Source organism: Brevundimonas halotolerans, assembly GCF_003730275.1.
GTDB lineage: Bacteria > Pseudomonadota > Alphaproteobacteria > Caulobacterales > Caulobacteraceae > Brevundimonas > Brevundimonas halotolerans.
This window is the reverse complement of the sequence record NZ_QTTA01000017.1, coordinates 1-109,331: the sequence shown is the minus strand read 5'-3', so window position 1 is coordinate 109,331 and position 109,331 is coordinate 1. Positions and strand designations below refer to the sequence as shown.

Here is a 109,331-nt window from a genome sequence, read left to right as displayed (position 1 = left end):
CGATGCGGCGCCGGGGTCAGAGGACAACCGCCGACTGGTGGCCGAGGTCGCCCAGTTTGCGCCGCAGGTGCTGCTGGTCGGTATGGGCATGCCCCGGCAGGAAATCTGGATCGCCGACCATCTGGACGCCCTGCCCGACTGTGTGGTGCTGAACGTCGGCGCCGCCTTCGACTATGAGGCCGGGGTTCAGAAGGCCGCGCCCCGCTGGATGGGCAAGGCGGGGCTGGAATGGCTGTACCGGCTGGCGGTCGATCCCCGGCGCCTGTTCCACCGCTATTGCGTGGAACCCTGGCACCTGATCGGCCCGATCATGGACGATCTGAAGGCCGCGCTGAAGCGTTAGGCCACCAGCTTTTCGGCCTGCTTCAGATCGACGCTGACGAGTTGCGAGACGCCGCGCTCGGGCATGGTGACGCCGTACAGGCGGTCCATGCGGCTCATGGTCACCGGGTTGTGGGTGATGACGATGAAGCGGGTGTCGGTGCGGTTGCGCATCTCGTTCAGCATGCGGCAGAAGCGGTCGACGTTGGCGTCGTCCAGCGGCGCGTCGACCTCGTCCAGCACGCAGACGGGGGCCGGATTGGCGAGGAAGACGGCAAAGATCAGGGCGGCCGCCGTCAGGGCCTGTTCGCCGCCGGACATCAGGCTCATGACCGCCAGCCGCTTGCCGGGGGGGCAGGCGTAGATCTCGAGGCCGGCTTCCAGCGGGTCGTCGGATTCAACCAGTTTCAGCTCGGCCTGACCGCCGTCGAACAGGGCCTCGAACAGGGCCTTGAAGTTGTCGTTGATGATGTCGAAGGCTGCCAGCAGGCGCTCGCGGCCCTCGGCGTTCAGTTCGTCGATGCCGTCCCGCAGGCGGGCGATGGCTCCGGTCAGATCGGCGCGCTCGGTGCGCATGGCCTCCAGCCGGTCGGCGTATTCGCCGGCCTCTTCCTCGGCGCGCAGATTGACGGCGCCGAGGTGCTCGCGCTCGCGCTCCAGCCCGGAGAGCAGGCTTTCGGCGCCGGCCACGTCGGCGGGGCGGGCGACGGCGTCTTCCGACAGCTTGGCTTCAAGGGCTTCGGGCGTCAGCTGAGAGGTTTCGCGGAGGCGATTGACGGCGAGGTCGAGGGCGTCCTCGGTCGCGCGGGCGCGCTCGACCAGACCGGCGCGGGCCTCGCGGGCCTGTGAAGCAGCGGCGTCGGCCGCGCGAGATGCCCGGTCCGCTTCGGTGGCGCGGGTTTCGGCCACGGACAGGGCGTCAGACGCGGCCTTCTTGCGCGTTTCCGCAGCGGTCAGGGTGTCCAGCAGGGCATTGCGCTTGCCCGTGAATTGCTCCGGGGCCTGAGCGGCGACCTTGAGCTGATCGGCGGTGGTGGCCTGTTCGGCTTCGAGGGCGGACAGGCGGGTGCGGGCCTCCTGGCCTCGGCCGGACCAGGCATCACGCTCGCGGGTCAGGGTTTGCAATTGACGGGTGCGGCCCTCGACGGCGCGGGCCTCGGTATCGCGCTCAAGGCGGGCCTGTGCGGTGGCGGCGCGGGCCGCTTCGACCGCGGTCCGGGCCTCGGCGACCCGTGCTCGAAGGTCGCCCGGCGAGGTGGCGGGGCTCTCGATGGCGCGGGAGTCCTCGACCGCCGTGACGGCCGCTGCGATCTCGGTGTCGAGGCGGGCCAGGGACTCATCCAGCGACTGGGCGCGGGCTTCGCGGCGGGCGGTGTCGCGGGCGAGGGCCTCGACCCGGTCGCGGGCGGCGGCGACGGCCTTGTCGAGGGTGAACGGCACGAGGCGGGCAGCCTTGACCGCTTCGTCGGCGCCCCGAAGGCGTTCGGTGAGGGATTTCAGCTCGGTCTGGGCGGCGTCCAGTGCCGGGCGGCCCTGATCGATCTCGGTCTCGACCTCTGACAGGCGGGTGCGCTGTTCAAGGCGGATGGCGGCGGGGCGGGGGGCCTCGGCCCGGACGACCAGCCCGTCCCAGCGATAGAGGTCGCCCATTGCCGTCACCAGACGGGCGCCGACGGGCAGCAGGCGCGACAGGTGCGGAGCCCGATCGGCCGGGGCAACCCCGCACCACGCCAGACGCGCCGACAGGGCCTCGGGGGCCGTGACGTGATCGGACAGGGGGGCGACGCCCTCAGGCCAGACGGCGGGCTCGGCATCAGCCCCGGACCAGTGGGCGGCGGCGGCGGGGTCGAGGGCGGCGTCCAGGTCTTCGCCCAGGGCTGCGGCCAGCGCCGCCTCATAGCCGCGGGCAGCCTGAACGGAATCGAGGGCCGGGGGGTGGTCGCGCTTGCCGCGGGCCAGAAGCTGGGCGAGGCCCCGGGCCTCGGTCTGCAGACGGCCCAGCTTGTCCTCGAGCGTGCGGGCGGTGGTGCGGGCATCCTGTTCGGCACGGGCCAGCTCGGCACGGTCGGCCTCGGCCTGCTCGACGGCCTCGCGGGCGGCGGCCAGATCGGCCTGGGCGCGGACCAGCGTCGCTTCGGCCTCGGCCTGCTCGGGGGTGTCGGAGGGGGCGAGCGCCTCACGCTCGGCGGCGGTCTGGGCGCGGGAGGCCTCGAGGCGTGCCAGCCGGGTTTCGGCCTCCTGACGTCGGGCGGCTTCGGCGCGGGCGCGCGCCTCGACGGCGGCCAGTTCGGAGGTCAGCCGTTCTACCTCGGCCTCGGCGGTCTGGCGGGCAGACTCGGCCTGTTCGAGGGCGCGGTCCAGTTCGGGGCCACGGGTCGGTGCGGCCTCGATCTCGGCCTCGAGCGCCGCCACGGCGTCGGACAGGCGGGTCAGTTCGCTCTCGGCATCGCCCGCCATGGCCGTTTCGCGGGCGAGGTCGGCGGCGATGCGGGCGGCCTCGCGCTCCAGCCGTTCGACCTCGGCGCGGGCGGCCTGTTCGGCCATGTCGAGACGGTCGCGCTCCAGCGTGGCCCGGTGCAGGACGGCGCCGGCCACCGCATCTTCTTCGCGGGCGGGCTTGAGGCCTTCCTGCGCCTTGAGGGCCTCGGTCCGCGCGTGGGCCGAGGCGACCTCGGTCTTGCCGACCTCGACCTCCGCCTCGCGCAGGGCGGTCGTGGCGTCGTCGCGGGCCTGCACGGCTTCCTTCCAGCGGGCCAGCAGGACGGCGGATTGCAGGGCCCGGATCTCGGCGGAAATCTTGCGGTATTTCTCGGCCTGACGGGCTTCGCGCTTCAGGCGGGTAAGGGCGGTTTCCAGCTCCTTGCCGATGTCGTCCAGCCGGTCGAGGTTGGTCTCGGCGGCCTTGAGGCGCAGCTCGGCCTCATGCCGGCGGGTGTGCAGACCCGAGACGCCCCCGGCCTCTTCCAGAATGCGGCGGCGGTTCTGGGGCTTGGCGGCAATCAGCTCGGAGATCTGACCCTGACGCACGAGGGCGGGCGAGTTGGCCCCGGTCGAGGCGTCGGCGAACAGCAGCTGGACGTCGCGGGCGCGGACCTCCTTGCCGTTGATGCGGTAGGTCGAGCCCTGACCCCGGTCGATACGGCGCGAGACCTCGAGCACGGCGGAATCGGTAAAGGGCTGCGGCGCGCGGCGCTGGGCATTGTCGATGCTGAGCGAGACCTCGGCGTGACTGCGCGCCGGGCGGTCGGCGGCCCCGGCAAAGATGACGTCGTCCATGCCCTGACCGCGCATGGCCTTTGCGGAGTTGGCCCCCATGACCCAGCGAAGGGATTCCAGCACATTGGACTTGCCGCAGCCGTTCGGTCCAACAATGCCGGTCAGGCCCGGGGTGATGTGCACCTCGGTCGGATCGACGAAGGATTTGAACCCGACAAGCCTGAGCCGCTGGAACTGCATCGGGCCGGGGCGTCAGTCGGCCGAAGGGGGTGCGGGACGCGGCTGACCGGCGATGGCGGCCTCAATCTCGTCGGCCGTGCGGGCCGACGTCACGACACCGTCGAGGAACAGGGTCGGCGTACTGCGCACACCCAGGCTGGAGGCCTGACGGGCGCGGGTCTCGATCTCGGCATAGCGAGCGTCGTCGCTGACGCAGGCCTGGGCCTGATCAAGCGGCAATTCCGCGGCTGTTGCGGCTGAGATCAGCCAGCCATCGACGTTTCCGCTTTGCAGATAGGTCGCCTGACCCCGGAACAGGGCGCCCAGCGCGTCGTCATAATGTTCGGGTGCCGCACAGCGGGCCAATACGGCTCCGGCCAAGGCCAGCTCGGGGGGATTGGTCGGCAGGTCGCGCCAGACGACGCGAACCTGACCGGTGTCGATCAGGCGACGCTTGATCTCGGGGAAGTCCGCCTCATGCCAGGTGGCGCAGTGGCTGCAGACCGTCGAAAGATAGGCGGTCAGGGTCACGGGCGCGTCTTCCCGGCCGAGGGTGCGATCAGCGGGATCGACCGCCAGCACCCGCTCGGGCGCGGCCATGGGCGGCGGGGCCGGCCGCACTGCCTGCTGGGCCAGCGCGGGCTGGCCCAGGGCGAGAACCGCCAGAGCAGTCAGTGTGGCAAGACCCGCGACGCGCATGAGGTTTACTTGGCCAGTTCGGCGTCGACGGCGGCCGAGAGGGCTTCCATCGAGCTGTTCGGCACGCGCGTCCCGTTGACGAAGAAGGTTGGGGTGGCGGTCACGCCTTCAGATCGGGCGGACTGAATGCGACCTTCGAGGGCGGCCAGGGCCTCGGGGTCGGTGACGCAGGTGCGGTATTCTTCCTCGCTGAGGCCGACGGAGGTGGCGATGCGGCTGAGGGTGGCGGCCGGCGGGATCCCCTGTCCCCACTCGCGTTGGCTGGCCATGATTTCCTCGACCACTTCGAAATATCGATCCTCACCGGCGCAGCGGGCCAGCAGGAAGCCGGCGGCGGCGACATCGGCGGGCGGGGTCGGGAACTCCCGGAAGATGAAGCGTACCTGATTGGTGTCGACATATTTGGCCTTGAACTCGGGCCAGACCTGCTCCTGCCAGCCCGCGCAGGCACCACAGGTGACCGAGGCGTATTCCACGACCGTGACCTTGGCCCCTTCAGGGGCACCCTTGGCCATGTCGCCCTGGGCGGCCTGTCCACCGTCAGACCCGCCGCAGGCAGCGAGCGTGCCCATGGCAGCGAGGGCGGCGCCGGTCATGGCAGCGCGGCGGCTCATGGCGCTGAAACGGAAGCGGGCGGTCTTGGGGCCGGTGGACATGGGTCAATCCTCTTGACGGTCAGCGCGCGAAAGGCGGGTCATATACAGCGAGTCCTTGGCTAGGACCCTGCCCCGGCTTTGTCGAGACGCCTTGCGGCAAAGTTTTGTTCTAGGGCCTGCCGCTGCGCCGATTGAGCACGCTGCGGCCCAGCCGTTCGAGGGCTGCGGCCAGTGGCGCGGGGGCCGCGACGACCGAGGCCTTGAGCGCGGCTTCGTCGGCGGCACCGAGCGGGGGCGGGGCGGCAGGTTTGGTCAGCGGGGCGCGCGAACGTGCGGCGCGCGGGCCGATCGGTCCCTGGGCGATGCGCAGACGCTCGACCGCGCCCTGGCCGAGGAACAGATTGACCCGTTCCAGAATGTGCGCCGACTGGTGCTGGACCAGCAGGGCGGCGGGGCCGGCCACGCGAAGCTCCAGCGTGGCGCCGGCTGATTGACCGTCGGGGCTCTTGCGGGGGCGGGTCAGTTTCTGGGGACGGGTGACGGCGGCCAGCCGCTCGCCGACAATCTCGGGCCAGCGGGCCTCAAGTGCATCCGCCCCCCGGCCATAGCGATCATCCAGGGTGCGGATCAACTTTTCCAGCGCCCGGCCGACACGCGGCGTCGGGCGCGGCAAGGGACGGGTCTTGCGGCGGGCCAGAATGGCGCGGGCTTCGTCTTCCGTGGGCAGCGGGCGGGGCATGGTGTCACTATACCCCGGGATGTCATGCGCTCCTATGCTGCGGACCATGAGCCCCCCCGATTCTGACAGACTGGCCGCGATCCGCAGCGCGCTGATGGACTGGTATGGCGTCCATGCCCGGGACCTGCCGTGGCGCATGGCACCGGGATCTGCGGAGCGGGCTGACCCCTATCGCGTCTGGTTGTCGGAGGTGATGCTGCAGCAGACCACCGTGCCGCACGCCACGCCCTATTTTCAGGCGTTCGTCACGCGCTGGCCGACGGTCGGGGCGCTGGCGGCGGCGCCGGACGAGGCCGTCATGGGCGCTTGGGCGGGGCTGGGGTACTATGCGCGGGCCCGAAACCTGCTGGCCTGTGCCCAGGCGGTGGCGCGCGATCATGGCGGGGTGTTTCCCGATACCGAAGACGGCCTGCGGGCCCTGCCGGGATTGGGGGCCTATACGGCGGCGGCGGTGGCCGCGATCGCCTTTGGTCGCCGGGCGGTGGTGGTCGACGGCAATGTCGAGCGGGTGATGGCGCGACTGTTCACCGTGGACACGCCCTTGCCGAAGGGGCGCCCGGAGCTGAGGGCGCTGGCCGATGCCCTGACGCCGGAGCCGGAGACTTTTGATCCGGGCGACTGGGCCCAGGCCCTGATGGATCTGGGGTCGCGCATCTGTCGGCCGCGATCACCGCTGTGCGGGCAGTGTCCGCTAGCCGGGGACTGTCAGGCACGGGCCAGCGGCCCGCCCGAGGCCTGGCCGAAGAAGCTGGCCAAGGTGCCCAAGCCCCGGCGCGAGGGGCTGGTCTGGGTACTGGTCGACAAGGCCGGCCGGGTCGGTCTGGTCAAGCGGCCGGACAAGGGCCTGCTGGGCGGAATGTTGGGCCTGCCGACCTCGGGCTGGGATGCCGGGGAGGCCAGCGGACCGCCCGTCGTCGCCGACTGGGTCGAGGCCGGCACGGTGCGCCACGTCTTCACCCATTTCGAGCTGGAGCTGGAGGTGATGCGCGCCGAAGGGCAGGCCGACCTGATCTGGCGCGAGGTGGCTGAGGCCGAGGCGACCCTGCCGACGGTGTTCAGAAAGGTGCTGGTGCGGGCGCTGGCTGCCTGATCCTCCCCAGCGCAGCGGGGGAGGGGGACCACGGAGTGGTGGAGGGGGCGACCGCACCTAAGGCGTTTGAAAGTCTGCAGTCTGAAAGCGCTTGGGAAGACGGCGTGCCCTGTCCGCCCCCTCCACCGCCTGCGGCGGTCCCCCTCCCCCGTGAACGGGGGAGGAGCTATCCCCTACATCGCCGCGCGGATTTCGGCGCGCAGGGTGTCGATGGACTTGAAGCCCTGATCGGTCTTGAAGCGCCAGTAGGTCCAGCCGTTACAGGCCGGGGCGTTTTCCATCAGGGCGCCCAGCTTGTGGATCGAGCCGGTCAGGTCGCCGTGGATCAGGCTGCCGTCGGCGCGGACGCGGGCCTCGCGCGAGCCGTCGGGGGCGTACAGGCGGTCGCCGGGCCGCAGCAGGCCGGCCTCGACCAGTGCGCCGAAGGGCACGCGCGGCTCGGACCGTTTGGACCCCATGACGGCCAGATCCTCGGGGTTGGCGGGCACGACGGCGGCGAGGCGCTTTTCGGCCACGCGGATGTAGTCGTCCTCGCGCTCGATGCCGATGTAGCGGCGGCCCAGACGCTTGGCGGCGGCGCCGGTCGTGCCGGTGCCGAAGAAGGGGTCGAGCACCACATCGCCCGGCCGGGTCGAGGCCAGCAGCACGCGGTGCAGCAGGGCCTCGGGCTTTTGCGTGGGATGGGCCTTCTTGCCGTCGGCGTCCTTGATCCGCTCCTCGCCCGTGCACAGGGCGAAGGTCCAGTCGGACCGCATCTGGGTGTCTTCGTTGAAGGCCTTCAGGGCGTCGTAGTTGAAGGTGTAGCGCTTTTGCCCCTGGCTGCGGGCCGCCCAGATCAGGGTTTCGTGGGCATTGGTAAAGCGCGTGCCCTTGAAGTTCGGCATGGGGTTGGACTTGCGCCAGACAATGTCGTTCAGCACCCAGAAGCCGAGGTCCTGAATGGCGGAGCCCAGCCGGAAGACATTGTGATAGCTGCCGATCACCCAGATCGTGCCCTCGGGCTTCAGCACCCGGCGGCACTCGGCCATCCAGGCGCGGGTGAAGGCGTCATAGGCGGCAAAGCTGTCGAACTTGTCCCAGTCGTCGTCGACCGCGTCAACGCGTGAGTTGTCGGGGCGCAGCAGGTCGCCGCCCAGCTGCAGATTATAGGGCGGGTCGGCGAACACCGCATCGACCGAGGCGTCCGGCAGGGACTTCAGCACCTGGATGCAGTCCCCCTTGAGGATGACGTCGGTCTTGAACTCGGACATGCAGGCGCGCCCCTGTGGAAACAAGCGGCGATCCTGAGTCCGCAGGGTTAAGAGGCGGTTAGCCGTGTTGCCGAAAGCGGAGGGAAGGGGCGTCTGGTGCAATCCCGACAAAGTCCGCTATGACGCCCGGATGATCGCACGTCTTCGTCCAGTTCCGTTCCCGATCGGGCCCGTCCACTTCGTCGGCATCGGCGGTATCGGCATGAGCGGCATCGCCGAGATCATGCTCAAGATCGGCTACCAGGTGCAGGGCTCGGACGCCAAGGCCGGGGCCAATACCGAGCGGCTGGAACAGCTGGGCGCGAAGATCTTCATCGGCCACGATGCCGCCCATGTGGGCGAGGAGGTCGCGGCGGTCGTCTATTCCACGGCGGTGCGGGCGGATAACCCCGAGCTGACGGTGGCGCGCGGACGCCGCATTCCGCTGGTGCGGCGGGCGGAGATGCTGGCCGAGTTGATGCGGCTGCAGTTCTCGGTGGCGGTGGGGGGCACCCACGGCAAGACGACTACCACCTCGATGATCGCGGCCCTGCTGGATGCGGGCGGCACCGATCCGACCATCGTCAACGGCGGGATCATCAATGCCTATGGCACCAACGCCAAGGTCGGCGACGGCGACTGGATCGTGGTCGAGGCCGATGAGTCGGACGGCAGCTTCCTGCGGCTGAAGTCGACGGTCGCTGTGGTGACCAATATCGATCCGGAGCATCTGGACCACTACGGCGACTTTGACGGGGTGCGGAAGGCCTTCGTCGATTTCGTCGAGAACATCCCCTTCTACGGCTTTGCCGCCGTATGCCTCGACCACCCCGAGGTGCAGCGGCTGGTGGCGACCATAGATAACCGGCGCATGGTCACCTATGGCACCAATCCGCAGGCCATGGTGCGTGCCATCAACTGCGACATGGGCCCGGACGGGGCGCGCTTTGACGTGGCCTTCCAGAAGCAGGGGCTGGACGCGCTGGACGAGCCCGATGTGCTGGAGGGTCTGTATCTGCCGATGGCGGGGGCGCACAATGTGTCGAACGCCCTGGCCGCCATTGCTGTGGCGCGCGAGCTGGGGATTTCGGACGCCGCGATCCGCGAGGGACTGGCGGGCTTTGGCGGGGTCAAGCGGCGCTTTACGACCACCGGTGTGGTCGATGGTGTGCGCATCGTCGATGACTATGGCCACCACCCGGTTGAGATCGCCGCCGTGCTGAAGGCCGCCCGTCAGGTGGTGCAGAAAACCGAGGGCAGCGGCCGTGTGATCGCCGTCGTCCAGCCGCACCGCTACACCCGCCTGCGCGACCTGATGAATGACTTCTCGACCTGCTTTGCCGATGCGGATTCGGTGCTGGTCGCCGATGTCTATGCCGCCGGGGAGCAACCGATCGAGGGGGTCGACAAGGACGCCCTGGTCGAGGGCATCCGCCGGTTCGGCCACCGGTCGGTGCGCCCGCTGGAAAGCGCCGCTGCCCTGCCGCGCCTGATCCGCGAGGAGGCGAAGGCCGGGGATCTGGTCGTGCTGCTGGGCGCCGGGGACATCACCGCCTGGGCCTATGCCCTCCCGGGGCAGCTGGAGGCGTTGGGATGAGCGGGCGCGACACCCTGCCCGAGGTCCGGGGCAAGTTGCTGCGCGATGAGCCGCTGGGGCCCTACACCTGGTTTCGGGTGGGCGGGGCGGCAGATGTGCTGTTCCTTCCGGCGGATGCGGACGATCTGGCGGACTTTCTGAAGGCGCTGGACGCATCGGTGCCGGTCACGGTGCTGGGTGTCGGCTCGAACGTCATCGTGCGCGACGGCGGGGTCGAGGGGGTGGTGATCCGGCTGGCGGGACGGCCGTGGGCGCAGATCACGACCGAGGGCGACACGATCACGGCGGGCGCGGGGGCGCTGGACTCCATGGTGGCGCGGGCCTCGGCCAAGGCCGGGATCGGCGGGCTGGAGTTCTATGCGGGCATTCCGGGCACCATCGGCGGCGCCCTGATCATGAATGCCGGCTGCTATGGGTCGGAGACAATGGACGTGCTGGTCTCGGCCCGGGGGCTGACCCGGTCGGGCGAGCGGGTCGACTATGCGCTGGCCGACTTCGGCTACACCTATCGCCATTCGGAGGTGCCGGCCGACATCATCTGGCTGGAGGCGACCTATCGGGGTCGGCCCGACGACCCGGAGGCGGTTCAGGCCCGCATCGACGAGATCACCAGTCGCCGCGAACAGACCCAGCCGATCCGCGAGAAGACCGGCGGCTCAACCTTCAAGAACCCGCCGGGCCATTCCAGCTGGAAACTTGTGGATGAAACGGGCTGGCGCGGGAAACTGTTTTCGGTCACCGGGGGTGGGGCCAAGTTCAGCGAATTGCACAGTAATTTCATGATCAACCCGGGCGAGGCGACGGCTGCGGACATCGAGGGACTGGGCGAGGCGGTGCGAACCGACGTTCAAAGTAAACTCGGCGTAAACCTCGAATGGGAGATCAAGAGGATCGGCCGCCCTCTCTGAGTTCCGTTCCGCCCCATGAACCGCCCCCTGAAAGACCTGCACGTCGCCGTCCTGATGGGGGGGCTGTCGGCCGAGCGCGAGGTGTCGCTCAACTCGGGCAAGGGCTGCGCGGACGCGCTTGAAGGGCAGGTGGCCCGCGTCAGCCGCATCGACGCCGGGCGGGATCTGGCCAATGTGCTGGGCGGGCTGATCCGTCCCGATGTGGTGCTGAACTGTCTGCACGGCGCCTGGGGCGAGGACGGTTGCGTCCAGGGCGTACTTGAGACGCTGAATATTCCCTACACCCACTCCGGCGTGCTGGCCTCGGCCCTTGCCATGGACAAGGCCAAGTCCAAGGCGGTGCTGGCGGCGGCGGGCATTCCGGTGCCGGGCGGCGGCCTGTTCGACCGGCATGAGGTCGCGCGCGACCACGTCATGGCGCCGCCCTATGTGATCAAGCCGAATGCCGAGGGGTCGTCTGTCGGCGTGTTCCTCGTGACCGAGGGGGCCAATCGGCCTCCCGCCGAGGTGGGCGCCGCCGACTGGACCTATGGCGAACAGGTGATGGTCGAGCCGTTCATCGCCGGGCGCGAGCTGGCGGTTGCCGTGCTGGGCGAGGCGGACGGACCTCGGGCGCTAACCGTCACGGACATCACCCCGACCAAGGGCTTCTATGACTATGAGGCCAAATATGCCCCGGGTGGGTCGGTACATGAGCTGCCCGCGCGGCTGAAATCCGATGTGTTCGAGATGGCGCTGCGCCTGTCGGAGCGGGCGCACACGGCCTTGGGCTGTCGCGGGGTGACGCGATCCGATTTCCGTTATGACGATGTTAAGGACGTTCTCGTTCTTCTGGAGGTCAACACCCAGCCGGGCATGACCTCGACCTCGCTCGTTCCCGAGCAGGCCGCCCATGTCGGCGTCGGGTATCCGGAACTGGTCAGGTGGATGGTGGAGGACGCGTCATGCCCGCGGTAGTTCGCGGCGGTCGGCGCCAGCAGGGCGGGGGCGCGTCGGGTGGACGTCAGGCCCCGGCCTCGCGTGGACGCTCGGGGCGCGGCAAGGGCCCGGCGGTCGGCATCCCGGCCAAGATGGCGGCGATCGGTCGGCTCGACCTGTCCGCGCGCGCGGTCGGGATTTCGCTGCTGGTCGGCGTGTTGTTCATCGGCGGGCTGATGGCGACCGGTGCCCGTGCCGAGCGGGTCGGCCAGTCGGTCTCGGACGGCGTCGACGGCATGGTAGCCGGGATGGGCTTTCGCCTGGGCCGGGTGCATGTGACCGGCGCGTCAGACGAGGCCATGCCCGCCATTCAGGCGGCGCTGGATGTGACGGCTGGCCAGTCGATGAGTTCGCTGGATCTGGACGCCCTTCTGGAACAGGTGCGCGGCGTCAGCTGGGTCAAGGATGCGCGGGTCGTGCGCCTGCTGCCCGGCACCCTGATGGTCGAGGTGGTCGAGCATGATCGGCTGGCCATCTGGCAGGCCAACGGCCAGATCGCGGTCATCGACGGCGACGGTCAGGTGATCCGCGGTGCTGATCCGCGTCAGTATCTGCATCTGCCGCTGGTGGTGGGCACGGGGGCCGAGCTGGCCGCCGCCGAAATTCTGCCCTTGATCGAGGCGCGTCCACGCCTGCGCGACCGGACCGAGGCCCTGATCCGCGTCGATGAGCGGCGCTGGGACATTCGTCTGAAGGATGGTGGCCTGATCCGCCTGCCGGCCGACGGCACCGAGGCCGCCCTTATTCAACTGGATGCGCTGGACCAGCGGCACCAGCTGTTCGAGCGCGGCTTTGAACTGGTGGATCTGAAGGTACCCGGCACGCTGGGTCTGCGCCCGGCAGAGCTGGCGGGTGATCTGGCGGCTGCGCCTATGGTCGCGGGAGGTCTGTGATGGCGGGACGTCGTCCGGAACTGACGCTTGACGGGGCGCTGGGGGGCGGTCGCGCACCGCTGGTCGCGGCGCTGGATATCGGCCATTCCAAGATGGCCTGCTTCATCATGAAGGCCGACGGCGTACGCCATGCCGACCGGACGGTACGGGTGGCCGGGGTCGGCCATGTGCAGTCGCGCGGCGTCCAGCAGGGCATGATCGTCGATATGGAGGGCGCCGCCCAGGCTATCGGCCATGTGGTCGAGCGGGCCGAACGCGCCGCGGGTGTCCCGGTAACCGGAGTGATCGTCAGCACCTCGGCCGGACGCATGCAGAGCCACCGGGTTCGCTCGCGCGTGTCGCTGGGTGCCAATCCGGTCAGCGACGCCGATCTGGCGCGCGCCATCGGTCTGGCGCTCGACAAGATTCGCCTGCCGGACCGCAGGCCCATCCATGTGTTGCCGGTGGCCTGGTCGGTGGATGATGCCCGGGGTGTGCGCGACCCGCGCGCCATGCGCGGCAACAGTCTGGAACTGGACCTGCTGGTCGTGTCGATGGCCGAGACGGCCTTCATGTCGCTGAGCCATTGTCTGGAATTGGCGCATCTGGATCTGCAGGGCGTGGTCGCGGCCCCCGTGACCTCGGCCCTTGCTGCGCTTGAAGATGATGAGATGGACCTCGGCGCCCTGTGCATCGACATGGGTGGCGGGACAACCACCGCTACCGTCTGGGCCGACCGTAGCCTGCTGCACGTCGAAAGCCTCAATGTCGGCGGCGATCACGTGACCAGTGACATCGCCAAGGGGCTGTCAACCTCGCGTGCCGGGGCCGAGCGACTGAAGACCCTGCACGGCTCGGCCATGGCATCGGCCAACGAGGACCGCGAACTACTCGAGGCGCCGCCGCGCGGGGAGGACCCTTCCGCCGGCGCCGTGGTGGTCCCGCGCGCCATGCTGAAAAGTGTCATCGCGCCCCGGGTCGAGGAGACGCTTGAAATCCTGCGCGACCGAATCCGTACCGGCGGCATTGCGCTAGAGCCAGGGACCAGTGTCGTGCTGACAGGCGGAGCAAGCCAGCTGAACGGCGTGCGCGAGCTGGCGGTGCGAGTGTTCGACCGTCCAGTCCGGCTGGGACGGCCGCAGCGCGCGCCCCATTTGGCGGACGCCGCCTCGGGTCCGGCCTTCTGTGCGGCGGCGGGCTGTTTGCTCAAGTCTGCCTATGGTCCGAGAGAATCGGTTTCAGCCCGTCGGCTGATGACCCGCCAGATTTCGGCCAATGATGCGCCGAATCCGCACACCGGGGGCCTGGTCGCCCGGGCTGCAGACTGGTTGCGGCGCAATCTCTGAAATGCCTGCCCGCAGGGGCGTTGTCACATTTCCCTTCGATGGCGAGAGTGTGTCCGGATTGTAACATCTGGTGCCTTGAGTGGCCACAGTCGGGCCACAATGCCTTGTGGTGGGCCACTTTGCTGCTAGCGTGCAATCCGGAAGCGTGGGTTACGGCTCGTCACCTGCGTCACGTATTGTCAAATCACTTGGTTGGGGCATCACAACATGCTGTTGAAGCGCAAATATCTCTTTGGAACGACCATCCTGGCCGGCGTCATGATGGCGTCGGCTCCGGCTCTGGCTCAGGACGCCGGTCAGAACCAGCAGGACCCGCAAGCCCGGGAAACCACGGTTGAAGAAATCGTCGTTACCGGTTCGCGCATCCGCCGCGACCCGACCAACGCCCCCACCCCGCTGATCCAGGTCGAGCGCGAAGCGCTGCTGACGACCGGTCAGTCGACCGTGATCGACTATCTGGCCACCATCCCGGCCCTGTCGAACTCGCTGGTCCCGTCGGACACGACCGGTTCGGGCCTGAACGACGGTGGTCTGGACTTCGCCAACCTGCGCTCGCTGGGCACCGGCCGTACGCTGACCCTGGTTGACGGTCGCCGTCACGTCGGTTCCAGCGCCGGTACGCTGTCGGTCGACGTTTCGACCATCCCGCGCCTGCTGATCGAGAACATCGAGATCATCACCGGTGGTGCCTCGTCGATCTACGGCGCCGACGCCGTGGCCGGTGTGCTGAACTTCATCCTGCGCGACGACTTCGAAGGCGTCGAGTTCGATGCCAACTACGGCATGATCAACCAGAACGGCGAGGCCTCGCGCCGCGCGTCGCTGCTGGTCGGTGCGAACCTGCTGGACGACCGTCTGAACGTCTATGCCTTCGGTGAGTACGAGAAGGCCGACATGGTCACCTCGTTCGACGTCGACTGGATCAACGACGACCCGCGCTTCATCGGCATTGATGCTGACCCCACCTCGGCGCCGTCCGACGGTTTCCTCGACAATATGCTGTTCTACGGCCTGAACCGCATGGACCGTCCGCGCTGGGGCCAGGTGACGGTCGCCAACTCCCAGGCTGCCAGCCCGCTGAACGACCCGGATATTCCGAACTTCACCTGCGTCACCTCGACGGGCGCGTTCACCTACAGCTCCAGCTGTTATGCCGTGAACCCGGGCAAGACCTGGTGGTTCGATCCCGGTCAGGGCACGGCCCGTCTGGCCGACTTCGGCCAGCGTATCGGCAACACCGGCGCGAACCGTCCGTACAACTACGGTGGCGACGGCGTCAGCGCGGCTGACTTCTCGACCGCCTCGCGCTTCCCGGAAATCGAGTCCGAGCGCTTCCAGGCCGGCTTCACCTTCAGCATTCTGCCGAACGTGAGCCTGTCGGGTGAGTACAAGCTGGTCACCGAGGATGTGTTCGACATCTCGCAGCCGACCTTCTTCAACATCTATCTGGACGACACCAGCTACGGGCCGACCAGCACGCCGGTGATCTATGGTGTGCAGTCCTATGACCTGCGCTGGTCGGACAACGCCTTCCTGCCCCAGAACGTCAAGGATGCGATCGCAACCAACCGGGTGGCCCGCTACAGCGCCCCGACGGCGACCCAGGGTGGCCAGTTCCTCGGTGACTTCCTGGTTCAGCAGGCCCAGTACATTTCGTTCGGTCCCGACCGGACGCAGGACAACAGCCGCGAAGTCGAGCGCTATGTCATCGGCCTGGACGGTGATTTCGACAACGTCCTGTTCTTCCGCAATGTGAACTGGGATATCGGCTATACTCGCGGCGAACTGAACAACGTCAACGCCGAGCGTGGCATCGACTCGCAACGCTTCGCCCTGGCCTCGGACGCCGTGGTCGATAGTGCGGGTATCCTCGGATCGCCGGGCGCCATTGTCTGCCGCTCGACCCTGCTGGATGCCCAGAGCATCAACAGCGCCGACCGTGTTCGCGGCGGTGCCCTGCAGGACAGCCAATATGGTCAGGACTCGATCGACCAGTGCGCCCCGCTGAACATCTTCGGCGCCGGCAACCAGTCGGATGCTGCCCTGGCCTATATCGACGCCACCATCCGGGTTCGCGAGCAGAACATCTCGGAGCAGGCCCTGGTCAACGTCGCCGGTCAGCTGTGGGACTTCTGGGGCGCCGGTCCGATCGGCGTGGCTCTCGGCTACGAGCAGCGTCGAGAATACACCGAAGGTGTGGGCCGCAGCGCCGACACTGCCGGTCGTCTGCTGTTCATGAACACCGGCCCGGACTTCCTGGGTGCGGAATATGAGAGCGACGAGTTCTACGGCGAAATCGCCATCCCGCTGTTCCGCGATGGTTTCCTGGGTGACTACGCCGAGTTCAGCGCCTCCTACCGTGAGTTCGACTACACCACGGCAGGCAAGGGTGACGTGTACGGCCTGAACCTGGTCTACCGTCCGATCTCGGATATCGCTTTCCGGACCAGCCTGAACACCTCGGTGCGCGTGCCCAACCTGGCGGAGAACTTCCGTCCGGCCACCCAGACCTTCTACAACGGTGTGGTCGATCCCTGCGCTACGGCCTCGATCACCAACCCGTCGCTGAACCCGGAAATCCGCGCCAACCGGGTCCGGAACTGTGAGGCTCTGGCTATTGCCGACGGCTTCGCTCCGGGCTTCTTCGACTGGAACGGGACCACCGCCACGACCGATGACGATTATCTCCCGAACTACACCTCGGGTGTTGCCGGTGTGAACGCGGGTAACCCCTTCCTGGAGCCGGAAGAATCGGAATCCTTCACCTTCTCGGTGATCCTGAAGCCGCGTATGTTCCCCAACCTGTCGGTGGTGCTGGACTACTATGACATCCGCGTCGACAACGTGATCTCGGCCGTGTCGGCCCGGGTTGCCTCGGAAAACTGCGTCAACGGCAACACGCTGGATGCCGCGGCTTGCGCCACCATCTTCCGCAACAACCCGTCGACCTGGGACGGCATCTCGAACGACGCGGTCGCCCGTTCGTCGGGCTTCCGGATCGGCGCGCCGAACGGTGACCCGATCGGCGGCTTCATCCAGGGGTCGATCAACTACGCCGGCCTGGAGACCGAAGGTCTGGACTTCAGCGTCAACTATGCGATCGACACCTTCGATCTGATCGGTCAGGACTGGGGTCGCTTCTCCTACAGCCTGAATGGTCTGTGGCTGATCAGCCAGGAGTCCTACACCAACACCTCGGATCCGACCGATGCGAGCGGTTCGGCGGGCAACCTGTTCTTCCCGCGGGTTCGCTTCAACTCCTCGCTGACCTATGCTCCGAACGACATCTGGAGCATCAACTGGACGGCTGACTGGCAAACGTCGCAGGACATCTCCAGCCCGTTCGGCCTGATCAGCAACATCGATAGCATCCCGCCGGAAGCGATCCGGTCCGGTGCCTTCACCCGCCACGACTTCACCTTCCGCTGGAATGTGCGTGACGACCTGTCGATGCGTGCCGGTGTGGTCAACGCCTTCGACAACGAGCAGAACCCCTACCTGGGCAACACGCTCTACAACAACTTCGATGCCTGGGGCCGTCGCTTCTTCATCGGCTTCAACTATCGTCCCTGGTAAGGATTTTCCGATCCAGAACGGGAAGGGCGGCTCGCAAGAGCCGCCCTTTTTCTTTGTGTCCTCTCGAAAATAAGTACGTGCGCGGAGGCTTCATCCCCTCTGACCTGATCCCCGACTCAGTCTATGCGGTAACTCCCTGTTAAGGCTTACGGGTGTTCTATTAACCCGCTCATAACCAATGCGATTCGGGGGGATTGGCGTCGGTTTACCGGAGCGGGGTCGGATTGAAGGTCGGAAAAATATGTCGCTGTCGCTGGTGCGCCCTGAAGCCACGGAATTGAAGCCCCGGATCGTCGTGTTCGGCGTCGGTGGCGCGGGCGGCAATGCCGTCAACAACATGATTGATGCGGGCCTTGAGGGGGTCGACTTCGTCGTCGCCAATACCGACGCCCAGCATCTGAGCTTTGCCAAGACCGACCGCCGGATCCAGCTGGGCGAGACCATCACCCAGGGCCTGGGCGCGGGCGCTCACCCCGAGGTCGGCATGAATGCTGCCGAGGAATCCGCCGACGAGATCGCCACCCATCTTGAGGGCGCGCATATGGTGTTCATCACCGCCGGCATGGGCGGGGGTACGGGCACCGGTGCTGCGCCTGTGATCGCCAAATGCGCGCGTGACCGGAACATCCTGACGGTTGGTGTGGTGACCAAGCCCTTCACCTTTGAAGGCCGCCACCGCATGCGTCTGGCCGAGGCCGGCATTGCGGAGTTGCAGCGCTATGTCGACACCCTGATCGTCATTCCGAACCAGAATCTGTTCCGCGTCGCCAATGAGCGCACGACCTTTGCCGATGCCTTTGGCATGGCCGACCAGGTGCTGCATTCGGGCGTGCGCTCGATCACCGACCTGATGATCCTGCCGGGTCTGATCAACCTCGATTTCGCCGACGTGCGCGCTGTGATGAGCGAAATGGGCAAGGCCATGATGGGCACGGGCGAGGCCGAGGGCGACGACCGCGCCCTGATGGCCGCCCAGAACGCCATCGCCAACCCGCTGCTGGACGAAACCAGCCTGAAGGGCGCCAAGGCCGTGCTGGTCAACATCACCGGCGGCATGGACATGACCCTGCTGGAGGTCGATGAGGCCGCCAACGCCATTTCGGCCGAGGTCGATCCCGACGCCAACATCATCTTCGGTGCCGCCTTCGATCCGGCTCTGGACGGCAAGATCCGCGTGTCTGTGGTCGCCACCGGCATGGACGAAGAAGTGATGGCCCAGACCCCGCCCTCGACCCTGTCGCGACCCATGCCCACCGGACGGCCGGCGCCCCGGATGCCGGAGCGTGAGCCGCAGCGCGCCCCCGAGCCCGTGATCCGCGCCACCGAGCCGGCGCCGGTGACTCCGACCTTCGAACCGACGAACCGCACGGCCGAGCCGCGCGTCCAGCCGCAGCCGCAGGCCCCCGAGCCGGTGGCGAAGGCCGAGGCCCCGCGCACGCTTGAGCCCATCGTTGACCCGTGGGTCGAGGAATATGAGGCCGACCGGACCCCGCGCACCCCGACGCGTCCGGTCCAGGGCGACCTGTATATGGAGCCCGCCCGCGAGCCTGCGCGTGCCGAGCGCCAGCCGGAACCTGAGCCCGAGTGGGACGACCGCGATCACCATCGCAAGTCGGGCTGGAGCCTGTTCGGCCGCAAGCGCCCCGCGCCGGAGCCCGCGCCCTATGCCCCGGAAGCCCGCACCGAGCCCCGGCCGATGCGCCTGTCCGGTAATCAGGCGCTGAAGACGCCGGAGCCCGAGCCGACCGAGGAAGATGAGTTGGAAATCCCCTCGTTTCTGAGGCGGCTGGCCAATTGATGCACCGGTGCGAACGTCCGTGATCCGGGCGTTCGTCACCGCATCGAAACAATCCGAAACCTGACTTTGGTTTTCCTCTCGTAAACCAGACCATAGAGGTGTCGTCGGGCAATTCCGCCCGGCCTCTGTGTGGACGTTTCGTGATCCCGGTCAAAGCCGATCATCTGGAACAGACCCTGCGCGCCCCGGCGATCATCGCCGGCGTGGGCGTGCACACGGGCCAGCGCGTCCGTCTGGCCGTGCGTCCGGCGCCCACGGGCACCGGCATCGTCTTTGTGCGCACTGACATCACTGACCGCGACAACCGTATCCCGGTCTCGGGTCAGGCCGTGGTCGAGGCCCGCCTGAACACCATGATCGAGAATGGCGCGGGCGTGCGCCTGTCGACCATCGAACATCTGATGGCGGCCTTCTGCGCGCTGGGTATCTCCAACGCTGTGGTCGAGGTGGACGGCCCCGAATTGCCGATTCTGGATGGCTCGGCGCTGCCGTTCGTGCAGCTGCTGGACCGGGCGGGTTTCCGCAATCAGGCGGCCCCGCTGCGTTTTATCGAGATCCTGTCGCCGATCGAGGTGACCGAGGGCGACAAGCACGCGCGCCTGCTGCCCTGCGACCGCTATGAGATGCGGTTCGAGATCGACTTCGACACGCCGGTGATCGGCAATCAGGTGGTGGATTTCGTCGTCGATGAGGCCACCTTCCGCAGTGACATCATGGCGGCCCGCACCTTTGGCTTTGCCCAAGAGGTCGAGGCCCTGCGCCGCGCCGGTCTGGCCCGCGGCGGCAGCCTTGAGAATGCGGTCGTGATCGACGGCGACCAGATCCTGAACACCGGCGGCCTGCGGATGGAACGCGAGTTCGTCAAGCACAAGGCGCTGGACGCCATCGGCGACCTCTATGTGCTGGGTGGCCCGCTGCTGGGCCGCTATGAAGGCTACAAGGCCGGCCACGCCGTCAACAATATGCTGGTCCGCGCACTGCTGGCTCGCCCGGATGCCTGGCGCGAAGTTGTCCGCACGCCCGACATGGCGATGGCGGGCTGAGGCCTACTCCAGCGTAATCACGCTCATCATCCGGCCGAAGTCGGGCTCGCCGCTCAGGTGGGCGCGGCGGTTGGAATAGAAACGGTCGGGGTCGACCAGGGTGTCGTGGCCGGTCCAGGCGATCTGGCCAACACCCGCGCACTCCAGCTTCCACATCACCAGCCCAGGCAGGTCGAACTGACGCCGGTCGGGCTGTTTGCCCATGATGAAGAACTGCCCCGATCCCGAGGACTGGTGGAGGAACCGTTCCTCGAAGGCCTCGTCGACCTCATAGGAGGCCTGGGCGATGGTGGGGCCGACGACGGCGATGGTCTGATCGTGCTCGGCGCCGCTCTCCTTCATCTGGCGAAGGGTGGCCTCGATCACGCCGCCGACGGCGCCTTTCCAGCCCGCGTGGACTGCGGCGACCATCCCGGCGCGGGGGTTAGCGATCAGGATCGGCGCGCAGTCGGCGGTCAGGACGGCGCACAGGATGCCCGGCACCTCCACCGCAATCACGGCATCCCCCTCGGGGCGTTCGTCGCCGAAGGGCTGGTCGGTCATGTGCACGATGTCGGAGTGGATCTGGTAGCAGGCGGCGAAGTCATCGGGCGTGCCCCCCATGGCAGCCGCCACGAGCGCGCGGTTTTCCCGCACCGCGTCGGGATCGTCGCTGGAGCCCACGCCGGTGTTCAGACCCTTGTAGATCCCGGTCGAGACGCCGCCCTCACGCGTGAAAAAGCCATGTCGGATGCCCGGGATATCCAGCAGCGGATGGGTGATCGGCGTCGGCAGGTCGGTCATGGTTCAACCTCGAAGGCGGGCAGGGTCAGGGTATCGGGGACATACAGGGCCGCGACCTTGAACAGGGTGCCCATCTGGTCCGGAGCGGTCAGGCGCTGGACCTGACGGTCGATCAGGGCGGCGGCTTCCGGTTGGGCAGACTTCAGCCGGTCGGCGCGGACGGTCAGCCCGAGGCGCGTCAGGAACTCGGCCTGGGTGAGCAGGGGGGCGGTCGATACACCGGCGGCCTGCGCGGCCGCGAGAACCGCCGGAAAGTCTGCCCACTGGGTCAGATCGGCCTGACCGGGCGTGGCCAGCGGATCGACCTTCTCGTGCTGCGACAGGGCCTGAAGCGTGTCACCAGGGCCGGGGGTGTCGCGGCCATAGTCGATCAGCAGAGCCGCGCCGATATGCTGCTTCAGCAGGTGGGCGAGGGTGCCGGCAAAGGCGCGCTGGGCCGCAGACTGTTCGATAACCTGTCCGGGCTGCACGTCATGGTCGGGGGGTGAGAAGCCCGGGCCGACCGGTCCCAGGCGGAAGGCGAGCTCGCCCTCGGCATCCAGCCCTACCATCCGCTCGGCCCAGCCGTCGGGTGTGCGCTCGAACTGGCGGGCGGGCAGGCAGTCCAGCACCTCATTGGCGACCAGAAGGATGGGGCCCTTGCCGTCGATGGCGGACAGGCTGTCGGTCCAGCGGGGCGTGACCGGGGCCTCGGCCAGCCGCGCCTTTTGCACCGCACGCAGCGGGCCGCTGGGCTCGACAAGGGTCAGGTCGCAGGCCTCGATCAAGGCCGGGACGACACGGGCGGCGCGCAGGATGTCAGCCATCAGGGTGCCGTCACCCGGCCCCACCTCGATCAGCTGAAATCGGGCGGGCGCACCCATTCGCGACCAGGTCTCGACCAGCCACAGGCCGATCAGCTCGCCGAACATCTGGCTGACGGTCGGCGCGGTCAGGAAGTCGCCGTCCGGCCCGATGGCTGGGCGCGTCGCATAATAGCCGCCCTGCGGGTCGTGCAGGCAGCGGGTCACATAGTCGGCGACGCTCAACGGGCCGGTCAGGGCGATCTCGCGCTGGAGCCGCCCCTTCAGGTCCGCTGCGTGCGCCGGGCCGCTCAGGAGTTCGCGCCGACCGGCGGACGGCTCCATGCCCGCCAGATCAGCCAGCCACCCAGCAGGATCATGGGCAGGGACAGCAGCATGCCCATGGTGACCACGCCCTGCAGCGCATCGGGCATATGGGTGTCAGGCTCGCGCACCGTCTCCAGCACGGCGCGGCTGAGACCATACCCGAGCAGGAACAGGCCGGTGATGTAGCCGGGCTTGGTCAGCAGCTTCATCTTCCAGACGCCGAGGGTCAGGATGATGAACAGCAGCAGGCCTTCCAGCCCGGCCTCATACAGCTGGCTGGGGTGGCGCGGCACATCGCCGGCCGGGCAAAAGCCATAGGTGTTGTAGATCGTCTGGTTACAGAAGCGGATGGCCCAGGGGACATCCGTCGTCCGGCCCCACAGCTCGCCATTGATGAAGTTGGCCATGCGCCCGAAAAACAGGCCGATGGGCACCACGGGCGCGACCAGATCGCCGAGGCTGAGCAGGTTGATCTTCTGCCGGTTGGCGAACCAGACGATGGCCAGGGTCACGCCGATCAGGCCGCCGTGGAAGGACATGCCGCCGCTCCACATCTGGAACAGCTCCAGCTTTGACCAGCCCTCGCCGGTGAACAGCTGGGCATAAAGGGACGGCTTGTAGAACAGGGCATAGCCCAGTCGCCCGCCGAGGATCACACCCAGCGCGATCCACAGCACCAGATCATCCAGCTGGCTCTGGGTGACGGGGGGGCGGCCGGGCGCCCAGATCGAGATCGTCTTTGCCAGCTTCGAGGCATACCACCAGCCCAGACCCAAGCCGGCGATGTAGGCCAGCGCATACCAGCGCAGCGGAAACGGGCCGATGGAGATCAGTACCGGATCGAACTCGGGAAAGGGCACGGGGCGTCCTTGGTGTGATCAGCGTTGCCTCGCCTTTAGCAAGACGGGCGGGGGGCGTCTTGCAAGAATTGACGACGGCGGGTTTGCGGCGGTCGGGTCGATCGGCCACATGGACGCCACCGACGCAAGATTTCATTAACCCTCTGGAAACCGGCGCAGCCCAGCGTCGGGACAGACATCAAGGCAGGCTTCCATGCAGACCCGCAATCCGCTTCTCGACGAACTGGCCCGGCTGTCGACCGGCGCCATGGGCCTGGCCCAGGCTGCGGGCGAGGAAGCCAAGTCCGCCATGCGCGCCCAGACGGATCGCATGGTCGCAGATCTGGATCTGGTGCGTCGCGACGAGTTCGAGGCCCTGAAGGCCGAGGTCAAGGCCCTGCGCGCCGAACTGGCCGCGCTGAAGGGAGGCGGGGCTGCACCCGCCAAACGCACCCGCAACAAGCCTCAAAAGGGAACGTCCACAGGCGATCTTCCCCCTCGGGACGCAGCCGGTTGAGCCGAATCCGCGAACAGGCCTACCGTCAGCGTGCTGAGGGCGATTCCCGGGGCTTTCCCGGTAACCTTCTGAAAGACAGGACTCTCTGAATGGACATGGTCAGACCGGACGAGGTGGAAACGGCCTTCGATCCCCTCGATGTGGTCGAACATGTTCTGACGGCGGAAAATCTTCCGTTCGACCGCACGGCAGAGGGCGATCTGGCCTTTGCGCTGGCGGGCGACTGGAAGGATTATGAGCTGTGGTTCGCCTGGCGGCCCGAGGGCGACTGTCTGCAACTGTGCTGCGCACTGGACCTACGGGTCGGCAAGACGCGCCGCCCGGCCCTGCATGAGCTGATCGGCCTGATCAACCAGCGCACTTGGCTGGGCCATTTCGAGCTGTGGAGCGAGGACCAGGAGATCGTCTTCCGCCACGCCCTGGCCCTGCCGCACGGCGAGCGCCCGACGCTGTCGCAGGCGGCCTCGATGATCGATGCGGCCATCGATGCGGCAGACCGCTATTTCCCCGCGTTTGATTACCTCGTGCGCGGCGGACGCAAGCCCCAGGATGCTATTGACGCCTGCATGTTCCAGACCGTCGGCACGGCCTGATCCCCTTCGGGACGCTGTGCGCCAGTTTGGCGGCCCGCGACCGGCCATGTTAGGCACTCCGCACTGATGACCGGCCCGGTTCGGGCCCTCACCGACGTGGAGACTGCATGACTGACACCTTTACCCTGGATACGGATATTGCCCTGATCGGCTGCGGACGGCTGGGCTCGGCCCTCGTCGAGGGCTGGCTGGCGACGCCGGGGTTCAAGGCGGATCGGCTGAAGATCATCGAACAATACGAGACCTCCGCGACCGATCAGGCCAAGGCGGCGGGCGCGACCATCAACCCGTCGCCGGAGCAGATGAAGGGCGTCGGCATACTGGTTCTGGCCATCAAGCCGGCCGTCTGGCGCGAGGCACTGCAGCCCTTTGCCGATGTCATCCCCGAAGATGCCGTCGTTGCCTCGGTCATGGCGGGCGTGCGGCTGGATGATATCCGCAAGGCCGTCGGTGGCCGTCCCGTTGCGCGCCTGATGCCGACCACGGCTGTGGCACAGCGTCAGGGCGTGGCCGGCCTCTATTCACCGGACCAGAAGGCCCGGGACGTGGCCACCGCCCTGTTCGAAGGGATGGCGGATGTGGTGCCGCTGGAGGCCGAGGATCTGCTGGACCCGGCGACCGGCGTGGCCGGATCGGCCCCGGCCTTCGTCTACGCCTTCATCCAGGCGCTTGCCAGGGCGGGCGAGGCCGAGGGACTGAAGCCAGACGCGGCGGTGCGGCTGGCTCGCGGGGCCCTGCGCTCGGCTGCAGCGGGGGTCTCGGGCGGGCAAAGCCTTGAGGACGCCATCGAACGCATCGCCTCGAAGGGTGGCACGACCCGCGCCGGTCTGGACGCGCTGGAGGTCGACGGAGGGGCCGCGCGTGCCGCGACCGCCGCTGTCAGCGCCGCTGTGGCCAAGGCCCGCGACCTATCCCGCTAGACGGCCCGTCGCCAGCCGGCGAGCGAACCGGTCAAAGGCGTGGCTGGCGTCCTGCCAGGTCGTAAAGCCGCGCACTTCGGCAAGGTTCGAGGAATACCAGTCGTAGCGGACCGGATAGCGGGTGCCGTCGGCCAGGGTGACCTCGCCCTCGATGGTGGCCCCGCCGATGCTCTTGCTGCGCATGCCGTCGAGGCCGGGCTGGGCCGCCAGCTGGGCAAAGGTCGGGCGGTTGGGGCGGATATCGACCAGAACCAGCGAGATGGTGGCGCCCGTCAGGGCCTGCTCGCGGGCCAGCGCCCGTTCGACGGTGACGGCCAGCTGATCGGCCTGTTGCAGCAGGTCGCGCTCGCCCAGTTCATCGGCCTTCTCGATCAGGCCAGGACCGAGCACGACGGTGACGTCGGGACTCTGGGCGGCGGCGGCCCCGGCAATGAGGGTCACGGCGGCCAGAGGGGCGAAGAAGGCAAAGCGGCGCATGGGTGATCTCCTGTGGAGCCCCATACTAACCCGGAAGGCGAATCCGCGCCATCAGGCCGCCCAGCGTGCTGCGATCCAGGGTGATGTCGCCGCCGTGCCCTCGCGCGACGTCGCGGGCGATGGCGAGGCCGAGACCCACGCCCTTGCGGTTCTGATTGCGCGAGGCGTCGAGGCGGGAGAAGGGGCGGAAGGCCTCTTCGTGCATATCCTCGGGGATGCCGGGTCCGTCGTCCTCGACCGCGAGCTCGGTGGCGCCTGAGGGCAGACGGCGGGCAGACAGACGCACGGTGTCACCGTGGGCTGCGGCATTGCCGACCAGATTGGTCAGGGCACGGCGGAAGGCGAGGGGACGGACGTTGACGGTCAACGCCTCAGGCACGTCCACCTCGACGGTTGCGCCGATCCGGCGGGCATCCTCAGCCGCCTGATCCAGCAGATCGGCGACCGAAAGGGTGTCGCTGGCTTCGCCGGCTTCGCCTTGGGCGAAGGCCAGATATTCGTCGATCATATGCTCCATCTGATCAAGGTCGCCCTGCATGGCCGAGGCTCGCTTGAAGGGCGGTGCGAGGGCCAGCTCCAGCCGCAGCCGGGTCAGGGGCGTCCTCAGGTCGTGGCTGACCGAAGCCAGCAGGGCCGTGCGCTGGTCGATATGTCGCTGGATGCGGTCGCGCATGTCCATGAAGGCCCGCGCGGCGGCCCGAACCTCGCGCGCGCCGTGCGGCTTGAACCGCTTACGGGTCTCGCCCCGCCCGAAGGCTTCGGCGGCGGCGGCAAGACGTTCAATGGCCCGCACCTGATTGCGGATGAACAGAATGGCGACAGACATCAGCAGCACGGTGGCGGCCAGCAACCAGACGACGAAGATGTGCGCCTGGGTCGCCACGGCCCGCTCGCGAGGGGCGATAATGCGCATGACCCCGTCACCGACCTGGACCCGGATGTCGATGTAGTTGGGGTAACGCGTCGTATCGAACCAGAAGGGACGATCGAGCCGTGATGCCAGCGCGGCCTCAAGCGCCCGGTCGACGACGCCTATGGGGCCGCGGCGGAGGTTCTCGGGCAGGGACGTGGCCTCCTGCCAGGCGACGGACAGGGACAGGGTGCGTTCGGCCCGTCCGGCCAGGGTCTCAAGTCCCTCCGGCGTGGGGTCCTCGGCATAAGTCTCGACCGCCCAGGCGATGTCTCCCGCCAAACCTTCCGACAGGCGAGCATTCACCGTCTGCCAGTGCGCGTCGAAGAAGGTCCAGGTGACGAATACCTGCATGACCAGGACCGGCAAGACGATGATCAGCAGGGACCGTCCCCACAGGGAAGTCGGCAGCCGTCGCTTGAGGAAGCGTGTCCAGACCGTGGACGGGAGGAGTTTCATGGAACGGGCCCGTCTCGCCGCGCGTCAGTCCGGAGCCAGCATATAGCCGACGCCGCGCACGGTCTGCAGATAACGGGGGTTCTTGGGGTCGGCCTCGAGCTTGCGACGCAGGCGGGTGACCTGAACGTCCACGGCGCGACCGGTGATGTCGGCCGTGTCGGGCGACAGGGCCATGCGCTCGACCGGGGCATGGGCATGGATCGCCAACGTCTTCAGCAACTGTGCTTCGGCCTCGGTCAGGCGCTGGGGCCGGCCGTCGCGCATCAGCTCCAGCCGCTCCATGTCGAAGACAGCATCGCCCAGCTTGATCTCGCGAGGGGTCAGGGGCTTGCCGCCGGTCCGCCTGAGGATGGCATCGATCCGCAGCGCCAGCTCGCGCGGATCGAAGGGCTTGGACATATAGTCGTCGGCGCCGCGCGACAGGCCCTCGATGCGGTCGCCGGCCTCGCCACGTGCAGTCAACAGCAGCACGGGCGTCTGGGACGTTTCAGCCTTGTTGCGGACCCAGGTGGTCAGATCGAGACCGCTTTCGCCCGGCATCATGATGTCGAGCACGACCAGGTCGAATTCGATCAGTTCCATCAGGCGACGGGCCGCGGCCGCGTGGGCGGCGCCAGTCACGCGATAGCCCTCGCGCGCCAGATATTCCTTGAGCAGCTCGCGAATCCGGTCGTCGTCATCGACGATCAGCAGATGTCGCCCGGATCCCGCGCCCGCAACCGGGCCGGAGCGTCCGTTCGGTCGACAGTCAGAGGTGCTCATTGCATCCCTCCGGTCGGGGTGACGTTGACCTGAACGGCCCCGGCGGCTCTAACCGGCACACAGCTAAGGGAGACTTTGTTCAATGGCCTTCGTTCCTTTCGACGACCGTGACGGCTGGATCTGGATGGACGGCGACTTCGTGCCCTGGCGCGACGCGAAAACGCACGTTCTGACCCATGCCCTGCACTATGGCTCGTCGGTGTTCGAGGGTGAGCGTATGTACGATGGCGAAATCTTCAAGCTGACTGAACATAGCGAGCGCCTGCGCCGCTCGGCCGAGCTGTTGGATTTCGAACTTCCGTACAGCGTGGCCGAGATCGACGCCGCCTGCAAGGCAACGTGCGAGCGGATGGGCCTTCGGGACTGTTATGTGCGGCCGGTCGCCTATCGCGGGCCCGAGCAGGTCAGCGTCTCGGCGGGCAAGACCAAGGTCCATGTGGCCATCGCCGTCTGGGACTGGCCCAGCTATTTCGACCCCGAGACCAAGGCGAAGGGGATCCGTCTGGAGTGGGCCAAATGGCGCCGTCCAGACCCGATGACCGCGCCGTCGGCGGCCAAGGCGGCGGGCCTCTACATGATCTGCACCCTGTCCAAGACAGCGGCGGAGAAGCGCGGCTATGCCGATGCCATGATGCTGGACTGGCGCGGCTATGTGGCCGAGGCGACCGGGGCCAATGTCTTCTTCGTCCGGGACGGCGTGATCCACACCCCGCCCATTGATGGCATCCTGGACGGCATCACCCGCCAGACCGTGACCGCCATGGCGGAGGCGAAGGGGATAGAGGTGATCGTGCGCCACATCCGCCCCGAGGAGCTGTCCACCTTCTCCGAGTGCTTCCTCACGGGCACGGCGGTCGAGGTCACCCCGGTCAGCGAGATCGGCGAGTATCGGTTCACGCCGGGCGCGCTGACCCTGGATCTGATGGACAGCTATTCGCGGCTGGTGCGGCGCGCCTAGGAGGCGTCGGGCGTGCTTCCAGCGCGGCGTTTGCGGTGCCAGCGCAGAGCCAGCCAGCCGATCGGCACGAGGATCAGCAGCAACGGCAGCAGGCCCGCGACCAGATAGATCAGGCCGCCGAGTGTCGCCATGAAAACGCGCAGGGAATTGCCCAGCGCGTCGGCGACGGGGCTGAAGACGCTGTTCGAGGCAAAGCGGCTCTCGGACTGATAGGTGATCGTCAGCTGTGACATCGACACGCGGTCCCGCAGGACCGCCAGCGCCGAACGGGTCGCGTCGAGCTCTCCCTGAACCCGGGCCAACTCCCGTTCGGTCTGGAGCAGTTGTTCGAGCGGGCCGCTCCGTGTGGCCAGCAACTGCTGCAGGCGGTCGCGCAGGGTTTCCAGCGCGCGCAGGCGGGCCTCGGTATCCGTCAGCGACCGGCTCAGATCCTCAGCATCGGTGCGCGACTGGGCGATCCGACCGCCGGCCGCATCTGCATCCGCTTCAAGCCCGGCACGAAACCCGGTCAGCCAGGCCGGGGTCGCCCGCAGCCGCAGCGTCGCCGAGGATTGATCCTCGCCATAGGACTGGGTCTCGGAGCCCATCAGCTGACAGACGCGGGGGCCCGCCTCGACGCAGGCTGTCTCGTGTCGACTCCGGACGTCGGCGACCCGGTCGGAGGGCAACTCGAGCCCATAGAAGTAGGCATAGGCTATAGTGTTGGCGGGCTGGATCGGAGTTTGGGAGGCGCCGTCGCCGCCCGCATCCGCTTCGGCGGCTTCGGTGGCGAGCTCGACGTTGACCGATGCAGCCGGCGCCATCTCGGCCGCTGCACCGTCATAGGAGTCTGCGGCCTGATCATCGCCGCCGGAACAGGCTGCGAGGCAAAGCGCCATGGCCCCCAGCAAGAGTGTCCGTCGCATCTCACCCTCCTCGATCTGATCACGAAGTCGTGATGAGGCGCGGTGATCAGGGCGAAAGCATGACCCCTATCCGCGACCGATCCGGATCACGACGTCGTCGACCTGAACGCCACCGCGCTCGACCACCAGGTGCTGATAGCTGCGCTGGCCGTCCATGGTCTGGGTCTGGACGTCCATGACCTCGGCGGCGAACTGGCGGCGCAGATAGGTGGTCAGCTCCCCGGCGGTGATCAGGTCGTCGCCGTCGTAGTTGGCGTCGCCAGTTAGGCCCGAGCGCAGGAAGTGGGACAGATAACCCCCGGCCTGGAATTTGACCGCGACCTGGCTGGTCAGGTCCTCTTCAGAGCTGAACAGACCGATTACCCCGGGACGGCTGACGACGTTGCGGGCAAAGCCGCCCGAGAAGCAGCTGTCCAGAACGATCAGCGACAGCCGGGTGTCGAGGCTGGCGAACAGCTCGGCCATTTCGGTGTCGGTGATCTGGCCGTCGCGCAGGACGATGGTCTCGGTCAGCCCGTCCAGCTCATTGCCGCTGACAGCGACGGACTGTTGCGATCCATGGCCCGAGAAGAAGAACAGGAAGATGTCATCCGGCCCGGCCTGGGCCGCGACCTCGGCAAAGGCGCCCCGCACGCCGGCGACGGTGGCATCCGCATCGGTCAATACGACGCTGGACGGGTTGAGCACGCCCTCGCGCCGCAGGTCCTCGGCTAATTTGAGGGCATCATCGGCGGTGTAGGCGAGGTCCGAGGAATAGCCGCCGTAGTCTGAAATGCCAACCATGATGGCAAAGACGCGCGGCCCACCCTGAACACCGGCCTGACGCGGCGTGCCCATGCTGAGCCCGGCCGTCAGGCTGTAGGGGCCGACCTCGCCGGGGCCATAGCTGGTCACCGAGACGGTATAGTCACCATCGGCCGGCAGGGTCATGTCGATACGGCTGTTGGTGCCGTTCGGGCCGTCGTCGTTGTCGGCGGACACATCATCGGGCCCGCGAAGGAACAGATAGGTGTCGAAGGCGTCGGACTGCAGGTCCAGCGCCACCCGGTCCCCGCGTTGCCCCGAGATGACATAGCGGTCGGCGTATTCGCCGGTGGTCAGCTGCTCATCGCTGGCCGAGAGCATGCCGGACAGGGAGACCCCGTCGGCAAAGCTGTTGCCGGCGCGTGGCGAGACGGCGGTCTCGACGCTGCCGGCGTCGCTGTTCGTCACGCTCAGGCGATAGGTGCCGGTCTCTCCCGGCGCATAGCTGGTGGCGACAATCTGGTATTCGCCACTGGCCGGGAGGGTCAGGACCAGACGGCTGTTGACGCCGTCCTCGCCGGTGTCGTCATCGTCGTTGGCGACCGCGAAGTCCCCCGGACCCTGCACGAACAGATAGGGGTCGAACTGATCCGAGCGCAGGGTGAGCTCGATGTGATCGCCGGCCTGCCCATTCAGGGTGTAGACTGTCATGTATTCGCCGGACCGCAGGGTGTCGTTGCCGACCTCCAGCGTGCCCGTGACGGCCTGGCCCGGGCGCACGGTGGAGCCGTTCGTCGAGGCTAAGGCTGTGGTGCCACCGGCTTCTTCGAGAACAAGGGTGTAGGCGCCCGTCTCGCCGACCTCATAGCTGGTCGTGATGATCGAGACTTCACCGGCGTCGGGCATGACGAATTCGATGCGGCTGTTGCGGCTGCCCCGGCCAGTCTGATCGTCGTCATTGTCCTCTTCGACCCCGTCGCCGCGGACCATCAGATAGGGGTCGAACTCGGCCGAGTTGAGCCGCACGACATAGGTCTGGCCGGGCGTGCCGATGAACGACCAGCTGTCGGCGTACTCGCCGCTGGAGATCGCGTCGTCCGAGGTGCTGAGCTGGCCGGCATTGACGGTGCCGTCCTGCGCGCGGCCGCCGCCCTGGGCGGAGATCCGGGGGCCGGCGCCTTCCTGCAGGCTCAACGTATAGCGACCGCTTTCGCCGGGGGCGAAGGTGGTGGCCTGGATACGGTACTGGCCGTTGGCCGGCAGGCGGACGGTCAGCTGGGAATCAACATCGCCATCGTCGCGGTCGTCATTGAACTCGGAAAAGCCGGATGGTCCCCGGATCATCACGTAGGAATCGACGTCTTCGGACGACATCTGGATCGTCACCTGCTGGCCGGCGCGCCCCTCGAAGACATAGACGTCGACATATTCGCCCGAGGTCAGCTGGGCATCGCCGTCCTGAAACCACCCCTGAACCTCGCCGCCCAGCCGGATCGGGTCCTGGGCTGCGGCCGGAGAGGCGAGCGCTGTCAGACCCGCAAGAGCCACGGCCATGCCGAAAGCCAGTGACCTGAGGCCCATGTTGGCCTCGCCGATAAGCCGGATCGAACGGAACATGGTGCAGGCCTCCCCCAGGATTGCGGTCACCCTATCAACGGTATGCGGCGCGGCAAGCCTGTCCGAACCTGACGGCGAGGGCACGATGCAGCTTCCTCTTGCCAGTTCGTCCGTCGTGGCGTTCAAGCCGGGGGAGGGCTGCGATGGGACGTGGCCGGGGGAGAGCCCATGTTCACCACGCTGAATGCCCAGAGCGCGCTGGGGCTGATCGTCATCGTCGTGGTCTGCTGGCTGCTGTCCGAAGACCGCAAGCGGTTCCCTTGGCGGCTGGCGCTGGGCGCGGTGGCGGTGCAGGCGGCCTTGGTGCTGGCGCTGTTCGCCCTGCCAGGATCGCGGGCCGTGCTGGCCGCCATCACCGGGTCCGTGGATGCGTTGGGTCGGGCGACCAATGAGGGGGCGAAATTCGTGTTCGGCTATCTGGCGGGGGGCGACCAACCCTACGCCGTTACCAGTGAGCCGGCCCTGTTCACCTTTGCCTTTCAGGTCCTGCCGTTGATTCTGGTGATCTCGGCCCTGTCGGCGCTGCTGTGGCATTGGAAGATCCTGAAGGCGATCACCTATGGCTTTGGCCTGCTGTTCCAGCGGACCATGGGGCTGGGCGGGGCCTCGGCGCTGGCGGTGGCGGCCAACATCTTCCTCGGTATGATCGAGAGCCCGATCGTCATCCGCGCCTATCTGGACAAGCTGACCCGGTCCGAATTGTTCCTGATGATGGTGGTGGGGCTGGCGACCGTAGCCGGCTCGACCATGGTGGCCTATGCCGCGATCCTGGCACCCGTCCTGTCCAATGCGGCGGGCCATGTGCTGGTCGCCTCGATCGTATCGGCGCCTGCCGGGGTGTTGCTGGCGCGCATCATGATCCCCGAAATCCCGGGGCAGGGTGGCGCGGTCGCCGACTACTCCGCCTCGTTGAAATACGACTCGTCGATCGATGCCATCGTCAAGGGCACCTCGGATGGGCTGATGGTGGTGCTGAACATTTCGGCGGTGCTGATCGTGTTCGTGGCGCTGGTGGCGCTGGTCAATGTGATGATCGGGGGCTTCTGGCTGTTCGGGGATCCGGTGTCGGTCGAGCGGGTTCTGGGCTGGCTGTTCATGCCGGTCGCCTGGTTGACCGGCGTGTCATGGACCGATGCGGGAGAGGCGGGGCGTCTGCTGGGCGTCAAGCTGACCCTGACCGAGTTCGTGGCCTTCATCGAGCTGGGCCGCGTGCCGCCCGAGGCGATCAGCGAGCGCACCCGCATGCTGATGACCTACGCCCTGTGCGGCTTTGCCAATATCGGCTCGGTCGGCATCACGGTGACCGGCCTGTCGGTGCTGATGCCCGAGCGCCGCACCGAGGTGCTGGGTCTGGTCTGGAAAGCGCTGGCGGCCGGTTTCATGGCCACGCTGATGACAGCCTCGGTGGTCGGGCTGATGCCTGCGGCCGTCTTCGGCTAGGGACTTACCAGCGCAGGGCGAAACGACCGATGACCGCCCCGATGGCCGCGGCCAGGGCCATGCCCAGCGTGTACCAGGTCGCTACGAACGGCGACGTGGCCTCGGGGCAGTGCAGGCCATAGGCCGTGGCGGCGATGGCGCCGGTCAGGAGGCCCAGCGCGGCGCCTGAGGCCATCGGGCGGGTCGGGGCCAGGGGGCGTGCCCCCAGCCAGATCAGCGGGGCTGCAAAGACAGACATCATCAGGATGTTCCGGGCGCAATAGGTCCAGGTCAGGCCCAGCCAGGACCGGGTCCAGTCGGCGGTCGGCGTCAGCGCCAGTTCGACCCCCGCAACCACCAGCGCCACCCCTACGGTGCCGAAGACCCCATAGAGGGCGCGGCGAGCGGCCACCCCGGGCCGCCCCAGCCGCGTCACGAGGAACAGCGCCACCCCGGCCATCGCCGTTGTGTACAGTGCCTTGAGCCAGAAGGTCGGCCCGGTCATGGCCGACGACAGATCTGGGCGCAGACCGAGCAGCAGCAGGACGCCGCCGACCGAGGCGGCGAAGGCCGCAGCGATCCACAGCGGATGAATCCGGGCCGGCCGTACCGGCTCAATCCCGGCTGCGAGGGCGTTGATCAGGTCGTCAGTTTTCATGACTGACCTCGCGGGGGTTGGATGCTGGCGTTCAGTGTCTTGAGGCTGCGGTGGACGCTGACCTTGGCCGCGCCTTCGGTGAAGCCGTTGCGCGCGGCCGCCTCGGCCACGCTGTAACCCCCGAGGCGCACATCCTCGACGAGGCGCCGCTGGCGTCGGGGCAGGATCGACAGCAGTTTCCCAAGGTCGCGGCGGACCACGCCGTCCTCGACCGTATGGTCGGCCAGAAGCACATCCGCGTCCTCAATCGGGATGGACACGCGACGCCCCTGCCGACGCAGGTGGTCGATCAGCTTGTAACGCGCGATCGCATAGGCCCACGCCGTAAAGGGCCGCGTCCGGTCGTAGGTCGCGCGCTTGGCGTGGATGGCGATCAGGCAGTCTTGCACGAGGTCCTCCGTGTCGGCCTCATGCCCCGCGAGGCGACGCTGGAGGAATCCGGCGAGGGCGGGGCGAATTTCAGTCAGAAGCATGCGCCAAGCCACCGGATCGCCGTCGAGGCCCCGGATCATGAGACGTTTGAGCTCGGCTTCCCTGTCGATCACGCCTCTCCCAGTTCGGTCGACCGCCGAAAAGGTTACATCGAAGGCGGTCCCGGGCGACGAAATTTTTTTCGACCCGGTACGGTAACCGTCTCAGGCCACGGGGCGAACTCCCTCCTGTCAGGCCGATCCGATGTGGACGGTCGCTTTCAGGAGATGAGACCATGAATACTTCCGCGAAAATCCTTGTCGGTGCCGGTGCCCTGCTGGCGCTGGGAGCTACGACGGCCATGGCCGACAGCGGCCGCGTCTCGCAGGAGCGCGAGATGGAGAAATGCTACGGCGTCGCCAAGGCCGGTCAGAATGACTGTGCTGCCGGTCCGGGCACGTCGTGCGCCGGCACCTCGACCCGCGACTATCAGGGCAACGCCTGGAAGCTCGTGCCCAAGGGAACCTGCACCTCGATCGAGACGCCGCGCGGCAACGGTTCGCTGACCCCCATCGCGGATCGCTGATCGTGACGGTCCCGACCGCCGGACTGGGTCTCAAGCCCCAGCACTATGCCGAGGCCTCGGCCTGTCCGGCGGCCGGATCCACGCATGGCCTGTGGTTCGAGGTTCACCCCGAGAACTACATGGTCGAGGGCGGGCCGCGTCTGAGATGGTTGGAGACGATCCGGGCCACGCGGCCGTTGTCCCTTCACGGCGTGGGCCTGTCCCTGGCCGGAGACGAACGGCCCGACACGGAGCATCTGGCCCGGTTCCGCAGCCTGATCGATCGCTATGAGCCATTCGTGGTGTCCGAACATCTCGCCTGGTCCCGTCGGGGGGGCGTCTATCACCCCGACCTTCTGCCAATTCCCCGGAATGCGGAGATGCTGTCGCGGGTCAGCGCCCATATCGATGAGGCGCAGGAGGCGCTGGGCCGGCGTCTGCTGATCGAGAACCCGACCGCCTATCTGGCGCTGGCGGACCATCAATGGGACGAGGTGGATTTCCTGATCGAGATCGCGCGCCGCACGGGCTGCGGCCTGTTGGTCGACGTCAACAATGTCTATGTCAGCGCCGCCAATATGGGACTGTCCGCCGAGGTCTGGATCGACCGGGTGCCGGGCGCGCTGGTCGGCGAGATCCATCTGGCCGGGCATCGGTCCGATGCGGCCCTCGGTGAGGCCCTGCTGATCGACAGCCATGACGCCCCGGTGGCCGAGCCGGTCTGGGCGCTGCACCGGCGCTTGATCGATCGGATCGGACCGCGCCCGACGCTGATCGAGCGCGATGGCGATGTGCCCGGGTTCTCAGACCTTCTGGCAGAGCAGGCCCGCGCCGCGGCTGTCCTGACCGATCTGGAGATGGCCGCATGAGCGCCTTCCATACGGCCTTCGAGGCGGCGCTCGCCGGAGACACCGAAGCGCTTCTGCCTCATCTTGTCGTGGACGACCGGACCCGGGCAGCGATCGGCGTCTATCGCAACACGGGCCTCAAGGCGCGGATCGATGCACTTGAGGCCAGCTTTCCGACCGTGGTCCAGCTGGTCGGTGCGGACTGGTTCAGGGCGGCAGCACTGGCGTTCGCGCAGGAACACCCCGGCGACGATCCGGTAATGGTGACCTATGGCGCGTCCTTTCCGGTTTGGCTGGCGACCTTCGAGCCGGCGCAGGACCTGCCTTATCTCGCGCCCTGCGCGCGATTGGACCGGGCCTGGACCGAGGCGCATGTTGCGGCAGACGCGGCGGTGATGACTCCTGCCGAGGCAGGCGCTCTGGGCGCGGCGCTGACGGGTCTGTCCGTCGGGCTACATCCCTCTGTGCGGCTGTTCCGGTTCGACTGGACCGTGCCGTCGCTGTGGTTGGCCCATCGCTATCCTGAGGCTGCCCCGGGGCCGCTGGTATGGGAGCCCCGCGCCGAGGCCCTGATGATCCACAGGACGGCAGGGCATGTCCGGGCGCGCCTTATCAATCCTGCCGAGTTCGCCTTTCTGGAAGCCTGCCAGAAGAGGCGCCCCCTCGGCATCGCCGCCGACCAGGCCGCGCGGCTCGACCGCACCCAATCCATTCCCACCCTGTTCGCCAGCCTGATTGCGGCGGACGTGTTTCTGACATCCGAACCCGAGGCCCGAGCATGAACCGTCTGTCCCACCTCCATGAGCGGCTTTCGGCCGCCGTTCCCGAAAGCCTGATCGCCCTGCTGTTGCGGGTCGGCATTGCCGTGCCGTTCTTCCTGTCCGGGCGGACCAAGGTGGAGGGCTTTCTGACCCTGTCGCCCTCGACCGAGTATCTGTTCGCCGAGGAATATGACGTCCCCTTCCTGTCCCCCGACCTTGCGGCGCATCTGGCGACCTATGCCGAGCATCTGCTGCCCATCCTTCTGGTCCTCGGCCTTCTGACCCGGATCTCGGCGCTCGGCCTGATCGCGATGACGCTGGTGATCCAGCTGTTTGTCGTGCCGACCGGCTGGCCCACGCACCTGCTGTGGGCGGGACCGCTGGTCTATCTGCTGGCGCGCGGACCCGGGGGATGGAGCCTGGATCGTCTGCTGAAGCTCGACTGAACCGACTTGCCTGGCGGGGCGGCCTTCCCTAGGTTTCGATAAGCAACCGAGGGACGGATCCATGAAGCTCTTTGACAGCCACCGCGCACCCAACCCCCGCCGTGTGCGCTGGGTCATGGCGGAAAAGGGCATTACGGACATCGAGGTCGTGCAGGTCGATCTGCTGGCCGGGGAGCACCGGACGCCGGAATACCGGGCGAAGGTCGGGGTGCCGCATGTCCCGGCGCTTGAGCTGGATGACGGGACCTGTATCTCGGAGTCGGTCGCCATCTGCCGCTATCTGGAGTCCATCTATCCCGAGCCGAACCTGTTCGGGGTCGACGCGCGCGAACAGGCGATCGTCGAGATGTGGACGCGGCGCTGCGAATTCTATCTGGCCAATCCGGTCATGCTGACGGTGCGGTTTACCCACCCCGCGCTGGCGGTATTGGAGGCCACGCCCCAGCCCCAGGTGGCGGATTACAATCGCGTCGCCGCCGAGCGCTTCATGAAGACGCTGGACCGCCATCTGGACGGGCGCGAGTTCATGGCGCTGGACCGGTTCACCATCGCCGACATCGTCGCCGTCGTCGGGCTGGATTTTGCGCGCCTGATCAAATACCGCCCCCCGGCCGAGCTGGAGAACCTGAACCGCTGGCTGGACACCTGCCGCGCCCGCCCGGCGGCCAGCGCCGGAGTCTAGGCCGCCGGATCGCGCTTGCGGAACTTGCGGATGACTCCCGAGAAGGTCATCAGCACCCGCTCGCCCGCATTGATCTGCCCCCGGACAAAGATCAGGCTTTTGCCTGCGCGGATCACTTCGCCGGTGGCCTCGACCAACTCCCCGACATACGCGCCGTCGATGAAGGTGGAATCCAGCTGGACCGTGACGCCCGAGGCCCCTTCCATCTCCTGATAGGCGGCCTGAAACAGGGCAATGTCGGCAAAGGTCATCAAGCAGCCGCCATGCATGCGGCCCCCGGCGTTCATATGCTTGGGCTCGGCGCGAAAGGCACAGCGCATCCGACCGTCCGGGTCGGGCCGGAAGTAGAACGGGCCGACGACCTGATCGAAGGTCCCGTGCAGATCGTAGGTCTGCCAGCCCGAGAATTCGCCCTCGGTGACGGTGATCTTGGCGACCATGATGATCCTCAGCCTTCTTCTTCGCCTCGCAATGCAGCATATAGGGCGAATGAGCGACCCCATCGAAGACACTATCTACGAAAAACTCGCGGCTCTCGGGCCGGGCAAGAGCATTGAGCCGGCGGACGTGGCCAAGGCCGTGCAGCCCGAGCAGTGGCAGCGGATGCTGCCGCGTGTGCGCACCACGGCCCTGGGCCTGATGCGACAGGGGCGGCTGATGATCACCAAGAAGGGCAAGCCGGTCGATCCGTCCAGCTTCAAGGGCGTCATCCGTCTGCGCCTGCCGACCGCCGGGGAGTCGGAGCAGTTGATCCAGGCCCGGACAGCCACGTCGGATGATGTCTACTGAGCCCTCGCTCGCAGCAGCGTCGCCCAAGGGCTCCGGACCGTTCGAGACCATGATGCGGGTCTGCGCGGCATTGATCGGCATACTGGTGCTGTCAGGGTGCGCCGCGCCCTATGTTCAGGCGCCCCTGTTGCCGCCCGAGCGCCAGATGACTGCCCGCATGGACGACACCGGCTTTGTCATGCGCGACGGTGCGGTGCTGCCTTATCTCCACTGGAGCCCCGGTGACGCCGAGCCCTGGGCGGTGATCGTGGCCCTGCACGGCATCAATGACAGCCGGGCCGCCTTCCGCCTGGCGGGGCCCTGGTGGGCGGAGCGCGGGATCGCGACCTATGCCTATGACCAGCGGGGCTTTGGCGATGCGCCGGGGCGCGGCCTGTGGCCCGGGGACCTGATGGCGGATGATCTGGATCAGATCGTGGCGCTGGTTCGGGCGCGGCATCCGGGTGCGGTGATCGCGGTGGCCGGAGAAAGCATGGGGGGCGCCGTGGCGATCACGGCCTTTGCCTCTGAAACTCCGCCCGCTGCCGACCGGCTGATCCTGCTGGCCCCTGCGGTCTGGGGCTGGTCCAGCCAGCCCCTGTTGTATCGGCTGAGCCTTTCTGCGGCGGCGTGGACGTTTGGCGATGTGGCGCTGGAACCCCCGGCCTGGGCGGCCGACCAGGTGCTGCCCTCGGACCATCTGATGGAGTTGATCCGCAGCGGCCGCGACCCGGATCAGACGCTCTCGACCCGGTTCGACGTTCTGTATGGCCTTGTCGACCTGATGGAGGGGGCCGGAGAAGGGTTAGGCGATGTCGACGTACCGACCCTGTTCCTTTACGGGGCCCGGGACGACCTGGTGCCGGATCGGGCGGTGCGTCAGGCGCTGCAGCGCGCCGGGTCCATGCCGGGGTTGCGCACCGCCTACTACGAGGACGGCTACCACCTGCTGAACCGCGATCTTCAGGCTGCGCGGGTGTTTGCCGATGTCGAGGCCTGGCTGAGAAATGAGGGCGCCGCGCTGCCCTCCGGGGCCGGGCCAATCCCGGTGCGATAGACCGGGTGACCTTGCGTAAGGTCAAGCTTGCTCCGGGTCGGTAACCCGCGTATCAGCCCCCGCAACAAAAATACCCAGGAAAGGCTCGTAAAGGGCATGACACTGTTCGATTCGCCGTCGTTCTCGAACCATGAGGGCGTGCACGCCTTCTATGACGAAAAGACTGGTCTCAAGGCAATTGCTGCAGTGCACTCTACTGCACGCGGTCCGGCGGTGGGCGGCACCCGCATGTGGAACTATGCCACGGCAGCAGAGGCGCTCGAGGATGTGCTGCGCCTGTCGCGAGGCATGAGCTACAAGAACGCCGTGGCGGATCTGGAGATGGGCGGCGGCAAGTCGGTCATCATCGGCGACAGCCGGACCCAGAAGACCCCCGAGCTGTTCCAGGCCTTTGGTCGCGCGATCAATTCGCTGGGCGGCATCTATTACGCGGCCGAGGACGTCGGCGTTTCGGTCGAGGACATCGCCGAGGCCCGCAAGGAGACCGAGTTCGTCGTCGGTCTGTCCGGCGGCAAGGAGGGCTCGGGCGATCCCAGCCCTGTGACCGCCGAGGGCGTGTTCCGTTCGACGCTGACGGTCGCGCGCCGCCTGTGGAAGCAGGACGATCTGACCGGTCTGACGGTCGCCGTCCAAGGCATCGGCCACGTCGGCGGCTATCTGGCGGACAAGCTGCACAAGGCCGGGGCCAGGCTGGTGATGACGGACGTCAACACCGCCCTGCTGGAAGAAGTCGCCGCCCGCAACAATGCCGAGATCGTGGCCCCCGACGCCATCTATGACGTCAAGGCCGACATCTATGCCCCCTGTGCGCTGGGGGCGACGCTGAACCCCGAAACGCTGGACCGCCTGTCGGCCAGGGCAATCGTCGGGGCCGCGAACAACCAGCTGGCCACGCCGGAGATCGGCCGCATCCTGTTCGAGCGAGGTGTGCTGTATGCGCCCGACTATGTCGTCAATGGCGGCGGCATCATCAATGTGGCCTCGGAAATGGCGGCCCGGAACAGTGGTGGCGCCTATGACCCGGCGTGGGTCGAGGGTAAGCTGGCCCGGCTGATGGAGACGCTGGAAGAGGTTCTCGAGCGCTCGAACAGTGAAAAGCGCCCGACGCACGAGGTTGCCGACGCCATCGCCGAAGCCCGCATTCAGGCAGCGGCCGATGAAAAGGCGCGGGCCCGCGCGGCCTGAAGCCGGTATCTCCCGGTCCGACCACCGCTAATTCGGCAATCGCTACCTTCTCTTAACGCGCCGTTTACCATGCGGGCGGCACTTTCTGCCTAGCGGGCGTGTCGCCTGTGAGTAGGGGTGTTGGGGCGCGCGTGGGCGGCTTTTCCGGGGCTTTGCAGAGATTTGGGGTCGGGCGACTGGCTACCCTGGCGGGTGTTGCTGCCGGGGTTGCGGCGGTGCTTGTGGTGCTGATGCTGCGCATCGGCCAGGCGCCTGATGCCTTGCTCTATTCCAATCTGGACCTGCGCGAGGCGTCCGAGATCACGGCTGCCCTCGACACGGCGGGCATCAAATATTCGTCGCGTGGCGATGGCTCGACGATCTTTGTCAGCCGGGACGAGGTCGGCACGGCCCGGATGCTGGTCGCCGGCAAGGGGATCGTGACCAGTGGCTCGGTTGGCTATGAGATTTTCGACACCCAATCGGTACTGGGCCAGACCGAATTCCAGCAGAACCTGAACGCCAAGCGCGCGCTGGAAGGCGAGCTGTCCCGCAACATCATGACCCTGCGCGGGGTCACCATGGCACGCGTGCTGATCGCCCTGCCGGAGCGGGCCCTCTTCCAGGCTGAGGCCGCAGAGCCGACGGCATCGGTTGTCGTCGGGCTTGGGGGGCGGGACCTGACCGCCGACCAGATCCGCGGCATCCGCTCTCTGGTGGCCTCCAGTGTGCCGAACCTCAAGCCCACACGCGTCACCGTCATGGATGACACCAACCGCACCCTGGCGGCGGGGGGCGACGAGGATGGCTTTTCCGGCGCCAGCGCCGACCGGATGAAGGCGACGACCGAGGCCCAGCTTCAGGCGCGGGTCATGGATGTCGTCCAGGGCATCGTCGGGCCGGGTGCCGCGCGGGTGCAGGTGACCGCCGAGATCGATCACAGCCGTTCGACTACCCAAGAACAGCGCTTTGACCCGGACGGTCAGGTGGTGCGCTCCATGGCCATCAATGGTTCGAATTCGCAGGACACGACCGGCCAGCCTGTGGGCGGCGTGGGTGCCGACCAGAACATCCCGGGCGGAGAGGCGCCGGGTATTGCGGCCCAGGGCTCGACCCGCACGGACGAGACCGAGACCACCAATTACGAAATCTCGAACACCACCACGACCACGGTGCGTGAGCCGGGAGAGGTCAAGAAGCTGGCTGTAGCCGTGGCCGTTGATGGCATCTGGACGCCGGGTGCCGACGGGGCCGAGCCGACCTATGCGGCACGCACGCCCGAGCAGATCACCGAGATCGAGGAACTGGTGAAGGCCGCTGTAGGCTTCAGTGCCGAGCGGGGCGACATCGTCCGGGTTAGCAATGTCGCGTTCAATCGCGAAGTCGCCCCGAACGGCGGCACCGAGGCTGGTGGCGGGCTGTTCGACTTTACCAAGAACGACATGATGCGCGGCATTGAGCTGCTGGTGCTGCTGATCACCGGCATTCTGCTGATCCTGTTTGTGCTGCGTCCGCTGCTGAAGGCGACAGCCGGTGGCGGTGGTGGTGTGCCCGCACTGGCCGGCGGCAATGGCGTGACCTCGCTGCAGACCACGCCGGTCGGGGCCTCGGGTCAGGCCGCCGCCGGTCAGCTGACCGGTCCGAGCGACATGGAGCAGCGGCTGGATATCGCCCGCATTGAGGGTCAGGTGAAGGCCTCCTCGGTCAAGAAGGTGTCCGAGTTCGTCGAGAAACATCCGGAAGAGTCGACCTCGATTCTCCGCAGCTGGGTGCATGAAGGCTGATGGCGGCGCGGATGATCACCCGCAAGCCGGCGGTCGAGGACGCCCGCAAGCTGACCGGTCCTGAAAAGGCGGCCGTCATCCTGCTGTCGCTGGGCGAGGATCACACGCGCCTGTGGCAGGGGCTGGACGAGGACGAGATCAAGGAAATCTCCCAGGCCATGGCGGCGCTGGGCACCGTCAGTTCGCAGGTGGTCGAGGAGCTGCTGCTCGAGTTCGTCTCGGGCATGAGCGGCTCGGGCGCGGTCATGGGCAGTTTCGAGCAGACCCAGAAGCTGCTGGCCTCCTTCATGCCCGCGGAGCGGGTCGAAGGCCTGATGGAAGAAATCCGGGGTCCCGCCGGTCGCACTATGTGGGACAAGCTGGGCAATGTGAACGAGGCGGTGCTCGCCAACTATCTGAAGAACGAATACCCCCAGACGGTCGCCGTGGTCCTGTCCAAGATCAAGCCGGACCATGCCTCGCGGGTGCTGACGGCCCTGCCCGAGGACTTCGCGATGGAGTGCGTCCAGCGCATGCTGCGCATGGAGCCGGTGCAGCGCGAGATTCTGGACAAGATCGAGCAGACCCTGCGCACTGAATTCATGTCGAACCTGGCGCGCACGTCGAAACGCGACAGCCACGAGATGATGGCGGACATCTTCAACAGCTTTGATCGCCAGACCGAGGCCCGGTTCATCGGCGCGCTGGAAGAACGCAACCGCGAGGCGGCCGAACGCATCCGCGCCCTGATGTTCGTGTTCGAGGATCTGGCCAAGCTGGACCCCGGCGGCATCCAGACCCTGCTGCGCGCGGTCGAAAAGGACCAGCTGGCGCTGGCGCTGAAGGGGGCGTCGGAATCCCTGCGCGAATTGTTCTTCGGAAACATGTCCGAGCGGGCGTCCAAGATCATGCGCGAGGACATGGAGTCGATGGGGCCGGTACGGCTCAAGGACGTCGACTCGGCCCAGATGGCCATGGTTCAGGTGGCCAAGGATCTCGCCGCCAAGGGCGAGATCATGCTGGTGGGCCAGGGCGGCGACGACGAGTTGATCTACTGACATGACCCACGCGTCCGCCCCCTCCCGTCCCTTTGCCTTCGACACGGAGTTCGACTCGTCCGGCGCGGTCGTTCGTTCAACCGAGTGGCAGCCGGTCAAGCGTGCCTATTCGCCCGCCGAAGTCGAGGCCCTGGTCGCCCAGGCCCGCCACGAGGCGCACGCAAAGGCGCTGGCCGAGGTCGACAGCCGCCGGTCTCAGGCTATCGCCGATCTGAGCGCCGCCCTGAACAACAGCCTGCCGCGTCTGACCGGGGTGGTGGAGACCTATCGCGAACAGACCGCCGATCTGGCCCTGGCGACCGGTCGGGCGCTGGCTTTCGCCGCGCTGGAACGCCTGCCTCGCGCCGCCGTGCAGGCCGCGCTTGAGGAACTGGGCCGCGAGATCGATGCCTCGCCGCGTCTGGTGATCGCCATGGCCGGTCTGGACGAGGCCGGTCGTGCCGAGATTGAGGGGCTGTGCGCCAATGTCGGCTATGCCGGGGCGGTCCGGTTCCGCGACGAACCGGGTCTGGCGCAGGCTGCCTTTGAGCTGGAATGGGCCGATGGCCGCGCCGCCTTTGATCCCGAAGAAACCTTTAGCCGACTGGCTGCCGCGGTCGCCCGCGCGCTGGCCGCTGACCAAGCCCCCGACACCGCCGAATCGTCCGAAGGGATGAACCCATGACTGCTGACAATCTGCCGCTTGAAGAGTTCGATCACGGGGTCATGCCCGTGTCGAACGAGGACGGACTGGACAAGTCCGCCAGCGACCTGGCCCCGGTGTTCGACGTGCCGGTCAACATCTCGGCCGTGCTGGGCAAGTCGCACATGTCGGTCGCGCAACTGCTGAAACTGACCAGTGGCTCGGTGCTGGAGCTGGACCGCAAGGTCGGCGAGGCTATCGACATCTTCGTCAACAACCGGCTGGTCGCGCGCGGCGAGGTGGTGGTGGTCGAGGACCGGCTGGGCGTGACCATGACGGAAATCATCAAGACCGAGGATACGGGCGCCTAAGCATGGCGACCGGCAGTGAGATTTAGAGGAGAAGACCCATGCGGCTTCTGGTAGTTGGCAGACTGAGCGGGCAGCTGGCCTCGGCCGTGAAAATGGCCATGGCCCACGGCGCCAAGGTGCACCACGTCGAGCGGGGCGATCAGGCCACCGAGCAGCTGCGACGTGGGCAGGGCGCGGATCTGCTGATGGTCGACTACCGCATCGACATCGCCGCCCTGATTGCTGCCAATGAGGCCGAGCGCATCCATGTGCCGGTCGTGGCCTGTGGCGTCGATGCGGGTCCGGATGATGCGGCCGCCACCATCCGCGCCGGGGCCAAGGAGTTCATCCCCCTGCCGCCCGAAGCGGACCTGATCGCCGCCGTACTGTCGGCGGTGGCGGATGATGATCGCCCGCTGATCTCGGCGGATCCGTCGATGAAGGCGGTGATTGGTCTGGCCGACCAGGTCGCGCGCTCGGAAGCGTCCATCCTGATCACCGGCGAAAGCGGCGTCGGCAAGGAGGTCATGGCCCGCTATCTGCACCAGAACTCGCGTCGGGCGGACAAGCCGTTCATCAGCGTCAACTGCGCGGCCATTCCGGACAATCTGCTGGAATCGGAACTGTTCGGCCACGAGAAGGGCGCCTTCACCGGGGCCGTGGCGCGGCGGGTCGGCAAGTTCGAGGAGGCCGACGGCGGCACCCTGCTGCTGGACGAAATCAGCGAGATGGATGTGCGGCTGCAGGCCAAGCTGCTGCGGGCGCTACAGGAACGCGTCATCGACCGCGTCGGCGGCACGACACCCGTCAAGGTCGACATCCGCATCATCGCCACCTCGAACCGGGATCTGGCCCGTGCGGTGTCGGAAGGCAGCTTCCGCGAGGACCTGCTGTACCGGCTGAACGTCGTCAATCTGCGCCTGCCGTCGCTGCGCGAGCGTCCGGGTGACATCCCCGCGCTGGCCGACTTCTTCGTGCGGAAATATGCGGCCGCGAACGGTGTGCCGGTGCGCCCCGTGTCGGCCGACGCGCGTCGGGCCCTGACCGCGCATCGCTGGAACGGCAATGTGCGCGAGCTGGAAAACGCCATGCACCGCGCGGTGCTGCTGGCCCAGGGGCCCGAGATCGATGTCGACGCCATCCGCCTGCCTGACGGTCAACCGTTGACGGGGGCAACATATGACGCGGGCCCGGCCAGCCGCGCGGCCCAGACCGCCGACGCCGTCACCCGCGCCTATGTCGGCCAGACCGTGGCCCAGATGGAAAAGACCCTGATCCTCGACACCCTGGGCCACTGCCTTGGCAACCGCACCCATGCGGCCAACATCCTGGGCATCTCGATCCGCACCCTGCGCAACAAGCTGAACGAATACGCCGACGAAGGCACGCCCATCCCCGCGCCCCAGTCGGGCATTTCCGCCGCCGTCGGCTGAGGAGCGAGAGCGTGGATCGCAGAAGCGTTCTGATGGGGTTCGGGGCCCTCGCCCTCGCAGCCTGCGATAATCCATTCGTTGCACCGTCGACTCCCGCGGCATCTCCTGGCGCGCTGGATCTGTCCGCGTTGGAAGCCGCCAACGGGGGCCGCATCGGCCTCGCGGCGCACGACCTGGCCTCAGGCCTCCGCCTCGCTTCTCGTGGCGAGGAACGGTTCGTCTACTGTTCGACCTTCAAGATGTACCTGGCCGCCGCGACCTTCCTGCGTGTTCAGGCGGGCGAGGAAGATCTTGCGCGGCCGATCCCGATAACCCGCGCCGACATGGTCTCCCATGCCCCGGTCACTGAACCGGCCATCGGCCAGAGCCTGACGGTTGAACAGCTCTGCAAGGGTACGGTCGAGGTCAGCGACAACCCGGCGGCGAACCTGCTGCTGAAGGCCAATGGCGGGCTGGAGACCATGCAGGACTTCTATCGCCGTCTCGGCGACACCAGCACTCGCGTCGACCGTTTCGAGCCCGAGATGAACCGTCTCGACGGCGACAAAGACACCATCATCCCGCTGCAATCGATAGCCAACATCAAGCGTCTGTTCATCGATGACGACACACCGCTGATGGTCCCGCACAGGGACAAGCTGCTGGGCTGGATGTTCGCCTCACCCACGGGCGAGGGGCGCATCAAGGCGGGCCTTCCTGCAGGTTGGCGCACGGCGCACAAGACCGGCACCGGCGGCTATGGCCCGACCAATGACATCGGCGTGCTGTACCCGCCGACTGGCGAGCCGGTGGTCCTCGCCATCTATTATCATGCCACGCGCGAGAGTTCGGCCGAGCAGAACGACGCCGTCGTCGCTGAGGCCACCCGCCTGGCTCTTGCTGCTCTGGGGCGTACATGACCGACGCCCCCATCATGATGAAGGACGGCATGGCGCGGCCTTCGGGCAAGGACATGCTGGGTTGGGTCGCGCGGGGCGAGGTCGGCATGGCGGTCGGCGTCATCGGCGTCATCCTGCTGCTGATCCTGCCGATCCCGGCCTTCCTGATGGATATGCTGCTGGCGATCTCGCTGATCTCCAGTGTGCTGATACTGATGACCGCCCTGATGATGAAGAAGCCACTGGACTTCGCCATCTTCCCGACGGTGCTGCTGGTCTCGACCCTGTTCCGCCTCGGGCTGAACCTGGCCTCGACCCGGCTGGTTCTGACCAGCGGTCACGAGGGCGGGGACGCCGCCGGCCATGTGATCGAGGCGTTCGGCGCCCTGATGATGGGCGGCAGCTTCATCATCGGTATCATCGTCTTTGCCATCATTCTGGTGGTGAACTTTGTCGTCATCACCAAGGGCTCGACCCGCATCGCCGAGGTCTCGGCCCGCTTCACCCTCGACTCCATGCCGGGCAAGCAGATGGCCATCGATGCCGATCTGTCGTCGGGCCTGATCACCGAGGATCAGGCCAAGATCCGCCGCAAGGAACTGGAGCAGGAATCGACCTTCTTCGGCGCCATGGACGGTGCCTCGAAATTCGTGCGTGGCGACGCGGTCGCCGGCCTGATCATCGTCTTCATCAATGTGCTGGGTGGGATCCTGATCGGGACGTTGCAGCACGGCATGCCGATGGGCGAAGCGGCCACGGCCTACGTCCAACTGACCATCGGCGATGGTCTGGTCACCCAGGTGCCAGCCATCATCATCTCGATCGCCGCAGGCTTTCTGGTGTCCAAGGCCGGGGTCGAGGGGTCGGCTGACAAGGCCCTGGTCAGCCAGCTGGCCACCAACCCCATCAGCCTCGGCATGGTGGCGGCAGCCTCGGCCCTGATCGGTCTAATCCCGGGCATGCCTCTGCTGCCGTTCTTCGCGCTGGCGGCAGGTTCGGGCTTCATGGCCTGGCGGCTGGGCCGGGCACGTCTGAAACCGGCGCCGGTGGAAACTGCCGAGTCATCCAAGCCCCGTGAGGACGTTGAGGAGCCGATCTCGACCGCGCTCAATATCGATGAGGTCAAGATCGAGCTGGGCTATTCCCTGCTCGCCCTGATCAATGATCTGGAAGGGCGTCGCCTGACCGATCAGGTCCGCGCCCTGCGCCGGTCGCTGGCGCAGGAGTACGGCTTCGTCATGCCCTCGGTGCGCATCCTCGACAATATGCGCCTCGGCACCCAGGGCTATGCCATCCGCATCAAGGAGATGGAGGCCGGCAAGGGCGAGGTGCGTCTGGGGCAACTGCTGGCCATGGATCCGGCGGGCCGTCAGGTCGAACTGCCGGGCGAGCACACCAAGGAACCCGCCTTTGGCCTGCCGGCGACCTGGATCGACGAGTCCCTGCGCGAGGAGGCGACCTTCCGCGGCTATACGGTGGTGGATCCCTCGACCGTGCTGACCACCCACCTGACCGAGATCCTCAAGGAGAATATGGCCGAGCTGCTGTCCTATGCCGAGGTGCAGAAGCTGCTGAACGGTCTGGAGGGCGAGGAGAAGAAGCTGGTCGAGGATCTGATCCCCGGCTCGGTGACCGTCACCACCCTGCAGCGGGTGCTGCAGACCCTGCTCAAGGAAAAGGTCTCGATCCGCGATCTGGCCGCCATTCTGGAAGGTCTGGCGGAAGCCGCGCCGCACACCAGCTCGGTGACCACCCTGGTCGAGCATGTGCGGACCCGTCTGGCGCGTCAGCTGTGCTGGCAGCACAAGGCCGACGACGGGGCCCTGCCGATCGTGACCCTGTCACCCGAGTGGGAGCAGGCCTTTGCCGAAAGCCTGGTCGGACAGGGCGAGGACAAGCAGCTGGCCATGGCGCCGTCACGGCTGCAGGACTTCATCCGGGCGGTGCGGGACGTTTTCGAACGCGCGGCCATGTCGGGCGAGACGGCGGTGCTGCTGACCGGCCCGCAGGTGCGGCCCTATGTGCGCTCGATCATCGAACGCTTCCGCGGTCAGACCGTGGTGATGAGCCAGAACGAGATCCACCCTCGCGCGCGGCTGCGTACGCTGGGGCAGGTCTGACGCGGGATCAGTTGACCTCGGTCCAGCCTTCGGAGGACGCCTGGCGGGCGGCTTCGTTGGTCGGGCGGGCGACAAGACCGGACTGGGTGATCCAGACCTCATATTCCGCGCCATCGGCCATCGGCATATAGGCGCCGCCACCGTAAAGGGTGTCGACCGCATCGACATAGCGGCGATATTTGCGCGCCATGTCCCACGCATTGATCCGCCAGGGCAGGGCATCGGGCTGGTCGCCGCCGCTGAGGTCGTGGACGCTGCGGATGCCCTCGCGTTCCTGCTGAATCGACTGGTATCGGCCCGACAGACGATCGAGGCGGTACTGGGTGTCGAGGCCCAGAACCGTGGCCCAGGGCTTCCAGCGCAGGACCTGCGCCTCGATCCGCCATTGGTCACCATGCAGGGGGTAGACCGCTGTGGTCGGCGCATCAGTGCCGTTGGCGGCGGGCTGGATGACGGTCGTCTCGTAATACTGGGGGCCAAGCTGCTTGACCTGGATCGTGGCCACCGGTCGCTCATAGGTGAGGCGGGCATAGGTCTGGACGTTCATCCCGAGCAGCGCGGCAATCGCCGCCGCTGCAGCCAGACCGCCACCACCGATGGCCCCCAGACCGCCGCTCAGGAATTTGCCGCGGAAAAAAGCCCCCAGACCGCTTAGCAGAAAGATGACACCCGCCAACCCAACGATTGCCGGAATAATCCACCACCACCAGACCATGTCGCCCCCTTACGCGTTGCGTATCAACCCTATGCTAACCGTAAATCGCGGGAACGTCGAAGGTTTCACCCGAGACGCGACTGGACTTGGGCCGACCGGCGGTTAAACGTGGCCGGTGATGAGCTGGGAAATCCGCGAAAATCTGACGGCATTCAGCCGCTTCCTGCGAACGGCCAGCCTGGGCCGATCCCTGCTTGGGCTGCTGTCTCTGGCACTTGTGCTGCTACTGGCCGTCAATCTGGCCACCTTTGTCATGATCGGTCGTACGGCCGAGTTCAATGAAACCATCGATCGCAATGTTCGCGTACAGGTTGCGGCACGCGATGTGCTGACCCGGCTGGTCGATGCTGAAACCGGCCAGCGGGGATATCTGCTGACCGGGCGTCAACAGTTCCTGACCATTCACGACGAAGCTGTTCGCGAACTTCCGATGGTGATGCAGGAACTCGATGACCTGACCGCCAGCGACCCCGAGGTGCGCGAGCGGGTCGATCGTCTGAGAAACCTGGCGCGCGAACGTCTGGGTGTGATGGATGCAAGCATCACCCTGGCCCGCAGCGGTCGCGCCGGCGATGCCGTGCAGATCGTCCGCGACGGGCGGGGCAAGGAACTGATGGACGCCATGCGGCTCGAGATCGACGCGATCGATACGATCGAGAGCGAGCGGTTCGCGTCCCGTCGGCAACAGTCGGAATGGTCCGCGCGCGCGACGATCGGCGTCAACGCCATGGCCGGAATTCTGGTGCTGATGCTGGCGGGCATCGTGGCCTGGATCGTGCTGCGATACCTGCGTGAAATGCAGGCCGCCCACTACGAGCTGGACCGCATCAATGCCAATCTGGAAAATGAGGTGCGGGACCGCACCGGCGACCTGATCCGTGCCAACGAGGAGGTTCAACGCTTCGCCTATATCGTCAGCCATGACCTGCGCGCGCCACTGGTCAACGTCATGGGCTACACCTCCGAACTGGAACAGGCCGGCAAGGTCATCGACCGCCAGATGGCCAAGGTCGAAACGGAGGCGCCCGATCTGATGGAGCGCGATGCCCTGGTCGCCGTGCGCGAGGATGTGCCCGAGGCGATCGGCTTCATCCGCGCCTCGACCGAGAAGATGGACCGGTTGATCAATGCCATCCTGAAACTGTCCCGGGACGGGCGACGCGTGCTGTCTTCAGAGCCGATCAATATGACGGCCATGGTTGGCAAGATTGCCGACAGTGTGAACCATCAAACGGAGGCCGCCGGGGCCGAGGTCGAGGTGGCCGAGTTGCCGGGTCTGACGGGTGATCGACTGTCGCTGGAGCAGGTGTTCAGCAATATGATCGACAATGCCGTCAAATATCTGGACCCGAAGCGCCCCGGGCGGATCCGGATCGAGGGTCAGGACCTAGCCGACGGGATGGTCGAGTACCGCATCATCGACAACGGCCGCGGCATCTCAGACCGGGACCACGAGCGGATATTTGAACTGTTCCGTCGCTCCGGCAAACAGGATCAGCCGGGCGAGGGTCTGGGGCTGGCCTTCGTCAAGAACAGCATTCGCCGGATGGGCGGCGATATCGCCGTCGAGTCGAGACTGGGCGAAGGCTCGACATTCATCCTCAAATTTCCCAAACGCCTGTACGTCTCGGAAAACGGAACCGCCTCATGACCACACCCGTCAAAATCGTGATGATTGAAGACGATCACGGCCATGCGCGGCTGATCGAGAAGAACATCCGCCGCGCCAACATCTCGAACGCGATCGAGCATTTTGCTGACGGCACATCAGCCCTTGAGCATCTGTTCAGCGAGGCGGTGCTGACCAATGGCCCGCTGCTGATCCTGTTGGACCTGAACCTGCCGGACATGTCGGGCACCGACATTCTGGAGAAGATCAAGTCGGATGCCCGGCTGCGGCGCGCGCCCGTGGTGATCCTGACCACTACGGATGACAAGGCGGAAATCCAGCGGTGCTATGATCTGGGCTGTAATGTCTACATCACCAAGCCGGTGGAGTATGAGTCCTTCTCCGAAGCCATCCGGCAACTGGGCCTTTTCCTTTCGGTCATTCAGGCCCCCGAAATCGATTGAGTGAGCGCTGTTTGGAACCGCTGACCACGCCCCTCAGACTGCTCTACATTGACGACGACCGCGGCCTGTCGCGGCTGGTCGAAAAGGAGCTTGGCCGTCAGGGCTTTGCAGTCACCTGCGCGGCCGACGGCGAGGCCGGTCTGGAGTGCCTGAAAGGCGGTCAGGTATTCGACGTCTGTGCGCTGGACCACTACATGCCCGAGCGCGACGGGCTGGATGTGCTGCCCGACATTCTGGCCCTGCCTGATCCGCCCCCCGTCGTCTACGTCACCGGCGCTCAGGAGGGCCGCATTGCGGTTGCCGCCCTGCGGGCCGGGGCGGCGGACTATGTGATCAAGGACGTGTCGGAGGACTTCACCTCCCTGCTGCGGTCGGCCATCGAGGACGCCCACAACCGGCGTCGCCTTCAGCGTGAAAACGAGACCGCCCAGGACGAGATCCGCATGGCCCGTGACCGGGCCGAGGCCATGCTGCGTGAGGTCAACCACCGGGTCGGCAACTCGCTGCAGCTGGTGTCCAGCTTCATCTCGCTGCAGATGCGCCAGCTGGCGGACGGTGCGGCCCGGGATGCGCTGCGCGAGGCGCAGGCGCGCATCGAGGCGGTCGCCCACGTGCACCGCCGCCTCTACACCTCGGGCGATATGGCCCAGGTGGCTATGGATGAGTATCTGAGAAGCCTGATCGAGGAGCTGAGTGTGTCGCTGGGACGCGAGGACAATGCGCCCAATCTGACGCTGGATGCCGACCCCATGAACGTCGGCACGGATCAGGCGGTCTCGCTTGGCGTGATCGTGACCGAACTGGTCACCAACGCCGTCAAATATGCCTACGAACCCGGTCAGGGTGGCGAAATCCGCATCCACCTCAAGGCAGATGGAGACGGGCGCGCCCTGCTGACGGTTGAGGACGACGGGCCGGGGCTGGGGGATCAGTCCGCGGGACCGAAAGGCACGGGGCTCGGCTCCAAGATCGTGGCGGCCATGGCGGGGGGGTTACGCTCCCGGGTCAGCTTCGATGACGCGCACAAGGGCGTGCGCGCCCAGTTGGCTTTCGACCTCTAGGCCGGACCATGCTGCAGTTCGGAATTCCCAGACCCCACCATACCTATGCGCCGCGCCCCACGGCTTTCGGCATTCTGGTGCACGAGGGGCGGCTGGCCTGTGTGCGGATTGACCGGGGCGAGGGCAGCTATCTCGACCTGCCCGGTGGCGCGCGCGATGGCGATGAGTCCGAGCCCGAAGCGGTTGTGCGGGAGTTCCGCGAGGAAACCGGCCTTCGGGTGGCGGCGGACGTGTGCCTGACCGAAGCCGCCCAGTTCGTGGACAAGAGCGACGGGCGCACGGTCAACAACACGGGCGGTTTCTGGACGCTGCGTTTGCTGGACCCCACGCCGTCCGGCAAGATCGAGGACGACCACGAACTGGTCTGGCTGGACCTGGTGGAGGCCCTGGCCAGTCTGCGTCACGAGGCCCATGCCTGGGCGGTGGCGGTCTGGCTGAGGTCTCGCACATCCGCGTGATCCGGGGAACGACCTGCGCCTGAACCTGTTGAATTGTCATAGGGCGAACGACGGGTTCGCCTTCCTCCCAGGAGACGACAATGAACAAGGATCAAGTTGAAGGCCGTGCCAAGGAAGCCGTGGGCAACGTCAAGGACGCTGCAGGCGACGCGACCGGCAACCACAAACTGCAGGCCGAAGGCAAGGCCGATCAGGTCGAAGGCAAGGTCCAGAAGACCTTTGGCGACGTCAAGGAAGACGTGAAGAACTAGTCCGGATCAATCTGCCGGATTGAAGAGGCCACCGTCGCAGGACGGTGGCCTTTTTCAGTCGCGGCCGGACAGGTTGAGCCGCAGGCCGCTGTCGTCATCGCGGGTGCCGGAGGGGTCGCAGACCTCTTCCCAGACCACGCCGCCATCGGGACGCGCACGCGGGCGGGTGCTGCACCGGGCCTGTTCGCGCAGTTGGGGCGTCGAAGGACCTCGAACCTCGCGGGGCTGATCGCACTGGACGGCGAAGTTGGCATCAGCCTGCGCACGGGCGCAGGCTTCGAGCGCAGTCGTGGGGCGCAGCGCCTCGGGCAGACTGTCGCCCAGCTCGGCCACCAGCTGTTGCCGGACGCTGAACTGGCAGGACTCCAGCGGCGTGTCGCCACGGATCTGGGGGTGGCAGCGGGCGCGCTCCCAGGCGAACGGGTCGTCGCGGGCCCATTGGGGCAGAGCCGGATCCTGCATCAGCAGGCCAAGGATGATTGCACCAAGCATGGACGCCTCCTGTGGGTGGTCGTCGGCCTATCGCGCCAAGGAGCGCATGGCGCGCTCCAGCCCGTCCAGAGTCAAGGGGAACATCTGGTCCTCCATGACCTCGCGGATCAGGCCGACCGAGGGCGTGTAGGACCAATAACGTTCGGGCACCGGGTTCAGCCACGCCGAATTTGACCACTGCTGACGCAGGCGTTTCAGCCAGACGGCGCCGGCCTCCTCGTTCCAGTGCTCGACCGATCCGCCGGGCATGGTGACCTCATAGGGGCTCATGGTGGCGTCGCCGACCACCACGGCGCGCCAGTCGCCGGGGTAGCGGTTCAGGACTTCCCACGTCGGCGTCCGGGCCTCGTGCCGGCGGCGGTTGTCCTTCCAGACGCCTTCGTAGAGGCAGTTGTGGAAGTAGAAGAATTCGAGGTGGCGGAACTCGGATTTTGCGGCCGAGAACAGCTCCTCGCACAGCTTGACGTGGCCATCCATCGAACCGCCGATGTCGAGGAACAGCAGGACCTTGATGGTATTGCGTCGCTCGGGTCGCATCTGGATGTCCAGCCAGCCCTGCCTCGCCGTGCCGTCAATGGTGGCGTCCATGTCCAGCTCGTCGGGCGTGCCCTGCCGGGCGAACCGGCGCAGGCGGCGCAGAGCCACCTTGATGTTGCGGGTGCCCAGTTCGACCGAGTCGTCCAGATTCCGATACTTGCGCTTCTCCCAGACCTTGACCGCCCGTCCGTGCTGCGACTTGCCGCCGATGCGGACGCCCTCGGGGTTATAGCCGCCGTTGCCGAAGGGGCTGGTGCCGCCGGTGCCGATCCATTTCGATCCGCCCTGATGCCGGTCGTGCTGTTCCTCCAGCCGCTGCTTCAGCGTCTCCATCAGCTTTTCGAAGCCGCCGAGGGCCTCGATCTCGGCCTTCTGCTCGTCGGTCAGGTATTTTTCGTTCAGCAGCTTCAGCCAGTCCTCGGGCACGCCACCGATATCCGGCTCCTCGCCCGCGCCGACGGTCTCCAGCCCCTTGAACACCTTGCCGAACACCTGATCGAACCGGTCGTAGTGTTTCTCGTCCTTGATCAGGACGGCCCGCGACAGGTGGTAGAAGTCCTCGACCCGCGTGCCGGCCGTCAGAACGCGCTTGTCCATGGCCTCCATGAGGAACAGCCATTCCTTGAGCGAGACCGGGACGCGGGCGTCCCGCAGGGCAGTGAAGAAGGGGAGGAGCATCAGTCCCTTGCGCCCCCGGCGCCCGCCCCTTGCAGGGCAATGGCGAACGCCATGCTGGACAGTTCGACCACCGAGTCATCGCCAGAGGGTCCGGTCGCGCGGACCTTGAAGCTCCATTCACCGATGTGTTGCACCAGGATCAGGCTGCGGACCGGTCGGCCATCGATCTCAAGCTCGAACACGGTCACCAACGGCGTCTTCTGGCCCGGGAGCGTTCGAACCTCAAAGGTGCTGTCGATCGGTTCGGCCCGAGGCGCACTGCGCTGTATGGCCCGGATTGCAGCGCCCATGACCTCTTCTGCAGAATAGACCTCGTCATATCGCGTGGCGAAGATGGTGACGAACGTGCGGCCGATCCAGGAACTGCAACCGACGTCCATGCCGGATGCCTGAAACAGTCTGATGTTGTCGCGCTCATCCGCCCCGGGGAATTCGCACACCATGCCACTGGGGCCATGCAGCACGGTGGGCATGTCGCTATCGGTGATGTTCGTGAAAAAAGCGGCGCCTCCAGAATTGGTGATGATCTTGTCGGCGTGAGCGCGAGCCTCGGCCTCGCTGGCCGCCTGGGCCTGCGCATGGACGGGCAAGGCCAGCAGGCAAAGGCCGATCGCAGCCGCAGACAGATGACGGAACATGGTGGAACCCTAGTTGGAACAGGCGACCAGATGACCACGCCCCCGCGCTGGCGTCCATGCCGGTATCAGGCGGGTTTCCGCAGGATGAATTCGTCGTCCATCCAGCGGCCGACGGGGAACTGGTACTCGCCGGCCTTTTCGAAGCCGTAGGCGGCATACAGTTTTTGCGCCTTCAGATTGCCGCTCCAGACGCCGATCCACTGGGCGCCGGTGCCGTGTTCGGTCATCCAGTCCATGGCCACCTTGAGCAGGCGGGTGCCGAGGCCGAGGCCCTGGGCTTCCTTGAGGATGTAGAGCCGCTTCAGCTCGGCCTCGCCCGGGCGGGCGTCGGGGTGGGGCAGGGCGTTCGGGCCGGTATTGGCAAAGCCCAGCAACTGACCGTCGCGCTCGGCCACCCACCAGCCCATGGTCGAATCTGCAAGCCGGACCCGGGTGGCCTCGACGCTGAAGATCGCGTCCATGAACACTGCGAGGTCGTCTTTCGGATAGGGTATGCCGAAGCCGTCCATGAAGGTTTCGACGAAGGTCCGGCTGCCGGCCTCGGACAGGGCAGGGGCATCGGTCAGGCGGGCCGGGCGGATCAGGATATCGCTCATGCGGCGCGCTTATCACGCTCTGGCGAGGCAGGCGACAAGCAGGGATTCGGGGCCTAGTCTGGCGGCAATGACCCTGCCGATCTTTACCCACCCCGACATGACCGGACACCAGCCCGGCGTTGGCCACCCCGAGCGGCCCGAGCGGCTGGCTGCGGTGCTGGCGGCGCTGGCTGATGCCGGGCTGGATGGCAACCGGCGTGCGGCGACCGAGGCGTCGGTTGCGGACCTGGAGCGACTGCACCCGGCGGCCTATGTCGCCAATATCCTGAAGGCCTCGCCGGCGGCCGGCCGGGTGTCGCTGGACGCCGATACCCATCTGTCGCCGGGCAGTGTGCGCGCTGCACGTCTGGCGGCCGGAGCGGTGGTCGATGCTGTTCGCGCGGTCATGGCCGGGGAAATGGACCGGGCCTTTTGCGCGATCCGGCCGCCCGGTCACCATGCCGAGCCCAACCAGTCGATGGGGTTCTGCCTGTTCTCGAACGTCGCCGTTGCCGCCCGGGTGGCGCAGGCCGAGGGCGCGAAACGCGTCGCGGTGGTCGATTTCGATGTCCACCATGGCAATGGCACCCAAGCGGCCTTCGAGGCTGATCCCAGCCTGTTCCTTGGCTCGATCCATCAGATGCCCCTCTATCCCGGCACGGGCGCGCCGTCCGAGACGGGCGTGGGCAATATCGTCAACGCGGCGGTCGAGCCGCATGCTGCCCGCGATTCCTGGCGGCGGACCTTTGCCGACAGACTGATGCCGGCGCTGGAAGCCTTCTCGCCCGACCTGATCCTGATCTCGGCAGGGTTTGATGCGCACCGCCGTGACCCATTGGCCCACCAGAGCCTTGAGGCCGAGGATTTCGCCTGGGCCACGCGTGCGGTGGTCGAGGTAGCGAGGCGGGTCTGTTCGGGCAAGGTTGTCAGTTCGCTGGAGGGGGGCTACGACCTCGAAGGTCTGGGGCGATCTGCTGTGGCCCATGTTCAGGCATTGGGGGAGGAATGAGGGACACGTCGACCGACAGTCTTGCTGTCGCCAGCCGCCCCGATGCCATGCTTGACCCCGACCGTCTCAACGATCTGGCCGCGGACAGCACGCGCAAGGATGCCGAATCGGCCGCGCCCCTGCCGGGCACCAGCGGCGACATCGTGCTGGCCCGCCACGGCGAGCCGGCCCTGTCGCGCAAATGCCTTATCACCGCTCGCCAGTACCGCGACTGGTGGGGCAAGTATGAGCTGGGCGGACTGCTGGAAGGCCAGACGCCGCCGGCCGAACTTCTGCTGACGGCAGAGGGCGCTGCCCTGATCCTGTCGTCGACCCGCCAGCGGGCCATCGAGACGGCCGCCGCCATTTCGGGGGATCGTGAGGTCCTCAGCGATGCCCTGTTCATCGAAGCGCCCCTGCCGCCGCCGCCCTTTCCGGAGTGGTTCAAGCTGTCGCCTCGCTGGTGGGGGGTGGTGTCGCGCTTCTGGTGGCATGCATTCGATCACCATCAAGGGCAGGAGACCCGCCGCGAGGCCGAGGCCCGGGCCGATCGCGCTGCACGCCTGCTGATCGAGAAAGCGGCCATGGGGGGCGATGTGCTGGTCCTGGCCCACGGCTATTTCAACCACATGGTCGGTCGCTGCCTGAAGGCGCATGGCTGGCGGCTGGCGCACAATCAGGGCTTCAAATACTGGTCGCAGCGGCGCTTTGTGAAGCGCTGAGCCGCCCCCTGTCTTGCCTGTCCTGACCGGGCCTGTCAGAACCGCAGCCATGACCGCCGACGTTCCCAAAACCGATCCGGACCTGTCCTTCGAGGAGGCGCTCTCGCGGCTTGAGAGTATCGTTTCGCGGCTGGAGTCCGGCCAGGCCCCGCTGGAAGAGTCGATCACCCTTTACGAGGAGGGGGCGCGGCTGAAGGCCCTGTGCGAGGAGCGGCTGAAGGCCGCCCAGCTGCGCGTCGAACAGATCGTCGTCGGGCCCGACGGCAAGGCCGCCCGGGCCGAGCCCGCCGGTTTCGAGTGATGGCCGGGCCCGCCGCCGAGCAGATCACCTTTGATGACTTCCTGAAGGTTGACGTTCGCGTGGGCCGGATCGTCACCGCCGAGCCCTTCCCCGAGGCGCGCAAGCCCGCCTTCAAGCTGACCATCGACTTCGGCCCCGACATCGGGGTCAGGAAGTCCTCGGCCCAGATCACCCGGCATTACACCCTCGACCAGTTGGTGGGACGCAAGGTCGCCGCCGTCGTCAATTTCCCGCCGCGCCAGATCGGGCCGGTGATGTCCGAGGTGCTGACCCTCGGCTTTCCCGACGCCGACGGTGAGGTCGTGCTGGTCGGGGTGGACCGCGAGGTTCCGGTCGGCGGGCGGCTGTTTTGATCCCGCTGGCCGCCAATTCTCCGGAACAGGCGGTGATCGACCGGATCGCCGAGGTTGCCGACCTGATCACCGTTGCGCTGGACGAACTTCTGCCCCGGGCAGACGGGCCCGAATCCCGCCTGACCGAGGCCATGCGCTATGCGGCGCTGGGGCCGGGCAAGCGGTTGCGGCCCTTCTTTGCCATCGAGGCCTCGCGCCTGTTCGATCTGGACGAGGGGCCGGTGCTGCGGGCGGCCTGTGCGTTGGAGTGCGTGCACGCCTATTCGCTGATCCACGACGACCTGCCCTGCATGGATGACGACGACATGCGCCGGGGCCGGCCGACCCTGCACCGCGCCTATGACGAGGCGACGGCGGTTCTGGCGGGGGATGCGCTGCAGACGGCGGCGTTCGACATCCTGCTGGACCCCGATACCCACGACGACCCGGCGATCCGGTGCGAGCTGGCCCGACGTCTGTCCTATGCCTCGGGGGCCCGGGGCATGGCCGGCGGTCAGATGATCGACCTGATGGGAGTGCGCGACGACCTGGGCGGGGTGGCGCGGATGCAGCGGCTGAAGACCGGGGCGCTGATCACCCATGCCTTCGAGATCCCGCTGATCATCGGCGACATCCGCGACGAGCGGCGCGCAGCCCTGATCGCCTTCGCCCACGATCTGGGCCTCGCATACCAGATCGTTGATGACGTGCTGGATGCCGAGGGCGACGAGGCCCTGCTGGGCAAGGCGGCGGGCGGCAAGGATGCCCGGCTGGGCAAGACGAACTTCGTCACCCTGCTGGGGCTGGAGGCCGCCCGTGAGCGGGTCAGCCACTTGCGCGATCAGGCGCGCGGGCATCTGGATGTGTTCGGCGAGGACGCCGAACTGCTGAAGGCCTGCGTCGATGTGGTGCTGCAGCGGCGGTCCTGAGCGCCATTTCCTGCGGCAATCAGCCATTGCTCATGAATCCCTCACTGGTGTTCCGCGCCCCCCTCAATCATGTAGAGAAGATCGAGGACGATCTTCGCGTCCGATACTGAGCCCGTTCCATGCCTGATACCCCCCTGCTCGACACTGTTAAGGTTCCCGCCGACTCGCGGGGGCTGACGACGCCCCAGCTGAAGCAGCTGGCCGATGAGCTGCGGGCCGAGGTGATCGATGCCGTGTCGGTGACCGGCGGGCACCTGGGCTCGGCCCTGGGCGTGGTCGAGCTGACCGTGGCGCTTCACCATGTGTTCGAGACGCCCCGGGACATCCTGATCTGGGACGTCGGGCATCAGTGCTATCCGCACAAGATCCTGACCGGACGGCGCGACCGCATCCGCACCTTGCGTCAGGGTGGGGGCCTGTCGGGCTTCACCAAGCGCTCGGAGAGCGACTACGATCCGTTCGGCGCGGCTCATGCCTCGACCTCGATCTCGGCGGCGCTCGGCTTTGCGGCCGCGCGCGACCGGAAGGGCGAGACCAACAAGGTCGTGGCCGTGATCGGCGACGGCTCGATGTCGGCGGGCATGGCCTATGAGGCGATGAACAACGCGGCCGAGACGACCGGCCAGCTGACGGTCATCCTGAACGACAACGACATGTCGATCGCGCCGCCCGTGGGCGGGATGAGCGCCTATCTGGCCAAGCTGGTGTCCGGCGGCGCCTATCAGAACATGCGGCGCTTCGGAAAGAAGATGGCCGAACACCTGCCGCGCCCGTTCCGTGACGCGGCGCGCAAGGCCGAGGAATACACCCGGGGCATGGTTACGGGCGGGACCTTTTTCGAGGAGTTGGGCTTCTATTACGTCGGGCCGATCGACGGGCACGACATGGAGGCGCTGCTGCCGGTGCTGAAAAATGCGGCGGCCATTACCGACCGGCCGGTGCTGGTCCATGTGGTGACGCAAAAGGGCAAGGGCTATGCCCCGGCCGAGAGCAGCGCCGACAAGTATCACGGCGTGGCCAAGTTCGACGTCATCTCGGGCAAGCAGTCCAAGCCGGTCTCGAATGCGCCCAGCTATACCAAGGTGTTCGGCACCGAGCTGATCAAGCGGGCCGAACGCGATCCCTCGATCGTGGCGGTGACGGCGGCCATGCCGTCGGGCACCGGGCTGGACCTGTTCGGTCAGGCCTTCCCCGAGCGGACGTTCGACGTCGGCATTGCCGAGCAGCACGCCGTGACCTTCTGCGCCGGACTGGCGGCGGACGGGATGAAGCCGGTCTGCGCCATCTATTCGACCTTCCTGCAGCGCGGCTATGACCAGGTGGTCCACGATGTGGCCATCCAGTCGCTGCCGGTGCGCTTTGCCATGGACCGGGCGGGACTGGTGGGCGCCGACGGCTCGACCCACGCCGGTTCGTTCGACATCGGCTATATGGGCGCGCTGCCAGGCATGGTGCTGATGGCCGCAGCCGATGAGGCGGAACTGGCGGCCATGATCGCCACCAGCCTCGAGATCGATGACCGGCCGAGCGCCTTCCGCTATCCGCGCGGTGATGGCGTGGGTGTCGAGATCCCCGAACTGGCCGCGCCGCTGGAGATCGGCAAGGGCCGGATCGTGCGCGAGGGGACGACGGTCGCCATCCTGAGCCTCGGCACGCGCCTGCAGGAATCGCTGAAGGCCGCCGAAACGCTGGCCGCACGCGGCGTGTCGACCACGGTCGCCGATGCCCGCTTTGCCAAGCCGCTGGATCAGGAGATGATCCTGCGTCTGGCCCGCGAGCATGAGGTGCTGATCACGGTCGAGGAGGGCGCCATGGGCGGCTTCGGTGGCTTTGTGCTGCAGATGCTGGCCGAGAAGGGCGCGCTGGACGGCGGGCTCAAGATCCGCACCCTGCACCTGCCCGACGTCTTCCAGGACCACGACAAGCCCGAGGTGCAATACGCCGCCGCCGGCCTGAACGCCGACCAGATCGCCGCCACCGCGCTGTCGGCGCTGGGGGTTGAGGGGCGCACCGGGGCGGCCCGGGCGTAGGTCTTACGCGCGCCGGATTGTCAAAGACCGGTGCCGCCCATCACCTCTCCGCTTGCGGGGAGGTGGCGCGGCGCGTGAGCGCCGTGACGGAGGGGGCGACGCGACGGCTGAAGATTGTGCGCGTTCCTGATTTCTGACCGCGGTGCCGCCCCCTCCACCACTTCGTGGTCCCCCTCCCCGTCACGGACGGGGAGGTGATGGGGGCATGACTTTTTCCCTCTCGCCCTTGGGGCAGAGGTGATGGAGAGGTGGGCGGCGCATGGGCCGGGGGCCCGGAACCGTATGCGCCCTGCTTTCGCGTTACGGGCGCTGTGTAATTTTCGGCACCTGGCCTGGCGCCGCCCCGGTCGGTTCACGCGAGCGCCTGGGGGGACTGTCTCTTCAGCCGGGGGTCGGGGCGCCCGGATGCTTGTGCGCCCGACTTCGCCTGTCCCGGTTCGACAGCAGGTCCCAGTCTCTCGGCCCGCGACGGGCGAGGCGTCCAGAAACGCCCCGGACCCCGGGGTTTCGCCCCGGGCAATCCCGCTCGACCGGTCCCCGCCGCCGCATCAGTGCCTGGGTCCCGAGGCGCCTCTCCTGCGACGGAGACGGGTGAAGGGTTGCACACCGCTGGACCGCGTCGGGAAGAACGGTGCGAGAAACGGTGGGGGCGTTGAAAGGGTAGGGGAATTGGCGGGCAGCTATCATAGCTGAGGGCGCCAGCTCAGCACTCCTTCTCCCCTTGCGGGAGAAGGAGCCTCCTGAGAAGGGGGCGCGTGAGCGCCGGATGAGGGTCGGCACTATCGCGATCCCGCAGCGACGCCGGGGCCGAGGGCAAGCGCGGGGTAGAGGTCGGCCCAGTCGGGATTGGCGGCCTCGATCAGGGCGAACTTCCACGGGCGGCGCCACCGCTTGATGCGCTTCTCGCGGAGGATGGCTTGATCGACGTAGCGGTGGGGTTCGTACCAGACCAGACGATCGGTGCCATGGTCGCGGCTATAGCCATCGACCTGGCCGTGCCGGTGCTCGCCGATGCGACGGATCAGGTCGTTGGTCATGCCGACATAGAGCCAGCCACACCGCCCGCTGGCGACAATATAGACCCAGTAGCTGTGCTCGCGCATCGCCCCTGCCTCCGATGCGGGATTATGCGCGAGTGGTAGAACAAAGCAAGAACTCGTTTGGCGTTCCCCCATCCCTCTGCTCGTGATGGGGGCACTGTTGTCATCCCCGAAACGCCGAAGGCGTTATCGGGGACGGGGCGGACCATGCACGGGCCAGCCCCGGACGACGCTAGCGACGATCCGGGGCGAGGGAGGGGCGGACACGACCCTTCGCCCGGCTCAGCCTGTCGGCTGTCCGGGCGGGACGGGGGGGCAGCGCTGCGTCCCCGATATTCGCTTCGCGAATTCGGGGATGACAATAGCGCGTCAGGGGCTCGTCCGCTTCGGGGGCAAGGCCGGCGGAGGCGGTCTCAATGCCCGGCCAGTCCGCAAACACCCGCTCTGCCGTGGGGGAGCGCAGGCGGTTGCGGGAACAGAGGAAGAGGAGGTGGGTCAGGGCTGGCAGAATACGAAGAAGCGTTCGATCTCTCGCTCTTCGGCTGGCAGTCGAGGGGAAAGGGCCTGCTGTCGCTGGAAGGCGATGGACTGGGTTCTGCGGAATGCCGTCATGACCGGGTCAGACATTGGAACGTGCGTCGCAGTAAGGACAACCGCGTCGCTGATGGGCTCGTTCGACTCCGTCTGGACTGCCCACAGCGACACAGCTTCGCCTGCCTGAGCTTCGATCACGTCGGATTCGCGATCGCTTAAAAAAACCGAAGCCGAAATGAGCCCGCTTCTTCGAACGCAGCTAAGGTCAGCGATGACGTCATCGGTTTCGGGAATGAAATAGCTCAAACGGCCCTGGCGCCCTTCAATGCTGGCCCACCAGACATGGTCGACCGAGGCCATTAGGATCGACGTATCCCCATCGCTTCGTTTAAGCGCATCACGTGCAAAGCGGAGATGCGATCGGTCTAGGCCGATCAGACTGAGCAGTTGGTCCACCTCGGCGTCATCAACCCGGCGGCTGAGGAACATGCCGCGCTCAACGGATGCTTGGCTGAAGCCCACGCTCTCAATGAGCTTCCCTTCGCGGTACATCTCTATACGAACCGGGTGTATCGGTGCCCCGCCAAAAGGTGTGCTCCAGCCATCGGGCCGGGCATCGATGAATGCCCTGATCGCTGCGATGCGGTCGGGATCAGAAATCACGTGGCAGAGGTTTCCCGACCCAAGCCGCGGTTCGGTGCAGTGAACGCGCGCAACCACGTGGACTTCGTCTATGTCAGCCGACAGAGGCGGGAGGTCGACCGGCGGCTCCAGTGCGATGCACCCTGAAACCATCATCAGCGCAATGCACACCCACAAGCGCTCGTACATGCCGCTCTCCTAAAGTGGAATATTATCGTGCTTCTTCCAAGGATTGCTTTGCTGCTTGTTCTTCAACGTGCGTAGGGCGCGGATCAGGCGTCTCCGCGTCCCGTGCGGCATGATGACGTCGTCGATGTAGCCGCGTGACGCCGCGACGAACGGGTTGGCGAAGCGCTCCTTGTACTCGGCTTCCCGCGCCGCCAGCGCTTCGGGGTCGCCGGCTTCCTTGCGGAAGATGATCTCGACAGCCCCTTTCGCCCCCATGACGGCGATCTCGGCGCTGGGCCAGGCGTAGTTGACGTCGCCGCGCAGGTGTTTGGAGCTCATCACGTCATAGGCGCCGCCGTAGGCCTTGCGGGTGATGACGGTCAGTTTGGGCACGGTGGCCTCGGCATAGGCGAACAACAGCTTGGCGCCGTGCTTGATCAGGCCGCCATATTCCTGACGGGTGCCGGGCATGAAGCCGGGCACGTCGACGAAGGTCACGATGGGGATGTCGAAGGCGTCGCAGAAGCGGACGAAGCGGGCGGCCTTGCGGCTGGAGTCGATGTCCAGAACCCCGGCCAGCACCTGGGGCTGGTTGGCGACGATGCCGATGGTCTGGCCGTCCAGGCGGCCGAAGCCGGTGACGATGTTCTTGGCGTAGTCCGGGGCGATCTCGAAGAATTCGGCCTCGTCGACCGTCTTCAGGATCAGCTCCTTGATGTCATAGGGCTGGTTCGGATTGGCCGGGACCAGGGTGTCGAGGCTGGCCTCGTCGCGGTCGGGGTCGTCGTAGCTGTCGCGGACCGGGGGCTTTTCGCGGTTCGACAGGGGCAGGAAGCCGATCAGGCGGCGAACCTCGGCCAGCGCCTCCAGATCGTTCTCGAAGGCGCCGTCGGCGACGCCCGACTTGCCCGCATGGACGCGGGCGCCGCCCAGATCCTCGTGGGTCACGACCTCGTTGGTGACGGTCTTCACCACGTCGGGGCCGGTGACGTACATGTAGGAGGTGTCCTTCACCATGAAGATGAAGTCGGTGATGGCGGGGCTGTAGACGTCGCCGCCGGCGCAGGGGCCCATGATGACGCTGATCTGGGGGATGACGCCCGAGGCCAGGGTGTTCTGGAGGAAGATGTCGGCATAGCCGGCGAGGCTCTCGACGCCTTCCTGGATGCGGGCACCGCCGGCGTCAAAGATGCCGATGATGGGGGCGCCATTGGTCAGGGCCATGGTCTGCAGCTTGACGATCTTGGCCGCATGGGCGCCGGACAGGCTGCCGCCGAAGACAGTGAAATCCTTGGAGAAGACATAGACCAGACGGCCGCCGATGGTGCCGCGGCCGGTGACCACGCCGTCGCCGGGGATGCGCTGATCCTGCATGCCGAAGTCGTGCGAGCGGTGCTCGACGAACATGTCGGTTTCCTCGAAAGAGCCCTCGTCCAGCAGAACCTCGATGCGTTCGCGCGCGGTCAGCTTGCCCTTTTTGTGCTGGGCGGCGATGCGGGCTTCGCCCCCGCCGAGCTTGGCCCCGGCGCGGCGTTGTTCCAGCTGGTCGAGAATGTCTTGCATGAGGGCCTCCTTGAAGCGCCGAGCCTTAAGGAGGGTGGGCGGAGGTGGCAAGTATTCCTCCCCCTGAGGGGGAGGGATGCTGAACTAGCCAGCCCGGGCGAGGTCAGGTCTTGCGGAAGGGGGACTCGGCCTCGGTCTGGGCCTTGATCTCGGCCAGGATGGCGGGGCGCTCGTGGTCCAGATAGCGGGCGATGGCGTCGCGAAAGCCGGGGTCGGGGATGTGGTGGGCCGAGCGGACCGGGGTGGGCAGATAGCCGCGCGCCAGCTTGTGATGACCCTGCGCTCCGGCCTCGACGCGGGACAGCCCGCGGGACAGGGCGAACTCGATGGCCTGATAATAGCAGAGCTCGAAATGCAGGAAGGGGATGTCTTCCAGCGTGCCCCACTGGCGGCCGTACAGGGCGTCGCGGCCGATCAGGTTGAGGGCGCCGGCGATGGGGGTCTCGTCCCGGTACGCCATCACCAGGGCGATGCGGTCGGCCATGGTCTGGCCGATGCGGGCAAAGAAGGCGCGGGTCAGATAGGGGCGGCCCCATTTGCGACTGCCGGTGTCGAGGTAGAAGGCGAAGAAGGCGTCCCAGACGCTCTCGGTCAGGTCGGGGCCGGTCAGGATTCGGATGTCGAGCCCGGCCTGCGCCTCGCGCCGCTCGCGCCGGATGGTCTTGCGGCGATTGGAGGACAGGGCGGCGAGGAAGCCCTCGAAATCACCATAGCCCTGATCGGTGAAGACGTACTGCAGGTCGAGGCGGGGCAGCCAGCCGGCGGCGGCCATTTCGGCCCCCTCGACTTCGGTCGGGAAGGTAACGTGGATCGACGACAGGTCGAGGCGCGCACATAGGGTCTCGGCGCCCTGGATCAGGGCCTGACGGACGGTGCCGGCATCGGCCTCGGGATGGATCAGGAAGCGCGGCCCGGTGACGGGGGTGAAGGGCACGGCGCCCAGCAGCTTGGGGTAGTAGCGCCCGCCCGCGCGCTCCCACGCCTCGGCCCATGCGTGGTCAAAGACATATTCGCCGCTGCTGTGCCCCTTCAGCCAGAGGGGCATCAGGCCGAGGATGCGGCCGCTGTCGTCCTCGAGCGCCAGATGCCGCCCGGCCCAGCCCTGATCGGGCGAGGCGCTGCCCGAAGCTTCGCAGGCGTCGAGGAAGTCATAGCCGATGAAGGGATCGCCCGTGGGGGCGGCCAGCGCCTCCCACGCGTCCCGGCCGACATCAGCGACCGCGCCGTGGACGCGGAGGGTAAAGCCGTCGTCCGTCACTTCACCTCGACGATGGCGTCCACCTCGACGGCGAAGCCCAGCGGCAGGCGATAGACGCCAACGGCCGAGCGTGCGTGGCGACCGGCGTCGCCGAACACCTCGACCATCAGGTCCGAACAGCCGTTGATGACGGCGGGAATGGCGATGAAGTCGGGCCCGGCCTGGACGAAGCCGCCCAGTTTGACCACGCGGACGACGCGCTCGAGGTCGCCGCCGAGGGCGTCCTTGATCTGGGCCAGCAGGTTGACGCCGCACATGCGGGCGGCGCGGGCAGCCTCTTCGGGCGAAACGTCGACGCCGACCGTGCCCTTGATGCCGCCCGAGGCATCATTCGACAGCTGGCCCGAGATGTGGACCAGATTGCCGGTGCGCACCCACGGCACATAGTTGGCGACGGCCTTGGCGGGCTCGGGCAGGTCGAGGCCCAGTTCGGCGATGCGGGCGGCGTAGGTCATGGTCGTCTCCTGATGTCTTTGGCGGCATTTAGCCCGGCGCGGGCGAGGCGTCACCCCGTCCGCGATGTCGCGCTCAGCTTTTCAGCGACCGGCCCGAGATGACCGCGCCCGGGCCAAAGCGGTCGCGCAGCCGGTCGATGGTGGTCTCGGTGGTGAGCTCACGCGTGCGGTCGGCGGCGAACAGGCCGGGGGCGACGTCAGCGGCATCGACCAGATCGGCCATACCGATGCCGATCAGGCGATAGGGCGTGCCCAGTTCGGGCGTGAGCAGGGCCCGGCCCTCGGCAAACAGGGTGCGGGCGGTCTGGACCGGATCGGGCAGGGTCCGCCTGCGGGTCAGGATGCGGAAGTCGGAGCGCCGCAGCTTGAGCGTGACCACCCGCCCGGCGATGCCGTCACGCCGGGCCTTGGACGCCAGCTTTTCGCACAGGGGCCAGAGCTCGGTCTCGAGGTCCGCGGCCTTGGACAGATCGACGTTGAAGGTGGTCTCGGCGCTCATGCCCTTGCGATCGTGCTCGGGGTCGACCGGGCGGCTGTCGCGACCGTGGGCCAGGTCGGATAGCCTGAGGCCCCAGTCGCCATAGCGTTGGACCAGATCGCGGACATCGGCCTCGGCCAGCCGTCCGATGGTGTCGAAGCCGTCAGCCCGCAGGGTGCGCCCGAAGATCGGCCCGACGCCCGGCAGGATGGAGACGGGGCGGGGGGCCAGCAGCTGCTGCGCCTCGGACCCGATGACGGAAAAGCCGCGCGGCTTGTCCATTTCCGAGGCGACCTTGGCGAGGAAGCGGTTGGGGGCGAGGCCGATCGAGACGGTCAGGCCGACCTCGTCCTCGATCCATTTCTGCAGCTGGGCCAGCTGCCAGGCGGGCGGGCCGCCATTCAGCCGCTCGGTGCCCGACAGATCGGCCCAGGCCTCGTCCAGCGACAGGGTCTGGATCAGAGGGGTGAGGTTGGCCAGGGCGCCCAGGATCCGGCGGCTCTCGTGCTTGTATTTCGCAAAGTCCGGCTTGATCACCACGGCGTCCGGGCAGGCCTTGAGCGCCTTGAACATCGGCATGGCCGAGCCGACGCCATACTGGCGGGCGACATAGCAGGCGGTCGCGACCACCCCGCGATGGCCGCCGCCGACGATCACCGGCACATCGCGCAGCTCGGGCCGGTCACGCTTTTCCACCGAGGCATAGAAGGCGTCGCAGTCCAGGTGGGCGATGACCAGCTTGTCCAGCTCGGCATGGGTGACCATGCGCGGCGAGCCGCAGGCCGGGCAGCGGGCTTCCGGCCGGTCGAAACGCGACAGACAGTCTCGGCAGAGGGAGGTCATCGGGAGCACCCGGGCCAGAGGCGGCCCTTCACGTCAACTTAAGACTGGGCGGGCATGCTGACCATGGAGAAGACGACCAACAGCCCCGCCGCCGGCAAGGGGCGGCAGGAACCGGTGATGATGTCGAAGAAAGTCCTCATCGTGGAGGATAACGAGCTGAACATGAAGCTGTTTCATGACCTGCTCGATTCCCAGGGCTATCAGACCTATCAGACCCGCGAGGGGCTGACGGCGATGGCCATGGCGCGCCAGCATCGCCCCGACCTGATCCTGATGGACATCCAGCTGCCCGAGATCAGCGGCCTGGAAGTAACCAAATGGCTGAAGGACGATGAGGAGCTGTCGCACATTCCCGTAGTGGCCGTGACGGCCTTTGCCATGAAGGGCGACGAGGAACGGATCCGCCAAGGCGGCTGCGAGGCTTATATCTCCAAGCCGATCTCGGTGATGCATTTCCTGGACGTCGTCCGCAAGCATATGGGCTGACCCGATGCCCGCCCGGATCCTTGTTGTCGACGACATCGAAACCAACGTCCGGCTTCTCGAAGCCAAGCTGACGATGGAGTATTACGACGTCCTGACCTGCAACAGCGGTCAGGCGGCGCTGGATCTGGCCGCAGCCCACCATCCGGACATCATCCTGCTGGATGTGATGATGCCCGACATGGACGGGTTCGAGACCTGTCGCCGGTTGAAGGCCAATCCGGCGACCCGGCATATTCCGGTCGTGATGGTGACGGCGCTGGACGGCCGCGAAGAGCGGATCAAGGGCCTGGAAGCCGGGGCCGACGACTTTGTCACCAAGCCGATCGACGATGTGGTGCTGCTGGCGCGGGTGCGCTCTCTGACGCGTCTGAAGTCGATCATGGACGAATTGCGGTCGCGCGAGGAAAGCGGACGCCGGCTGGGCGTCGACACGGACGCGGCCGGGCGGCTGCGCGCCACGGGCGGACGGATACTGCTGATCGACGACGACCCGCGTCAGGTCGAGCGCATTCGCAGCCAGCTGGATGGCGAGCACCGGCTGACCGTTGAGACGGATATCGAGAAGGGGCTGGCCGCCCTGCGCGGTCCGTTTGACTTGGTGATCGCCAATACGGCCTCGCGCGGGTTCGACGGCCTGCGGCTGGTGGCCCAGAGCCGCTCGCTGGAATCAACCCGCCCCCTGCCGGTACTGGCGGTGGTCGATCCGCATGCGCGGGCCCGCATGATCAAGGCGCTGGAGTTGGGCGCCAACGACATTCTGGCCACGCCCATCGATGTCGAGGAACTGGCCGCCCGCGCGCGCACCCAGGTGCGGCGCAAACGTTATGCCGACTTCCTGCGCCAGAAGCTGGACTACAGCCTTGAGATGGCGGTTACCGATGCCCTGACCGGCCTGCATAACCGCCGCTACATGGCCGGCCAGCTGCAGGCGCTGGTGGGGCGCACCAATCAGGGCAGCGAGCCTGTGGCCGTGCTGATGATGGACATCGACCACTTCAAGGCGGTCAACGACGGTTTTGGCCACGACGCGGGCGACGAGGTGCTGCGCGAGTTCGCCGTACGTCTGGCGACCAAGGTGCGGGCGGTTGACCTGCCCTGCCGGATGGGCGGCGAGGAGTTCGTGGTGGTCATGCCGGGCACCCGGCTGGAAGACGCCGTCCGCATCGCCGACCGTATCCGCGCCGACATGGCCGGGGCGCCGTTCCCCGTCATGGGCGGCGACGCCCACCTGCAGATCACCATCTCGATCGGCGTGGCCGCGACCACCGGTCGTGAGGACACGCCCGACGCCTTGCTGAAACGCGCCGACGAGGGGGTCTATGAGGCCAAGTCGGCGGGTCGCAACCGGGTGATTGCGCGGGCAGCGTAGGACGGGGCTGTGTGAAGCCACGTAAGGGGTTCATCACAACGAACACAAAGGCTTTCACAAAGAGCATAACGAGGGTGAGGGCGGACACCGGTCCCGTTGTGTCCTTTGTGCGTTCGTGGTGCTCTTTGTGGAGAAGCCGCTTCGCGAGACGTCCAGCACAGCAAAACGCCCGGCCATTGCGGACCGGGCGTTCCAATACTCGGATCGGCCTCGCTTCGCTCGTTGTCCGAGCATGACGAGGGTCTAAAGCAGGATCTTACTTGATCTTGCCTTCCTTGAATTCGACGTGCTTTTTCACGACCGGGTCGTACTTCTTGACGACCATCTTTTCGGTCATGGTGCGGGCGTTCTTCTTGGTGACGTAGAAGAAGCCGGTGTCCGCCGTGGAGTTCAGGCGGATCTTGATGGATGCCGGTTTGGCCATCGGAAAATTACCTTTGCGACGGCGAAAGCCGTGGAATGAGAGGCGCGGAACATACTCAGGCGCGCGCCCAAGTCAACGCCGACATTGCCACAGCCGGTTTTTCTTGTGCCCGGGGGCCGAGCGGCTACGGTATCGGCCATGAAAACCCTGCCCATGGCCCTGAGCGCCCCCGCCGCCGCCCTGTCCCTGATGCTGTTGGCCGGCTGTGCCTCCGGCCCGTATGCGAGCGGTGGTGACGCGCAGGACGCCTTCTTTGCCAATCTGACCGAGCTGTGTGGCCAGACTTTCGAGGGCAAGGTCGTCACGGATGATCCGGTCGATGCCGATTTCCGCAGCCAGCGGCTGGTCATGCATGTGCGCGACTGTTCCGACACGGAAATCCGCATTCCCTTCCATGTGGGGGCCGACCACAGCCGCACCTGGGTGATCACCCGCACGTCGGGCGGCCTGACGCTGAAGCACGATCACCGCGACCCGGATGGCACGACCCACACCCTGCACTGGTACGGCGGGGATACGGAGAATGCGGGCACGGCGACGCGTCAGGAGTTCCCGGTGGATGGCTTCTCCATCGCCCTGTTCAACGCCAACAATGCAGCGGTTTCGACCACCAATGTCTGGGCGGTCGAGGTCAATCCGGGCGAGACCTATGTCTATGAGCTGGCCCGCGAGAACCGCCTGCTGCGGGTGAGCTTCGACCTGACGAAGCCGGTCGCCCGCTAGGCCGCATTCCTTCAAGACCGAGAGGTACCGATGACCGACACCCCGCCGGCCACGCCCAACGGCGCCCCGCCCACAGGCAAACGCAACCTGTTCACCCGGTTTCTGGACGGGGTGGAGTGGCTGGGCAACTGCCTGCCGCACCCGGTGACGCTGTTCTTCCTGCTGGCGGTGGGGATTGTGCTGCTGTCGGGCCTGTTCGGGGCGATGGGGCTGGCGGTCGAGGATCCGAGGCCGGAGGGGGCTTCGGGCCGTGCCGATGACGGCATGATCCGCGCGGTCAGCCTGATGACCGCCGACGGTCTGCGGCGCATCTTCACCGGACTGGTCGACAATTTCACCAGCTTTGCGCCGCTGGGTGTGGTGCTGGTGGCCATGCTGGGCGTGGGTGTGGCCGAGCGGTCTGGCCTGCTGTCGGCGGCGGTGCGCGGCATCGTGCTGGGCGCTTCGCCCAAGGTGGTGACCTTTGCCATCGTCTTTGCCGGGGTGCTGTCCAATACAGCGTCCGAGATGGGCTATGTCGTGCTGATCCCGTTGGCCGGGGCGGTCTATTACTCGCTGGGACGACATCCGCTGGCGGGTATGGCGGCGGCCTTTGCCGGGGTGTCGGGTGGCTATTCCGCCAATCTGCTGATCGGCACGGTCGACCCGCTGCTGGCCGGGATCACCGAGGAGGCCGCGCGCCTGATCGACCCCACCTATGCGGTGACGGCGACGGCCAGCTATTTCTTCATGTTCATCAGCGTGTTTCTGGTGACGATCATCGGCGGTCTGGTCAGCATCTATATCGTCGAGCCCAAGCTGGGCGCCTATGACAAGACGAAGGCCGATCCCGAGATCCTGAAGGGCGGGTCGATGGACGCCCTGACGCCGCTGGAGAAGAAGGGGCTGAAGGTCGCCGGTCTGGCGGTGCTGGGGGTTCTGGCGGTGATGGCACTGACCCTGGTGCCCGACTGGGGCCTGTTGCGCGACCCGGAGACGGGGGACCGCATCCGCTCGCCCTTCTTCAGCGGCTTTGTCACCTGGATCCTGCTGTTCTTCCTGGTGGTCGGCTTTGCCTATGGACGCACGGTCGGGACGGTGAAGAACGACCGCGATGTGATCGACGGCATGGCCTCGGCCGTCTCGACGCTGGGCCTGTATGTGGTGATCGTGTTCTTTGCCGCCCAGTTCGTGGCCTTCTTCGGCTGGTCGAACCTGGGGGCCATAACGGCGGTCAATGGCGCCACCTTCCTCAAGGAGAGCGGGCTGACCGGACCGGCGGTGTTCATCGGCTTCATCCTGATCTGCTGTTTCGTGAACCTGATGATCGGTTCGGCCTCGGCCCAGTGGGCGATGACGGCGCCGATCTTTGTGCCCATGTTGATGCTGATCGGCTATTCGCCCGAGGTGATCCAGACCGCCTACCGGATCGGGGATTCAACGACCAATATCATCACCCCGATGATGAGCTATTTCGGCCTGATCCTGGCGTGGGCGACCCGCTACAACAAGGACATCGGCATCGGGACGATGATCGCGATGATGCTGCCGTATTCGATCTTCTTCACGATCGCCTGGACGGTGCTGTTCTTCCTGTGGGTGTTCGGCCTGGGCCTGCCGGTGGGGCCGGGATCACCGACGTATTACGGGGGGTAGGTTGATCCGTATAACGTTATGCGTTATAGAGAGCTTCGATGATCCGCAGCTTTCGTGATCGCGAGACGGAAAAAGTCTGGAATGGCCAGCGGTCGCGGCGGCTTCCTGGCGATATTCAGGATGTTGCGCTGCGCAAGCTGCGGCAGTTGAATCGGAGCGTGACCCTAGAAGACTTGCGTGTGCCGCCCGGCAATGGGCTTGAGGCCTTGACCAAGGACCGCAAGGGGCAGCACTCGATCCGGATCAACAGACAGTGGCGGATTTGCTTCCGCTGGGCCGAAGGAGGATGCGAGGATGTCGAAATCTGTGACTACCACTGACCGTTTTGCCGACGTCGGCCATCCCGACGACTGGCTGAAGAACCCGACCCCGGGTGACATCCTGATGGAGGATTTCCTCAAGCCCGCAGGCATGAGCCAGACCGCATTGGCCAACGCCATCGGTGTGCCGCCGCGCCGGATCAACGAGATCGTCCTAGGCAAGCGCGCGGTGACGGCTGACACCGACCTGCGTCTGACGCGCTACTGGGGCCTCAGCGCCGGGTACTTTCTTGGACTGCAGATTGACTACGACCTGCTGGAGCAGCGGCGGAAGATGGGTGCGGCGCTGGAGATGATCACGCCGAGGGCGGCGTAGGGGCCTATGATCACAGTGATGGAAAACGTACTCGAAGTTTTGGACCGATATTCCACTCTTATGTCGGGAATATCGACGCTCGGCATTGCCATACTAACCGCATTCCTATGGTTCGAAAATCGAGCTTTAAGGAAGGCCGGATCTAGCCCTGATGTCGTGGCCTATATTCTTCCTCACCCAGAAGGATCGGGAGCTGTCGAGTTCATTTTAGCCAATGTCGGGCGCGGACCGGCGTTTGATGTCGTGTTTCAATTCGACTGTGATGAAGATGATTTCTCAGCGCATAACGTGTTGCTTGAAAATGATAAAGATCGAATGCCAATGTCGGTTATCCCGCAAGGCGAGAAGGTTAAATCGCTTTTTGGTATTAGCTTTGAACTCTACGGAAAGTTGTCCGATCAAGATATCGGCCCACTTAAACGGTTCACAGTAGATATCACCTACAAAGATGCGCTCGGCCGCACTCATAGGGGCAAGAGAATAATCGATATAAAGCAGTTCTCGGGCCTTCGCGGCATACTGGCGAAATCGCCGTCGGCCAAATCGGCTGAAACGCTTGATAGGATGGAGAAGCACCTCCAAGCGATATCTCGACAAGTCGGCCGCTATGTATCGCTCATCGACGTCACCGAGATTGCCGACCAACACCGGCAAAAGAGGAAGGGCGACAGTAAGCCCTAACCCACCTTCACCCGCGTCGCCGCCTCGGGCAGGTCTTCACCGAACGCGCGCTGGTAGAATTCCGCAATCGTCGGCCGTTCCAGTTCGTCGCATTTGTTCAGGAAGGTGAGGCGGAAGGCGAGGCCGATGTCGCCGACGAAGATGGTGGCGTTCTGGGCCCAGGTGATGACGGTGCGGGGGCTCATGACCGTGCTGATGTCGCCATTCATGAAGGCGTTGCGGGTCATGTCGGCGACGCGGACCATGGCGGCGATGGTGCGCTTGCCCTCGGCGTCGTTCCACTCGGGTACCTTGGCGGCGACGATCTCGGCCTCGACGTCGTGGTCGAGGTAGTTGAGCGTGGTGACGATGTTCCAGCGGTCCATCTGGCCCTGATTGATCTGCTGGGTGCCGTGATAGAGGCCCGAGGTGTCGCCGAGGCCGATGGTGTTGGTCGTGGCGAACAGGCGGAAATGCTTGTTGGGGCGGATGACGCGGTTCTGGTCCAGCAGGGTCAGGCGGCCCTGGGCCTCGAGCACGCGCTGGATGACGAACATCACATCGGGGCGGCCGGCGTCGTATTCGTCGAACACCAGGGCGATCGGGCGCTGGATGGCCCAGGGCAGCATGCCCTCGCGGAATTCGGTGACCTGTTTGCCGTCCTTCAGGACGATGGCGTCCTTGCCCACCAGGTCGATCCGGCTGACGTGGCTGTCGAGGTTGACGCGCACCAGCGGCCAGTTGAGGCGGGCGGCGACCTGTTCGATGTGGGTCGACTTGCCGGTGCCGTGATAGCCCTGAACCATGACACGGCGGTCAAAGGCAAAGCCGGCACAGATGGCCAGCGTCGTCTGGGGGTCGAAGCGATAGGCCTCGTCGATGTCCGGGACATGGCTGTCACGCTCGGTGAACACCGGCACGGTCATGTCGGCGTCGATGCCGAACAACTCACGGACCGTCGCCTTGCGGTGCGGTTCGAGCGTCAGCAGAGGATCGGGCGAGGAGTCGAGCGGAGAGGTCATGGGGTGCGCTTAGCGGATGCGGAGGGGGAGTTGAAGCCCGTCAGGCCAGACCGGCCTTTTGCAGGGTCTTCCAGGCCTTGATGACGCGCTGCAGCTTGGCCTCGGCGCCGCGGTCGCCCTTGTTGTGGTCGGGGTGAAAGCGCTTGAGCAGTTCGTGGTAGCGGGCCTTGATGGCCTTCTTCTCGACGCCGGGCTCCAGATCGAGGTCGGCCAGGGCGGCGCGTTCCAGCCGGCCGATGCGGCGATCCTCGCCCGGCTGTTCGGGCACGGCCTCGCCCCGGCGACCGAACAGGCCGAAGCTGTCGCGCCAGGTGCCGCCGGTGGTGCCGGCCTTTGAGGCGGCGGCGGATTCCCGGTTCAGGCGTCCGGCCTTCATTTCCCAGGTCGGGCGACCGCCGGTCATGGCCTCATTCTCGCGGGCGGCGCGGATATCGTCCTCGCTCATGCCGGCATAGAAGTTCCAGCCCTTGTTATATTCGGCGGCGTGCGACTGGCAGAAGTCGTAGAAGTCGTTGATGCGCTCACGCGATTTGGGCGCACGGGCGGTGGCCGCACGAGTGCAGTCGGGCCACTGGCAGGGCTTTTCGCCGGGCTTGAGGCGCAGGACATCGGCCTCGGCCGCCCGCTCCTCGTCGGTGCGAGGGGGCTTGACCCGGATGTCCGTGAAGCGCGGCTTGTATTGAAACGAGGAAGGCATCCTGTGAAGTGTAGGGCTGATTTGGTCCTCATCAAGGAAGATGGCATGTCGCACGGCCCGATTGCGCAAAGAATCCTCGAAAAGCTGGGGGCAGGGCTGTCCCCGGACGCGATTGAGCTGGTCGACGACAGCGCGCGCCACGCCGGCCACCACCATGAAGGCGGCATGGATGCCCGGCCCGGCGGTGAGAGCCATTTCAACCTGATGATCGTATCGGAAGCCTTTGAGGGCCTGACCCGGGTGGCGCGGCAGCGGCGGGTGCTGGACCTGCTGCGCGAGGAAATGGCCGGGCCGGTGCACGCCCTGTCGGTCAAGGCGCTGACGCCGGACGAGGTGCAGAAGAGTCCCAACATGTCGTAATCCGCGACCAGGACAAAGATTCACCTCGTCTTAGAAACTTCACAGTAGCGTCCACCCTGAAGTGAACGGTGCGGAGGGGGCCCGCCTTGGTCGAAACAGACGGATTAGGGCAAGACGCGGCGCCGGGAGAGGCTGCGGCAGCCCTGAAGGCCATCCTGCAGACCCAGTATCTGCGCTATCTGATCATCACCAGCTGGGCGCTGGGACTGCTCGCGACCCTGGGCTCCATGACGGCCGGTCTGTGGTTCGTCGGAACGCTGGCCGCCGGGGCCGCGCGCGGGGCGGTTGAAAAGCGCATCAGCGAACGGGTCGGAACCGGGTGGGGTCTGATTTTTCCCGCCGTGGCGACCGTGACGACCGCCGCCTGGGCCGCAGCACCCCTGCTGGCCTGGTTCTCGGGCGCGCCGTTCGGACAGCCTCTGGCCCTGACGCTGCTGGTCTCCGGCTATGTGCTGGTGTTCGCGCAGCTGCGCAGTTCGCCCCGGCAGGCCCTTGTGATTTCCTCGCCCTATGGCGCTGTGGCTGTGATTATTGCGGTGAGCCAGTGGGGCACGCCGCTGTTCTGGCCGTTCCTTGCCGTGCTGCCCTTCACGGCGGCCGGCCTGTTCGTGCTGGTGACCATGACCATGATGCGCGAGGAGCGAATTCGCGCGTTTCAGGCCCACCAGGCCCATCTGATCGAAGAGCTGGAAGCGGCCCGCGACAAGGCCAACGCCGCCAATGACGCCAAGTCCAACTTCCTGGGAATCATCTCGCACGAGCTGCGCACGCCGATGAACGGCGTCCTCGGCGCGGCCCAGCTGCTGAGCGCGACGCGCCTGGAGAATACCCAGCGGGAATATCTGTCGATCATCCGCAACTCCGGCGACAATCTGCTCAGCCTGCTGAACGACATCCTCGACATGACCAAGATCGAGGCCGGGAAAATGACCTTCGAGATCGTCGATGTGTCGGTCGAGGACCTGCATCGTCGCGTGACCGGCCCGTTCCAGGCCCAGGCCGAGGCCAAGGGCCTGATGTTCGAGGCGACCTACGAAGGCGACATCCCGGCGACCGTGAAGGGCGACCCGCTGCGTGTCTGTCAGGTGATCCACAATCTGCTGTCGAATGCTGTCAAGTTCACCGACACGGGCACGGTGGCCTATACGGTCAGGGGCAAGCGACTGGCCGACCGGCGGGTGGCGTTCGAGTTCGCCGTCACCGACAGTGGCACCGGGATTTCTGCCGCGGATCTCGAGCGTCTGTTCCAGCCCTTTACCCAGGTCGATGCCTCGTCGACGCGCCGGTTCGGCGGGACGGGCCTGGGCCTGACGATTTCGCGGCGCATGGCCAATATCATGGGCGGTGACATCACAGTGACCTCGGAGCTGGGCAAGGGGTCGACCTTCATCTTTGCGGTTGAGGCCGAGGTCGTGGAGTGGGCCGCCCCGAAAGCGGTCGAGGAAATCACTGCAGAGGTCGAGGACGGCCGTCAGATGTCGGTGCTGATCGTCGAGGATCACCCGGTCAACCGCATGATCCTGGAAGCCTGGATGAGCTCAGCCGGACATGTCTCGACCGCTGCCGAGAACGGACAGCTGGCGCTGGATGCCTGTGCGGAACAGCCGTTCGATCTGATCATCATGGACGTCAACATGCCGGTCATGGACGGCCTGACGGCGACCCGGCACATCCGCGACGGAGCCGGCATTAATGCCGGAACGCCGATCGTGGTGCTGTCGGCCTCGGCCCGCAGCGAGGATCACGCCGCAGGGCTTGAGGCCGGGGCCGATGCCTATCTGAACAAGCCCATCGACTTTGCGGCCCTGGCCCAGATGATGGCTCTCGTCGGTGAGGGCCGTGAGGCGTTGCGGGCGACGATGGGCACAGAGGCTCCGGTCCAGGCCGCCGCCTGACCCGCTGACTGCGTAAAGAATTGCCGGTCAGGGGGTTCACAAGCCTTTCCGGGGCGCTAGACCCGGGGCATGACTGACACCAGCCTTCTTGCCTCGACCCTGGCCTCGAGCCGGGATGCCGTGACCCTTGATGCCGCCCTGGTCGCCAAGGCGACCCAACTGGTCGGCGATTTTGCCGTCAATCTGACGCTGGCGATCCTGATCCTGATCGCAACGGTGATCGCCTCGCGCTGGGCCGCCTCGGCGGCGCGCAAGGGGCTGGGTCGGGTCAGCGCCTTCCGCCACGACTCAACGGTTCTCAGCTTTGCGGTGCAGATCGTCCGCGTGTCGGTGCTGATCCTGGGCCTGATCGCCGTGCTGCAGCGTCTGGGCGTACAGACCACCTCGATCATTGCCGTTCTGGGTGCCGCCTCGCTGGCCGTTGGTCTGGCGTTGCAGGGCACGCTTTCCAATGTGGCGGCGGGGGTCATGCTGCTGATCCTGCGGCCGTATCGGGTGGGGGATGTGGTCGACATCGGTGGTGTCACGGCGTCGGTGCAGAAGCTGGACCTGTTCACCACGCAGCTCAGCAATGCCAGCAATCACAAGATCGTCGTGCCGAACTCGCTGGTTCTGGGCGACCGCATCCTGAATTTCTCGGGTCAGACCCGGCGCCGCGTCGAGATCGATTTCACCGTGGGCTATGGCGAGGACCTGAAGGCCGCCCGCGAGGTCCTCGAGGCCGTCGCGAGGCAGCATGACAGCGTGATGGAGGACCCGCCCGTCTGGTCGGGCGTGACGGGTCTGCTGGACAGCGCGGTCCAGATCACCCTGCACGCGTGGGTGTTTTCCGGCGAATGGTGGCAGACCCAGGCGGATCTGATGCAGGCTGGCAAGGAAGCGCTGGATGAGGCCGGTATCGAGATTCCGTTCCCGCATCAGGTCGAGGTGCCGCACAAGGGCGCCGACCTGGCACGTCTGGTGATGGTCACCGCAGATAAGGGCGACGACCGGGAAAGCGACTCCTGATGCGCTATGATTTCGGCTCCGACAACACGGCGGGCATGGCGCCGGAGGCCCTGGCGGCCCTGACGCAGGCCAATGACGGCTTTGCGCGTGCCTATGGCACCGATGACGTCAGCACGCGCGCGGCGGACCTGATCCGGCAAAGGCTGGATACCGAGGCCGAGGTGCGGTTCGTGTTTTCGGGCACGGCGGCCAATTCGCTGGCCCTGTCGATGCTGGCCTGGCCGTTCGAGGCCGTGCTGGCGCACCATGCGGCGCATGTCTGTACGGATGAGACCGGAGCGCCGGGCTTTTTCGGGCAGGGCGTCGGCCTGATCGGTCTGCCGGGGTTTTCGGGCAAGATCGACGTCGGTGCGCTGACGGCGCATCTGGCCGAGACCGAGGTCGGCCACCGCCAGCCGCCTGCGGCCCTGTCGCTGACCCAGGCCACGGAATACGGCACCGTCTATACGCATGACGAGCTGAAGGCCCTGATCGATCCGGTCAAGGCGCGCGGGCATGGCGTACACATGGACGGGGCGCGGCTGGCCAATGCTGTGGCGGCAGGCTTTGATCTGAAATCCATCGCCGGGCTGGGCGTCGATGTTCTGGTGCTGGGCGGGGCCAAGGCGGGAGCCCTGTGCTGTGAGGCGCTGGTGATGTTCGACACCTCGCTGGCCCGGCGGATCGACAACCGGCTGAAACAGGCCGGGCAGATGGCGTCCAAGGGCCGTTTCCTGGCGGCACCCCTGCTGGGCCTGTTGGAGACGGGCGCCTGGGAAAGCCACGCCGCCCACGCCAATGCCATGGCGCTGAAACTGGCCGAGGGGATTGTGACGCGCTCGCCGCATGTTCTGGCCCATCCGGTCGAGGCCAATGCCGTGTTCGTCCGTATGCCGGCGGCGGCGCACCAGCGTCTGAATGAGGCGGGCTGGGCCTGCTACCGGTTCGATGACGGGTCGGTGCGGTTCGTCTGTTCCTGGGCGACGACGGTCGAGGCCGTCGAGGAACTGGTCGAGACGATCGCCGGGATTGGCTGACGGCTTTGTCAAACCCGCAGCGCGCGCCATATAGGGCCCATGGCGATGCGCGGTGAACGAGGGCGGGGGCGCAATGTCGCCCCCGCGACAAAGGCTCTTGACGGCGCGGTTGCGGACACGCCTGCGGATACGCCCTCGACATGGAAGGCGCTGGCCGATCTTTTCGGCGTGGTCGGCCGGTCGGGCGCGCCACAGCTGCGGCTGAGGATCACGGCGGCCCTGACCCTGACCCTGCTGGGCAAGGCGCTGGGCGTGGCGGCACCGGTCCTGTTGGGCATTGCCGTCAATGAACTGGCGGCGGGGCAGGGCGCGGCCGTCGCGGTCGGCTGGGGCTTTGCCGCCTTTGCGTTGGGCTGGGCCGGGGTGCGGTTCCTGTCCTCGGTGACGCCGCAGCTGTCGGATGTGGTGTTCGCCCCGGTGCGGGCTGCGGCGCAACGCAAGATGGCCGCTGACACCTTTTCCCACACCCTGTCGCTGTCGCTGGATTTTCACCAGACCAAGCGGTCGGGCGCCCTGTCGCGGATCATGGAGCGGGGGTCGCGTGCCGTTGATTTCCTGCTGCGCATCATCGTCTTCAACCTGGCACCGACGGGAATCGAGCTGATCCTGGCCGCCGGGGTGCTGGGCGCGCGCTATGACTGGCGGTTCGCGGCCGTGGCCGTGGCGGTGGTGGTCATCTATGCGGCCGTGACCTTTGGCATGGCCGGCTGGCGGCTCGAGCATCGCCGGGCGATGAATGCGGCCGACTCCGAGGCGGCGGGCCTGTCGGTCGATGCCCTGTTGAACTATGAGACGGTCAAGTCGTTCGGGGCCGAGACCCGGACATCCAGTCGCTATGATCAGGCCCTGACCACCTATGTGCAGGCGGCGCTGAAGGCCAATAACTCGCTGGCCATGCTGAATGGCATCCAGGCCCTGATCATGAACCTGGGTCTGGCCATCATGGCCGTCATGGCAGGGTTCGAGGCCGCCGCCGGGCGGCTGGGACCGGGCGATGTGATGGCGGCGGTGCTGATCCTGATCTCCCTCTATGCCCCGCTGAACATTCTGGGTTTTGCCTATCGGGAGATCCGGCAGGGCTTCATCGACATGGAAGAGCTGCTGAAGGTCACGCGCCAGCGGCCGCAGGTGGCCGACGCGCCGAACGCTCATGATCTGGTGCGGCCACTGGACGCGCGCGGCGGGTGTCTGGCGTTCGAGGATGTCAGCTTCCGCCATGATGCCCGCGCCGCAGGGCTGGAGGATGTGCGCTTCACGCTGGAGCCCGGTCAGACCGTGGCCCTCGTCGGGCCGTCGGGGGCGGGCAAGTCGACGGTGGTCAAGCTGGCCCTGAGGCTGCTGGACCCCCAGACCGGGAGGGTGACCATCGATGGCGAGGATGCGATGGCCGTGACCCAGGCCTCGCTGCGCAGCGCCATGTCGCTGGTGCCGCAGGATGTGGCCCTGTTCAACGATACGCTGCGGTCCAACATCGCCTTCGCCCGGCCCGAGGCGAGCGAGGAAGACATCTGGCAGGCGGCCGAGGCGGCGGAACTGGCGACCTTCATCCGCACCCTCCCGAACGGGCTGGACACCAAGGTCGGCGAGCGGGGGCTGAAGCTGTCGGGCGGCGAGCGCCAGCGCGTCGGCATCGCCCGCGCCCTGCTGGCCGATCCGCGCATCCTGATCCTCGACGAAGCGACCAGCGCGCTGGACAGCCGCACGGAACAGGCCATTCAGAAGACGCTGAGGAAGGCCCGGGCCGGGCGGTCAACGCTCGTCGTCGCCCACCGGCTTTCGACCGTGGCCGACGCCGATCTGATCCTGGTCCTGAAGGACGGGCGCGTGGTCGAACGCGGCACGCACACTGAACTGGTGGCGCGTCAGGGGGGTGAGTACGCGACCCTGTGGCGCAAGCAGACCCGGGGCTCGGCCCTGAAGGCCTAGCTCATGCGGCCGATGGCGTAGAAGCGTTCGGCGCGTTTGCGGCGCAGGTCTTCGGGCGAGAGGCCCTTCATCGCCTCCAGCTCTTCGGCCAGGACGTCGCCGACGTTGGCAATGGCGGTGGCGCGGTCGCTGTGGGCCCCGCCGACCGGCTCGGGAATCAGGCGATCCACAATCTTGAGCTCCATCAGGTCGGGGCCGGTGATCTTCATGGCCATGGCGGCGTCACGGGCCCGGGCCCCGTCGCGCCACAGGATTCCGGCGGCGCCTTCGGGCGAGATCACAGAATAGATGGAGTGCTCCAGCATCAGCACGCGGCTGGCGGCGGCGATGGCGATGGCGCCGCCGGAGCCGCCCTCGCCGGTGACGGTGGCAATGGAGGGGACGCCCAACGTGAGGCAGCGCTCGGTCGAGCGCGCGATGGCCTCGGCCTGACCGCGCTCTTCGGCGCCCAGCCCCGGATAGGCCCCGGCGGTGTCGACAAAGGTCAGGACGGGCAGGCTGTACTGTTCGGCCAGATCCATCAGGCGCACGGCCTTGCGATAGCCCTCGGGCCGGGCCATGCCGAAATTGTGGGTCAGGCGGGTCTGGGTGTCGTGGCCCTTCTCCTGGCCCATGACCAGGACGGGACGGTCGCGGAAGCGGGCGAGACCGCCAATGATGGCCTGATCGTCGCCGAACTGACGGTCGCCGTGCAGCTCGACAAAATCGGTGAACAGACCGTCGATATAGTCGACCAGATGCGGACGCTGGGGGTGGCGGGCCACCTGGGTCTTCATCCAGGGGTCCAGCTTGCCATAAATCTTGCGGCGCAGTTCCTCGGCCTTGCGAGTCAAACCGGCGACTTCGGTCTCGAACGAGCCCGCCGTTTCGGACAGCAGCGACAGCTCCTCGATCTTGGCTTCGAGGTCGGCAATCGGCTTTTCGAACTCGAGATAGTGGGTGGCCATGAAGGCATCCTGCAGCGGGCGGAGATTTCGCCCCGGGAAGGCGGCGGAACCTAGTGGCCCAAACGCCGGGGAGCAAGCGGGGTTCAGAAGGCCTTGGGCAGACCGGCCTGTTTCAGGATGGCGTTGGCGATGTGTCTGAGCGGTTTGCCAGGGACAGTGACCTGACGTCCCTCGCCGTTTCGCCATTTTTCGTGGCTGCCCTTGCCCCCGGGAACCCTGATGTAGCCCGCGTCACGCAGTTTCCGGGTTAGATCGCGATAGTAATCCTGAACCATCAGCCGTTCCTCAATCCGGGCGGACGTGTTCCACCGGTCTTGGGTCGATCATAGATGTGGATGGAACGGCGCAACGCCGCTCAGGCCGCAGCCAGATCCAACTGCCGCGCGGCCTCGAAACGGATCGTCACCGGCTCGTGAATGTCCATGTTCGAGGCGAGCAAGTCCGGCGCGAAATGCCGGATCAGATCTTCAAACTCGGCCAAGGTTTCGGTCTGCAGGACGAGGCCCGGAATGTCGGACTCGCTGTACCAGACGCCTCCCTCGGCGTCCCAGTTGGCCTTGACATAGAATGAGTGCGCCATGGACGGACTATGCCCTGTCATGGCTTGCGCGCCAAGGGATGCTTGTCGCGGACGACGCGGGACAGGTGGTCGCGGGCGACGTGAGTGTAGATCTGGGTGGTCGAGATGTCGGCGTGGCCCAGCAGGGTCTGGACGACGCGCAGATCGGCGCCGCCTTCCAGCAGATGGGTGGCAAAGGCGTGGCGCAGCACGTGCGGGGTCACGCGGCCGCGCTCCAGTCCGGCATCGAGGGCCGCCTGCTCCAGCAACTGGGCGAAACGGCGCGGGGTCAGGTGGCCCGAGGCGCCGGTCGAGGGGAACAGCCAGACGCTGTCGGGGGCCTTCGGCTTACGGGCCGCATCGCGCACGGCCAGCCAGGCCTGGACCGCGCGGCGCGCGGCGGGGCCGATGGGGGCCAGCCGCTCCTTGCCGCCCTTGCCCCTGACGATCAGATGGTCGGGATCGCGGCGGAAGGGCTCGACCCGGAGCGCCAGCAGTTCAGAGACCCTGAGGCCCGAGGAATAGGCCAGCTCGACCAGGGTCAGCAGGCGCAGGGCCGAGGCGCCGTCGCGCTCCATCAGCCGTTCGAACAGGCGTTCGATTTCCTCGCGGCTGAGCACTTTCGGCAGGGGGCGGCCGCGCGCCGGGGCCTCCAGACGGCGGGAGGGGTCGTCCTTGCGCCAGCCCTCGGACAGGGCAAAGCGGTAGAATTGGCGCACGGCCGAGCGTCGCCGGGCCGCGGTCGCTGCCGACAGGCCAGACTGCGACAGGCCCGTGAACCACCCCTCTACCGCCTGCGAATCGGCCCCCATCAGGCCACCAGTCTTGCCGAGGGTTGCCTCGGCATCGGCGAGGTCGCGCCCGTAGGCGGCCAAGGTATTGGGCGCGGCATCGCGTTCGACCGCCATCATCTCCAGAAAGGCTTCGATCTGGGGGGTCACATCCGGCCTTGGCTGTGGCGCGTTGCGCGCCATGGTGTAGAGGTCGAACGGATCATGACCCCAGCCGCTTCTGACGCCAAGCCTGCCTCGACCGTGACCGTCGACCGCACCATCGCCCTGATCGGGCTGATGGGGGTGGGCAAGTCGACCGTCGGACGGCGGCTGGCCCGACGGCTGGGTCTGCCATTCGCCGATGGCGATACCGAGATCGAGGAAGCGGCGGGGATGACGGTGTCGGACATCTTCTCCCTGTATGGCGAGGAGGAGTTCCGGGCCGGGGAGGCGCGGGTCATGAAGCGGCTGGTCGAGGGCCCGCCTATGGTGTTGGCGACCGGCGGCGGGGCGGTGATGAACCCCGAGACCCGGGCGCTGCTGAAGGACAAGGCCCTGACGGTGTGGATGCGCGCTGACCTGCAGGTGGTGGCCGAGCGGGTCCGGCGGCGCGATACCCGGCCCCTGCTGCGCGGCCGTGACCCGCTGGAGACACTGAAGCGCATGGCCGAGGTCCGCTATCCCATCTACGCCTTTGCCGATGTGACAGTCGATGTGGGGACGGGGGCCCATTCCCAGTCGGTCGACACCATCGTCGAGGCGCTTGCCGCCTACCATCAGGGACAGGCGTCATGAGCCGAATCGTCGGGGTCTCAGGCGAGGGCTTTCGGCCGTATGAGGTGGTTATCGGACCGGGGCTTCTGGCTGGAATCGCCGGGATCTCCGAGGTGCGCCCCGGACGCTCGGTCGCCGTCGTGTCGGACGAGACTGTTTTTGGCTTGTATGGCGCGGGCGTGGTCGAGGCGCTGGATGCGGTGGGGGCCCGGGCCGGGTCGGTTGTCGTGCCGGCGGGCGAGGCCAGCAAGTCCTTTGGTCAGCTGGAGCATGTGCTGGATGGCCTCATGGCGCACGGGCTGGACCGGTCAAGTCTGGTGATCGCGCTGGGCGGGGGGGTGATCGGGGATCTGGCGGGACTGGCAGCGGCCCTGTTCATGCGCGGCATAGACATTGTTCAGGTGCCGACAACCCTTTTGGCCCAGGTGGATTCCTCGGTGGGCGGCAAGACGGCGATCGACACGCCGCGCGGCAAGAATCTGGTCGGAGCGTTTCACCAGCCGCGCCGGGTGCTGGCGGACACCGATGTGCTCAAGACCCTGCCGCTGCGTCAGCTGCGCTCGGGCTGGGCGGAGATGCTGAAGCATGGCCTGCTGGGCGACGCGGCCTATTTCGACCAGCTGGCGGCGGTCGGCGACCCTGTCGGGATGGCTGACGATGCGCTGGCCGATGCCATCGAGCGCTCGGTGCGGATCAAGGCCGCCGTGGTCGGGGCCGACGAGAAGGAGGCGGGGGCCCGGGCCCTGCTGAACCTCGGTCACACCTTCGGCCATGCGCTGGAGGCCGAGCTGGGCTTTGACGAGGATGTGCTGACCCATGGCGAGGCGGTCGCGCTGGGCTGTGTGCTGGCGTTTGGCTTCTCGGCGCGGGAGGGGCTGTGCCCGCCTTCAGATGTGGAGCGCGTGGCTGACGTGGTGGCGAGGTCCGGCCTGCCGACGGATCTGGCGAGCGTGGCCGGGTTCAAGGCCGAGGGGGTGCTGGCCCGCATGACCGAGGACAAGAAGGCCGAGGGCGGCCGCCTGACGCTGGTTCTGGCCCGGGCCATCGGCGAGGCCTTCGTTGCGCGGGACGTCGATGCGGGCCGGGTGCGGGACTTCCTGAACGAGGCCGGTGCGTCCTAATCCACGGCGCGGCAGTCGACCGTTTCGCGATCCCGGACCGTCCAGACGGCGGTGGTGCCTTGTCCTCGCAGTTCATTGCCGCCGGCGCGATACCAGATGCCGGTCTCGGCGCGCTCCATGTGCAGGTCGAAGGCCTCGCCGAACGAGTTTCGGACCGTGGCCATCTCTCGCGGATTGTCGAAGTCGACGGTCAGGCGGTCGCCGCCCTCACAGACATAGGAGGCCTGGACCTGGCGGTGCAGCATGCGCTCCTGAATCTCGGCACCGGTGCGGCGACGAGCCGTCTGGGCCTCGACGGCGCGTTGCTGGACGGCGTCTCCGTCCGAGGTCACCGGCGTGGGTTCCCCGCAGGCCGACAGGGCCGCCAGCAGTCCGGCAGAGATCAACAGGGGGCGGATCATTCGGGGCGTCCCTCCACAGGCGGCTGTGCGTCGGAACGGCTGCGGGCCGTGCCCGTTCCCCTCCGCGCCCGGAAGAATCGTTTCAGCAGACCGGCGGCCTCGTCGCCCAACAGCCCCCCCTCGGTCGCCGGACGCCAATGACAGGTCGGCTGGTCGAAGATGCGGGGGCCATGGAGGACACCGCCGCCCTTGGGGTCGTCCGCTGCCCAGACGACGCGTCCGATACGGGCAAGGCTGATCGCGCCGGCGCACATGGGGCAGGGCTCGAGCGTGACGTAGAGGGTCAGGCCGGTCAGGCGATAATTGCCGAGGTTTTCGGCCCCCGCGCGCAGGGCGATGATCTCGGCATGGGCGGTGGGATCACAGGTCGAAATGGGCCGGTTCGACCCCTCGGCGAGCACGGTTCCGGTCGTCTCATCAACCAGAATTGCGCCGACGGGGACCTCGTCCACGTCCGCCGCCGCTTGCGCCAGGGCCAATGCCATGCGCATGAACCGCTCATCATGGACCGCCATTCAAAAGACAACGACAAGAAGCCCCGCCCGCGTCAAGAGGGAGGCGCTTTCGCCGACCGCAAACCCGGGGGCAAGTACGACCGCGACAAGCCCCGGAGCGACAAGCCTCGGGGGGACAGACCGCGCGGCGACAAGCCGGGGGGCGACAGGGGTCGCGACGACAAGGCCGGCGGCAAGCCCGCGCCCAAACGCACCGAGCGCATCGCCAAGGCGCTGGCCCGGGCCGGAATCGCGTCCCGGCGTGAGGTCGAACGGCTGATCGGTCTGGGCCAGGTGGCGGTCAACGGCAAGATTCTGGATACGCCCGCGACGCTGGTGACCCGCGACGACGTGATCACGGTAAACGGCAAGCCGGTGGGCGCCGCCGAGGCGACGCGCGTCTGGCGCTATCACAAGCCGGCCGGGCTGGTGACCTCGCATATGGACCCGGCGGGACGACCGACGGTGTTTGACGCCCTGCCCAGTGGTCTGCCGCGGGTGATCTCGGTCGGACGTCTGGACCTGAACACCGAGGGCCTGCTGCTGCTGACCAATGACGGCGAGCTGAGCCGGGCGCTGGAACTGCCGACTTCGGCGCTGGTGCGTCAGTACCGGGCGCGGGCCCGGGGGCGCATCACCCAGGAGAAGCTGGATACGCTGAAGACCGGTACGACCGTCGACGGCATCCACTATGGGCCCATCGAGGCGACCATCGACAAGGCCAAGGAGAAGGCTGGCGACGACGGCCACGCTCCGGCCAATCTGTGGCTGAGCGTGTCAATCACCGAGGGCAAGAACCGCGAGGTCCGCAAGGTGCTGGAGTCGGTCGGACTGACGGTCAACCGGCTGATCCGTCTGGCCTATGGCCCGTTCCAGCTGGGCACGCTGCCGGTGGGCTCGGTCGAGGAGATCGGGCCGCGCGTCATCCGCGAGATGCTGGCTGAACATATCCGCCCCGAGAACCTGCCGCAGGGCAATACGGTCTCGACTCCCGCCCCCATCCCCGGACGACGCCCGCGCGGCCCTGTGGTGGTCGGCAAGTCGGGCTCGGCCCTGTCGGACCCCTCGCGCAAGCCCAGCCGGGTGCGGGCCGCAGGTGTCGCCACGACCGAGGCCGCCGAGCGGGCCGAGACCGGACGTCGGGCGCCGAAGAAGGAGGGCTGGGCCAAGGCCGCGCCGCGCACCAGCCATCCCAAACGAGACTTCAAGCCGCGCGCCGGGGCTCCGGGCGCAGAGAATGCTGATCGGCCCAAGCGCGCCTATGGTGCCCGCCCGACCGGCGATGGCCCCAAGCGGGACTACAAGCCCCGGTCGGAGTCCGGCGACCGCCCGGCCCGGGATTTCAAATCGCGCGACGACAAGCCTCGGTCCGGCAAGCCTGCAGGCGCCCGTCCCGGCGGCGAACGTCCCGGCTCGGGCCCGCCCGGACCCGGGGGGCCCGGCAAACCCGGTGGCTCCGGCGGCAAACCGGGTGGACGTCCGGGCGGACCGGCGGGCGGGCGCGGCAGTCCGAGACGCTCAAGCTGATCCGTCGCGAGCTTTCAGCCAGGCGGCAAGGCGCAGGGTGCGACGCACCGCGGTCACGGCGGTCAGCAGCACGATGACGGCCAGCGCCAGCCACAGGGCGACGAAGCTGTAGTCCGAAAGCGTCAGGGCCAGTCCGGCGGCGACCAGACAGCCCAGCGTCAGGGCGGCCATCCGGTGCGGCTTGGCGCCCGGGCCGGTGAAGTCTGCAGCCTGACCCAGGGCGCGGCCCAGCTCGCGGATATAGGCGGTCAACACGGCCAGCAGGGCGGCGGTCCAGCCCAGCATCGGGCCGAAGGCGGGGTCATAGACCCTGAGCGCCATGCCTGCGCCTACGAGGAACAGGGCGTCGGCGATGCGGTCCGGCAGTTCGTTCCAGACCGGGCCGAGCGGGCCTCCGCGTCCGTGTTCGACCGCTACCATGCCGTCCAGAAGGTTGGCCAAAAGGCGCAGCTGGATCGCCACCCCGGCGGCAAACAGCCAGCCAGCACGCTCGGCGCCTTCTGCCGTGGCGGACATCCAGAAGGCCCAGAACCCGACGCCTGCGAACACCACACTGAGGGCCGAGATGGTGTCGGGCGACAGACCCATGCGGGTGCACAGCCGGGCGAGGCCGGTGGCCCAGCCCGTGCCACGCGACTTCAGGGGGCGGCGGTTGTCGGTCATGGCGCTCTCCGCAGGCTGGCCACATAGACGAAGGCATAGGTGGTCGAGACGGTCCACGGCACAGCCAGCGTGGCCCAGACCTCGGGCGTGCCAGCGAGGGTGTGGGCGCAAAACAGCACCCCGGCGATGGTCAGGCAGCTGACCAGCGGCGGCACCAGCCGGGCGGCCAGACCGTCCAGGCAGCGAAAGCCGGCCTCGAGCCCGCGCTTCATGATCAGGGTGATCAGGGCCGACAGCGCCCCCTGCACGAGGGCGGCCAACAGCAGGTCCGGCAGGGGGTGGTCGCGATTGGCAAAGGCCGCCCAGCTGCCCATGGCCAGACCGCCCAGTGCCACATGCACGGCGGTCGACCGGAACAGGGATGTCGAGAAGGTCTGCCGCGCGGGCCGGTTCTGAGGCATGGTCGGGCCGATGTGTGATTCCAGCATGAGACTAGACCCATGATGGCGCCGCTGACAGCCGGGCCTTTCAGCCTGCATCCGCACGTGGCTATGGGGCTGGCGGCGGTGCTGGCCGTGCTGACGCTGGCCTCGGTGCTGGTGCTGGCCCTGCCGCGCCTGAAGCCGCGGTTCGACGCGACCGAGCTGCGGCTTCGGGTCTGGTCGTGGTGGGGGATGGTGGCCCTGACGGGGGCGGCGCTGGCGCTGGGCTGGCCCGCCGTGACGGTGCTGTTTGCGCTGGTGGCGTTCATCGCGCTGCGGGAGTTCCTGTCGCTGGCCCCCTTGCGCCGCGAGGACCGGCTGATCGTCCTGTTCGCCTATCTGACGGTGCCGCTGGCGTTCGGACTCGTAGTTCTGGATATGTACGGCATCTATGTCGTGTCGATCCCGGTGTGGTTCTTCCTGACCGTGCCCTTCCTGATGGCGCTGGCCGGGCAGACGCGGGCCTATCTGGCGACGGTCGCAACCCTGACCTGGGCGGTGATCGTGTGCGTCTATACGCTGGGCACCATCCCCCTGCTGATGCGGTTGCCGGATGCCGAGGCACCGGCCGGGGCGGCGGGTCTGGTGTTCCTGCTGCTGTTCGTGACCGAGGCCAATGATGTGCTGCAGTACCTCTGCGGCAAAGCCTTCGGGCGGCACAAGATTGTTCCGAAGGTCAGCCCGAACAAGACGTGGGAGGGGTTCCTGGGCGGCTGGATCCTGAGCGCGGGACTGTTCTGGTTCCTCGCCCCGGTGTTCACCGGCCTTGACCGGATCGAGGCATTGATCGTGGCGCTGGTGCTGCCGGTCGCAGGCTTTGCCGGGGACGTGACCATGAGCGCGGTCAAGCGAGATCTGGGCGTCAAGGACACCAGCCGACTGATCCCCGGGCATGGCGGGGTGCTGGACCGGATTGACAGCCTGACCTTTACCGCGCCGCTCTATTTCCACCTGATGGCCTATTATGCGCTCGACCGGTACTGAGCCTGCCCCCACCGAGCCTGCGCGCCCGTTCGGCTGGGGGCGGACGCTGTTCCTGACGCTGGTGGCGCGACCGCTGGTGCGGTTCATGACGGGCATGGATGTGGTGGGACGCGAGCACCTGCCCCGGCGCGGTCCGGCCATCGTGGCGGCCAATCACAACAGCCATATGGACGCCTTCATCCTGCTGGGCCTGTTCCCGATCGGGGCGCTGCATCAGGTCAGGCCCGTGGCGGCGGCCGACTATTTCCTCGCCAATCCGGTGGTCAGCTGGATGTCGCGGCGGGTCGTGGGGATCACGCCGATCTCGCGCACGGTGAAGCGCGGCGAGGATGTGCTGGCCCCGGCGCGCGAGGCGCTGGCGCGCGGTGAGATCATCCTGGTGTTTCCCGAGGGCACGCGCAGCCGCGACGGGCGGATGGCGCCGCTGAAGGCCGGGGTGGCGCGGCTGGCCGAGGCCTTTCCCGAGGTGCCGGTCGTACCCGTGTGGATCCAGGGCGCGGGCCGGGTCCTGCCCAAGGGGGCGATCACGCCGGTGCCGATGAACTGCACCGCCATGGTCGGCGAGCCCGTGCGCTGGACGGGCGACAAGCATGGCTTCATGGCCGATCTGAAGACCCGGCTGGACGCGCTGGCCGAGGCGGCGCCGCCGCAAAAGTGGAGTGAGGACGCATGAGGATCGTCGCCGGACGGCTCAAGGGCCGGGCCATCGTCGCGCCGGAGGGCCAGGGGACCCGCCCGACCAGCGACCGGGCGCGGCAGGCCATCTTCAATGTGTTGGAGCATGCGGCCTGGTCAGAACCGCTGACGGGGGCACGGGTCATGGACCTTTATGCCGGATCGGGCGCCCTGGGCTTTGAGGCCATGAGCCGGGGGGCGGCCTTTTGCCTGTTCGTCGAGACGGCGGATGAGGCGCGCGGCGCGATCCGCGAGAATGCCGACGCTTATGGCTTGATGGGGGCGACCCGGGTGCACCGCCGCGATGCGACAGATCTGGGCGTGCGTCCCGGCTCGGCGGGGGAGGCCTTCACGCTCGCGTTTCTGGACCCCCCCTACGGAAAGGGGTTGGGCGAGCAGACGCTGGACCGGTTGCGCGAGGGGAATTGGCTGGCGCCCGGCGCGATCGTCGTGCTCGAACGAGGGGCGAACGAGCCGGACATCGCAACACCCGGCTATGCGCGACTGGATCAGCGGACCTATGGCGCGGCCCAGGTGCTGTTCCTGCGGCATGAGGGGGATTGAGGCATGGATCGACGCAGCTTTCTGGCGGCCGGGGCCGCGCTGGGCGTGATGGGCAACGGCCGTGTCGCAAGCGGCGGCTGGAGTGCGGCTGCGGCCATGCCCTGGCCTGCGCAGGAGATCTATGCGGCGACAACCGGCAGCCGGATCGTCACGGCCGGCGGGCTGGTCTCGCGTCAGGGCCAGCCCCTGCACATCGAGCGGCGGGTTGCTGTGCTGGAGACTGCGACCGGGGTCTGGTCCGAGGGGCCGATGCTGCCCCAGCCCCGGCATCACCCGATGATGGTGGCCGACGGCGCCGGGCGGATGCTGGCCATCGGCGGCTATCGCCGGGGCGAGGCGGGGGAATGGGTCAACAGTCTGGAGACCTGGGTGCTGGAGGGCGACAGCTGGCGCTCGCTGGATCCGCTGCCACGCCCGCAGGCCGAGGCGGTCGGAGCGCTGCTGGCCGGGCGGGTGCATCTGGTCACCGGGCGCTCGCCCATTGGCGAAGCCAACGGCAACTGGCCGGATCAGGGTGACGTCGACACCCATCTGGCGCTGGACCCGGTGACGGGCCGATGGGAGACGCTGACGCCCGCCCCAATGGCGCGGAACAGCGCGGCGGTGGCGGTGCTGGACGGGTGCCTGTGGATCGCGGGCGGTCGCACGGTGCAGGGTGGCGGCACCGGCCGGCTGGACCGCTATGATCCGGTGGCCGACCGCTGGGACACGCTGGCGCCGATTCCGGTCTCCGACAGCGGCCAGCAGGTCGGCGGGGGTCTCGCCATGGGGGCGGTCGGCGGCAAACTGGTGGCGTTCGGCGGCGAATGGTTTGCGCCGGGCGGCGGCGGGGTATTTCCGGAGACCTGGATCTATGACCCGGCAAGCGACGCCTGGACCCGCGGTTCCGACATGATCACCCCGCGTCACGGCCTGGCCGCGGCCGTCGTGGGAGATCGTCTGTACGCCATTGCCGGGGGAGAGGTGGTCGGCGGCGGGCGGGCCGGGGGCGTGGTTGAGGTGTTCGAGTTTTAGGGCATCTCAAGGAAGTAAGAGGTTCATCACAGCGGACACAACGAAGGCACAGCGATCACAGCGGACGTGGGGGTGTGGCCGATATTATCCCTTCTCCCTTCGGGTCCCGCCGGGAGAGGGGAGGGAGATTACCCCTTCCGGGCGTCCAGCCAGCGGACGGCGTCGGCGTCGCGGGCGCTGAGGTCGGGGTAGTCGGGGTCGGAGCCGACGTCCGGCACGCGGCGCCAGGAACGGGCGCATTTGGGGTGGTCGGCGGTGTCGATGCGGGCGGTGACCGTATCGCCGCCGACCGAAAGTTCGGCGCCCGAGGTGCGGAACACCTCGGCGGCATCCAGGCCGTCGAAGGCCGTCATCAGCTCGGCGGGCAGGGTGACCGTGGGCCAGGCATCGAGGGCGCCGCCGATGACCTTGTCGCGGCGGGCGGCCTCGAGGGCTTCATTGACGGTTTCCAGCACGGTCCAGACCTTGTCCCACCGCGCAGCCTCGGCGTCGTTCTGCCACTCGGCCGGGGTGTCGGGGATGATGCGGGCGCAGTTTGTGCCGGCGTCGGGGTAGCGGGTGGTCCAGGCCTCTTCCATGGTGAAGGGGGTCAGCGGGGCCAGCCAGGCGGTCAGGCGCAGGAAGACCTCGTGCATGACGGTACGGGCGGCGCGCCTGCGGATCGCGTCGGGGCGGTCGCAGTAGAGGCTGTCCTTGCGGACGTCGAAATAGAGGGCCGACAGGTCGCCCGAGCAGAACTCGATCACCGGACGGACGACGTCCTGGAAGTCATAGGTGTCATAGGCTTGGCGGACCTGGCCATCCAGCTGCCACAGGCGGTGCAGGATGAAGCGCTCCAGCGGCGGCATCTGGTCCAGCGGCAGGCGCTCGGCCTCGTCAAAGCCGTCGAGCGCGCCCAGCAGATAGCGGACGGTATTGCGCAGCTTGCGATAGGCCTCGACCGTGGTCTGGAGGATCCGTTTGCCGATCCGCTGGTCCTCGGCATAGTCGACCAGGGCCACCCAGAGGCGCAGGATGTCGGCGCCCGACTCCTTGATGACGGTCGCGGGGTCGGTGGTGTTGCCCAGCGACTTGGACATCTTCTTGCCCTGCTCGTCCTGGGTGAAGCCGTGGGTCAGGACAGCCTTGTAGGGCGCGCGACCACGGGTGCCGCAGCCTTCCAGCAGGTTGGACTGGAACCAGCCGCGGTGCTGGTCGGAGCCTTCCAGATAGAGGTCTGCCGGCCAGTGCGAGGGGCGGTCGCCCTGATAGCCGTGCTCCGGCGTGCGGGGCTCAAGCGTGAAGGCGTGGGTGCAGCCCGAGTCGAACCAGACATCGAGGATGTCGGTGACCTTTTCATACTGGTCGGGGTCGTGGACGCCGAGGAAGTCGGCATCGGGGGTTTCGAACCAGGCGTCGGCGCCCCCGGCCTGGATGGCGGCGAGGATGCGCGCATCGACGGCATCGTCATGCAGGGGCTGGCCGGTGTGTTTGTCGACGAACATGGCCAGCGGCGTGCCCCAGGCGCGCTGGCGGCTGATCAGCCAGTCGGGGCGGTCGGCGACCATGGAGCGGATGCGGTTCTTGCCCGCGGCCGGGTGGAAGGTGGTGGCGTCGATGGCCGCCAGCGCCGTGTCCCGCAGGGTCTCGCCCGATTTCAGCGGATGATCCATGCGGATGAACCACTGGGGGGTGTTGCGGAAGATGATGGGCGCCTTCGAGCGCCAGCTGTGCGGATAGGAATGCTCCATCCGTCCACGCGCCAGCAGGTTGCCGGCCTCGATCAGCTTTTCGGTGACGACCTTGTTGGCGGCGCCGAACTTGCCGATCTTGTCCTTCTTGCCCTCGGTCTCCAGCACCTTGAGCCCGGCGAACAGGGGCACGTGCGGATAGTAGGCGCCGTCGGCGTCGACGGTGTCCGGGACCTCCTTGTGGCCATGGGCCTTCCAGACGTCATAGTCGTCGGCGCCGTGCCCGGGGGCGGTGTGGACGAAGCCGGTGCCGGCGTCGTCGGTGACGTGGTCGCCGGCCAGCAGGGGCACGGCATAGCCATAACCGGGGTCGAGCGCGGCCAGCGGGTGGGCGCACTCCAGCCCCGAGGGATTGATGTCGCCGAGGCGGGTCGTACTGGCGATCTTCGCGGCCTTGAAAACCTCTTCCGCTAGCTTGTCGGCGAGGATCAGCCGGTCGCCCGGTTTGGCCCAGGGCTCGAACTCGAGGCCCTCTTCCATGGCGGTGACCTCATAGACGCCATAGGCGATCTCGGGGCCGTAGCTGATGGCGCGGTTGGCCGGGATGGTCCAGGGCGTGGTCGTCCAGATGACGATCGCGGGCGTGGCGTGACGGAAAGCCAGCAGGTCGTCGTCGTGGTCGTCGGTGGCGCCGGTGACCGGGAACTTCACCCAGATCGTGGGCGAGACATGGTCGTGGTATTCGATCTCGGCCTCGGCCAGGGCGGTGCGCTCGACCGGCGACCACATGACGGGTTTGGAGCCACGGTACAGCTGGCCCGAGTTCTTGAACCTGTGGAACTCGGCGACGATGGCGGCCTCGGTGCCATAGTCCATGGTGGCATAGCGGTTGGCCCAGTCGGCGGTGACGCCGAGGCGCTTGAACTGGTCGCGCTGGACGTCGATCCAGCCCTCGGCATAGGTGCGGCAGGCGGCGCGGAACTCGGCCTTGGAGACCTCGTCCTTGCGGCGGCCCTTGGCGCGGAACTGTTCCTCGATCTTCCACTCGATCGGCAGGCCGTGGCAGTCCCAGCCGGGGACATAGTCGACGTCATAGCCCAGCAGGAAGCGCGACCGGACCACGAAGTCCTTGAGCGTCTTGTTCAGTGCATGGCCGATGTGGATGTCGCCGTTGGCATAGGGCGGGCCGTCGTGCAGCACATAGAGGGGGGCGTTCTGCGACTGACGCTCGGCGCGCAGGCGGGCATAGAGATCGCCCCAGGCCTCGAGGATCTCGGGCTCCTTCTTGGGCAGGCCGCCGCGCATGGGGAAGGGCGTCTCGGGCAGGAAGACGGTGTCGCGATAGTCGCGGCCAGTGGGAGCAGTATCGCCGGTGTCGGCCATGGATCAGTCTCGTGTCGTTGATCGTTCGCGTGAAGTTTGATTCCGCTGCTTGAGCGGGGCATCCCGGCGTGCGCGAGGCGTCAGGCCTGCGGCGCTACGCCGGGCGGCTAATCGAAATCACACGGATCACGCGGACGGTCATGGTCAGGCCGGTCTAGCAGAGGCGGCGGGCGATGCGCCAGCCGAAACCGCCAGCGCGGCGCGGGCGGCAGCCGCATCCGCCTCGATCTGGACCTTGAGGGCGTCGAGGCCGTCGAAGGTCGCCTCGGGCCGCAGGAAGGCGACCAGATCGGTCTCGACCGTCTGGCCGTAGAGGTCGCCGTCGAAGTCGAACAGCCAGACCTCGAGCAGGGGCTGCTCCAGCTCCAGCAGATACATGGGGCGGACGCCGAGGCTGGCGACGCCGTCGATGACGCGACCGTCGGCCAGACGGGTGCGGGTGGCGTACACGCCATAGGCCGGGCGCATATAGTCGCCGAGCGCGATGTTGAGGGTCGGCACGCCGATGGTACGGCCGCGCTTGTCGCCATGGATGACCTCGCCCTCGATGGCGAAGGGGCGGCCGAGGATGGCGGTGGCGCGGGCCATGTCGCCGGCCTGCAGGGCCTCACGCACGGCGGATGAGGACAGCTTCAGCCCGTGCGCGTCATCGACCCGGGCGACCGGGCTGACGGTGAAGCCGGCGGTCTGGCCGTAGCGGGCCAGCGCCTTGGGCGAGCCGGAGCGGCCCTTGCCGAAGGTGAAGTCAAAGCCGACGGCGGCATGCTTGATGCCGAGACCTCCGCCCAGCACATCCAGCGCAAAAGCCTGATCGCTCAGGGCGGCCATGTCGGCGTCGAAGGGCAGGCGGTAGAGGCGGTCGACGCCGAGGCCGTCCAGGGCGCGCTCCATCTGGCCGGGCGACATCAGGCGAAAGGGGGCGGCCTCGGGCTGGAACCAGCGGCGGGGGTGGGGCTCGAAGCTGACGACACCCAGCGGCAGGCTGCGTGCTGTGGCGACCGCGCGGGCGGCGTCGATGACGGCCTGATGGCCCCGGTGGACGCCGTCAAAGGCGCCGATGGCGACGGCGGCCCCCGTGTCGGCAGGGGCAAGGTCGCGCCAGTCCGGGATGACCGTCAGGGACACGTCAGCTCTTGGCGGGGCGGCGACGACGGGGGACGCGGACGGTCGCCTCGCCGTCCATGACCAGATCCTCGCCGACCAGACCTTCGCAGCGCAGGACGACACGGGCCGTCTCGGCATCCATGGAAGCCACGCTGATGCGAGCGACCACAACGTCGCCGATCTTGACCGGCTTGTGGAAGCTGGTGCGCTGGCTGAGGAATATGGCGCCGGCGCCGGGCAGGATCATGCCGACCACGGCCGAGCCGAAGGAGGCGCTGAGCAGGCCGTGGGCGATGCGGCCGCGATAGGCGGTCTTTGAGGCAAAGGCCTCGTCCATATGGACCGGGTTGAAATCGTCGGAGGCCTCGGCGAACTGCTGGATGCGGGCTTCGGTGACCTCGACGGCCTTTTCGGCGGTCATGCCGACGTAAAGCTCTTCGAAGATATAGCCCCCGGAGGGGTGCTGCTGGACCGTCTGTGTCATGGGCCGGTGTTAACGCCGGAATCGCGCAAAGGCGAGCCTTACCAGGCGAGGTCGAGGGCGGCGTAGCGGGCAGAGGTGCCTTCGGCGACCAGCAGATCGCCCGCGCGGGCAGGGTCAAGCGTGCCGTCGCCGCGGCGGGCGGCATCGCCGTGGATGCCCTGGGCGATGAACAGACAGTCCAGCCCCTGCTGCTCAGCCCCCAGCACATCGGTGATGACGCCGTCGCCGATGCACAGCACGCGGGACCGGTCGACGGGGCCCGGGCGGTGGCGCGTGGCCTCGGTCAGGGCCAGGTCGTAGATGGGCGCAAAGGGCTTGCCGGCCATGATCACCGGGCCGCCCAGCTGCGCATAGAGGTCGGCCAGCGAGCCGCCGCAATAGATCAGGGTGTCGCCGCGCTGGACGACGCGGTCGGGGTTGGCGCAGATCAGGTCGATACCGCGCGCGGCGGCGGTCGACAGCTCGGCGCGATAGTCCTCGGGCGTCTCGGTGGTGTCGTCGCGGGGGCCGGTGACCGAGACGAAGGCGGCCGCAGCCACGTCTTCGGTGACCTCAAGGCCGAGGCCGGCATAGAGGGGGGCGTCGCGCGGCGGACCGATGATCAGGGCCGGGCCGGGCGCGCGCTTCGCCAGCTCCCTCCGCGTGGCATCGCCCGAGGTGACAAAGCCGTCCCAGGCGGCACGCGGCACGCCGAGCCCGTCCAGCTGGGCCACCACATCCGAGGCCGGCCGCGGCGAGTTGGAGATCAACACGACGGTGCCGCCCTGGTCGCGGAAGGCCTGAAGCGCGGCGCAGGGGCCGGGCCAGCTCTCACGGCCGTTATGGATCACCCCCCAGACGTCGCACAGCAGCAGGTCATAGTCGCCCGCAACGGCGGACAGGCGGGGCAGGGGGGAGGGCAGGGTCATGGCGCTGTGGTTAGCCGAGCAAGCGGGGTGGGGGAAGGGGAGGGGGGAGGCAGTAGGCAGTAGGCAGTAGGCAGTAGGGGTGGGGGGGGCGGCGGTGCGCGTGGGATCTGGTTTCTGGCAAGCGGCGGCATCGCCCCCTCCACCGCTGCGCGGTCCCCCTCTCCATGAATGGGAGGAGATGAGAAGGACGGAACAGCCCCCTCGCCCCCGGCGTTCGGGCATGGGGGTCAGAGGGAGAGACGACATGCGGTCCATATTGACGATGACGACTGTGGCGGCCTGCGGGTTGATGCTGACGGGGTGTGCGACGACGGGGTACGGCGACTATGCCTCGGCGTGCGAGCGGGATTATGCGCGCAACCGGGAGCTGGCGACCGGGGCCGGCGCAGCGCTGGGCGCGGCCGTGGGCGCGGCGGTCGCCGGAGAGGGGAATCGCGAGGAAGGGGCCGCGATCGGCGCCATCGCCGGGGCCCTGATCGGCCGCGAACTGTCGGAGGAAGATGATCCCTGCGGCTATGGCTTTGGCGGCTATAACGACGACTATCGCTATGGCCGCGAGCGGGTCTACTGGCGGGACGATAACCGGCGCTGGTGATGGAACGGGGAGTGGCCTGACCGGTTTAATCTCGGACAGGAGGTATCCATGAGCAAGATCACGACGCTACTGACCGCCGCTGCCCTGGCTACCGGCCTTGCGGCCTGCGGCTCCGAGACAGAGACCAACGACATTTCCGAGGCCATGCCCGAGACTCGCGACATCAGCGAGACGGCGTCCGACGAGCAGGTCGTGCGAGAGGGCGCCCTGCCTTCGGAGAGCACGACCGAGACACCGCCCGCGCCCGAGACGATACCGACCGAATAAGCGGGCGGCCGGCTCTTTCAGGTGAAGTGGTAGGCGTCGATCCGGGCTTCCCGAACACGGCCATTGCGGCCGAACCGCAGGGTAATCCAGCCCTCGCCCAGAGTGGCGCCGCACGTGTGACCACCATCCGATTCGAGGCGGCAATCGAGATCGGCCTCGGGCAGGAAGCGGGTTACCCGGGTGACAACGTCGTCCATCGCCCGCGCGGTGCCGATGCCAAGCGCCGTCGTGGGTTGATCATTGTCATTCGGGAAGAGGAAGGTTTTCACGACCAATTCGCCCTCCCAGAAGGCGTGTCCGACATCGTTTGCATCGATGTAGCTGCAGTCGGCCCATTTTTCGCACTGTCCCCCAACGACCATCGTCAGGCCGGGCGCGCCTTCTTGGGTGCCGAAGGGGATGTCCGAGAAGCTGCGTTCTGCCACCGCAAGGAGTTCGGGGCCGGAACGGCCGTTCTGGGCGCAGGCCTCCGTGCCCAGTAAAGCCAGTCCGGCGACGAGAGGGCCAACAAAAAGTGCGAGCATCGTGCGGCGGTTCATTGGATGTCGATCCTCTTGCGCGCGAGGGGTCTACTGGCCGGAAGATGAGCGGCGATGGTGGTGGGGCGGCGTTCTCTCCGTCCCGATCTAGGGCGGGGCGGGAGCCGCGCGGCGGATCATGATGCGCGGCTGTTCGCCATCAATGAGTGTCAGGCTCCAGTATGGGTCACCGAGACGGTGGTCAGAGATGATCAGTTCAATTCGGCCTTCGGCGTCCTGACCAATGTAGCTGACCTGGCCGAGAGGAAGGCGGGCGAACAAATCCGCCGTATCCGCCGGGCAAGGCTGACCGCGAATGGCGCTTTCACATTCGATCAGCACTGCCACTGCAAGGCCTGATCTGATGGCAGATTGAAGAGAGTCCAACCGCCGCAGGACGTCGGCGACCTGTTCGATCGGCTTTCCTGCAAGGAAGGCAAAGGTTCTGTCTCCGGCTTGTTCGCAATCCGCGTCGAGCCGAACCTGGGGATAGGGTACGATGTGATGGTCGATAGCCATGAAGGCGGTGCCATCCCGCGTCCTAATTACCTGTGTGGTGTAAGCGGCTCGAGTGCACAGGCTTTCGGCAGTGCGCTCGGGCACAGTGTACAATTCGACGTGTGCCAAAGGTCCGCGCACGTCGGGAGACAATGGCGGACCGAAATAGCGACTTGGCAGTGCGGAATGATCGGTGATCGTTGCCGCTAGCGAAGGGACCAGCATCTCAGCGACCTGAGCGGTATCCATTGCCTGCAACTCGGCTGCAGCTTCGACCTTGAGGCCCGGGTCCTGCGCTAACAGCGCGAGCAAGATCAGGCCGAGCATCGCCCTCTACCCCACCCGGCGCCGTTGCTCCGCGCTGCGCAGCGTGGAGCGGAGGAAGTCGGCGGGGGGGTCGGTTTCGGCGAGGACCTGTTCCTTGATGGCGCGGGGTTCGCCGAACAGATGGCCCTGGCCCATGGAGACGTCGAGTTCGAGGATGTCGACGATCTGGCGTTCGCTTTCGCACTTCTCGGCGATCACCTCGATGCCGTAGCGGCGGGTGAGGGCGGCGAAGTCGGCGGCCTGGATGTCGCGCAAGGACGGCAGGGGCGAGCCGCCGTCGAGGTCGAGCAGCTGTTCGATCAGCAGGTCGGCGGCGACCTTGACGAAGCGGACATCGGAGCGCTGCAGGTCGGCGAAGTCGAGATCCAGCGTCTGGACCTTGTCGATCGAGAAGCGGAAGCCGAGGTCGGCCAGCTTGGCCATGTTGCGGGCCTCGACCGCGCCGCGCGCATCGAAGGTGGCCTGACCCAGCTCGAAGATCAGCGACTGGTTGAGGTCGCGGTTCTCATTGAGGAAATGCAGGAACTGGGGGAAGAAGGTCTCATCGCCCAGCGAGGACAGGGCGACGTTGCAGAAGACGCCGACCTTGCGGTCCTGACGCGCCAGACGGCGGACGATCTGTGCGCAGCGGAACAGCAGCAGATTGTCGATGGCGGGGACCAGACCCTCGCCCTCGGCGACCGAGAGGTATTCGGCCGGCATCATGACGCGGTCGGTCGAGTCGCGCAGGCGGGTGAAGCTTTCGTAGAAGACGGTGCGGCGCTGCGGCAGGGTGACGACCGGCTGGAGATAGAGGTCGACGCGGCCCTCGGTCAGGGCATCGTGGACAGTGCGCAGCAGGGCGTGGGACTGGGCCTGACGGCGGCCCTCGAAGGTGTCGGTGGCGGCCGGGGCGGGGGTGGACAGGCGCTCGTCGATGCTGGCGCTCATCTGCTGGATCAGGCCCTCGAGCATGCGGACCTCACCCGTCAGTTCGTCAGTGCGGTTGAGCGCGCCGGATTCGATGGCCTGGGCCAGTTCGGTGAGGGCGCCCTGGGTGGTTTCCAGCGCATCGGCCAGCAGGCGGTGGGCGTCGCGGACCTGGGCGATCTCGGCCTTGAGGGCCCGCTCGCGGCCGTGGCCGGTGAGGTAGAGGTGGATGACACCGAGCACGCCGAGGGCCCCGAACGCGGCGGCGACACCGGCACCCGCGCCCAGCCCGCCACGCCAGATGAGCGCCCCGACCGTCATGGCCAGAAACAAGTAGCTGAAGATCAGGGCGGTACGAGTAAGCGTGCGCATCAAGGCCGTCTGTCCGGTGTTCCCGAAGGAATCGATCCAGTATCGGGCTATCGGCCCGTGGCGGCTAGGGTTATTCAGAAAGAATCGGTGGACAGCGATAACCTGAGGAGTGACGCGCACATGGAACTGTTTGACCTGACCGGCAAGGTGGCGGTGATTACGGGCTCGTCGCGGGGGATCGGCAAGGCCATCGCCGAGCGGATGGCCGAGCATGGCGCCCATGTCGTCATCTCGTCGCGCAAGGCCGGACCCTGCGATGAGGTGGCCGCCGAGATCAATGAACGCTTCGGCGAGGGACGGGCGATCGCCGTGCCGTGCAACATCGCCTCCAAGGAAGACCTGCAGCGGCTGGTCGATACGACCATCGGCACCTGGGGCAAGATCGACATCCTGGTCTGCAATGCTGCGTCCAACCCCTATGCCGGGCCGATGGCGGGCATTTCGGACGAGCAGTTCGACAAGATCCTGCAGAACAATGTGGTCTCGAACCACTGGCTGATCCAGATGGTCGCGCCGGGCATGCTGGAGCGCAAGGACGGCTCGGTGATCATCGTCTCGTCGATCGGCGGCCTGCGCGGCAATGCCCTGATCGGGGCCTATAATGTGTCCAAGGCCGCCGACATGCAGCTGGCGCGCAATCTGGCGGTCGAGTGGGGGCCGTCGAATGTGCGGGTCAACTGTATCGCGCCGGGCCTGATCAAGACCGATTTCGCGCGGTATCTGTGGGAGAACCCGGAGATCCTGAAGGTGGCGACCGACCCGGCCCCGCTGCGCCGCATCGGCCAGCCGGACGAGATCGCCGGGGCCGCCGTTTATCTGGCCGCGCCCGCCTCGACCTATATGACCGGCCAGACCCTGGTGGTGGACGGTGGGATCACCATTGCCTGGTGAGACTGAAAAGTCTGTCAGCTTTCGCCAGGACCTGATCTGGCGGGTGGAGGCGGCGGGGTTTGCCGCCTTTATCGGCCTGATGCGGATGCTGGGGGTCGAGCGGGCCTCGGCGCTGGGTGGCTGGCTGCTCCGGACGCTGGGACCGAAGACGGGCACGCAGAAGACGGTGATGCGCAATCTGCGGATCGCCTTTCCCGACATGCCGGAGGCCGAGCGCGAGGCGTTGGCGCTGGCGCAGTGGGAACAGACCGGGCGGGCGTTCGCCGAGACGGCCGTTATGGACCTGCTGGTCAAACAGGACCGGATCGAGGTGGTCGGGCTGGAGCGGCTGCACGCCATCCGGGACAGCGGCAAGCCGGTGGTCTTCGCGGGCGGCCATTTCGCCAATATCGAGACGCTTGCGGCGACCATCACCGGCTCGGGGGTGCCGTGCCAGATCACCTATCGCGCGGCCAACAACCCCTATGTCGATGCCCAGATCATCGCGGCGCGGGCGCGCTATGGCGTGAAACTGTTCGCGCCCAAGGGGGGGGATGGCGCGCGCGAACTGCTGGCCGGTATGGCGCGCGGCGAGTCGGTCGCCCTGATGAACGACCAGAAGTTTTCGGAGGGGCCGGAGGTGACCTTCTTTGGCCAGCCGGTCAATGCGGCCCCGGGGCCGAGCCGGCTGGCGCTGCGTTTCGGAACCGTGCTGCAGCCGATGTCGACGGTCAGGCTGCCGGGCGTGCGGTTCAGGGTGACGGTCTACGAGCCCATTGAGCTGGAGACGACCGGCGACCGGCAGGCGGATATCGCGCGCGGGGTGCAGGCGATCACGAGCTTTATCGAAGAGCGGGTGCGCGAGAGCCCGGTCGACTGGTTCTGGGTGCACAAACGCTGGCCCCACCGGGTCTATGCGTCGCTGGAGTCCCGGCCGGCATCGGTCGAGCGGCGGTAGGGCCCCTTGAAGATCTTGGAGGCGGACCGGCGGCGGTCGGGGCCGAAATAGCCGTCGGTCTTCACGAACGGGCGCGGCTTGTAGATCACCGCATTCATGCGCTCGAGAATCGCCTTGGCCGTGATCGGCTTGACCACAAACTCGGTGACGCCGGCGTCACGCGCCTCGACTACGCGGCTTTTCTCGGAGTGGCCGGTCATCATGATGATGGGCAGATAGGGGTTGGTGCTGTCGGGGCTGTTGCGGACCAGGCGCGTAAACTCGACGCCGTCCAGCGGGAACATGTTGAAGTCAACGATGGCGAGGTCGAACACATCGGTGCGCAGGGCATCGAGCGCGGCCGAGCCGTCCGCGACCTCGCGAATCTTGCGGATGCCCGCAGACTGAAGGATCGCCGAGGTGATCGCACGCATGTGCTGGTTGTCGTCCACGAGGAGGATGTGAATCGACTGAAGGGACGACATGAAGACACAGGAAGGCTGGGCCCGCGCGGGGGCGTTGATTTGTTACATCCTAGTCATGAATGCGGTCCGGGTCCAAGGGGAGAAACCCGGTGTTCTGAGTCAGACCCGCAGCAGCAGGGAGGGATCGAGGTTGCGATCCCGCCATTTCATCCGCCAGCACAGGTGGGGTCCGGTCGCCCGGCCACGCGCGCCGACCCGGCCGATCAACTGGCCACGATAGACGGTCTGGCCGACCGAGACCTCGACCCGGGACTGGTGCAGATAGGCGGTGATCAATCCCTGACCGTGGTCGATAAAGATCAGGCCGCCTTCATAGTGGAAGTCGCTCTCGGCCAAGGTGACAAGGCCGGCGGCGGGAGCGGTGATGGGGGCGCCGGTCGGGGCGCCGAGGTCGACGCCGTAATGGGGCTGGGCCGGGGTGCCGTTGAGAATCCGCTGGCTGCCCCAGGCGCTGGTGACCCGCATGGTCTCAAGCGGCGCGGAAAAGCCTTCGCGGAAATAGTCGGCGTCGAGGCGGCTGGCATAGGCCTCGGCCTTCACGGCGGCCTGTTCGCGAATGCGGGCCAGAAGGGCCGGGTCCTGGGGCGCGACAGTGGAGGGCGGCAGGCCGCTGATGCTGTGGCTGGGGAACTGGCCCTGCGCGAGCGTGACTTCGATGCTCTGCTCGCGGCTGCCCGAGCGGGCGGTGATCCGGTGGCTGAGTGGGGCGTCGCGGTCAAAGCCGACGATGAACCAGCCGTCGGCCGAGGCGGTGGTCAGGGCCTCTCCGTCCAGAAAGATGAGGGCGCGAGGCCAGGTGCGGCCGATCAGATGCCCGCCCTGAACGGGCCGGCCCTGAAGGTTGAACGGGTCGTCCTGGGCCCGGGCGCCCGAGGCCATCATGCCGGAGACCGCCAGGCCGGAGAGGAGGGCGCGGCGGTCCAGGGTCATTTCGGCGGGGCCAGGTTCTGGACGGCTTCTTCGGGGCCGTAATAGGCTTCCTGACGGGCGACGCTCCAGTAGCGCAGGGCCTGAAGCGGGATGGGGCGGCCACTGACGGCGCACCGCACAAAGGACCCGCTGGTCATGATGACGAAATCGCCGTCGGCATAGCGCAGCCGCGCTTCCTGCCCATCCACCCGGCTCTGGCCGGTCCTGTCGCCCCTCACGTCCATGGCGCCAGTCTAGCGTGCGCCGGAAATTACGGAAGCGGTCAGAACAGGTCGCCCTGATCGGGTGGCGGCGGCGCAACACGGCGCGTTTTCTGGGCCGGTGGGGGAGCGGGAGCGGGAGCGGGTTCCGGGGCCGTGCCGCCCTCGGCGCGAACATCGACCCGCCCGTCGGCGAAGACCAGGCCGAGCGCCTGTCCCGGCGCGATCTGGCCGGCGGCGGTCAGCCACTGGCCATCCCCGGCCTCGACCCGTGCAAAGCCGGGCTTGGGCGTGCGCGGGTTGAGGCTGTTCAGCGCCCGCGACAGGGTGATCAGCGACTGGGTGCCCCGATCGAGGGCGCGGGGCGGGACCGACAGCTTTTCGGACAGGGTGGCCAGCCGGGTCGCGCGGCGCTCCAGCCCCCGATCCAGCAGGCCCCGGCCAAGGCGCCCCTGCAGCACGGCCAGCCGGTGCTGGTGGACGGCGACATTGCGACCAAGTGCCGAGCCGAGGCGGCTGGAGGCATGATCCAGCCGCTGACGGGCCAGACCCAGCAGGTCCTCGGGCCGTTTGGGCAGGCCGCGGGCGGTGGCGCGCAGACGGGTGCGGCGATCCTCGATCAGGCGGGCTGCCCCCTGCAGGCGGCGGCGCTCAAGGTCAGCGAGCGTGGCGACCAGCTCGGCCCGAACGGGGGTGAGGATCTCGGCCGCGCCCGTCGGGGTCGGCGCACGCCGGTCGGAAACGAAGTCGATCAGGGTGGTATCGGTCTCGTGCCCCACGGCCGAGACCAACGGGATGGAGCAGGCCGCGATGGCGCGGGCCAGGTCCTCGTCGTTGAAGGGCCACAGGTCCTCGACCGAGCCGCCGCCACGCGCCACGACCAGCGCATCGGGGCGGGGGACGGGGCCGCCGGGCGTCAGGGCCTCGAACCCCCGGATGGCGGCGGCCACCTGACGGGCGGCAACCTCGCCCTGGACGACCACGGGCCAGACCAGAACGTGGCAGGGCCAGCGCTCGCGGATGCGGTGCAGGATGTCGCGGATGACGGCGCCGGTCGGGCTGGTGATGACGCCGATCACGCGGGGATAGCCGGGCAAGGCGACCTTGCGGGCCGGTTCGAACAGACCTTCGTCGCGCAGTTTCGCCTTCAGCCGCTCCAGCTGGGCCAGCAGGGCGCCGGCGCCGGCGGCCTCCATGCTGTCGATGACGATCTGATAGCTGGAGCGCGCCGGATAGCTGGTGATCTTGCCGGTGACGATGACCTCAAGCCCGGTCTCGGGCTGGATCGACAGGCCGCGCACCTGCCCCTTCCACACCACACCGTCCAGTGAGGCCTTGTCGTCCTTGAGTGTCAGATAGACGTGGCCCGAGGCGTGGCGATTGACCTTGGAAATCTCGCCGCGCAGCCGGACAAGGCCGAACCGGTCCTCGAGCGTGCGCTTGAGGGCGAAGGCCAGCTCGGAGATCGAGACGGCGGGATTGTTGTCGCCGGTCGCCGGAGCGGCCGGGGTGGTCCCCTCGAAGGCATAGGAATCGTCGGTCATGGGCGTTCAGGCTTAGACCCCCGGGACAGTTGCAGGCAACGCCCCGCTTGACCGGGCGGGCGCGGGCGGTCATGTCGCGGCCATGAATATCCTCCTCGTCGGATCGGGTGGGCGCGAGCATGCGCTGGCCTGGAAAATCGCCAAATCTCCCCTGTGTCGCCGGCTGGTGGTGGCGCCGGGCAATCCGGGCATGGCGAAGCTGGGCGAGATACGCGCGGACGTGAAGGCCGATGATGCCGAGGCGCTGGCTGTGCTGGCGCGCGAGATCAAGGCCGATCTGGTCGTCGTCGGGCCGGAAATGGCGCTGGAAGCCGGACTGGCTGACCGGCTGGATTCGGTCGGCATTCCCTGTTTCGGGCCGACGGCGCGGGCCGCGCGACTGGAGACATCCAAGGCCTTTGCCAAGGAGTTCCTGGAGCGGCACGACATCCCGACGGCGGGTTACGGGGTCTATGAAACCCTGAAGGATGCGCGCGAGGCGCTCAAGGTCTTCAGGCCCCCCTATGTGATCAAGGCTGACGGTCTGGCGGCGGGCAAGGGCGTGGCGATCAGCCCTGACCGGAAGGACGCGGAGGCCGAGATCGAGCGCATGCTGGGCGGACGGTTCGGAAGCGCCGGGACCCGGGTGGTCATCGAGGAGTTCATGGAGGGCGAGGAGGGTTCGCTGTTCGCCCTGTGCGACGGCAGGACCGCGCGCCTGTTCGGCGGGGCCCAAGATCACAAGCGGGCCTTCGACGGAGACATGGGACCGAACACGGGCGGGATGGGGGCCTATTCGCCGGCGCCTGTGTTCACGCCGGATCTGGTCGAGGCGGTCGAAAGCCGGATCGTCAAACCGACCATGGCGGGTATGGCGGCGGAGGGGAATCCCTATCGCGGGGTGCTGTATGTCGGGCTGATGGCCACTGCCGAGGGACCGCGCGTCGTCGAGTTCAACGCCCGCTTCGGCGACCCGGAATGCCAGGTGCTGATGATGCGGCTGAAGGGCGATGTCGTGCCGCTGCTGCTGGCCTGCGCGCGGGGGGATGTGAGCCGCGTGGCCGAGCCCGAGTTCCACGACGGCGTGGTGATCAGTGTGGTGATGGCGGCCAAGGGCTATCCCGACAGTCCGCTGAGCGGGTCGGTGATCCGCGGGGTCGATCAGGATTTTGGGCCGCATGTGCAGGTGTTCCACGCCGGAACGACGCGGCGGGACGACGGCAGTCTGGTCGCGTCGGGCGGGCGGGTGCTGAACGTCTGCGCGCGCGGTGCCGACATCGCCGAGGCGCGCGAGCGGGCCTATGCTGCCGTGCGCAAGATCGACTGGCCGGGCGGGTTTTACAGGTCCGACATCGGCTGGCGGGCGCTGGAGCCGCGCGACCAAGACAAATAGATGCTAGCTGAATGATCAGCTCTCGCGGGGTCGTCGCTTGCCAACTTTGCGGATGGCGTATCCTGATCTGTAAAAACCAGACCCATATTATGGCAATGTTTGACCTGGAACAGCTCAAGAGAACGGCTGCGACCCTCGTTCTGGCCGCGTTGGCCGCAAAAATTTGGATGTCAGTGACAGGCGGCAGCGAGGCCGTCTATTTTTGCACAGGGGCGCTACTCGTGGTGTTGGGCGGGCTGGCGCTAGGACCTCGAACGCGTTCTGCCATCCTTACGCACATCGTGGCCTGCGTGATCCTGTCGGCCATCTGGCTGGCAATCCTGACTTGACGGATTTGCCGCCCTTGGGTGCAGGGCCTCAATCCGATGCATCATTGTTTGCCGGAGAAGCGTCTTCAATTGACCACGCCCTGAGCTAGGTGTCGTTTCCAAGAAGGTTGTTCACCCTTGACCAAGGGGTGAGGCCTTTGATTCCGGAGTGTGGTCGGCGCAGGTTGTAGTTTTCGGTCCAGGGTTTGATGGCTGCGGCGCGCTCGTCCGATGAGCCATAGGGTCTGGCGTAAGCCCATTCACGCAGCGTGGTCTGGATGAAGCGCTCGG

Annotated in this window: 116 protein-coding genes (1 of these 116 running past the window's edge); 66 read left to right on the top strand and 50 right to left on the bottom strand. The window is 67.1% G+C overall.

Features of this window, described 5'->3' with window-relative positions:
• A protein-coding gene (locus EG854_RS08140; RefSeq protein ID WP_241153179.1) for a WecB/TagA/CpsF family glycosyltransferase crosses the window boundary here: on the top strand, positions 1–343 show its 3' portion. It extends 494 nt beyond the left edge of the window; 343 of the gene's 837 nt are visible here — the last part of the coding sequence; the start codon falls outside the window, past its left edge; the stop codon is at positions 341–343.
• On the opposite strand, the gene smc is transcribed toward EG854_RS08140, so the two are convergent.
• The 4 genes from smc to EG854_RS08120 all read right to left on the bottom strand — a co-directional run bounded on the left by smc (position 340) and on the right by EG854_RS08120 (position 5,790).
• Positions 340–3,777 (bottom strand): chromosome segregation protein SMC, encoded by a 3,438-nt coding sequence (gene smc / locus EG854_RS08135; RefSeq protein WP_123287618.1) that lies wholly within the window; start codon positions 3,775–3,777, stop codon positions 340–342. The genes EG854_RS08140 and smc overlap by 4 nt on opposite strands.
• A gap of 12 nt (positions 3,778–3,789) precedes the next feature.
• A complete protein-coding gene (locus tag EG854_RS08130; protein ID WP_123287617.1) occupies positions 3,790–4,455 on the bottom strand; it encodes a thioredoxin domain-containing protein in 666 nt (221 codons plus the stop codon).
• Positions 4,456–4,460: 5 nt separating this feature from the next.
• Positions 4,461–5,111, bottom strand: a complete 651-nt coding sequence (locus EG854_RS08125) for a thioredoxin domain-containing protein (protein ID WP_241153178.1) — start codon at positions 5,109–5,111, stop codon at positions 4,461–4,463.
• A gap of 109 nt (positions 5,112–5,220) precedes the next feature.
• Positions 5,221–5,790: a DUF721 domain-containing protein gene (locus EG854_RS08120; RefSeq protein WP_123287616.1), complete on the bottom strand. Its 570-nt coding sequence runs from the start codon at positions 5,788–5,790 to the stop codon at positions 5,221–5,223.
• Between the two features lie 46 nt (positions 5,791–5,836).
• Between EG854_RS08120 and EG854_RS08115 the strand changes: the two genes are divergently transcribed.
• Positions 5,837–6,880, top strand: coding sequence for an A/G-specific adenine glycosylase (locus EG854_RS08115; RefSeq protein WP_123287755.1), 1,044 nt, complete (start codon positions 5,837–5,839; stop codon positions 6,878–6,880).
• A gap of 173 nt (positions 6,881–7,053) precedes the next feature.
• On the opposite strand, the gene EG854_RS08110 is transcribed toward EG854_RS08115, so the two are convergent.
• Positions 7,054–8,130, bottom strand: coding sequence for a site-specific DNA-methyltransferase (locus EG854_RS08110; RefSeq protein WP_123287615.1), 1,077 nt, complete (start codon positions 8,128–8,130; stop codon positions 7,054–7,056).
• A gap of 130 nt (positions 8,131–8,260) precedes the next feature.
• Here EG854_RS08110 and murC point away from each other — a divergent pair, with 130 nt between their 5' ends.
• From murC to lpxC, 8 genes are all read left to right on the top strand, one after another.
• Positions 8,261–9,706 carry a UDP-N-acetylmuramate--L-alanine ligase gene (gene murC / locus EG854_RS08105; protein ID WP_123287614.1) on the top strand — a complete coding sequence of 482 codons (1,446 nt, stop codon included), beginning with the start codon at positions 8,261–8,263 and terminating at the stop codon, positions 9,704–9,706.
• Positions 9,703–10,614 (top strand): UDP-N-acetylmuramate dehydrogenase, encoded by a 912-nt coding sequence (gene murB / locus EG854_RS08100; RefSeq protein ID WP_123287613.1) that lies wholly within the window; start codon positions 9,703–9,705, stop codon positions 10,612–10,614. The genes murC and murB overlap by 4 nt, the downstream gene beginning before the upstream one ends.
• 15 nt (positions 10,615–10,629) lie before the next feature.
• Positions 10,630–11,571 (top strand): D-alanine--D-alanine ligase, encoded by a 942-nt coding sequence (locus EG854_RS08095; protein ID WP_123287612.1) that lies wholly within the window; start codon positions 10,630–10,632, stop codon positions 11,569–11,571.
• A complete protein-coding gene (locus EG854_RS08090) occupies positions 11,559–12,485 on the top strand; it encodes a cell division protein FtsQ/DivIB (RefSeq protein ID WP_123287611.1) in 927 nt (308 codons plus the stop codon). The genes EG854_RS08095 and EG854_RS08090 overlap by 13 nt, the downstream gene beginning before the upstream one ends.
• Positions 12,485–13,810, top strand: coding sequence for a cell division protein FtsA (gene ftsA / locus EG854_RS08085; protein WP_123287610.1), 1,326 nt, complete (start codon positions 12,485–12,487; stop codon positions 13,808–13,810). The genes EG854_RS08090 and ftsA overlap by 1 nt, the downstream gene beginning before the upstream one ends.
• A gap of 207 nt (positions 13,811–14,017) precedes the next feature.
• Positions 14,018–17,386, top strand: a complete 3,369-nt coding sequence (locus EG854_RS08080; RefSeq protein WP_123287609.1) for a TonB-dependent receptor domain-containing protein — start codon at positions 14,018–14,020, stop codon at positions 17,384–17,386.
• A gap of 241 nt (positions 17,387–17,627) precedes the next feature.
• Entirely contained in the window at positions 17,628–19,184 is a 1,557-nt protein-coding gene (gene ftsZ / locus EG854_RS08075; protein ID WP_123287608.1) for a cell division protein FtsZ, read from the top strand.
• A gap of 143 nt (positions 19,185–19,327) precedes the next feature.
• Positions 19,328–20,227 (top strand): UDP-3-O-acyl-N-acetylglucosamine deacetylase, encoded by a 900-nt coding sequence (gene lpxC, locus EG854_RS08070; RefSeq protein WP_123287754.1) that lies wholly within the window; start codon positions 19,328–19,330, stop codon positions 20,225–20,227.
• A 3-nt stretch (positions 20,228–20,230) separates the two neighbouring features.
• Here the strand turns inward: lpxC and pgeF are convergent, their stop codons facing one another.
• The 3 genes from pgeF to lgt are packed head-to-tail and all read right to left on the bottom strand — an operon-like array spanning position 20,231 to position 22,979.
• A complete protein-coding gene (gene pgeF, locus EG854_RS08065) occupies positions 20,231–21,010 on the bottom strand; it encodes a peptidoglycan editing factor PgeF (RefSeq protein WP_123287607.1) in 780 nt (259 codons plus the stop codon).
• Positions 21,007–22,137 carry a class I SAM-dependent methyltransferase gene (locus EG854_RS08060; RefSeq protein ID WP_123287606.1) on the bottom strand — a complete coding sequence of 377 codons (1,131 nt, stop codon included), beginning with the start codon at positions 22,135–22,137 and terminating at the stop codon, positions 21,007–21,009. The genes pgeF and EG854_RS08060 overlap by 4 nt, the downstream gene beginning before the upstream one ends.
• The gene (gene lgt / locus EG854_RS08055) at positions 22,104–22,979 is read right to left on the bottom strand and encodes a prolipoprotein diacylglyceryl transferase (RefSeq protein ID WP_123287605.1); all 876 of its coding nucleotides are present in this window, start codon (positions 22,977–22,979) and stop codon (positions 22,104–22,106) included. Before lgt ends, EG854_RS08060 begins: the two co-directional genes overlap by 34 nt.
• Positions 22,980–23,172: 193 nt before the next feature.
• Here lgt and EG854_RS08050 point away from each other — a divergent pair, with 193 nt between their 5' ends.
• The 3 genes from EG854_RS08050 to EG854_RS08040 all read left to right on the top strand — a co-directional run bounded on the left by EG854_RS08050 (position 23,173) and on the right by EG854_RS08040 (position 24,988).
• Positions 23,173–23,475, top strand: a complete 303-nt coding sequence (locus EG854_RS08050; protein WP_123287604.1) for an accessory factor UbiK family protein — start codon at positions 23,173–23,175, stop codon at positions 23,473–23,475.
• Between the two features lie 89 nt (positions 23,476–23,564).
• Entirely contained in the window at positions 23,565–24,068 is a 504-nt protein-coding gene (locus tag EG854_RS08045) for a type III secretion system chaperone family protein (RefSeq protein WP_123287603.1), read from the top strand.
• 107 nt (positions 24,069–24,175) lie between these two features.
• Positions 24,176–24,988 (top strand): pyrroline-5-carboxylate reductase family protein, encoded by an 813-nt coding sequence (locus EG854_RS08040; protein ID WP_123287602.1) that lies wholly within the window; start codon positions 24,176–24,178, stop codon positions 24,986–24,988.
• Here EG854_RS08040 and EG854_RS08035 read toward each other — a convergent pair.
• The 3 genes from EG854_RS08035 to EG854_RS08025 are packed head-to-tail and all read right to left on the bottom strand — an operon-like array spanning position 24,977 to position 27,596.
• Positions 24,977–25,465 (bottom strand): hypothetical protein, encoded by a 489-nt coding sequence (locus tag EG854_RS08035; RefSeq protein WP_123287601.1) that lies wholly within the window; start codon positions 25,463–25,465, stop codon positions 24,977–24,979. The two genes, EG854_RS08040 and EG854_RS08035, sit on opposite strands and share 12 nt — an antisense overlap.
• A gap of 25 nt (positions 25,466–25,490) precedes the next feature.
• Positions 25,491–26,834: a sensor histidine kinase gene (locus EG854_RS08030; protein ID WP_123287600.1), complete on the bottom strand. Its 1,344-nt coding sequence runs from the start codon at positions 26,832–26,834 to the stop codon at positions 25,491–25,493.
• Between the two features lie 24 nt (positions 26,835–26,858).
• Positions 26,859–27,596, bottom strand: coding sequence for a response regulator (locus EG854_RS08025; protein WP_123287599.1), 738 nt, complete (start codon positions 27,594–27,596; stop codon positions 26,859–26,861).
• An 82-nt stretch (positions 27,597–27,678) separates the two neighbouring features.
• Between EG854_RS08025 and EG854_RS08020 the strand changes: the two genes are divergently transcribed.
• The gene (locus EG854_RS08020) at positions 27,679–28,554 is read left to right on the top strand and encodes a branched-chain amino acid aminotransferase (protein ID WP_123287598.1); all 876 of its coding nucleotides are present in this window, start codon (positions 27,679–27,681) and stop codon (positions 28,552–28,554) included.
• Here EG854_RS08020 and EG854_RS08015 read toward each other — a convergent pair.
• Both EG854_RS08015 and EG854_RS08010 read right to left on the bottom strand, forming a co-directional pair.
• On the bottom strand, positions 28,551–29,459 hold the full coding sequence (locus EG854_RS08015; protein ID WP_123287597.1) for a DUF4349 domain-containing protein: 909 nt from the start codon (positions 29,457–29,459) through the stop codon (positions 28,551–28,553). The two genes, EG854_RS08020 and EG854_RS08015, sit on opposite strands and share 4 nt — an antisense overlap.
• A gap of 66 nt (positions 29,460–29,525) precedes the next feature.
• Positions 29,526–31,820, bottom strand: a complete 2,295-nt coding sequence (locus EG854_RS08010; RefSeq protein WP_164461960.1) for a pre-peptidase C-terminal domain-containing protein — start codon at positions 31,818–31,820, stop codon at positions 29,526–29,528.
• Between the two features lie 168 nt (positions 31,821–31,988).
• On the opposite strand from EG854_RS08010, the gene EG854_RS08005 reads away from it, so the two are divergent.
• Positions 31,989–33,260, top strand: coding sequence for a NupC/NupG family nucleoside CNT transporter (locus EG854_RS08005; protein ID WP_123287595.1), 1,272 nt, complete (start codon positions 31,989–31,991; stop codon positions 33,258–33,260).
• A gap of 4 nt (positions 33,261–33,264) precedes the next feature.
• On the opposite strand, the gene EG854_RS08000 is transcribed toward EG854_RS08005, so the two are convergent.
• Positions 33,265–33,897, bottom strand: coding sequence for an NrsF family protein (locus EG854_RS08000; RefSeq protein WP_123287594.1), 633 nt, complete (start codon positions 33,895–33,897; stop codon positions 33,265–33,267).
• Positions 33,894–34,442 (bottom strand): sigma-70 family RNA polymerase sigma factor, encoded by a 549-nt coding sequence (locus EG854_RS07995; protein ID WP_123287593.1) that lies wholly within the window; start codon positions 34,440–34,442, stop codon positions 33,894–33,896. Before EG854_RS07995 ends, EG854_RS08000 begins: the two co-directional genes overlap by 4 nt.
• Positions 34,443–34,603: 161 nt before the next feature.
• Between EG854_RS07995 and EG854_RS07990 the strand changes: the two genes are divergently transcribed.
• From EG854_RS07990 to EG854_RS07970, 5 genes are all read left to right on the top strand, one after another.
• Positions 34,604–34,894: a BufA1 family periplasmic bufferin-type metallophore gene (locus tag EG854_RS07990; protein ID WP_164461958.1), complete on the top strand. Its 291-nt coding sequence runs from the start codon at positions 34,604–34,606 to the stop codon at positions 34,892–34,894.
• Positions 34,894–35,742 (top strand): MNIO family bufferin maturase, encoded by an 849-nt coding sequence (gene bufB / locus EG854_RS07985; protein ID WP_123287752.1) that lies wholly within the window; start codon positions 34,894–34,896, stop codon positions 35,740–35,742. The genes EG854_RS07990 and bufB overlap by 1 nt, the downstream gene beginning before the upstream one ends.
• A complete protein-coding gene (locus EG854_RS07980) occupies positions 35,739–36,503 on the top strand; it encodes an HvfC/BufC N-terminal domain-containing protein (protein ID WP_123287592.1) in 765 nt (254 codons plus the stop codon). Before bufB ends, EG854_RS07980 begins: the two co-directional genes overlap by 4 nt.
• Positions 36,500–36,928 (top strand): DoxX family protein, encoded by a 429-nt coding sequence (locus tag EG854_RS07975; protein WP_123287591.1) that lies wholly within the window; start codon positions 36,500–36,502, stop codon positions 36,926–36,928. The genes EG854_RS07980 and EG854_RS07975 overlap by 4 nt, the downstream gene beginning before the upstream one ends.
• 61 nt (positions 36,929–36,989) lie before the next feature.
• Positions 36,990–37,610, top strand: coding sequence for a glutathione S-transferase family protein (locus EG854_RS07970; RefSeq protein ID WP_123287590.1), 621 nt, complete (start codon positions 36,990–36,992; stop codon positions 37,608–37,610).
• Here the strand turns inward: EG854_RS07970 and EG854_RS07965 are convergent.
• Positions 37,607–38,050 carry a PaaI family thioesterase gene (locus EG854_RS07965; RefSeq protein ID WP_123287589.1) on the bottom strand — a complete coding sequence of 148 codons (444 nt, stop codon included), beginning with the start codon at positions 38,048–38,050 and terminating at the stop codon, positions 37,607–37,609. The two genes, EG854_RS07970 and EG854_RS07965, sit on opposite strands and share 4 nt — an antisense overlap.
• Positions 38,051–38,099: 49 nt before the next feature.
• Here EG854_RS07965 and EG854_RS07960 point away from each other — a divergent pair, with 49 nt between their 5' ends.
• The 10 genes from EG854_RS07960 (at position 38,100) to flhA (ending at position 48,823) form a co-directional block, all read left to right on the top strand.
• Entirely contained in the window at positions 38,100–38,399 is a 300-nt protein-coding gene (locus EG854_RS07960) for a DUF3253 domain-containing protein (protein ID WP_123287588.1), read from the top strand.
• Positions 38,389–39,435, top strand: a complete 1,047-nt coding sequence (locus EG854_RS07955) for an alpha/beta fold hydrolase (RefSeq protein ID WP_241153177.1) — start codon at positions 38,389–38,391, stop codon at positions 39,433–39,435. The genes EG854_RS07960 and EG854_RS07955 overlap by 11 nt, the downstream gene beginning before the upstream one ends.
• Before the next feature lie 96 nt (positions 39,436–39,531).
• Positions 39,532–40,620: a Glu/Leu/Phe/Val family dehydrogenase gene (locus EG854_RS07950; RefSeq protein ID WP_123287586.1), complete on the top strand. Its 1,089-nt coding sequence runs from the start codon at positions 39,532–39,534 to the stop codon at positions 40,618–40,620.
• A 131-nt stretch (positions 40,621–40,751) separates the two neighbouring features.
• Positions 40,752–42,383 carry a flagellar basal-body MS-ring/collar protein FliF gene (fliF, locus tag EG854_RS07945; protein ID WP_123287585.1) on the top strand — a complete coding sequence of 544 codons (1,632 nt, stop codon included), beginning with the start codon at positions 40,752–40,754 and terminating at the stop codon, positions 42,381–42,383.
• Positions 42,384–42,397: 14 nt separating this feature from the next.
• Complete coding sequence (gene fliG, locus EG854_RS07940) at positions 42,398–43,420, top strand: flagellar motor switch protein FliG (RefSeq protein ID WP_123287751.1); 1,023 nt, start codon at positions 42,398–42,400, stop codon at positions 43,418–43,420.
• Position 43,421: 1 nt separating this feature from the next.
• Positions 43,422–44,084, top strand: coding sequence for a FliH/SctL family protein (locus tag EG854_RS07935; protein ID WP_123287584.1), 663 nt, complete (start codon positions 43,422–43,424; stop codon positions 44,082–44,084).
• Entirely contained in the window at positions 44,081–44,413 is a 333-nt protein-coding gene (gene fliN / locus EG854_RS07930) for a flagellar motor switch protein FliN (protein ID WP_123287583.1), read from the top strand. Before EG854_RS07935 ends, fliN begins: the two co-directional genes overlap by 4 nt.
• A 38-nt stretch (positions 44,414–44,451) precedes the next feature.
• Complete coding sequence (flbD, locus tag EG854_RS07925) at positions 44,452–45,825, top strand: sigma-54-dependent transcriptional regulator FlbD (protein WP_123287582.1); 1,374 nt, start codon at positions 44,452–44,454, stop codon at positions 45,823–45,825.
• Positions 45,826–45,836: 11 nt separating this feature from the next.
• A complete protein-coding gene (bla, locus tag EG854_RS07920; RefSeq protein WP_241153176.1) occupies positions 45,837–46,724 on the top strand; it encodes a class A beta-lactamase in 888 nt (295 codons plus the stop codon).
• Between the two features lie 14 nt (positions 46,725–46,738).
• Entirely contained in the window at positions 46,739–48,823 is a 2,085-nt protein-coding gene (flhA, locus tag EG854_RS07915; RefSeq protein WP_241153190.1) for a flagellar biosynthesis protein FlhA, read from the top strand.
• Positions 48,824–48,830: 7 nt separating this feature from the next.
• Here flhA and EG854_RS07910 read toward each other — a convergent pair whose 3' ends face one another.
• Complete coding sequence (locus EG854_RS07910) at positions 48,831–49,499, bottom strand: hypothetical protein (RefSeq protein WP_241153175.1); 669 nt, start codon at positions 49,497–49,499, stop codon at positions 48,831–48,833.
• A gap of 157 nt (positions 49,500–49,656) precedes the next feature.
• Between EG854_RS07910 and EG854_RS07905 the strand changes: the two genes are divergently transcribed.
• From EG854_RS07905 to EG854_RS07885, 5 genes are all read left to right on the top strand, one after another.
• Complete coding sequence (locus tag EG854_RS07905) at positions 49,657–51,189, top strand: sensor histidine kinase (RefSeq protein WP_123287578.1); 1,533 nt, start codon at positions 49,657–49,659, stop codon at positions 51,187–51,189.
• The gene (locus EG854_RS07900; protein ID WP_123287577.1) at positions 51,186–51,611 is read left to right on the top strand and encodes a response regulator; all 426 of its coding nucleotides are present in this window, start codon (positions 51,186–51,188) and stop codon (positions 51,609–51,611) included. Before EG854_RS07905 ends, EG854_RS07900 begins: the two co-directional genes overlap by 4 nt.
• An 11-nt stretch (positions 51,612–51,622) precedes the next feature.
• The gene (locus EG854_RS07895; protein ID WP_123287576.1) at positions 51,623–52,672 is read left to right on the top strand and encodes a histidine kinase dimerization/phosphoacceptor domain -containing protein; all 1,050 of its coding nucleotides are present in this window, start codon (positions 51,623–51,625) and stop codon (positions 52,670–52,672) included.
• An 8-nt stretch (positions 52,673–52,680) separates the two neighbouring features.
• Positions 52,681–53,130: an NUDIX domain-containing protein gene (locus EG854_RS07890; protein ID WP_123287575.1), complete on the top strand. Its 450-nt coding sequence runs from the start codon at positions 52,681–52,683 to the stop codon at positions 53,128–53,130.
• A gap of 80 nt (positions 53,131–53,210) precedes the next feature.
• Complete coding sequence (locus tag EG854_RS07885) at positions 53,211–53,381, top strand: CsbD family protein (protein ID WP_123287574.1); 171 nt, start codon at positions 53,211–53,213, stop codon at positions 53,379–53,381.
• A gap of 54 nt (positions 53,382–53,435) precedes the next feature.
• Here EG854_RS07885 and EG854_RS07880 read toward each other — a convergent pair whose 3' ends face one another.
• From EG854_RS07880 to EG854_RS07865, 4 genes are all read right to left on the bottom strand, one after another.
• The gene (locus EG854_RS07880; protein ID WP_123287573.1) at positions 53,436–53,873 is read right to left on the bottom strand and encodes a hypothetical protein; all 438 of its coding nucleotides are present in this window, start codon (positions 53,871–53,873) and stop codon (positions 53,436–53,438) included.
• A gap of 27 nt (positions 53,874–53,900) precedes the next feature.
• Positions 53,901–55,088, bottom strand: coding sequence for a vWA domain-containing protein (locus tag EG854_RS07875; protein ID WP_123287572.1), 1,188 nt, complete (start codon positions 55,086–55,088; stop codon positions 53,901–53,903).
• Complete coding sequence (locus tag EG854_RS07870) at positions 55,088–55,726, bottom strand: hypothetical protein (RefSeq protein ID WP_123287571.1); 639 nt, start codon at positions 55,724–55,726, stop codon at positions 55,088–55,090. The genes EG854_RS07875 and EG854_RS07870 overlap by 1 nt, the downstream gene beginning before the upstream one ends.
• A gap of 65 nt (positions 55,727–55,791) precedes the next feature.
• Complete coding sequence (locus EG854_RS07865; protein WP_123287570.1) at positions 55,792–56,322, bottom strand: GNAT family N-acetyltransferase; 531 nt, start codon at positions 56,320–56,322, stop codon at positions 55,792–55,794.
• A 67-nt stretch (positions 56,323–56,389) separates the two neighbouring features.
• On the opposite strand from EG854_RS07865, the gene EG854_RS07860 reads away from it, so the two are divergent.
• From EG854_RS07860 to dxs, 6 genes are all read left to right on the top strand, one after another.
• Positions 56,390–57,310 carry a histone deacetylase family protein gene (locus tag EG854_RS07860; protein WP_123287569.1) on the top strand — a complete coding sequence of 307 codons (921 nt, stop codon included), beginning with the start codon at positions 56,390–56,392 and terminating at the stop codon, positions 57,308–57,310.
• The gene (locus EG854_RS07855) at positions 57,307–58,011 is read left to right on the top strand and encodes a histidine phosphatase family protein (RefSeq protein ID WP_241153174.1); all 705 of its coding nucleotides are present in this window, start codon (positions 57,307–57,309) and stop codon (positions 58,009–58,011) included. The genes EG854_RS07860 and EG854_RS07855 overlap by 4 nt, the downstream gene beginning before the upstream one ends.
• 49 nt (positions 58,012–58,060) lie before the next feature.
• Positions 58,061–58,312 (top strand): exodeoxyribonuclease VII small subunit, encoded by a 252-nt coding sequence (locus EG854_RS07850; RefSeq protein WP_123287568.1) that lies wholly within the window; start codon positions 58,061–58,063, stop codon positions 58,310–58,312.
• Entirely contained in the window at positions 58,312–58,665 is a 354-nt protein-coding gene (locus tag EG854_RS07845; RefSeq protein ID WP_123287567.1) for a tRNA-binding protein, read from the top strand. The genes EG854_RS07850 and EG854_RS07845 overlap by 1 nt, the downstream gene beginning before the upstream one ends.
• 32 nt (positions 58,666–58,697) lie before the next feature.
• On the top strand, positions 58,698–59,573 hold the full coding sequence (locus tag EG854_RS07840) for a polyprenyl synthetase family protein (protein ID WP_123287749.1): 876 nt from the start codon (positions 58,698–58,700) through the stop codon (positions 59,571–59,573).
• 119 nt (positions 59,574–59,692) lie between these two features.
• On the top strand, positions 59,693–61,603 hold the full coding sequence (gene dxs / locus EG854_RS07835) for a 1-deoxy-D-xylulose-5-phosphate synthase (protein WP_123287566.1): 1,911 nt from the start codon (positions 59,693–59,695) through the stop codon (positions 61,601–61,603).
• 779 nt (positions 61,604–62,382) lie between these two features.
• Here the strand turns inward: dxs and EG854_RS07830 are convergent.
• The 6 genes from EG854_RS07830 to EG854_RS07800 all read right to left on the bottom strand — a co-directional run bounded on the left by EG854_RS07830 (position 62,383) and on the right by EG854_RS07800 (position 68,584).
• Complete coding sequence (locus tag EG854_RS07830) at positions 62,383–62,706, bottom strand: GIY-YIG nuclease family protein (RefSeq protein ID WP_123287565.1); 324 nt, start codon at positions 62,704–62,706, stop codon at positions 62,383–62,385.
• A 432-nt stretch (positions 62,707–63,138) separates the two neighbouring features.
• Positions 63,139–64,008, bottom strand: a complete 870-nt coding sequence (locus EG854_RS07820; RefSeq protein WP_123287561.1) for a hypothetical protein — start codon at positions 64,006–64,008, stop codon at positions 63,139–63,141.
• 9 nt (positions 64,009–64,017) lie between these two features.
• Positions 64,018–65,550, bottom strand: a complete 1,533-nt coding sequence (locus tag EG854_RS07815; protein ID WP_123287560.1) for an acyl-CoA carboxylase subunit beta — start codon at positions 65,548–65,550, stop codon at positions 64,018–64,020.
• A gap of 103 nt (positions 65,551–65,653) precedes the next feature.
• Entirely contained in the window at positions 65,654–66,808 is a 1,155-nt protein-coding gene (locus EG854_RS07810; protein ID WP_123287558.1) for a GNAT family N-acetyltransferase, read from the bottom strand.
• Entirely contained in the window at positions 66,805–67,263 is a 459-nt protein-coding gene (locus EG854_RS07805) for a RidA family protein (RefSeq protein ID WP_123287557.1), read from the bottom strand. The genes EG854_RS07810 and EG854_RS07805 overlap by 4 nt, the downstream gene beginning before the upstream one ends.
• A 73-nt stretch (positions 67,264–67,336) precedes the next feature.
• Positions 67,337–68,584 (bottom strand): DNA polymerase IV, encoded by a 1,248-nt coding sequence (locus EG854_RS07800; RefSeq protein ID WP_123287555.1) that lies wholly within the window; start codon positions 68,582–68,584, stop codon positions 67,337–67,339.
• A 120-nt stretch (positions 68,585–68,704) separates the two neighbouring features.
• Here EG854_RS07800 and EG854_RS07795 point away from each other — a divergent pair, with 120 nt between their 5' ends.
• A complete protein-coding gene (locus tag EG854_RS07795) occupies positions 68,705–69,070 on the top strand; it encodes a response regulator (RefSeq protein ID WP_164461973.1) in 366 nt (121 codons plus the stop codon).
• Positions 69,071–69,074: 4 nt separating this feature from the next.
• Positions 69,075–70,439: a PleD family two-component system response regulator gene (locus tag EG854_RS07790; protein ID WP_123287554.1), complete on the top strand. Its 1,365-nt coding sequence runs from the start codon at positions 69,075–69,077 to the stop codon at positions 70,437–70,439.
• 256 nt (positions 70,440–70,695) lie between these two features.
• Here the strand turns inward: EG854_RS07790 and rpmG are convergent, their stop codons facing one another.
• Complete coding sequence (rpmG, locus tag EG854_RS07785; RefSeq protein WP_029417689.1) at positions 70,696–70,863, bottom strand: 50S ribosomal protein L33; 168 nt, start codon at positions 70,861–70,863, stop codon at positions 70,696–70,698.
• A 138-nt stretch (positions 70,864–71,001) separates the two neighbouring features.
• Here rpmG and EG854_RS07780 point away from each other — a divergent pair, with 138 nt between their 5' ends.
• Genes EG854_RS07780 through EG854_RS13135 form a run of 5 tightly spaced genes read left to right on the top strand, consistent with a single transcriptional unit; the run spans position 71,002 to position 74,538 of the window.
• The gene (locus tag EG854_RS07780) at positions 71,002–71,586 is read left to right on the top strand and encodes a hypothetical protein (RefSeq protein WP_241153173.1); all 585 of its coding nucleotides are present in this window, start codon (positions 71,002–71,004) and stop codon (positions 71,584–71,586) included.
• A 30-nt stretch (positions 71,587–71,616) separates the two neighbouring features.
• Positions 71,617–73,221 (top strand): AbgT family transporter, encoded by a 1,605-nt coding sequence (locus EG854_RS07775; protein WP_123287551.1) that lies wholly within the window; start codon positions 71,617–71,619, stop codon positions 73,219–73,221.
• A 38-nt stretch (positions 73,222–73,259) separates the two neighbouring features.
• Entirely contained in the window at positions 73,260–73,541 is a 282-nt protein-coding gene (locus EG854_RS07770) for a type II toxin-antitoxin system RelE/ParE family toxin (RefSeq protein WP_123287549.1), read from the top strand.
• A complete protein-coding gene (locus tag EG854_RS07765; protein ID WP_123287547.1) occupies positions 73,516–73,857 on the top strand; it encodes a HigA family addiction module antitoxin in 342 nt (113 codons plus the stop codon). The genes EG854_RS07770 and EG854_RS07765 overlap by 26 nt, the downstream gene beginning before the upstream one ends.
• Before the next feature lie 18 nt (positions 73,858–73,875).
• Positions 73,876–74,538: a hypothetical protein gene (locus tag EG854_RS13135; RefSeq protein ID WP_164461956.1), complete on the top strand. Its 663-nt coding sequence runs from the start codon at positions 73,876–73,878 to the stop codon at positions 74,536–74,538.
• Here the strand turns inward: EG854_RS13135 and cobS are convergent.
• Together cobS and EG854_RS07750 are read right to left on the bottom strand one after the other, a co-directional pair.
• Positions 74,535–75,539, bottom strand: coding sequence for a cobaltochelatase subunit CobS (gene cobS, locus EG854_RS07755; protein ID WP_123287543.1), 1,005 nt, complete (start codon positions 75,537–75,539; stop codon positions 74,535–74,537). The two genes, EG854_RS13135 and cobS, sit on opposite strands and share 4 nt — an antisense overlap.
• A 40-nt stretch (positions 75,540–75,579) precedes the next feature.
• Positions 75,580–76,236, bottom strand: a complete 657-nt coding sequence (locus EG854_RS07750) for a J domain-containing protein (protein WP_123287541.1) — start codon at positions 76,234–76,236, stop codon at positions 75,580–75,582.
• A 45-nt stretch (positions 76,237–76,281) separates the two neighbouring features.
• Between EG854_RS07750 and EG854_RS07745 the strand changes: the two genes are divergently transcribed.
• From EG854_RS07745 to EG854_RS07725, 5 genes are all read left to right on the top strand, one after another.
• The gene (locus EG854_RS07745) at positions 76,282–76,596 is read left to right on the top strand and encodes a BolA family protein (RefSeq protein WP_123287747.1); all 315 of its coding nucleotides are present in this window, start codon (positions 76,282–76,284) and stop codon (positions 76,594–76,596) included.
• 86 nt (positions 76,597–76,682) lie between these two features.
• Entirely contained in the window at positions 76,683–78,491 is a 1,809-nt protein-coding gene (locus EG854_RS07740; RefSeq protein ID WP_123287539.1) for a response regulator, read from the top strand.
• Between the two features lie 69 nt (positions 78,492–78,560).
• Complete coding sequence (locus EG854_RS07735) at positions 78,561–79,499, top strand: mechanosensitive ion channel family protein (protein WP_123287537.1); 939 nt, start codon at positions 78,561–78,563, stop codon at positions 79,497–79,499.
• On the top strand, positions 79,499–80,515 hold the full coding sequence (locus EG854_RS07730) for a threonine aldolase family protein (RefSeq protein WP_123287534.1): 1,017 nt from the start codon (positions 79,499–79,501) through the stop codon (positions 80,513–80,515). Before EG854_RS07735 ends, EG854_RS07730 begins: the two co-directional genes overlap by 1 nt.
• 45 nt (positions 80,516–80,560) lie before the next feature.
• Positions 80,561–82,441 (top strand): ABCB family ABC transporter ATP-binding protein/permease, encoded by a 1,881-nt coding sequence (locus EG854_RS07725; RefSeq protein ID WP_123287746.1) that lies wholly within the window; start codon positions 80,561–80,563, stop codon positions 82,439–82,441.
• Here the strand turns inward: EG854_RS07725 and EG854_RS07720 are convergent.
• The 4 genes from EG854_RS07720 to EG854_RS07705 all read right to left on the bottom strand — a co-directional run bounded on the left by EG854_RS07720 (position 82,438) and on the right by EG854_RS07705 (position 84,888).
• On the bottom strand, positions 82,438–83,388 hold the full coding sequence (locus tag EG854_RS07720; RefSeq protein WP_123287533.1) for an acetyl-CoA carboxylase carboxyltransferase subunit alpha: 951 nt from the start codon (positions 83,386–83,388) through the stop codon (positions 82,438–82,440). The two genes, EG854_RS07725 and EG854_RS07720, sit on opposite strands and share 4 nt — an antisense overlap.
• A gap of 83 nt (positions 83,389–83,471) precedes the next feature.
• Positions 83,472–83,663, bottom strand: coding sequence for a type II toxin-antitoxin system HicA family toxin (locus EG854_RS13455; RefSeq protein ID WP_123287532.1), 192 nt, complete (start codon positions 83,661–83,663; stop codon positions 83,472–83,474).
• Between the two features lie 80 nt (positions 83,664–83,743).
• The gene (locus tag EG854_RS07710) at positions 83,744–83,968 is read right to left on the bottom strand and encodes a DUF1902 domain-containing protein (RefSeq protein WP_123287530.1); all 225 of its coding nucleotides are present in this window, start codon (positions 83,966–83,968) and stop codon (positions 83,744–83,746) included.
• A 17-nt stretch (positions 83,969–83,985) separates the two neighbouring features.
• Entirely contained in the window at positions 83,986–84,888 is a 903-nt protein-coding gene (locus EG854_RS07705; protein WP_123287528.1) for a tyrosine recombinase, read from the bottom strand.
• Positions 84,889–84,942: 54 nt separating this feature from the next.
• On the opposite strand from EG854_RS07705, the gene EG854_RS07700 reads away from it, so the two are divergent.
• Positions 84,943–85,515 (top strand): shikimate kinase, encoded by a 573-nt coding sequence (locus EG854_RS07700; protein ID WP_123287526.1) that lies wholly within the window; start codon positions 84,943–84,945, stop codon positions 85,513–85,515.
• The gene (aroB, locus tag EG854_RS07695; protein WP_123287524.1) at positions 85,512–86,615 is read left to right on the top strand and encodes a 3-dehydroquinate synthase; all 1,104 of its coding nucleotides are present in this window, start codon (positions 85,512–85,514) and stop codon (positions 86,613–86,615) included. Before EG854_RS07700 ends, aroB begins: the two co-directional genes overlap by 4 nt.
• Here the strand turns inward: aroB and EG854_RS07690 are convergent.
• On the bottom strand, positions 86,612–87,016 hold the full coding sequence (locus tag EG854_RS07690) for an MliC family protein (protein ID WP_123287522.1): 405 nt from the start codon (positions 87,014–87,016) through the stop codon (positions 86,612–86,614). The genes aroB and EG854_RS07690 overlap by 4 nt on opposite strands.
• Complete coding sequence (gene tadA / locus EG854_RS07685; protein WP_123287745.1) at positions 87,013–87,507, bottom strand: tRNA adenosine(34) deaminase TadA; 495 nt, start codon at positions 87,505–87,507, stop codon at positions 87,013–87,015. The genes EG854_RS07690 and tadA overlap by 4 nt, the downstream gene beginning before the upstream one ends.
• Before the next feature lie 12 nt (positions 87,508–87,519).
• On the opposite strand from tadA, the gene EG854_RS07680 reads away from it, so the two are divergent.
• Positions 87,520–89,037 carry a pseudouridine synthase gene (locus EG854_RS07680; protein WP_123287520.1) on the top strand — a complete coding sequence of 506 codons (1,518 nt, stop codon included), beginning with the start codon at positions 87,520–87,522 and terminating at the stop codon, positions 89,035–89,037.
• Here the strand turns inward: EG854_RS07680 and EG854_RS07675 are convergent.
• Together EG854_RS07675 and EG854_RS07670 are read right to left on the bottom strand one after the other, a co-directional pair.
• A complete protein-coding gene (locus EG854_RS07675; RefSeq protein WP_123287518.1) occupies positions 89,029–89,700 on the bottom strand; it encodes a CDP-alcohol phosphatidyltransferase family protein in 672 nt (223 codons plus the stop codon). The two genes, EG854_RS07680 and EG854_RS07675, sit on opposite strands and share 9 nt — an antisense overlap.
• A complete protein-coding gene (locus EG854_RS07670; RefSeq protein WP_206423388.1) occupies positions 89,697–90,128 on the bottom strand; it encodes a hypothetical protein in 432 nt (143 codons plus the stop codon). The genes EG854_RS07675 and EG854_RS07670 overlap by 4 nt, the downstream gene beginning before the upstream one ends.
• 12 nt (positions 90,129–90,140) lie before the next feature.
• On the opposite strand from EG854_RS07670, the gene EG854_RS07665 reads away from it, so the two are divergent.
• Genes EG854_RS07665 through EG854_RS07650 form a run of 4 tightly spaced genes read left to right on the top strand, consistent with a single transcriptional unit; the run spans position 90,141 to position 93,359 of the window.
• Positions 90,141–91,106 (top strand): phosphatidate cytidylyltransferase, encoded by a 966-nt coding sequence (locus tag EG854_RS07665; protein ID WP_123287516.1) that lies wholly within the window; start codon positions 90,141–90,143, stop codon positions 91,104–91,106.
• Positions 91,087–91,779, top strand: a complete 693-nt coding sequence (locus EG854_RS07660) for a lysophospholipid acyltransferase family protein (protein WP_123287514.1) — start codon at positions 91,087–91,089, stop codon at positions 91,777–91,779. The genes EG854_RS07665 and EG854_RS07660 overlap by 20 nt, the downstream gene beginning before the upstream one ends.
• Positions 91,776–92,345, top strand: a complete 570-nt coding sequence (gene rsmD, locus EG854_RS07655; protein ID WP_123287512.1) for a 16S rRNA (guanine(966)-N(2))-methyltransferase RsmD — start codon at positions 91,776–91,778, stop codon at positions 92,343–92,345. The genes EG854_RS07660 and rsmD overlap by 4 nt, the downstream gene beginning before the upstream one ends.
• A gap of 3 nt (positions 92,346–92,348) precedes the next feature.
• Positions 92,349–93,359 carry a Kelch repeat-containing protein gene (locus EG854_RS07650; protein ID WP_123287511.1) on the top strand — a complete coding sequence of 337 codons (1,011 nt, stop codon included), beginning with the start codon at positions 92,349–92,351 and terminating at the stop codon, positions 93,357–93,359.
• A gap of 128 nt (positions 93,360–93,487) precedes the next feature.
• Here the strand turns inward: EG854_RS07650 and ileS are convergent, their stop codons facing one another.
• The 4 genes from ileS to EG854_RS07630 form a co-directional block, all read right to left on the bottom strand.
• Positions 93,488–96,412 carry an isoleucine--tRNA ligase gene (gene ileS, locus EG854_RS07645; protein WP_123287509.1) on the bottom strand — a complete coding sequence of 975 codons (2,925 nt, stop codon included), beginning with the start codon at positions 96,410–96,412 and terminating at the stop codon, positions 93,488–93,490.
• A 144-nt stretch (positions 96,413–96,556) separates the two neighbouring features.
• The gene (locus EG854_RS07640; protein ID WP_241153172.1) at positions 96,557–97,537 is read right to left on the bottom strand and encodes a bifunctional riboflavin kinase/FAD synthetase; all 981 of its coding nucleotides are present in this window, start codon (positions 97,535–97,537) and stop codon (positions 96,557–96,559) included.
• Between the two features lies 1 nt (position 97,538).
• Positions 97,539–98,000: a MaoC family dehydratase gene (locus EG854_RS07635; protein ID WP_123287505.1), complete on the bottom strand. Its 462-nt coding sequence runs from the start codon at positions 97,998–98,000 to the stop codon at positions 97,539–97,541.
• A 38-nt stretch (positions 98,001–98,038) separates the two neighbouring features.
• Positions 98,039–98,908 carry a TIGR01459 family HAD-type hydrolase gene (locus tag EG854_RS07630; protein WP_123287503.1) on the bottom strand — a complete coding sequence of 290 codons (870 nt, stop codon included), beginning with the start codon at positions 98,906–98,908 and terminating at the stop codon, positions 98,039–98,041.
• Between the two features lie 244 nt (positions 98,909–99,152).
• Here EG854_RS07630 and EG854_RS07625 point away from each other — a divergent pair, with 244 nt between their 5' ends.
• On the top strand, positions 99,153–99,503 hold the full coding sequence (locus EG854_RS07625) for a glycine zipper 2TM domain-containing protein (RefSeq protein WP_206423387.1): 351 nt from the start codon (positions 99,153–99,155) through the stop codon (positions 99,501–99,503).
• A gap of 48 nt (positions 99,504–99,551) precedes the next feature.
• Complete coding sequence (locus EG854_RS07620; protein WP_123287499.1) at positions 99,552–99,770, top strand: hypothetical protein; 219 nt, start codon at positions 99,552–99,554, stop codon at positions 99,768–99,770.
• A gap of 17 nt (positions 99,771–99,787) precedes the next feature.
• Here EG854_RS07620 and EG854_RS07615 read toward each other — a convergent pair whose 3' ends face one another.
• The 3 genes from EG854_RS07615 to tipF form a co-directional block, all read right to left on the bottom strand.
• Entirely contained in the window at positions 99,788–100,309 is a 522-nt protein-coding gene (locus EG854_RS07615; protein ID WP_123287497.1) for a hypothetical protein, read from the bottom strand.
• A gap of 87 nt (positions 100,310–100,396) precedes the next feature.
• The gene (locus EG854_RS07610) at positions 100,397–101,113 is read right to left on the bottom strand and encodes a hypothetical protein (protein WP_123287496.1); all 717 of its coding nucleotides are present in this window, start codon (positions 101,111–101,113) and stop codon (positions 100,397–100,399) included.
• 6 nt (positions 101,114–101,119) lie between these two features.
• Positions 101,120–102,394: a flagella assembly cyclic-di-GMP phosphodiesterase TipF gene (gene tipF / locus EG854_RS07605; protein WP_123287494.1), complete on the bottom strand. Its 1,275-nt coding sequence runs from the start codon at positions 102,392–102,394 to the stop codon at positions 101,120–101,122.
• Positions 102,395–102,514: 120 nt separating this feature from the next.
• Between tipF and EG854_RS07600 the strand changes: the two genes are divergently transcribed.
• Positions 102,515–103,285 carry an SDR family NAD(P)-dependent oxidoreductase gene (locus tag EG854_RS07600; RefSeq protein ID WP_123287492.1) on the top strand — a complete coding sequence of 257 codons (771 nt, stop codon included), beginning with the start codon at positions 102,515–102,517 and terminating at the stop codon, positions 103,283–103,285.
• Positions 103,275–104,222: a lysophospholipid acyltransferase family protein gene (locus EG854_RS07595; RefSeq protein WP_241153171.1), complete on the top strand. Its 948-nt coding sequence runs from the start codon at positions 103,275–103,277 to the stop codon at positions 104,220–104,222. The genes EG854_RS07600 and EG854_RS07595 overlap by 11 nt, the downstream gene beginning before the upstream one ends.
• Here EG854_RS07595 and EG854_RS07590 read toward each other — a convergent pair.
• From EG854_RS07590 to xseA, 4 genes are all read right to left on the bottom strand, one after another.
• A complete protein-coding gene (locus EG854_RS07590) occupies positions 104,177–104,686 on the bottom strand; it encodes a response regulator (protein ID WP_123287490.1) in 510 nt (169 codons plus the stop codon). The genes EG854_RS07595 and EG854_RS07590 overlap by 46 nt on opposite strands.
• Positions 104,687–104,785: 99 nt before the next feature.
• Positions 104,786–105,616, bottom strand: coding sequence for a M23 family metallopeptidase (locus EG854_RS07585; protein WP_123287489.1), 831 nt, complete (start codon positions 105,614–105,616; stop codon positions 104,786–104,788).
• Positions 105,613–105,840, bottom strand: coding sequence for a DUF2093 domain-containing protein (locus EG854_RS07580; protein WP_123287487.1), 228 nt, complete (start codon positions 105,838–105,840; stop codon positions 105,613–105,615). The genes EG854_RS07585 and EG854_RS07580 overlap by 4 nt, the downstream gene beginning before the upstream one ends.
• Before the next feature lie 38 nt (positions 105,841–105,878).
• The gene (gene xseA, locus EG854_RS07575) at positions 105,879–107,360 is read right to left on the bottom strand and encodes an exodeoxyribonuclease VII large subunit (protein WP_123287485.1); all 1,482 of its coding nucleotides are present in this window, start codon (positions 107,358–107,360) and stop codon (positions 105,879–105,881) included.
• 82 nt (positions 107,361–107,442) lie between these two features.
• Between xseA and purD the strand changes: the two genes are divergently transcribed.
• Both purD and EG854_RS07565 read left to right on the top strand, forming a co-directional pair.
• Positions 107,443–108,732: a phosphoribosylamine--glycine ligase gene (gene purD / locus EG854_RS07570; protein ID WP_123287483.1), complete on the top strand. Its 1,290-nt coding sequence runs from the start codon at positions 107,443–107,445 to the stop codon at positions 108,730–108,732.
• 11 nt (positions 108,733–108,743) lie between these two features.
• Entirely contained in the window at positions 108,744–109,061 is a 318-nt protein-coding gene (locus EG854_RS07565; protein WP_164461954.1) for a hypothetical protein, read from the top strand.
• Between the two features lie 85 nt (positions 109,062–109,146).
• Here the strand turns inward: EG854_RS07565 and EG854_RS07560 are convergent.
• On the bottom strand, positions 109,147–109,331 hold a 185-nt coding region (locus EG854_RS07560; protein WP_164461952.1), incomplete at its 5' end, for an integrase core domain-containing protein.

Bases quoted from the DNA above. Each gene is read 5' to 3' on its own strand.
- EG854_RS07800 (WP_123287555.1), bottom strand. From the start codon at position 68,584: ATGACCTCCCTCTGCCGAGACTGTCTGTCGCGTTTCGACCGGCCGGAA.
- EG854_RS07950 (WP_123287586.1), top strand. From the start codon at position 39,532: ATGACACTGTTCGATTCGCCGTCGTTCTCGAACCATGAGGGCGTGCAC.
- xseA (WP_123287485.1), bottom strand. From the start codon at position 107,360: ATGACCGACGATTCCTATGCCTTCGAGGGGACCACCCCGGCCGCTCCG.
- EG854_RS08080 (WP_123287609.1), top strand. From the start codon at position 14,018: ATGCTGTTGAAGCGCAAATATCTCTTTGGAACGACCATCCTGGCCGGC.
- ftsZ (WP_123287608.1), top strand. From the start codon at position 17,628: ATGTCGCTGTCGCTGGTGCGCCCTGAAGCCACGGAATTGAAGCCCCGG.
- EG854_RS07725 (WP_123287746.1), top strand. From the start codon at position 80,561: ATGCGCGGTGAACGAGGGCGGGGGCGCAATGTCGCCCCCGCGACAAAG.
- dxs (WP_123287566.1), top strand. From the start codon at position 59,693: ATGCCTGATACCCCCCTGCTCGACACTGTTAAGGTTCCCGCCGACTCG.
- EG854_RS08040 (WP_123287602.1), top strand. From the start codon at position 24,176: ATGACTGACACCTTTACCCTGGATACGGATATTGCCCTGATCGGCTGC.
- EG854_RS08000 (WP_123287594.1), bottom strand. From the start codon at position 33,897: ATGAAAACTGACGACCTGATCAACGCCCTCGCAGCCGGGATTGAGCCG.
- EG854_RS07890 (WP_123287575.1), top strand. From the start codon at position 52,681: ATGCTGCAGTTCGGAATTCCCAGACCCCACCATACCTATGCGCCGCGC.
- EG854_RS07820 (WP_123287561.1), bottom strand. From the start codon at position 64,008: ATGTACGAGCGCTTGTGGGTGTGCATTGCGCTGATGATGGTTTCAGGG.
- pgeF (WP_123287607.1), bottom strand. From the start codon at position 21,010: ATGACCGACCTGCCGACGCCGATCACCCATCCGCTGCTGGATATCCCG.
- EG854_RS07775 (WP_123287551.1), top strand. From the start codon at position 71,617: ATGACCGACACCCCGCCGGCCACGCCCAACGGCGCCCCGCCCACAGGC.
- EG854_RS07850 (WP_123287568.1), top strand. From the start codon at position 58,061: ATGACCGCCGACGTTCCCAAAACCGATCCGGACCTGTCCTTCGAGGAG.
- EG854_RS07745 (WP_123287747.1), top strand. From the start codon at position 76,282: ATGTCGCACGGCCCGATTGCGCAAAGAATCCTCGAAAAGCTGGGGGCA.
- EG854_RS07900 (WP_123287577.1), top strand. From the start codon at position 51,186: ATGACCACACCCGTCAAAATCGTGATGATTGAAGACGATCACGGCCAT.
- EG854_RS08115 (WP_123287755.1), top strand. From the start codon at position 5,837: ATGAGCCCCCCCGATTCTGACAGACTGGCCGCGATCCGCAGCGCGCTG.
- EG854_RS07670 (WP_206423388.1), bottom strand. From the start codon at position 90,128: ATGCTGGAATCACACATCGGCCCGACCATGCCTCAGAACCGGCCCGCG.
- EG854_RS07990 (WP_164461958.1), top strand. From the start codon at position 34,604: ATGAATACTTCCGCGAAAATCCTTGTCGGTGCCGGTGCCCTGCTGGCG.
- EG854_RS08045 (WP_123287603.1), top strand. From the start codon at position 23,565: ATGGACATGGTCAGACCGGACGAGGTGGAAACGGCCTTCGATCCCCTC.
- EG854_RS07710 (WP_123287530.1), bottom strand. From the start codon at position 83,968: ATGGCGCACTCATTCTATGTCAAGGCCAACTGGGACGCCGAGGGAGGC.
- EG854_RS08095 (WP_123287612.1), top strand. From the start codon at position 10,630: ATGAACCGCCCCCTGAAAGACCTGCACGTCGCCGTCCTGATGGGGGGG.
- EG854_RS07585 (WP_123287489.1), bottom strand. From the start codon at position 105,616: ATGACCCTGGACCGCCGCGCCCTCCTCTCCGGCCTGGCGGTCTCCGGC.
- EG854_RS07735 (WP_123287537.1), top strand. From the start codon at position 78,561: ATGACTGACACCAGCCTTCTTGCCTCGACCCTGGCCTCGAGCCGGGAT.
- EG854_RS07610 (WP_123287496.1), bottom strand. From the start codon at position 101,113: ATGCTCGGCCTGATCTTGCTCGCGCTGTTAGCGCAGGACCCGGGCCTC.
- EG854_RS07780 (WP_241153173.1), top strand. From the start codon at position 71,002: ATGAAAACCCTGCCCATGGCCCTGAGCGCCCCCGCCGCCGCCCTGTCC.
- EG854_RS07635 (WP_123287505.1), bottom strand. From the start codon at position 98,000: ATGACACAGACGGTCCAGCAGCACCCCTCCGGGGGCTATATCTTCGAA.
- flbD (WP_123287582.1), top strand. From the start codon at position 44,452: ATGCGGCTTCTGGTAGTTGGCAGACTGAGCGGGCAGCTGGCCTCGGCC.
- EG854_RS07765 (WP_123287547.1), top strand. From the start codon at position 73,516: ATGTCGAAATCTGTGACTACCACTGACCGTTTTGCCGACGTCGGCCAT.
- EG854_RS07905 (WP_123287578.1), top strand. From the start codon at position 49,657: ATGAGCTGGGAAATCCGCGAAAATCTGACGGCATTCAGCCGCTTCCTG.
- EG854_RS07750 (WP_123287541.1), bottom strand. From the start codon at position 76,236: ATGCCTTCCTCGTTTCAATACAAGCCGCGCTTCACGGACATCCGGGTC.
- EG854_RS07625 (WP_206423387.1), top strand. From the start codon at position 99,153: ATGCGGTCCATATTGACGATGACGACTGTGGCGGCCTGCGGGTTGATG.
- EG854_RS08090 (WP_123287611.1), top strand. From the start codon at position 11,559: ATGCCCGCGGTAGTTCGCGGCGGTCGGCGCCAGCAGGGCGGGGGCGCG.
- EG854_RS08125 (WP_241153178.1), bottom strand. From the start codon at position 5,111: ATGTCCACCGGCCCCAAGACCGCCCGCTTCCGTTTCAGCGCCATGAGC.
- EG854_RS08025 (WP_123287599.1), bottom strand. From the start codon at position 27,596: ATGAGCACCTCTGACTGTCGACCGAACGGACGCTCCGGCCCGGTTGCG.
- EG854_RS07805 (WP_123287557.1), bottom strand. From the start codon at position 67,263: ATGACCTACGCCGCCCGCATCGCCGAACTGGGCCTCGACCTGCCCGAG.
- EG854_RS07975 (WP_123287591.1), top strand. From the start codon at position 36,500: ATGAACCGTCTGTCCCACCTCCATGAGCGGCTTTCGGCCGCCGTTCCC.
- ileS (WP_123287509.1), bottom strand. From the start codon at position 96,412: ATGGCCGACACCGGCGATACTGCTCCCACTGGCCGCGACTATCGCGAC.
- tipF (WP_123287494.1), bottom strand. From the start codon at position 102,394: ATGCGCACGCTTACTCGTACCGCCCTGATCTTCAGCTACTTGTTTCTG.
- EG854_RS07580 (WP_123287487.1), bottom strand. From the start codon at position 105,840: ATGGACGTGAGGGGCGACAGGACCGGCCAGAGCCGGGTGGATGGGCAG.
- EG854_RS07675 (WP_123287518.1), bottom strand. From the start codon at position 89,700: ATGACCGACAACCGCCGCCCCCTGAAGTCGCGTGGCACGGGCTGGGCC.
- EG854_RS07770 (WP_123287549.1), top strand. From the start codon at position 73,260: ATGATCCGCAGCTTTCGTGATCGCGAGACGGAAAAAGTCTGGAATGGC.
- EG854_RS07870 (WP_123287571.1), bottom strand. From the start codon at position 55,726: ATGTTCCGTCATCTGTCTGCGGCTGCGATCGGCCTTTGCCTGCTGGCC.
- EG854_RS13135 (WP_164461956.1), top strand. From the start codon at position 73,876: ATGGAAAACGTACTCGAAGTTTTGGACCGATATTCCACTCTTATGTCG.
- EG854_RS08035 (WP_123287601.1), bottom strand. From the start codon at position 25,465: ATGCGCCGCTTTGCCTTCTTCGCCCCTCTGGCCGCCGTGACCCTCATT.
- EG854_RS07865 (WP_123287570.1), bottom strand. From the start codon at position 56,322: ATGAGCGATATCCTGATCCGCCCGGCCCGCCTGACCGATGCCCCTGCC.
- EG854_RS07795 (WP_164461973.1), top strand. From the start codon at position 68,705: ATGTCGAAGAAAGTCCTCATCGTGGAGGATAACGAGCTGAACATGAAG.
- EG854_RS07730 (WP_123287534.1), top strand. From the start codon at position 79,499: ATGCGCTATGATTTCGGCTCCGACAACACGGCGGGCATGGCGCCGGAG.
- purD (WP_123287483.1), top strand. From the start codon at position 107,443: ATGAATATCCTCCTCGTCGGATCGGGTGGGCGCGAGCATGCGCTGGCC.
- EG854_RS07845 (WP_123287567.1), top strand. From the start codon at position 58,312: ATGGCCGGGCCCGCCGCCGAGCAGATCACCTTTGATGACTTCCTGAAG.
- EG854_RS08060 (WP_123287606.1), bottom strand. From the start codon at position 22,137: ATGGAGCCGTCCGCCGGTCGGCGCGAACTCCTGAGCGGCCCGGCGCAC.
- cobS (WP_123287543.1), bottom strand. From the start codon at position 75,539: ATGACCTCTCCGCTCGACTCCTCGCCCGATCCTCTGCTGACGCTCGAA.
- flhA (WP_241153190.1), top strand. From the start codon at position 46,739: ATGATGAAGGACGGCATGGCGCGGCCTTCGGGCAAGGACATGCTGGGT.
- EG854_RS07955 (WP_241153177.1), top strand. From the start codon at position 38,389: ATGTCTACTGAGCCCTCGCTCGCAGCAGCGTCGCCCAAGGGCTCCGGA.
- rpmG (WP_029417689.1), bottom strand. From the start codon at position 70,863: ATGGCCAAACCGGCATCCATCAAGATCCGCCTGAACTCCACGGCGGAC.
- EG854_RS08010 (WP_164461960.1), bottom strand. From the start codon at position 31,820: ATGTTCCGTTCGATCCGGCTTATCGGCGAGGCCAACATGGGCCTCAGG.
- EG854_RS07630 (WP_123287503.1), bottom strand. From the start codon at position 98,908: ATGACCCTGCCCTCCCCCCTGCCCCGCCTGTCCGCCGTTGCGGGCGAC.
- smc (WP_123287618.1), bottom strand. From the start codon at position 3,777: ATGCAGTTCCAGCGGCTCAGGCTTGTCGGGTTCAAATCCTTCGTCGAT.
- EG854_RS07880 (WP_123287573.1), bottom strand. From the start codon at position 53,873: ATGCTTGGTGCAATCATCCTTGGCCTGCTGATGCAGGATCCGGCTCTG.
- EG854_RS07665 (WP_123287516.1), top strand. From the start codon at position 90,141: ATGATGGCGCCGCTGACAGCCGGGCCTTTCAGCCTGCATCCGCACGTG.
- EG854_RS07960 (WP_123287588.1), top strand. From the start codon at position 38,100: ATGAGCGACCCCATCGAAGACACTATCTACGAAAAACTCGCGGCTCTC.
- EG854_RS07650 (WP_123287511.1), top strand. From the start codon at position 92,349: ATGGATCGACGCAGCTTTCTGGCGGCCGGGGCCGCGCTGGGCGTGATG.
- EG854_RS07970 (WP_123287590.1), top strand. From the start codon at position 36,990: ATGAAGCTCTTTGACAGCCACCGCGCACCCAACCCCCGCCGTGTGCGC.
- EG854_RS07935 (WP_123287584.1), top strand. From the start codon at position 43,422: ATGACCCACGCGTCCGCCCCCTCCCGTCCCTTTGCCTTCGACACGGAG.
- EG854_RS07875 (WP_123287572.1), bottom strand. From the start codon at position 55,088: ATGCTCCTCCCCTTCTTCACTGCCCTGCGGGACGCCCGCGTCCCGGTC.
- EG854_RS07885 (WP_123287574.1), top strand. From the start codon at position 53,211: ATGAACAAGGATCAAGTTGAAGGCCGTGCCAAGGAAGCCGTGGGCAAC.
- rsmD (WP_123287512.1), top strand. From the start codon at position 91,776: ATGAGGATCGTCGCCGGACGGCTCAAGGGCCGGGCCATCGTCGCGCCG.
- EG854_RS08050 (WP_123287604.1), top strand. From the start codon at position 23,173: ATGCAGACCCGCAATCCGCTTCTCGACGAACTGGCCCGGCTGTCGACC.
- tadA (WP_123287745.1), bottom strand. From the start codon at position 87,507: ATGCGCATGGCATTGGCCCTGGCGCAAGCGGCGGCGGACGTGGACGAG.
- EG854_RS08030 (WP_123287600.1), bottom strand. From the start codon at position 26,834: ATGAAACTCCTCCCGTCCACGGTCTGGACACGCTTCCTCAAGCGACGG.
- EG854_RS07965 (WP_123287589.1), bottom strand. From the start codon at position 38,050: ATGGTCGCCAAGATCACCGTCACCGAGGGCGAATTCTCGGGCTGGCAG.
- aroB (WP_123287524.1), top strand. From the start codon at position 85,512: ATGAGCCGAATCGTCGGGGTCTCAGGCGAGGGCTTTCGGCCGTATGAG.
- EG854_RS08005 (WP_123287595.1), top strand. From the start codon at position 31,989: ATGTTCACCACGCTGAATGCCCAGAGCGCGCTGGGGCTGATCGTCATC.
- EG854_RS07565 (WP_164461954.1), top strand. From the start codon at position 108,744: ATGATCAGCTCTCGCGGGGTCGTCGCTTGCCAACTTTGCGGATGGCGT.
- EG854_RS07830 (WP_123287565.1), bottom strand. From the start codon at position 62,706: ATGCGCGAGCACAGCTACTGGGTCTATATTGTCGCCAGCGGGCGGTGT.
- EG854_RS07660 (WP_123287514.1), top strand. From the start codon at position 91,087: ATGCGCTCGACCGGTACTGAGCCTGCCCCCACCGAGCCTGCGCGCCCG.
- EG854_RS07615 (WP_123287497.1), bottom strand. From the start codon at position 100,309: ATGAACCGCCGCACGATGCTCGCACTTTTTGTTGGCCCTCTCGTCGCC.
- EG854_RS07700 (WP_123287526.1), top strand. From the start codon at position 84,943: ATGACCCCAGCCGCTTCTGACGCCAAGCCTGCCTCGACCGTGACCGTC.
- EG854_RS07680 (WP_123287520.1), top strand. From the start codon at position 87,520: ATGGACCGCCATTCAAAAGACAACGACAAGAAGCCCCGCCCGCGTCAA.
- EG854_RS07590 (WP_123287490.1), bottom strand. From the start codon at position 104,686: ATGTCGTCCCTTCAGTCGATTCACATCCTCCTCGTGGACGACAACCAG.
- EG854_RS07815 (WP_123287560.1), bottom strand. From the start codon at position 65,550: ATGCAAGACATTCTCGACCAGCTGGAACAACGCCGCGCCGGGGCCAAG.
- EG854_RS07620 (WP_123287499.1), top strand. From the start codon at position 99,552: ATGAGCAAGATCACGACGCTACTGACCGCCGCTGCCCTGGCTACCGGC.
- EG854_RS07980 (WP_123287592.1), top strand. From the start codon at position 35,739: ATGAGCGCCTTCCATACGGCCTTCGAGGCGGCGCTCGCCGGAGACACC.
- EG854_RS07690 (WP_123287522.1), bottom strand. From the start codon at position 87,016: ATGATCCGCCCCCTGTTGATCTCTGCCGGACTGCTGGCGGCCCTGTCG.
- EG854_RS08130 (WP_123287617.1), bottom strand. From the start codon at position 4,455: ATGCGCGTCGCGGGTCTTGCCACACTGACTGCTCTGGCGGTTCTCGCC.
- EG854_RS08110 (WP_123287615.1), bottom strand. From the start codon at position 8,130: ATGTCCGAGTTCAAGACCGACGTCATCCTCAAGGGGGACTGCATCCAG.
- murB (WP_123287613.1), top strand. From the start codon at position 9,703: ATGAGCGGGCGCGACACCCTGCCCGAGGTCCGGGGCAAGTTGCTGCGC.
- EG854_RS13455 (WP_123287532.1), bottom strand. From the start codon at position 83,663: ATGGTTCAGGATTACTATCGCGATCTAACCCGGAAACTGCGTGACGCG.
- EG854_RS07720 (WP_123287533.1), bottom strand. From the start codon at position 83,388: ATGGCCACCCACTATCTCGAGTTCGAAAAGCCGATTGCCGACCTCGAA.
- ftsA (WP_123287610.1), top strand. From the start codon at position 12,485: ATGGCGGGACGTCGTCCGGAACTGACGCTTGACGGGGCGCTGGGGGGC.
- EG854_RS07855 (WP_241153174.1), top strand. From the start codon at position 57,307: ATGAGGGACACGTCGACCGACAGTCTTGCTGTCGCCAGCCGCCCCGAT.
- fliN (WP_123287583.1), top strand. From the start codon at position 44,081: ATGACTGCTGACAATCTGCCGCTTGAAGAGTTCGATCACGGGGTCATG.
- EG854_RS08015 (WP_123287597.1), bottom strand. From the start codon at position 29,459: ATGCGACGGACACTCTTGCTGGGGGCCATGGCGCTTTGCCTCGCAGCC.
- murC (WP_123287614.1), top strand. From the start codon at position 8,261: ATGATCGCACGTCTTCGTCCAGTTCCGTTCCCGATCGGGCCCGTCCAC.
- EG854_RS07600 (WP_123287492.1), top strand. From the start codon at position 102,515: ATGGAACTGTTTGACCTGACCGGCAAGGTGGCGGTGATTACGGGCTCG.
- EG854_RS08020 (WP_123287598.1), top strand. From the start codon at position 27,679: ATGGCCTTCGTTCCTTTCGACGACCGTGACGGCTGGATCTGGATGGAC.
- EG854_RS07790 (WP_123287554.1), top strand. From the start codon at position 69,075: ATGCCCGCCCGGATCCTTGTTGTCGACGACATCGAAACCAACGTCCGG.
- EG854_RS08120 (WP_123287616.1), bottom strand. From the start codon at position 5,790: ATGCCCCGCCCGCTGCCCACGGAAGACGAAGCCCGCGCCATTCTGGCC.
- EG854_RS07860 (WP_123287569.1), top strand. From the start codon at position 56,390: ATGACCCTGCCGATCTTTACCCACCCCGACATGACCGGACACCAGCCC.